General features: G+C 59.3%; 118 protein-coding genes, 4 tRNA genes, 2 pseudogenes and 1 riboswitch. Of the genes and pseudogenes, 88 read left to right on the top strand and 36 right to left on the bottom strand.

Going from position 1 to position 109,957, the window contains the following annotated elements; genetic code table 11:
- Nucleotides 1–86 precede the first annotated feature (86 nt).
- Together HMPREF2935_RS04200 and HMPREF2935_RS04195 are read left to right on the top strand one after the other, a co-directional pair.
- On the top strand, nt 87–296 hold the full coding sequence (locus HMPREF2935_RS04200; protein WP_049063782.1) for a hypothetical protein: 210 nt from the start codon (nt 87–89) through the stop codon (nt 294–296).
- A gap of 96 nt (nt 297–392) precedes the next feature.
- Nucleotides 393–923: a Fic/DOC family protein gene (locus tag HMPREF2935_RS04195; protein ID WP_210400721.1), complete on the top strand. Its 531-nt coding sequence runs from the start codon at nt 393–395 to the stop codon at nt 921–923.
- Between the two features lie 6 nt (nt 924–929).
- On the opposite strand, the gene HMPREF2935_RS04190 is transcribed toward HMPREF2935_RS04195, so the two are convergent.
- Entirely contained in the window at nt 930–1,769 is an 840-nt protein-coding gene (locus tag HMPREF2935_RS04190) for an NAD(P)-dependent oxidoreductase (RefSeq protein WP_070497754.1), read from the bottom strand.
- Between the two features lie 248 nt (nt 1,770–2,017).
- On the opposite strand from HMPREF2935_RS04190, the gene HMPREF2935_RS13510 reads away from it, so the two are divergent.
- The 8 genes from HMPREF2935_RS13510 (at nt 2,018) to HMPREF2935_RS04155 (ending at nt 9,178) form a co-directional block, all read left to right on the top strand.
- On the top strand, nt 2,018–2,149 hold the full coding sequence (locus tag HMPREF2935_RS13510) for a hypothetical protein (protein WP_268751111.1): 132 nt from the start codon (nt 2,018–2,020) through the stop codon (nt 2,147–2,149).
- A 578-nt stretch (nt 2,150–2,727) separates the two neighbouring features.
- Complete coding sequence (hemL, locus tag HMPREF2935_RS04185; protein ID WP_061920394.1) at nt 2,728–4,050, top strand: glutamate-1-semialdehyde 2,1-aminomutase; 1,323 nt, start codon at nt 2,728–2,730, stop codon at nt 4,048–4,050.
- Nucleotides 4,051–4,082: 32 nt separating this feature from the next.
- Complete coding sequence (locus HMPREF2935_RS04180) at nt 4,083–4,691, top strand: histidine phosphatase family protein (RefSeq protein WP_061920396.1); 609 nt, start codon at nt 4,083–4,085, stop codon at nt 4,689–4,691.
- Nucleotides 4,692–4,737: 46 nt separating this feature from the next.
- Nucleotides 4,738–5,304 (top strand): TlpA disulfide reductase family protein, encoded by a 567-nt coding sequence (locus tag HMPREF2935_RS04175; RefSeq protein WP_061920798.1) that lies wholly within the window; start codon nt 4,738–4,740, stop codon nt 5,302–5,304.
- A 42-nt stretch (nt 5,305–5,346) separates the two neighbouring features.
- A complete protein-coding gene (locus tag HMPREF2935_RS04170) occupies nt 5,347–6,147 on the top strand; it encodes a cytochrome c biogenesis CcdA family protein (RefSeq protein WP_061920398.1) in 801 nt (266 codons plus the stop codon).
- Between the two features lie 16 nt (nt 6,148–6,163).
- The gene (locus HMPREF2935_RS04165) at nt 6,164–7,807 is read left to right on the top strand and encodes a cytochrome c biogenesis protein ResB (protein WP_070432526.1); all 1,644 of its coding nucleotides are present in this window, start codon (nt 6,164–6,166) and stop codon (nt 7,805–7,807) included.
- 82 nt (nt 7,808–7,889) lie between these two features.
- Nucleotides 7,890–8,921, top strand: a complete 1,032-nt coding sequence (gene ccsB, locus HMPREF2935_RS04160; protein ID WP_070732070.1) for a c-type cytochrome biogenesis protein CcsB — start codon at nt 7,890–7,892, stop codon at nt 8,919–8,921.
- Nucleotides 8,921–9,178 (top strand): helix-turn-helix domain-containing protein, encoded by a 258-nt coding sequence (locus tag HMPREF2935_RS04155; protein WP_061920405.1) that lies wholly within the window; start codon nt 8,921–8,923, stop codon nt 9,176–9,178. The genes ccsB and HMPREF2935_RS04155 overlap by 1 nt, the downstream gene beginning before the upstream one ends.
- A 161-nt stretch (nt 9,179–9,339) precedes the next feature.
- On the opposite strand, the gene HMPREF2935_RS04150 is transcribed toward HMPREF2935_RS04155, so the two are convergent.
- Nucleotides 9,340–9,624 carry a hypothetical protein gene (locus tag HMPREF2935_RS04150; RefSeq protein ID WP_070432528.1) on the bottom strand — a complete coding sequence of 95 codons (285 nt, stop codon included), beginning with the start codon at nt 9,622–9,624 and terminating at the stop codon, nt 9,340–9,342.
- Between the two features lie 41 nt (nt 9,625–9,665).
- On the opposite strand from HMPREF2935_RS04150, the gene HMPREF2935_RS04145 reads away from it, so the two are divergent.
- Nucleotides 9,666–9,995 carry a DUF4229 domain-containing protein gene (locus HMPREF2935_RS04145; protein WP_061920409.1) on the top strand — a complete coding sequence of 110 codons (330 nt, stop codon included), beginning with the start codon at nt 9,666–9,668 and terminating at the stop codon, nt 9,993–9,995.
- A gap of 17 nt (nt 9,996–10,012) precedes the next feature.
- On the opposite strand, the gene HMPREF2935_RS04140 is transcribed toward HMPREF2935_RS04145, so the two are convergent.
- Both HMPREF2935_RS04140 and HMPREF2935_RS04130 read right to left on the bottom strand, forming a co-directional pair.
- Nucleotides 10,013–11,242: an MFS transporter gene (locus tag HMPREF2935_RS04140; protein ID WP_049146071.1), complete on the bottom strand. Its 1,230-nt coding sequence runs from the start codon at nt 11,240–11,242 to the stop codon at nt 10,013–10,015.
- Nucleotides 11,243–11,817: 575 nt separating this feature from the next.
- A complete protein-coding gene (locus tag HMPREF2935_RS04130; RefSeq protein ID WP_061920411.1) occupies nt 11,818–12,708 on the bottom strand; it encodes a 1,4-dihydroxy-2-naphthoate polyprenyltransferase in 891 nt (296 codons plus the stop codon).
- A 215-nt stretch (nt 12,709–12,923) separates the two neighbouring features.
- Between HMPREF2935_RS04130 and HMPREF2935_RS04125 the strand changes: the two genes are divergently transcribed.
- The gene (locus tag HMPREF2935_RS04125; RefSeq protein ID WP_070732156.1) at nt 12,924–13,595 is read left to right on the top strand and encodes a metal-dependent transcriptional regulator; all 672 of its coding nucleotides are present in this window, start codon (nt 12,924–12,926) and stop codon (nt 13,593–13,595) included.
- On the opposite strand, the gene menE is transcribed toward HMPREF2935_RS04125, so the two are convergent.
- From menE to HMPREF2935_RS04090, 9 genes are all read right to left on the bottom strand, one after another.
- A complete protein-coding gene (menE, locus tag HMPREF2935_RS04120) occupies nt 13,596–14,729 on the bottom strand; it encodes an o-succinylbenzoate--CoA ligase (RefSeq protein ID WP_070732068.1) in 1,134 nt (377 codons plus the stop codon).
- Between the two features lie 56 nt (nt 14,730–14,785).
- Nucleotides 14,786–15,613 (bottom strand): metal ABC transporter permease, encoded by an 828-nt coding sequence (locus HMPREF2935_RS04115; protein ID WP_049062513.1) that lies wholly within the window; start codon nt 15,611–15,613, stop codon nt 14,786–14,788.
- On the bottom strand, nt 15,613–16,443 hold the full coding sequence (locus tag HMPREF2935_RS04110) for a metal ABC transporter permease (RefSeq protein WP_061920802.1): 831 nt from the start codon (nt 16,441–16,443) through the stop codon (nt 15,613–15,615). Before HMPREF2935_RS04110 ends, HMPREF2935_RS04115 begins: the two co-directional genes overlap by 1 nt.
- On the bottom strand, nt 16,443–17,129 hold the full coding sequence (locus HMPREF2935_RS04105) for a metal ABC transporter ATP-binding protein (RefSeq protein ID WP_070732066.1): 687 nt from the start codon (nt 17,127–17,129) through the stop codon (nt 16,443–16,445). Before HMPREF2935_RS04105 ends, HMPREF2935_RS04110 begins: the two co-directional genes overlap by 1 nt.
- Nucleotides 17,130–17,135: 6 nt before the next feature.
- Complete coding sequence (locus HMPREF2935_RS04100; protein ID WP_070732064.1) at nt 17,136–18,302, bottom strand: metal ABC transporter substrate-binding protein; 1,167 nt, start codon at nt 18,300–18,302, stop codon at nt 17,136–17,138.
- Nucleotides 18,303–18,455: 153 nt separating this feature from the next.
- Nucleotides 18,456–18,605: a DoxX family protein gene (locus tag HMPREF2935_RS12625; RefSeq protein WP_083313168.1), complete on the bottom strand. Its 150-nt coding sequence runs from the start codon at nt 18,603–18,605 to the stop codon at nt 18,456–18,458.
- 106 nt (nt 18,606–18,711) lie between these two features.
- Nucleotides 18,712–18,861, bottom strand: a complete 150-nt coding sequence (locus tag HMPREF2935_RS13170) for a hypothetical protein (protein WP_162839570.1) — start codon at nt 18,859–18,861, stop codon at nt 18,712–18,714.
- 15 nt (nt 18,862–18,876) lie between these two features.
- Complete coding sequence (locus HMPREF2935_RS04095) at nt 18,877–19,845, bottom strand: 1,4-dihydroxy-2-naphthoyl-CoA synthase (RefSeq protein WP_061920804.1); 969 nt, start codon at nt 19,843–19,845, stop codon at nt 18,877–18,879.
- Nucleotides 19,846–20,143: 298 nt separating this feature from the next.
- Nucleotides 20,144–20,605 carry a DIP1984 family protein gene (locus HMPREF2935_RS04090; protein WP_061920423.1) on the bottom strand — a complete coding sequence of 154 codons (462 nt, stop codon included), beginning with the start codon at nt 20,603–20,605 and terminating at the stop codon, nt 20,144–20,146.
- A 76-nt stretch (nt 20,606–20,681) separates the two neighbouring features.
- Here HMPREF2935_RS04090 and HMPREF2935_RS04085 point away from each other — a divergent pair, with 76 nt between their 5' ends.
- The 7 genes from HMPREF2935_RS04085 to HMPREF2935_RS04055 all read left to right on the top strand — a co-directional run bounded on the left by HMPREF2935_RS04085 (nt 20,682) and on the right by HMPREF2935_RS04055 (nt 29,138).
- Nucleotides 20,682–21,701, top strand: coding sequence for an o-succinylbenzoate synthase (locus tag HMPREF2935_RS04085; protein WP_070732062.1), 1,020 nt, complete (start codon nt 20,682–20,684; stop codon nt 21,699–21,701).
- A gap of 155 nt (nt 21,702–21,856) precedes the next feature.
- The gene (locus tag HMPREF2935_RS04080) at nt 21,857–24,277 is read left to right on the top strand and encodes an excinuclease ABC subunit UvrA (RefSeq protein WP_371326200.1); all 2,421 of its coding nucleotides are present in this window, start codon (nt 21,857–21,859) and stop codon (nt 24,275–24,277) included.
- 60 nt (nt 24,278–24,337) lie between these two features.
- Nucleotides 24,338–25,015, top strand: coding sequence for a hypothetical protein (locus tag HMPREF2935_RS04075; protein ID WP_062035946.1), 678 nt, complete (start codon nt 24,338–24,340; stop codon nt 25,013–25,015).
- 33 nt (nt 25,016–25,048) lie between these two features.
- Nucleotides 25,049–26,674: a 2-succinyl-5-enolpyruvyl-6-hydroxy-3-cyclohexene-1-carboxylic-acid synthase gene (menD, locus tag HMPREF2935_RS04070; protein ID WP_070432533.1), complete on the top strand. Its 1,626-nt coding sequence runs from the start codon at nt 25,049–25,051 to the stop codon at nt 26,672–26,674.
- A 45-nt stretch (nt 26,675–26,719) separates the two neighbouring features.
- The gene (locus HMPREF2935_RS04065) at nt 26,720–27,214 is read left to right on the top strand and encodes a DUF3592 domain-containing protein (protein WP_371326230.1); all 495 of its coding nucleotides are present in this window, start codon (nt 26,720–26,722) and stop codon (nt 27,212–27,214) included.
- 23 nt (nt 27,215–27,237) lie between these two features.
- A complete protein-coding gene (locus HMPREF2935_RS04060; RefSeq protein WP_061920433.1) occupies nt 27,238–28,434 on the top strand; it encodes a glycosyltransferase family 4 protein in 1,197 nt (398 codons plus the stop codon).
- Between the two features lie 11 nt (nt 28,435–28,445).
- Nucleotides 28,446–29,138, top strand: coding sequence for a demethylmenaquinone methyltransferase (locus tag HMPREF2935_RS04055; protein ID WP_061920436.1), 693 nt, complete (start codon nt 28,446–28,448; stop codon nt 29,136–29,138).
- Between the two features lie 102 nt (nt 29,139–29,240).
- Here HMPREF2935_RS04055 and HMPREF2935_RS04050 read toward each other — a convergent pair whose 3' ends face one another.
- Entirely contained in the window at nt 29,241–30,500 is a 1,260-nt protein-coding gene (locus HMPREF2935_RS04050; RefSeq protein WP_070518528.1) for a geranylgeranyl reductase family protein, read from the bottom strand.
- A 99-nt stretch (nt 30,501–30,599) separates the two neighbouring features.
- Between HMPREF2935_RS04050 and HMPREF2935_RS04045 the strand changes: the two genes are divergently transcribed.
- The 9 genes from HMPREF2935_RS04045 (at nt 30,600) to rplA (ending at nt 35,334) form a co-directional block, all read left to right on the top strand.
- On the top strand, nt 30,600–31,604 hold the full coding sequence (locus HMPREF2935_RS04045) for a polyprenyl synthetase family protein (RefSeq protein ID WP_070732060.1): 1,005 nt from the start codon (nt 30,600–30,602) through the stop codon (nt 31,602–31,604).
- Between the two features lie 86 nt (nt 31,605–31,690).
- Nucleotides 31,691–31,772 (top strand) — tRNA-Tyr (locus tag HMPREF2935_RS04040).
- A 251-nt stretch (nt 31,773–32,023) separates the two neighbouring features.
- Nucleotides 32,024–32,099: transfer RNA gene (locus tag HMPREF2935_RS04035), tRNA-Thr, on the top strand.
- Nucleotides 32,100–32,129: 30 nt separating this feature from the next.
- Nucleotides 32,130–32,201: transfer RNA gene (locus HMPREF2935_RS04030), tRNA-Met, on the top strand.
- Nucleotides 32,202–32,329: 128 nt separating this feature from the next.
- Nucleotides 32,330–32,405: transfer RNA gene (locus tag HMPREF2935_RS04025), tRNA-Trp, on the top strand.
- Between the two features lie 25 nt (nt 32,406–32,430).
- Nucleotides 32,431–32,763, top strand: a complete 333-nt coding sequence (secE, locus tag HMPREF2935_RS04020; protein ID WP_062035935.1) for a preprotein translocase subunit SecE — start codon at nt 32,431–32,433, stop codon at nt 32,761–32,763.
- Between the two features lie 195 nt (nt 32,764–32,958).
- Nucleotides 32,959–33,873, top strand: coding sequence for a transcription termination/antitermination protein NusG (gene nusG / locus HMPREF2935_RS04015; protein ID WP_062042342.1), 915 nt, complete (start codon nt 32,959–32,961; stop codon nt 33,871–33,873).
- A gap of 209 nt (nt 33,874–34,082) precedes the next feature.
- Nucleotides 34,083–34,526 (top strand): 50S ribosomal protein L11, encoded by a 444-nt coding sequence (gene rplK, locus HMPREF2935_RS04010; protein WP_061920442.1) that lies wholly within the window; start codon nt 34,083–34,085, stop codon nt 34,524–34,526.
- A gap of 103 nt (nt 34,527–34,629) precedes the next feature.
- Entirely contained in the window at nt 34,630–35,334 is a 705-nt protein-coding gene (gene rplA / locus HMPREF2935_RS04005) for a 50S ribosomal protein L1 (protein ID WP_070732057.1), read from the top strand.
- A gap of 416 nt (nt 35,335–35,750) precedes the next feature.
- Here rplA and HMPREF2935_RS04000 read toward each other — a convergent pair whose 3' ends face one another.
- Nucleotides 35,751–36,794: a cryptochrome/photolyase family protein gene (locus HMPREF2935_RS04000; protein ID WP_083313167.1), complete on the bottom strand. Its 1,044-nt coding sequence runs from the start codon at nt 36,792–36,794 to the stop codon at nt 35,751–35,753.
- A gap of 72 nt (nt 36,795–36,866) precedes the next feature.
- Nucleotides 36,867–37,643 carry a siderophore-interacting protein gene (locus HMPREF2935_RS03995; RefSeq protein WP_246817781.1) on the bottom strand — a complete coding sequence of 259 codons (777 nt, stop codon included), beginning with the start codon at nt 37,641–37,643 and terminating at the stop codon, nt 36,867–36,869.
- A 139-nt stretch (nt 37,644–37,782) separates the two neighbouring features.
- On the opposite strand from HMPREF2935_RS03995, the gene HMPREF2935_RS03990 reads away from it, so the two are divergent.
- From HMPREF2935_RS03990 to HMPREF2935_RS03930, 13 genes are all read left to right on the top strand, one after another.
- Nucleotides 37,783–38,727 carry an ABC transporter substrate-binding protein gene (locus HMPREF2935_RS03990; protein ID WP_062042331.1) on the top strand — a complete coding sequence of 315 codons (945 nt, stop codon included), beginning with the start codon at nt 37,783–37,785 and terminating at the stop codon, nt 38,725–38,727.
- Complete coding sequence (locus tag HMPREF2935_RS03985; protein WP_083313166.1) at nt 38,728–39,795, top strand: FecCD family ABC transporter permease; 1,068 nt, start codon at nt 38,728–38,730, stop codon at nt 39,793–39,795.
- Nucleotides 39,792–40,844, top strand: coding sequence for a FecCD family ABC transporter permease (locus tag HMPREF2935_RS03980; protein ID WP_070732053.1), 1,053 nt, complete (start codon nt 39,792–39,794; stop codon nt 40,842–40,844). The genes HMPREF2935_RS03985 and HMPREF2935_RS03980 overlap by 4 nt, the downstream gene beginning before the upstream one ends.
- 6 nt (nt 40,845–40,850) lie before the next feature.
- Complete coding sequence (locus tag HMPREF2935_RS03975; RefSeq protein ID WP_061920452.1) at nt 40,851–41,645, top strand: ABC transporter ATP-binding protein; 795 nt, start codon at nt 40,851–40,853, stop codon at nt 41,643–41,645.
- 318 nt (nt 41,646–41,963) lie between these two features.
- A complete protein-coding gene (gene rplJ, locus HMPREF2935_RS03970; protein ID WP_062035921.1) occupies nt 41,964–42,485 on the top strand; it encodes a 50S ribosomal protein L10 in 522 nt (173 codons plus the stop codon).
- Nucleotides 42,486–42,564: 79 nt separating this feature from the next.
- Nucleotides 42,565–42,951 carry a 50S ribosomal protein L7/L12 gene (gene rplL, locus HMPREF2935_RS03965; protein WP_061920813.1) on the top strand — a complete coding sequence of 129 codons (387 nt, stop codon included), beginning with the start codon at nt 42,565–42,567 and terminating at the stop codon, nt 42,949–42,951.
- A 128-nt stretch (nt 42,952–43,079) separates the two neighbouring features.
- Nucleotides 43,080–44,036 (top strand): cell envelope lipid trafficking protein PgfA, encoded by a 957-nt coding sequence (locus HMPREF2935_RS03960; RefSeq protein ID WP_070732051.1) that lies wholly within the window; start codon nt 43,080–43,082, stop codon nt 44,034–44,036.
- Between the two features lie 228 nt (nt 44,037–44,264).
- Nucleotides 44,265–47,759, top strand: a complete 3,495-nt coding sequence (locus HMPREF2935_RS03955; RefSeq protein ID WP_070456866.1) for a DNA-directed RNA polymerase subunit beta — start codon at nt 44,265–44,267, stop codon at nt 47,757–47,759.
- Between the two features lie 136 nt (nt 47,760–47,895).
- Complete coding sequence (locus HMPREF2935_RS03950; protein WP_070432540.1) at nt 47,896–51,888, top strand: DNA-directed RNA polymerase subunit beta'; 3,993 nt, start codon at nt 47,896–47,898, stop codon at nt 51,886–51,888.
- Between the two features lie 189 nt (nt 51,889–52,077).
- A riboswitch (TPP riboswitch) is annotated at nt 52,078–52,175 on the top strand.
- Nucleotides 52,164–52,787, top strand: coding sequence for an ECF transporter S component (locus HMPREF2935_RS03945; protein ID WP_070732049.1), 624 nt, complete (start codon nt 52,164–52,166; stop codon nt 52,785–52,787). (Overlaps the previous riboswitch by 12 nt.)
- A gap of 15 nt (nt 52,788–52,802) precedes the next feature.
- Nucleotides 52,803–54,215, top strand: coding sequence for an ABC transporter ATP-binding protein (locus HMPREF2935_RS03940; protein WP_070732046.1), 1,413 nt, complete (start codon nt 52,803–52,805; stop codon nt 54,213–54,215).
- Entirely contained in the window at nt 54,208–54,978 is a 771-nt protein-coding gene (locus HMPREF2935_RS03935; RefSeq protein ID WP_070732045.1) for an energy-coupling factor transporter transmembrane component T family protein, read from the top strand. The genes HMPREF2935_RS03940 and HMPREF2935_RS03935 overlap by 8 nt, the downstream gene beginning before the upstream one ends.
- Nucleotides 54,979–54,997: 19 nt before the next feature.
- Nucleotides 54,998–55,549 carry a nucleoside/nucleotide kinase family protein gene (locus HMPREF2935_RS03930; protein ID WP_062042310.1) on the top strand — a complete coding sequence of 184 codons (552 nt, stop codon included), beginning with the start codon at nt 54,998–55,000 and terminating at the stop codon, nt 55,547–55,549.
- Here HMPREF2935_RS03930 and HMPREF2935_RS03925 read toward each other — a convergent pair.
- Both HMPREF2935_RS03925 and HMPREF2935_RS03920 read right to left on the bottom strand, forming a co-directional pair.
- On the bottom strand, nt 55,530–56,270 hold the full coding sequence (locus HMPREF2935_RS03925) for an anaerobic ribonucleoside-triphosphate reductase activating protein (RefSeq protein ID WP_210400718.1): 741 nt from the start codon (nt 56,268–56,270) through the stop codon (nt 55,530–55,532). The genes HMPREF2935_RS03930 and HMPREF2935_RS03925 overlap by 20 nt on opposite strands.
- Nucleotides 56,227–58,020: a ribonucleoside triphosphate reductase gene (locus tag HMPREF2935_RS03920; protein ID WP_070732043.1), complete on the bottom strand. Its 1,794-nt coding sequence runs from the start codon at nt 58,018–58,020 to the stop codon at nt 56,227–56,229. The genes HMPREF2935_RS03925 and HMPREF2935_RS03920 overlap by 44 nt, the downstream gene beginning before the upstream one ends.
- Before the next feature lie 672 nt (nt 58,021–58,692).
- Here HMPREF2935_RS03920 and rpsL point away from each other — a divergent pair.
- The 5 genes from rpsL (at nt 58,693) to HMPREF2935_RS03895 (ending at nt 64,454) form a co-directional block, all read left to right on the top strand.
- Nucleotides 58,693–59,064: a 30S ribosomal protein S12 gene (rpsL, locus tag HMPREF2935_RS03915; RefSeq protein WP_046646811.1), complete on the top strand. Its 372-nt coding sequence runs from the start codon at nt 58,693–58,695 to the stop codon at nt 59,062–59,064.
- Between the two features lie 6 nt (nt 59,065–59,070).
- Entirely contained in the window at nt 59,071–59,538 is a 468-nt protein-coding gene (gene rpsG / locus HMPREF2935_RS03910) for a 30S ribosomal protein S7 (protein WP_070518519.1), read from the top strand.
- A gap of 348 nt (nt 59,539–59,886) precedes the next feature.
- Nucleotides 59,887–62,016, top strand: coding sequence for an elongation factor G (gene fusA, locus HMPREF2935_RS03905; RefSeq protein WP_062035900.1), 2,130 nt, complete (start codon nt 59,887–59,889; stop codon nt 62,014–62,016).
- A gap of 418 nt (nt 62,017–62,434) precedes the next feature.
- Nucleotides 62,435–63,625: an elongation factor Tu gene (gene tuf / locus HMPREF2935_RS03900; RefSeq protein ID WP_061920476.1), complete on the top strand. Its 1,191-nt coding sequence runs from the start codon at nt 62,435–62,437 to the stop codon at nt 63,623–63,625.
- A 112-nt stretch (nt 63,626–63,737) separates the two neighbouring features.
- Nucleotides 63,738–64,454 (top strand): hypothetical protein, encoded by a 717-nt coding sequence (locus HMPREF2935_RS03895; protein WP_070732040.1) that lies wholly within the window; start codon nt 63,738–63,740, stop codon nt 64,452–64,454.
- On the opposite strand, the gene HMPREF2935_RS03890 is transcribed toward HMPREF2935_RS03895, so the two are convergent.
- Genes HMPREF2935_RS03890 through HMPREF2935_RS03865 form a run of 6 tightly spaced genes read right to left on the bottom strand, consistent with a single transcriptional unit; the run spans nt 64,451 to nt 67,515 of the window.
- Nucleotides 64,451–65,017 carry an Asp23/Gls24 family envelope stress response protein gene (locus HMPREF2935_RS03890; protein ID WP_070432547.1) on the bottom strand — a complete coding sequence of 189 codons (567 nt, stop codon included), beginning with the start codon at nt 65,015–65,017 and terminating at the stop codon, nt 64,451–64,453. The two genes, HMPREF2935_RS03895 and HMPREF2935_RS03890, sit on opposite strands and share 4 nt — an antisense overlap.
- The gene (locus HMPREF2935_RS03885) at nt 65,010–65,585 is read right to left on the bottom strand and encodes a DUF6286 domain-containing protein (protein ID WP_070732039.1); all 576 of its coding nucleotides are present in this window, start codon (nt 65,583–65,585) and stop codon (nt 65,010–65,012) included. The genes HMPREF2935_RS03890 and HMPREF2935_RS03885 overlap by 8 nt, the downstream gene beginning before the upstream one ends.
- On the bottom strand, nt 65,578–66,414 hold the full coding sequence (locus HMPREF2935_RS03880) for an Asp23/Gls24 family envelope stress response protein (protein ID WP_070732038.1): 837 nt from the start codon (nt 66,412–66,414) through the stop codon (nt 65,578–65,580). Before HMPREF2935_RS03880 ends, HMPREF2935_RS03885 begins: the two co-directional genes overlap by 8 nt.
- Complete coding sequence (locus HMPREF2935_RS03875) at nt 66,414–66,608, bottom strand: DUF2273 domain-containing protein (RefSeq protein WP_061920486.1); 195 nt, start codon at nt 66,606–66,608, stop codon at nt 66,414–66,416. Before HMPREF2935_RS03875 ends, HMPREF2935_RS03880 begins: the two co-directional genes overlap by 1 nt.
- Nucleotides 66,609–66,619: 11 nt before the next feature.
- Entirely contained in the window at nt 66,620–66,958 is a 339-nt protein-coding gene (locus HMPREF2935_RS03870) for a hypothetical protein (RefSeq protein ID WP_235590995.1), read from the bottom strand.
- A 29-nt stretch (nt 66,959–66,987) separates the two neighbouring features.
- On the bottom strand, nt 66,988–67,515 hold the full coding sequence (locus tag HMPREF2935_RS03865; protein WP_070732036.1) for an Asp23/Gls24 family envelope stress response protein: 528 nt from the start codon (nt 67,513–67,515) through the stop codon (nt 66,988–66,990).
- 678 nt (nt 67,516–68,193) lie between these two features.
- Here HMPREF2935_RS03865 and rpsJ point away from each other — a divergent pair.
- Genes rpsJ through rpsQ form a run of 11 tightly spaced genes read left to right on the top strand, consistent with a single transcriptional unit; the run spans nt 68,194 to nt 73,372 of the window.
- A complete protein-coding gene (gene rpsJ, locus HMPREF2935_RS03860; RefSeq protein ID WP_003848085.1) occupies nt 68,194–68,499 on the top strand; it encodes a 30S ribosomal protein S10 in 306 nt (101 codons plus the stop codon).
- A 42-nt stretch (nt 68,500–68,541) separates the two neighbouring features.
- Complete coding sequence (gene rplC, locus HMPREF2935_RS03855) at nt 68,542–69,198, top strand: 50S ribosomal protein L3 (RefSeq protein WP_061920490.1); 657 nt, start codon at nt 68,542–68,544, stop codon at nt 69,196–69,198.
- The gene (gene rplD / locus HMPREF2935_RS03850) at nt 69,195–69,857 is read left to right on the top strand and encodes a 50S ribosomal protein L4 (protein ID WP_061920492.1); all 663 of its coding nucleotides are present in this window, start codon (nt 69,195–69,197) and stop codon (nt 69,855–69,857) included. The genes rplC and rplD overlap by 4 nt, the downstream gene beginning before the upstream one ends.
- Entirely contained in the window at nt 69,857–70,159 is a 303-nt protein-coding gene (gene rplW / locus HMPREF2935_RS03845) for a 50S ribosomal protein L23 (RefSeq protein ID WP_061920494.1), read from the top strand. Before rplD ends, rplW begins: the two co-directional genes overlap by 1 nt.
- A gap of 35 nt (nt 70,160–70,194) precedes the next feature.
- Nucleotides 70,195–71,031: a 50S ribosomal protein L2 gene (gene rplB, locus HMPREF2935_RS03840; RefSeq protein ID WP_061920496.1), complete on the top strand. Its 837-nt coding sequence runs from the start codon at nt 70,195–70,197 to the stop codon at nt 71,029–71,031.
- Nucleotides 71,032–71,044: 13 nt separating this feature from the next.
- Nucleotides 71,045–71,323 (top strand): 30S ribosomal protein S19, encoded by a 279-nt coding sequence (gene rpsS, locus HMPREF2935_RS03835; protein WP_005527741.1) that lies wholly within the window; start codon nt 71,045–71,047, stop codon nt 71,321–71,323.
- 3 nt (nt 71,324–71,326) lie between these two features.
- Entirely contained in the window at nt 71,327–71,689 is a 363-nt protein-coding gene (gene rplV / locus HMPREF2935_RS03830) for a 50S ribosomal protein L22 (RefSeq protein WP_061920498.1), read from the top strand.
- Nucleotides 71,689–72,435, top strand: coding sequence for a 30S ribosomal protein S3 (gene rpsC, locus HMPREF2935_RS03825; RefSeq protein ID WP_061920500.1), 747 nt, complete (start codon nt 71,689–71,691; stop codon nt 72,433–72,435). Before rplV ends, rpsC begins: the two co-directional genes overlap by 1 nt.
- Nucleotides 72,436–72,438: 3 nt before the next feature.
- Nucleotides 72,439–72,855, top strand: a complete 417-nt coding sequence (rplP, locus tag HMPREF2935_RS03820; RefSeq protein ID WP_061920502.1) for a 50S ribosomal protein L16 — start codon at nt 72,439–72,441, stop codon at nt 72,853–72,855.
- Nucleotides 72,855–73,085: a 50S ribosomal protein L29 gene (gene rpmC / locus HMPREF2935_RS03815; protein ID WP_061920505.1), complete on the top strand. Its 231-nt coding sequence runs from the start codon at nt 72,855–72,857 to the stop codon at nt 73,083–73,085. Before rplP ends, rpmC begins: the two co-directional genes overlap by 1 nt.
- A 2-nt stretch (nt 73,086–73,087) precedes the next feature.
- The gene (rpsQ, locus tag HMPREF2935_RS03810) at nt 73,088–73,372 is read left to right on the top strand and encodes a 30S ribosomal protein S17 (RefSeq protein WP_061920507.1); all 285 of its coding nucleotides are present in this window, start codon (nt 73,088–73,090) and stop codon (nt 73,370–73,372) included.
- Between the two features lie 18 nt (nt 73,373–73,390).
- On the opposite strand, the gene HMPREF2935_RS03805 is transcribed toward rpsQ, so the two are convergent.
- The gene (locus tag HMPREF2935_RS03805; protein WP_061920509.1) at nt 73,391–74,002 is read right to left on the bottom strand and encodes a GNAT family N-acetyltransferase; all 612 of its coding nucleotides are present in this window, start codon (nt 74,000–74,002) and stop codon (nt 73,391–73,393) included.
- A gap of 43 nt (nt 74,003–74,045) precedes the next feature.
- Between HMPREF2935_RS03805 and HMPREF2935_RS03800 the strand changes: the two genes are divergently transcribed.
- Nucleotides 74,046–75,428 (top strand): MFS transporter, encoded by a 1,383-nt coding sequence (locus HMPREF2935_RS03800; protein WP_061920511.1) that lies wholly within the window; start codon nt 74,046–74,048, stop codon nt 75,426–75,428.
- A gap of 81 nt (nt 75,429–75,509) precedes the next feature.
- The gene (locus HMPREF2935_RS03795) at nt 75,510–76,043 is read left to right on the top strand and encodes a TetR/AcrR family transcriptional regulator (RefSeq protein ID WP_235591318.1); all 534 of its coding nucleotides are present in this window, start codon (nt 75,510–75,512) and stop codon (nt 76,041–76,043) included.
- A 48-nt stretch (nt 76,044–76,091) separates the two neighbouring features.
- Here HMPREF2935_RS03795 and HMPREF2935_RS03790 read toward each other — a convergent pair whose 3' ends face one another.
- Nucleotides 76,092–76,514, bottom strand: coding sequence for a metallophosphoesterase family protein (locus HMPREF2935_RS03790; RefSeq protein ID WP_162492721.1), 423 nt, complete (start codon nt 76,512–76,514; stop codon nt 76,092–76,094).
- Between the two features lie 54 nt (nt 76,515–76,568).
- Nucleotides 76,569–76,793, bottom strand: a complete 225-nt coding sequence (locus HMPREF2935_RS13505; protein WP_235590997.1) for an ABC transporter permease subunit — start codon at nt 76,791–76,793, stop codon at nt 76,569–76,571.
- A 71-nt stretch (nt 76,794–76,864) separates the two neighbouring features.
- Between HMPREF2935_RS13505 and HMPREF2935_RS03785 the strand changes: the two genes are divergently transcribed.
- Nucleotides 76,865–77,422 (top strand): hypothetical protein, encoded by a 558-nt coding sequence (locus HMPREF2935_RS03785; RefSeq protein ID WP_168166287.1) that lies wholly within the window; start codon nt 76,865–76,867, stop codon nt 77,420–77,422.
- 79 nt (nt 77,423–77,501) lie between these two features.
- Here the strand turns inward: HMPREF2935_RS03785 and HMPREF2935_RS03780 are convergent, their stop codons facing one another.
- Both HMPREF2935_RS03780 and HMPREF2935_RS03775 read right to left on the bottom strand, forming a co-directional pair.
- A complete protein-coding gene (locus tag HMPREF2935_RS03780) occupies nt 77,502–77,921 on the bottom strand; it encodes a hypothetical protein (protein WP_061920519.1) in 420 nt (139 codons plus the stop codon).
- The gene (locus tag HMPREF2935_RS03775; RefSeq protein WP_061920520.1) at nt 77,922–78,830 is read right to left on the bottom strand and encodes a carbohydrate kinase family protein; all 909 of its coding nucleotides are present in this window, start codon (nt 78,828–78,830) and stop codon (nt 77,922–77,924) included.
- A 21-nt stretch (nt 78,831–78,851) separates the two neighbouring features.
- Between HMPREF2935_RS03775 and HMPREF2935_RS03770 the strand changes: the two genes are divergently transcribed.
- Together HMPREF2935_RS03770 and HMPREF2935_RS03765 are read left to right on the top strand one after the other, a co-directional pair.
- Nucleotides 78,852–80,180: a glycoside hydrolase family 32 protein gene (locus HMPREF2935_RS03770; protein ID WP_371326229.1), complete on the top strand. Its 1,329-nt coding sequence runs from the start codon at nt 78,852–78,854 to the stop codon at nt 80,178–80,180.
- 126 nt (nt 80,181–80,306) lie between these two features.
- On the top strand, nt 80,307–82,358 hold the full coding sequence (locus HMPREF2935_RS03765; RefSeq protein WP_070732032.1) for a sucrose-specific PTS transporter subunit IIBC: 2,052 nt from the start codon (nt 80,307–80,309) through the stop codon (nt 82,356–82,358).
- 218 nt (nt 82,359–82,576) lie between these two features.
- On the opposite strand, the gene HMPREF2935_RS03760 is transcribed toward HMPREF2935_RS03765, so the two are convergent.
- Nucleotides 82,577–83,506, bottom strand: a complete 930-nt coding sequence (locus HMPREF2935_RS03760) for a hypothetical protein (protein WP_070732031.1) — start codon at nt 83,504–83,506, stop codon at nt 82,577–82,579.
- A 532-nt stretch (nt 83,507–84,038) separates the two neighbouring features.
- Between HMPREF2935_RS03760 and rplN the strand changes: the two genes are divergently transcribed.
- Genes rplN through rplE form a run of 3 tightly spaced genes read left to right on the top strand, consistent with a single transcriptional unit; the run spans nt 84,039 to nt 85,280 of the window.
- On the top strand, nt 84,039–84,407 hold the full coding sequence (gene rplN / locus HMPREF2935_RS03755; RefSeq protein WP_061920530.1) for a 50S ribosomal protein L14: 369 nt from the start codon (nt 84,039–84,041) through the stop codon (nt 84,405–84,407).
- 4 nt (nt 84,408–84,411) lie between these two features.
- Nucleotides 84,412–84,726 (top strand): 50S ribosomal protein L24, encoded by a 315-nt coding sequence (gene rplX / locus HMPREF2935_RS03750; protein ID WP_005527724.1) that lies wholly within the window; start codon nt 84,412–84,414, stop codon nt 84,724–84,726.
- A gap of 2 nt (nt 84,727–84,728) precedes the next feature.
- Entirely contained in the window at nt 84,729–85,280 is a 552-nt protein-coding gene (gene rplE / locus HMPREF2935_RS03745) for a 50S ribosomal protein L5 (protein ID WP_046646792.1), read from the top strand.
- Nucleotides 85,281–85,337: 57 nt separating this feature from the next.
- Here the strand turns inward: rplE and HMPREF2935_RS13500 are convergent, their stop codons facing one another.
- On the bottom strand, nt 85,338–86,351 hold the full coding sequence (locus HMPREF2935_RS13500; protein WP_246817776.1) for a sortase family protein: 1,014 nt from the start codon (nt 86,349–86,351) through the stop codon (nt 85,338–85,340).
- Nucleotides 86,352–86,545: 194 nt separating this feature from the next.
- Between HMPREF2935_RS13500 and HMPREF2935_RS03735 the strand changes: the two genes are divergently transcribed.
- A complete protein-coding gene (locus HMPREF2935_RS03735) occupies nt 86,546–87,331 on the top strand; it encodes a formate/nitrite transporter family protein (RefSeq protein ID WP_061920537.1) in 786 nt (261 codons plus the stop codon).
- Here HMPREF2935_RS03735 and HMPREF2935_RS03730 read toward each other — a convergent pair.
- The 3 genes from HMPREF2935_RS03730 to HMPREF2935_RS03720 are packed head-to-tail and all read right to left on the bottom strand — an operon-like array spanning nt 87,328 to nt 89,164.
- Nucleotides 87,328–88,080: a B3/B4 domain-containing protein gene (locus HMPREF2935_RS03730; protein WP_062042263.1), complete on the bottom strand. Its 753-nt coding sequence runs from the start codon at nt 88,078–88,080 to the stop codon at nt 87,328–87,330. The two genes, HMPREF2935_RS03735 and HMPREF2935_RS03730, sit on opposite strands and share 4 nt — an antisense overlap.
- A complete protein-coding gene (fdhD, locus tag HMPREF2935_RS03725; RefSeq protein ID WP_061920540.1) occupies nt 88,077–88,919 on the bottom strand; it encodes a formate dehydrogenase accessory sulfurtransferase FdhD in 843 nt (280 codons plus the stop codon). Before fdhD ends, HMPREF2935_RS03730 begins: the two co-directional genes overlap by 4 nt.
- Complete coding sequence (locus tag HMPREF2935_RS03720; protein WP_061920542.1) at nt 88,919–89,164, bottom strand: DUF6457 domain-containing protein; 246 nt, start codon at nt 89,162–89,164, stop codon at nt 88,919–88,921. The genes fdhD and HMPREF2935_RS03720 overlap by 1 nt, the downstream gene beginning before the upstream one ends.
- A 353-nt stretch (nt 89,165–89,517) precedes the next feature.
- Here HMPREF2935_RS03720 and rpsH point away from each other — a divergent pair, with 353 nt between their 5' ends.
- The 19 genes and pseudogenes from rpsH (at nt 89,518) to eccB (ending at nt 102,968) form a co-directional block, all read left to right on the top strand.
- The gene (gene rpsH, locus HMPREF2935_RS03715; RefSeq protein ID WP_061920544.1) at nt 89,518–89,901 is read left to right on the top strand and encodes a 30S ribosomal protein S8; all 384 of its coding nucleotides are present in this window, start codon (nt 89,518–89,520) and stop codon (nt 89,899–89,901) included.
- Between the two features lie 14 nt (nt 89,902–89,915).
- Nucleotides 89,916–90,452 (top strand): 50S ribosomal protein L6, encoded by a 537-nt coding sequence (gene rplF / locus HMPREF2935_RS03710; RefSeq protein ID WP_061920547.1) that lies wholly within the window; start codon nt 89,916–89,918, stop codon nt 90,450–90,452.
- Between the two features lie 3 nt (nt 90,453–90,455).
- Nucleotides 90,456–90,857 carry a 50S ribosomal protein L18 gene (gene rplR / locus HMPREF2935_RS03705; protein WP_061920549.1) on the top strand — a complete coding sequence of 134 codons (402 nt, stop codon included), beginning with the start codon at nt 90,456–90,458 and terminating at the stop codon, nt 90,855–90,857.
- Between the two features lie 40 nt (nt 90,858–90,897).
- The gene (gene rpsE, locus HMPREF2935_RS03700) at nt 90,898–91,524 is read left to right on the top strand and encodes a 30S ribosomal protein S5 (RefSeq protein ID WP_005527787.1); all 627 of its coding nucleotides are present in this window, start codon (nt 90,898–90,900) and stop codon (nt 91,522–91,524) included.
- Nucleotides 91,525–91,527: 3 nt separating this feature from the next.
- Entirely contained in the window at nt 91,528–91,713 is a 186-nt protein-coding gene (rpmD, locus tag HMPREF2935_RS03695; RefSeq protein WP_061920551.1) for a 50S ribosomal protein L30, read from the top strand.
- Nucleotides 91,714–91,716: 3 nt separating this feature from the next.
- Entirely contained in the window at nt 91,717–92,166 is a 450-nt protein-coding gene (gene rplO / locus HMPREF2935_RS03690; protein WP_061920553.1) for a 50S ribosomal protein L15, read from the top strand.
- Nucleotides 92,167–92,413: 247 nt separating this feature from the next.
- On the top strand, nt 92,414–93,739 hold the full coding sequence (gene secY, locus HMPREF2935_RS03685) for a preprotein translocase subunit SecY (RefSeq protein WP_070732030.1): 1,326 nt from the start codon (nt 92,414–92,416) through the stop codon (nt 93,737–93,739).
- On the top strand, nt 93,739–94,284 hold the full coding sequence (locus HMPREF2935_RS03680) for an adenylate kinase (protein WP_070732028.1): 546 nt from the start codon (nt 93,739–93,741) through the stop codon (nt 94,282–94,284). The genes secY and HMPREF2935_RS03680 overlap by 1 nt, the downstream gene beginning before the upstream one ends.
- Before the next feature lie 6 nt (nt 94,285–94,290).
- Nucleotides 94,291–95,085 carry a type I methionyl aminopeptidase gene (gene map, locus HMPREF2935_RS03675; RefSeq protein WP_062042254.1) on the top strand — a complete coding sequence of 265 codons (795 nt, stop codon included), beginning with the start codon at nt 94,291–94,293 and terminating at the stop codon, nt 95,083–95,085.
- 72 nt (nt 95,086–95,157) lie between these two features.
- On the top strand, nt 95,158–95,994 hold the full coding sequence (locus tag HMPREF2935_RS03670) for a L,D-transpeptidase (protein ID WP_070732025.1): 837 nt from the start codon (nt 95,158–95,160) through the stop codon (nt 95,992–95,994).
- Between the two features lie 265 nt (nt 95,995–96,259).
- The gene (gene infA, locus HMPREF2935_RS03665; protein WP_004566852.1) at nt 96,260–96,478 is read left to right on the top strand and encodes a translation initiation factor IF-1; all 219 of its coding nucleotides are present in this window, start codon (nt 96,260–96,262) and stop codon (nt 96,476–96,478) included.
- Nucleotides 96,479–96,659: 181 nt separating this feature from the next.
- Complete coding sequence (gene rpsM, locus HMPREF2935_RS03660; RefSeq protein WP_034656519.1) at nt 96,660–97,028, top strand: 30S ribosomal protein S13; 369 nt, start codon at nt 96,660–96,662, stop codon at nt 97,026–97,028.
- 3 nt (nt 97,029–97,031) lie between these two features.
- A complete protein-coding gene (rpsK, locus tag HMPREF2935_RS03655) occupies nt 97,032–97,436 on the top strand; it encodes a 30S ribosomal protein S11 (protein ID WP_034656521.1) in 405 nt (134 codons plus the stop codon).
- Nucleotides 97,437–97,457: 21 nt separating this feature from the next.
- On the top strand, nt 97,458–98,063 hold the full coding sequence (rpsD, locus tag HMPREF2935_RS03650; RefSeq protein ID WP_061920567.1) for a 30S ribosomal protein S4: 606 nt from the start codon (nt 97,458–97,460) through the stop codon (nt 98,061–98,063).
- Between the two features lie 114 nt (nt 98,064–98,177).
- On the top strand, nt 98,178–99,188 hold the full coding sequence (locus HMPREF2935_RS03645) for a DNA-directed RNA polymerase subunit alpha (RefSeq protein ID WP_061920569.1): 1,011 nt from the start codon (nt 98,178–98,180) through the stop codon (nt 99,186–99,188).
- A 73-nt stretch (nt 99,189–99,261) separates the two neighbouring features.
- Nucleotides 99,262–99,783 (top strand): 50S ribosomal protein L17, encoded by a 522-nt coding sequence (rplQ, locus tag HMPREF2935_RS03640; protein WP_062035859.1) that lies wholly within the window; start codon nt 99,262–99,264, stop codon nt 99,781–99,783.
- A 101-nt stretch (nt 99,784–99,884) separates the two neighbouring features.
- Complete coding sequence (locus HMPREF2935_RS03635; protein ID WP_070432570.1) at nt 99,885–100,718, top strand: trimeric intracellular cation channel family protein; 834 nt, start codon at nt 99,885–99,887, stop codon at nt 100,716–100,718.
- Between the two features lie 15 nt (nt 100,719–100,733).
- Nucleotides 100,734–101,590 (top strand): annotated as a pseudogene (gene truA / locus HMPREF2935_RS03630) (tRNA pseudouridine(38-40) synthase TruA).
- A gap of 67 nt (nt 101,591–101,657) precedes the next feature.
- A complete protein-coding gene (eccB, locus tag HMPREF2935_RS03625; protein ID WP_070732022.1) occupies nt 101,658–102,968 on the top strand; it encodes a type VII secretion protein EccB in 1,311 nt (436 codons plus the stop codon).
- A gap of 18 nt (nt 102,969–102,986) precedes the next feature.
- On the opposite strand, the gene HMPREF2935_RS03620 is transcribed toward eccB, so the two are convergent.
- Together HMPREF2935_RS03620 and eccD are read right to left on the bottom strand one after the other, a co-directional pair.
- Nucleotides 102,987–104,201: a S8 family serine peptidase gene (locus tag HMPREF2935_RS03620; RefSeq protein WP_062042241.1), complete on the bottom strand. Its 1,215-nt coding sequence runs from the start codon at nt 104,199–104,201 to the stop codon at nt 102,987–102,989.
- Nucleotides 104,202–104,208: 7 nt separating this feature from the next.
- A complete protein-coding gene (gene eccD / locus HMPREF2935_RS03615; RefSeq protein ID WP_070732020.1) occupies nt 104,209–105,612 on the bottom strand; it encodes a type VII secretion integral membrane protein EccD in 1,404 nt (467 codons plus the stop codon).
- A 239-nt stretch (nt 105,613–105,851) separates the two neighbouring features.
- On the opposite strand from eccD, the gene HMPREF2935_RS03610 reads away from it, so the two are divergent.
- From HMPREF2935_RS03610 to HMPREF2935_RS13495, 3 genes and pseudogenes are all read left to right on the top strand, one after another.
- Nucleotides 105,852–107,222 carry a hypothetical protein gene (locus tag HMPREF2935_RS03610; protein WP_070732018.1) on the top strand — a complete coding sequence of 457 codons (1,371 nt, stop codon included), beginning with the start codon at nt 105,852–105,854 and terminating at the stop codon, nt 107,220–107,222.
- Nucleotides 107,201–108,703 carry a recombinase family protein gene (locus HMPREF2935_RS03605; protein WP_070432559.1) on the top strand — a complete coding sequence of 501 codons (1,503 nt, stop codon included), beginning with the start codon at nt 107,201–107,203 and terminating at the stop codon, nt 108,701–108,703. Before HMPREF2935_RS03610 ends, HMPREF2935_RS03605 begins: the two co-directional genes overlap by 22 nt.
- Before the next feature lie 224 nt (nt 108,704–108,927).
- Nucleotides 108,928–109,957, top strand: a pseudogene (locus tag HMPREF2935_RS13495) (conjugal transfer protein TraA); the annotation flags it as partial.

Below are 109,957 nucleotides of genomic sequence, written 5' to 3'. Positions count from 1 at the left end.
CTGCTTGCAGGCTTTCAAGACCTTGGTTTTGGTACCTTGAGCTGCTAAAATTTAGCGTCAAACAGCTATTTTGGGGGAGAAAAAGAATGGTTACTCCACAGCCCGCTAATGAGTTCATAGACACCGAAATTGATAAACCGAGGGATAACAAGTTGGCCTTGGGAGACGCAGCAATGCGTTTGGCCGGCCATGACGTTAGTGACCCGAAAGTTCGTGACTTGGCCCGCCGCGTAGCCGCTGGCACGGTGTCTGCTGAGGACGCAATAGCCCAAGTTCGCCGGACGGCATTTAAGTAAGCAGGGGAAAATGAGCGGGGGTTGGAAAGATTACTTCATTCCAGGAACAACGGTTCTGAAGAATCTATTGGGGGCAACTGATGCTGAGGAGCTCCGATTACTCGAGGAAAACTGGTATTCCTGCGAATCTCGGAATTACAGCATGAGCCCCTAGAGGGGAATTTTGATTATCAGCATTTCAAAGCCATCCATCGCCACCTTTTCCAGGATGTTTATGAATGGGCGGGGCAGGAGCGTACGGCTCCTACTGACCAGTTCATGGTGAAGGCCGGTCATGCTTATTACCCAGCGGGTCCAGAGCTGACCAAGGCCGCGAACAAGATTTTTGCTGGTCTTGCCCGCGATAACCTGTTGTGCGATATGACTCTTGAGGAGTTCGTCCCGAAGCTGGCGGAAGTGTGGGGTGAACTCAACGTTGTGCACAGCTTCCGCGAGGGAAACACCCGCACGCAGACCGTCTTTTTCGCGTTCCTTGTGGATAATGCTGGGTTTGCCTTGGACGTGGAGCGCCTAGCCGTTGATAGTGAACTGCGTGAGCGGTTCATCGCTGCACGTTTTCATAGCCAGGACACAGGCGATAACGCGCAGCTGGCGCGGGTGCTGCGCGAAATCGTCGGCAACCGCTAGCTCGTGCTAGCCCTTGTTGCGGAATACAAAGATAGAAGAGAAGTCCTGGTCGCCGTGGCCCATGGACTGCTGTTCCTCAAAGCGTTCGATGGCGGCGTGCACTGCTGGCAGCGGCTTAGAAGAAGTAGCCTCTATGAGCTTGGCGTCCTTGCACAGGGCGTCGACAGTGAAGTCGCCCGGAGTGGTGTTGCGCTCACCCGTGATGAACGGGCCCTTCATGTTCTTCATGAACGCGAGGCCGGTGATATCGAGCATTTCGAGGATGACCTCGGAATCAAGGCCCTCGGATTCGCCAAGCTGCAGTGCCTCCAGCAGTCCCTCGGCGGTTACTGCCAATGCGAGGTTGGCTAGCAGCTTGCCCAGGGCGGCGGTAGCTGCGGACTCGACGCCGATCAGCTTGTTCTCACCGGCCCATGGCTCGACGATGTCCATGGCGAGCTCGCGACGGTCGTCGTCAGGCGTGCCCACATAGACGCCCAACTCGCCGTTTCGGGCTGGGCCCAGGGAACCCACGACTGGTGCGTGGACATAGGAATCCACCGCGGCGGCAAATTCGCGTGCGGCCTCCGGGGAAACGGTGGTGGTGTCAATCCAGGTAACGCCGGCGGGGATCAGCGCGGGCTCGATGATGCGCTCGCGAATGTCATCAGGACCAAACAAGGAAGTGATGATGACCTCGGCGTTTTTCACCGCCTCTTCAGGGGTATCTGCCAAGCTGGCGCCTTCTTCGACGAGAGGCTGCGCGCGCTCAGCGGTGCGGTTCCACACCGTAACCTCGTGAGATTTGAGCAGGTGGCGGGCAAGCTCGCTGCCCATTCGGCCGGTTCCAAGGAATGCGATTTTCATGGAAACCAGTGTGCCATTTTTGTTTGCGGGCGCGCAGTCAACTTCGGTGTGCCACCGGAAGAGCGCCGTGGTTCGTATCCCGTCGGTACCGCCCACACCGTGTGGGCTGGCGATGATCATCGGCGGCATCGTAGGCCTGAAAACCGTGGGCTAGGGCAGCGGGATGTAGATTTCCTCCGGGCGTGGAAGTGGTGGCGGCTTCGGGATTTGATCGATTCCCTGTTGTACCTCCGGCGGAATCGGAACCTTTGTGGGAATCCGCGGCGGCGCTGGTGGCGGCGGTGGCGGTGGCATATGAAATTCCGGCAGCTTTGGCAGGCCTGGAACTGGTGCGGGTGCTGGACGCCGTGGTGGCGGAGCCGGCGCAGGTGCGTGGATAGTTACCGTATCGGGTGAATGCGGCGGTGCTTCTGGTGGCGGGGCCAGTTGGCTTTCTTGCGGAGCTTGCTCAGGTGCGGGCGCCTTCGGTGTTTCTTTCGGCTTTGGTTCGTGTTTGCTGGATGACGCTTGCGCGGAATCTAGCGCTAAGCGTGTGGCCGGTTGTGGCGCGGAGCCCTGGGCCCAAGGCGTGGTGCTTTCTGATGTTTGCGTTTCCAGCGGTTTCATATCTTGAGCTGGAACCATGGTGACTTCTTTGCTTGCACAGGATGCACAAAATACAGCGCTAAGGCCGATAGCGCAGAAGAAAATGCGTGAGCGCATGATGAAAATTTCCCCCTTTTAAAACCACCGCCACGAGTGTTGGTTGCAAGCTGCATGAGCAGTCGGTGTGCAGCGCGCTTTGTTGTTCCCCCGGCGCTGCGATCGTGGCGATGACAGTAGCTTAACGGCAATTAGAAACCTGTGCAGGGTAAGTAGCGCGTGGAGTAGATGGAGCGGATGCAATTCGGCGAAGTGCTCTGGGTGCGGTGGCGCGTTTCGGACACTCCAACTTTTGTATAGGGACAAAGCAGTTACAATGTTGGCTATGCCTAATACGAGTCAGCAGCCAGTTTCCCAGTCCACCCAGTGGTTCGAGCGCGCCTCCAAGGTCACCCCAGGTGGCGTGAACTCTCCGGTCCGTGCCTTCGGTTCGGTCGGCGGCCAGGCCCGCGTTATCGCGCGCGGCGAGGCTTCCCGCCTGTGGGACGTCGACGGCAACGAGTACGTCGACCTGGTTAGCTCCTATGGCCCGATGATTCACGGCAACGCCCACCCGGCAATCGTGGAGGCTGTGCAGAAGGCAGCGGTCGATGGCCTTTCCTTCGGCGCGCCGACTGAGGCAGAAACCCTGCTGGCAGAGCGCATTGTGGAGCGCACCGCAGTAGAGCAGGTGCGTCTGGTCAACTCCGGCACTGAGGCAACCATGTCCGCCGTGCGCCTGGCCCGTGGCTTCACCGGTCGCGCAAAGGTGTTGAAGTTTGATGGCTGCTACCACGGCCACGTCGACGCGCTGTTGGCGTCGGCAGGCTCCGGCGTTGCTACCTTCGCCCTTCCGGATTCCCCGGGCGTTACCGGCGCAACCGCTGCCGATACCATCGTTGTGCCTTATAACGATCTGGATGCTGTCCGTGAGGCTTTTGCCGCACACCCAGGTGAGATCGCCTGCATCATTGCTGAGGCAGCCGCGGGCAACATGGGCACCGTGGCTCCCGATGAGGGCTTCAATGCGGCGTTGAAGGAAATCGCGCATGCCGACGGCGCGCTGCTCATCTTGGATGAGGTCATGACTGGTTTTCGTACCTCCCACAAGGGCTGGTTCGGCGTCGACGGCGTCGCTGGTGACTTGGTCACCTTCGGCAAGGTTGTCTCCGGTGGTCTGCCAGCTGCTGCTTTCGGTGGCCGCGCGGATGTTATGGCTTACCTGGCACCGGCTGGTCCGGTCTACCAGGCAGGTACTTTGTCCGGTAACCCAGTTGCGATGGCTTCTGGTCTGAAGTCCCTGGAGCTTGCCGACGAAGAGCTGTACCCGCGCCTTGGCGCAAACGCTGACCGCCTAACCGGTCTTATCTCTGCAGCATTGGATAAGGAAGGCGTGGCGCACAACATTCAGCGCGCTTCCTCGATGTTCTCCATCCGCTTCGCTGAGGGACGCGGCCGCAACTTCGACGACATGAAGGCTGCTGATACCTGGCGCTTTGCTCCGTTCTTCCACGCTCTTCTGGAAGGCGGCGTCTACGTTCCGCCATCAGCTTTTGAGACCTGGTTTGTCTCCGATGCGCTGACCGACAATGATTTTGAGGTAATCGAAAAGGCGCTCGCGCCCGCAGCAAAGGCTGCCGCAGCAACCCAGCGCGCTTAAAGCTCATTTAAAGAAGAGCGAAAGGAACTTCTATGTCGACGACTATCGTCCACCTGGTCCGCCACGGTGAGGTGTACAACCCGGAAAAGATCCTCTACGGACGCATCCCGGGCTACCACCTTTCCTCCCGCGGCCACTCCATGGCGGCGCGCACTGCGGAGTCCTTCCGCGGCCACGACGTGACCTACCTGGTGGCTTCGCCGCTGCAGCGCACACAGGAAACTGCGCAGCCTATCTCCAAGGTCACCGGCCTTGACGTTGAGATCGACAAGTCCGTCATCGAATCCGGTAACCGTTTTGAGGGCCTGCGCACCAAGGGCTGGAATTCCCAGCTATGGAACCCACAGCGTTGGCCGCTGCTGCGCAACCCGATGCAGCCTTCCTGGGGCGAGCCTTTTGAGGAGATCGCTGCCCGCATGGTCAATGCAGTCGAGCGCGCACGCGATAAGGCAGAAGGCCACGAGGCCATCATCGTCTCCCACCAGCTGCCCATCGTCATGGTCCAGCGCACCGCACTAGGCAAGCGCCTTGCCCACGCACCATGGGACCGCGAGTGCGACCTTGCCTCGGTGACCTCGCTCGTCTTCCAAGATGACCAGCTCATCGACATCTTCTACTCCTCCCCGGCGCAGGATATTTAAGGCAGAGCCCGTGAAACACAAACTTTTGCCTGTAGTCGCCTCGTTGATGGTTGTCGCTTCGGCTACCACTGCGTGCAGTCAAGACGCAGATAAAGCACAAAATGCAGTGGCGAGTGGCGGCACCTTTGAATTCTTTGCTCCAGGCGGAGAAAAAGTAATCAAATATGCGCCCGAAGAGCGCAAACCGTTGAAGTCCTTCACAGGAGAGAATCTGCGCCACGACGGCCAGACCATTTCTCTGGATGATTTCTCTGACCAGATCGTCGTACTGAACTCTTGGGGACAATGGTGTGCTCCTTGTCGCTCCGAATCGGATGACTTACAAAACATCCATGCCGAGCTGACCAAACGCGGTACCGGTACAGTTCTGGGAATTAATGTCCGCGACTTCAACCCGGAAATTTCCCGTGACTTTTTGGAAGATAACGGGCTGGAGTATCCGTCCATCTACGATCCGCCTTTCAAGACGGCTGCGGCTCTTGGCGGCGTACCGACCTCTGTCGTACCAACCACTATCGTGCTCGATAAGCAGCATCGACCAGCCGCCGTATTCCTGCGCGAGATCACCGATAAGGATGTTCTCGAAGTCGTAGATTCGCTGGAAAAAGAGTAGTTTCCACTGCTAGACAACTTATTTAGAATTGCGCGAGGTTTCATGGATTTTACGGATACGGCGCTCAACGTCGAATCGGTCATCACTAGCGGTCCTTTCGCCCTAGGTTTTCTCCTCGCCATGGCCGCTGGTTTGGTCAGCTTTGCCAGTCCGTGCGTGGTCCCGCTCGTTCCCGGCTATATCTCCTACCTGGCCAGTGTGGTTGGCGGTGAGGTTAGTTATGACGCGGAGTATGGCATCGGCGTCGGCAAGCGCAAGCAATGGGCCGTAGTACTTGCCGCGGCGCTGTTTGTGCTGGGCTTTACCGTGGTATTCGTACTGGCGACGGTCTCTGTTTTCGGTGCGATTTCCGCGCTGACGCTCAACGCTGATGTGCTCATGCGGATAGGCGGCATCATCACCATCCTCATGGGCGTTGTGTTCATGGGCGTGGTGCCGGTGCTGCAGAAAGATACCCGCATGGCGCCGCGACGCTGGACCACGTGGTTGGGTGCGCCGCTGCTTGGCGGCGTCTTTGCGCTTGGTTGGACGCCGTGCCTAGGCCCGACGCTCGCGGCGATTATCTCTGTCTCCGTTGGCACTGAAGGCATGACCGCAGTGCGCGGAACGTTCCTTATCATCGGCTATTGCTTGGGGCTGGGGCTGCCTTTCCTGCTCGTTGCGCTGGGCTCAGCCCGTGCCATGCGCACTATCTCTTGGATGCGGCAACACTCTCGCACCATCCAGATCATCGGTGGTATCGCCATGATTCTGGTGGGCCTCGCACTGGCTACCGGCTTGTGGGGCAACTTCATCAGCTTCATCCGCCAGTGGACGTTTGAATACGGCGCGACCCTAATTTAGGAGGATAAGAAGGCATATGAAACTTATCGTTCGCTATCTGCGCAAGGCATGGCATTGGCTGACCAGCATGCGCACCGCACTGGCGTTGCTGTTCTTGCTCGCCCTGGCGGCCATCCCGGGCTCGCTGCTGCCGCAGCGCGATCTCAACGAGGCTAACGTCAAGGACTTCATCAGCTCGCACGGCAAGGTCGCAGAAATCTACGACAAACTGCAGCTTTTCGACGTCTTTTCTTCCATCTGGTTCCAGGCCATCTTCATGCTGCTGATGGTCTCCCTCGTGGGCTGCATCATCCCGCGTTCTTGGGAGCACTACAAAGCCTGGAAGACCCCGCCTACCCGTGCTCCGAAGTACCTGGAAAAGATGCCGCTTCACGCCGAAGGTCATTCGGAGCATTCGCCGGAGGAAATCAAAGCTCGAGTAACCAAGCTGCTGAAGAAGTGGCGCGTTGCTGAATCAGGCCCGGAAGAAGACCGCCAGGGGCAGCAGTCTTTCTCCGCTGAGCGCGGCTATGCCCGCGAGCTGTGCAACCTGATTTTCCATATTGCCTTGGTGGCCATCTTGGTCACCGTTGCCGCCGGCCGCCTGTCTAACTACGAGGGCCAAGTCATCGTGGTCACCGAGTCCGGTTCCCAGGACGGGGAGACCAAACTGGATCAGTCCACCGAGTTCTGCAATACCTCGACCTCGAACTATGACTCCTTCCGCGCTGGCTCGCTTTTCGACGGCACGGGCCTGCACCCGTTCTGCTTCGTAGCCCACGACTTCACCGCGGATTACCTGGATAACGGCCAGGCGGAGATGTTTAGATCGAACGTTTCTTATGCGGAAGGCGATGACATTTACTCCGACCCTTCCACCTGGCAGGATTACGCGCTCAGCGTCAACCACCCGCTGCGCCTTTCCCATAACCGCGTCTACTTGCAGGGCCACGGCTACGCGCCGACCGTGACGGTGGAGTGGCCAAACGGCGAGAAGCGTACCCAGACCATCCAGTTCCGCCCCGATGACATGGTTCGCTTCCTTTCCTCTGGCGTCATGCGCTTCGACCCGCCGGCTGGCATGTACCCGGATCTCTTTGAGCGTCGCCAGAATCAGCTCGCCATCCAGGGCCTTTTCGCGCCGACCGCACAGTGGTCCGGGGAGAACGGTCAGCTGCTGACCTCCGCGTACCCAGGGCTTACGGATCCTGCCTTGGCAATCGATATCTACCGCGGCGATGCCGGCCTCGATACCGGCACTGCGCAGTCCATCTTCGATCTGGATTCCTCCCTGGTGCACTCGGGTCAGCTGCAGAAGATTGACCGCGTGAATCTCTCGCAGAACGAATCCGTGACGCTGGACGATGGCACGAAGGTCACCTTCAACGGTGCCTCCCAGTATGCGAATTACCAGATTTCTTATGACCCGTTCCAGAAGTGGGTCTTGGTCTCGGCCCTTTTGATGCTCGTCTCCTTGGTCGGTTCGCTAGTTATCAAGCGCCGCCGCGTGTGGGTGCGCATTAGCCCGGCCGCGGATGGAGGAACCGACATCCAGATGGCGGGTCTTGCCCGCACCGACCGCGCCGGTTGGTCCGAGGAGTTCTACGCGCTCTATCGCGAGCTTTTGGAACTGCCTGACCCGGACGAAGTAGAAGAGGATGAGATCTGGGTGGATGATTAATCCATCCGACTAAAGTTTGATGTCGCCTGCATGCGGGAGTATCGTATGCAGGTACTATTTGGAGCAAAGCGCAAGGTTTTCAATGCTTATCGATCAGAATCTGTCGAATTTTTCCGACATCGCCGTCCAAACGGCCTTCGTTATCTACGCCATCGCGCTGTTTCTCTCGCTCGCGTACTACGGCCGCATGCAGTCGGTCATCGATGCCCGCCGCGCAGCTGCAGCAGATCGCGCGCAGTCCAAGCAGAAGGTAGTGGCAGGCGGCAGCCCCTACGCACCAGGCGAGGATGACGCTGCGCTTGCCGACGCCGCCGTCGCCGACACCACTCCAGTCAAAGACCCCAGCGTCCTCGAGGAAAAGGCTGACAAGCTCGGCTGCATGACGCAGATGCTGCTGTGGCTGGGCATTGTGCTCCACGTCGTGGCAATCGTGCTGCGTGGCCTAGCCACACACCGCTTCCCGTTTGGCAACCTGTATGAGTACGTGCTGATGGTGACCGCTGGCGTGCTCATCGTGTCCAACATCGCGATGCAGCGCAAGGAATGGCGCACGATGTGGCCGTGGATCCTCACTCCGATTCTGGCGCTGATGTTCTACGGTTCCACCAAGCTGTATGCGGAATCCGCTCCGGTTGTCCCGGCGCTGCAGTCGCACTGGCTGCCAATCCACGTCACTGTGGTTTCCCTCGGTGCTTCCATCAGCGTGGTTTCCGGTATCGCGTCTTTGCTGACTATGTTGCGTGTCTGGCAGCCGAAGGGCGCTGAGCGTAGTTTCGCTGGAGTTGTGGCAAAACCGCTGCCTTCGGCGAAGAAGCTGGATCAGCTTGCTTACCGCCTCGGCATCATCGCACTGCCGACCTTGGGCCTGGGTATCGTCCTCGGCGCCATCTGGGCGGAATCCGCATGGGGCCGCTTCTGGGGCTGGGACCCGAAGGAAACCGTCTCCTTCGCTACCTGGATTCTTTATGCGGCTTACCTCCACGCGCGTGCGACGCCGTCCTGGCGTAAGTTCTCGCCGTGGATCAACATTGCCGCGACCTCCTTGATGGTCTTCAACCTGTTCTTCATCAACATGGTTGTTTCCGGTCTGCACTCTTACGCGGGGTTGAACTAGTGCCTGATACGCATAAGCCAAGAAATAAGCAAGGAAAGCCAGCAGGCGATAACCCGCAGCTGCTCGCCATCGGCGCGGAGTTCGCTGCTCGCCGTCGCGAGCTCGGTATCCTGCAGCAGCAACTGGCCGATGCCGCAGGCGTATCTCGCTCCACTTTGCACACCATCGAGCACGGCGGCAGCGGTGTGCGCTGGGAGAAGGTCACCGCGGTCGCGGAGGCCCTCGGCCTTGAGATGAGCTTCCAGCCGCGCGCTTAGCGGCGTAGCTTTCCATCACTTTCTTCATGGTCCCATTGCTTGGGTCCCTTTGTGGGGCAATGGGACCATGAAGCGCGTTTCAGGGGTGCCGTTACTCGTAAAGCTACCCGTAGAGAGGGACCTTTAGAGGGAAACCATTCCGTGCCGGCGGAGAATGCACCCTACTTCTCGTCCGTTTCGTCGCGCGAAGGCTCGTCGCGGTGGCTCTCGCGGCGCTGTTGACGGCGGCGCTCCTCGGCTTCCCGCTCGGCCTGCATTTCGCGGGCGCGGCGCTCCTTGAAGCGCTCCTTCTCGAGGTTCCACAGGAACTCTTCATCGTCGTCTGGGCCCTTGATGGCTGGGCGCTGCTGCGTTGTTTGCGGCTTCTTCCAGCTGGAAGGGCCAAAAGCCTTCCAGACCAGTACGGCGGCAAGAACAACTAAGACAAGCAAAATCAAACGACCCATGCGTTATATCCTACGGAATCGAAAGCGTAGACTTTAGCCCCATGACTGATACTTCTTCTGCACATAATCCGGAGCCGCCGGCACCCGATCCCGAGCTGCGCCGCCGCTCCCGCGCCGCGCTTTGGAAGTACGGCTTGGCCCGCCTGGTGCTTTTCATCCTGCTCACGGTGGTCATCGAGCTCATCGCCATCCTGGCAGGTTTCCCCATTCCAGTACTGCTCGCAGCGCTGCTTGCCCTATTCGTGGCGTTGCCGTTGTCGATGCTCGTGTTTAAGAAGTGGCGCGTAGAAGCCACCGAGACCTTGGCTGAGTACTCCGCTCAGCGCAAGGCTCATAAGGCCTGGGTCCAAGCGGAGTTGGCAGGCCGCTAGCTTTCACATCGTGGCATTCAATTACTTCGGAGGAACGGCTTTGTGAGCTTGTTCCATAACGAAGGAAGCGCAGTAAACAGTGCTGTGCCGAGGCCGGCGATGATTAATGCAGCGTTCGGTCCAGCGGCAGATACCGTCGGTGCACCCACAATGTATCCAACCAGCATTGCCGAATTGTTAATCGTCCCCATCGTTACTAACGCTTTGGGCTTAATCTTTGGATCGACGGCGCTGACGACCACTATTCTTAGAGCAGACACTTGGAGTCCATTAAACATTCCAGCCAATGCGAAAAGCGGAATACAGAGAAATAACGCGGGCACAAAGCCTGGGATCGAGATGCAGATCCCCATTCCTATTCCACTTTTGATCAAGGTCGCTAGGGCGTTTGCCTTCGTAAGTCTTGCTGAAAATCTTGCGCCTAAAATCCGTCCCACGACAAAACACTGGGCGACTATTGCATATAAAAACCCGCTGGTATTCAGGGACTGAGTGGCGAAGAACACGAGAGCCACGTTAAAAATCGATGTGAAGATAATCGCGGCCCAGATGCTTGTCAGCGCCTGACGCGAACGTGGATTGTTAAGAAGTATTTTTGGAGCTTCAACAATGCTGTGCAGAGGACTTGGGGCCTCGGCCTTGAGAGTGTGGGGGGAAGTTGATGGAACTAGGGGCCAATCTTGTCTTTGCAAACGCTGCACCACAATAATTGAGCTCCCGACGGCTAGGGCCTCCAATGCAAATACTGTGCGTAGTGAGGCGATGTCTAGGAATCCGCCGCCGAGTACAGGGCCTACGAAGCTGCCACATAGCCGAGCCGTGTCCAAGTAGGAAAAAGCCCGGGCTTGGTCCGAGGCATCTAGGCTTGAATCTGCAATTGCGTAATAGGCTGGAATGGTAATCCCACTCAACGTAGCTATTACGATATTTCCTGCGATGAGAGTGAGCGTTGATGGAAAGCCGCACAAGAAAATGAGAGTAAGGCACTCAAATATTGTTCCAAGCTTTGCCACCGTAAAAGGATTTGCTCGATCAAAGAATGGTGTCAAAAGAGGGGACACAAATACCTGAGCGCAGGCCCCTGTTACTAGAACAGTGGCCACAAGTGCTTCACCGTTTGGCCGAGTGGCGAAGTTGAGTGAGATTGCGATCGAAGTCATCGCTCCGCACAGAGACATAAAAAAGTAGGCAATGACGAGACTAAAGACTTTGCCTTTCGACCCATCATTACCTAGTGGAGTTTTCAACACTCTATTTGGTCCTCACCCAGTGGTCTACGGACATTCTCGAAGGATCGATTCCTATATTTTGCAGTATTGAGTTATGCCGGTTGTCGCGGAAACTGTCTTTCTTTTCTAAGAAAAATTCCAAGTCATACCAAGAAACGCCAAAGTGAACACATGCGCTACCGTCGTCGAATGACTCGCTTAAAACGAATTGCCAATCGTAGGGGCCGCCTGGTCTATTCGGGCCCATTTTTGCAAGTCTTTGGTCAGAAATTTCAAGCTGTCGGAGACACTTTTCCAGACTTACGGCATTGGGCAGTTGGATTGTGACCTTACTCTCGGCCACAGCCTCTCGCCCTCTTACCCGTGATGGGGTAGACCCCCAACAGATTCGATTTTTGGAATCTCATCGAAAATAAACAACTTTCGACCTTTCTGTGCGGACAGATAAAACGAAGTGAGTGAAGTGTATCACTCTGAGTAATGTTTGTGATTTAAATTTCAGAAAATTTTAAATCGGCAACTTTTAACTTCGCTTGGAGGTCTTGCCCTTCGGCGTACGTTTTCCCTACGGGGAAGGCTGACAGTAAGAATTTTTAGACGAGAAAAAGAGCAATCGCGCTGACCAGCGCCCATACCAGCATTGCGCGGCCAGTGATGCCGAGCACCGGGATGAGCTGGGGGCCGCGGGCGCCGCGGTTGACGGTGCGCACCGCCTGTAGTGCGAACGGGAAGTAAACCAACGCCGCGAGCGCTAGCCAGGAATCGAATGCGATGACAATGGTCAGCAGGACCGGGATGAGCAGCAGCCACATGAACAGGTTGCGTGACTTTTTATCGCCCAAGCGCACGGCCAAGGTAATCTTGCCGGCCTCAGTGTCGGAGGGGATGTCGCGAATGTTGTTGGCTAAGTTGACCGCAGAGCTCATTCCACCAATACCCACTGCGAGCGCAAGACCCGTCAGCGTGATGTGGCCTGCCTGTGTGAATTGGGTACCCAGTACCGCCACCAATCCGAAGAAGATGAAGATAGCGACCTCACCGAGGCCACGGTAACCGTACGGATTCTTGCCACCGGTATAAAACCATGCGCCGGCAATGCAAAGCGCGCCTACCAAGATGAACCACGCGGCGTTCGCTACCAAAGACAACGCAATGCCAGCCACGGCAGCAACTGCGAACGAAGCAAAGGCTGCGTACTTCACGTGCTGCGGCTTCGCCAGCCCACCGCCGGTAAGGCGCTGCGGGCCGGTGCGGTCGTCGTCGGTGCCGCGAATGCCATCCGAGTAATCGTTGGCGTAATTGACACCGATGATGAGCGCCCACGCCACAATGAGTGCGAGAAAGGCACGGCCCCAGTGCGCGCCGTCGGCAGCCGCGGCGGCGCCCGTACCAGCGATGACTGGGGCGAAAGCATTTGCCCATGTGTGCGGGCGAGCGCCTTGGAACCAGTCTTTGGCAGTTGCGGGATAGGCAGAAAGTGACATGTTAGTTATTGTGCCACGCCACCGCGGACATGCTGTGCACAAGGGACGCACACGGCGGACATATAAAAGCCACGGGTATGGCGGAAGCGCGTCGTACATACCCAAGAAAGGACGGCTGTGGGCCACACCCGTGACAAAAGTTCAATGCGTTGAACTTTCTTAAAAGTTATCATGTGAATCGCTCGCGGGGCAAGGCCTTTACTATGATGAATGTCATGCACTTAAGCGATCTCCCTGAACGTACCCAGGACTACCTCAAAGTCCTGTGGGACCTCTCCGAACACTCCAGCGGCGCGCCCATCGCGCTCAAGGAGCTGGCGGGGCGATTGAACCAAAAGGTGCCCACGGCGTCGGAAGCCGTAAAGCGTCTCGTTGCCCAAGGGCTGGTGGAACACGAGCGCTACGCTGGAGTTTCACTGACCCCCGAGGGCCAGGCACTGTCCATGGGCATGGTCCGCCGCCATCGTCTCCTCGAGACCTTCCTGGTCAAAGAGCTGGGCTACACCTGGGACGAGGTTCACGAGGACGCCGATCTCCTCGAGCATGCATGCTCCGATCGCTTCATCGTTCGCCTCGATCAGCACCTGGGCCATCCTCAGCGCGATCCCCACGGCGATCCCATCCCCGACGCGCAGGGCAGCATCGAGGACCTTGGCACGCTCACGCTTGACGACGTCCCCCTTCACACCCCTGTCACCATCGAGCGGGTATGTGACGGGGACACCGAACTGTTGCGCTACCTCGACAGCCACGGCGTCGGCCTAGGCGTCGAGGTCGTAGTCGATTCCCGCGTTGCGGGCCTGCTTAACCTGCACGCAGGGGACAAGGAGTTCTCCCTTGCGGAAGTCGCGGCCGCCGACGTGACGGTGCGCGCTAACGAAGCCTAATCAGTTCTTAAAGAGCCCTGCGACACCACGACGGTCCACCTTGCCGGGACCGGTCAGCGGCATCTCAGCAATGCGGATAATCTCGCGCGGAATCTGCCACCGAGGCAGGTCATCGAACGCTTCGAGGATGTCGGTACGCGAGGCCCAGCCAGTGTAAGCTGCGGCGATCATCTGGCCAAGGCGTGGATCGGGGATGCCCACCACGCATGCACTCTCGACGCCCGGTACCTGCAACAAGAGCTGTTCCAGCTGTTCTGGGTGCAACTTCAGGCCCCCCGAGTTGATGATGTTGTCCAGACGCCCAGTGACGGTGAGTTGACCGTGGGCGTCGAGCTCCCCGGCGTCGGAAGTGGCGAACCAGCCATCGACGAAGTCGCGTGATTCCACATTGCGGTAGCCCTGCGCAATGGTCGGCCCGCCCAGGAAAATGCGGTTATCCTCCCCGATGCGCACCTCAGTGCCGGGCAGGGGAGTGCCGTTGTAGACGCACCCTCCCGCAGTCTCCGAGGAGCCATAGGTGGTTACCACGGTGATGTCGAGCTTGCGCGCAGAGTCCAACAGCTGGGGATGCGGCGCTGCTCCACCCACCAGGATGGAGTTGAAACGGCGCAGCGCTTGGATGCCGTCCAGCGAATCGAGGGCCTTGTGTAGCTGCATCGGCGTGAGCGCGGTGTACATGCGGTCCTCGGTGTGGGCGAGTTCTTCTGCTGCGCGGGCGAACTCGGCGATGTTAAAGCCTTGGGACAGGTCGAGGCACAGTGGCTCCACACCCGCCACCAACGAACGCACGAGCACCTGGATGCCCGCTATGTGGTGGGCGGGCATGGCCAGTAGCCATTGGCCGGGCCCACCCAGGAAAGAATGGGTGGCATCCGCACTCGCCACCAAGTTAAGTGGGCTTAGCTGCGCACCTTTCGGTGTGCCCGTGGAACCCGAGGTGGCCACCACCAAAGCAATGCCCTCAGCAATCGATTCGCCCGCGCGCATGTGGTTGCGCAGCAATTCCGCCCGCGTGCGGTCCGCTGCGGGAAGGGGCAAGAGCGTGGTCTGCCCAGCGATGGCCTTTTCGAGCTCATCCAAAATAGCTGCGGGATTGCGGGGATCGACTGGGAGTGGGGCGAGGATATGAGTCACGAATAATCAGGTTACCCGGGCATTTCGTTCGTCCCGGGAGGCGGCGCGCCGGGCGTTTAGAGCAAGGCGCGTAGCCCCATGCTGAGCAAATAGAACACACCCGCCAGCACCGCGATGCAGCCGCCCGCCGACAAACTGAGGGCGGCCGCCAGCCAGAGCCCGCCGCATGCCAGCGCAATGCCCGCGATACCGGCACCGAGCATGAGCTGGGTCGGGCGCTTGATCCACGGCTGCAACGCCGCCGCCGGGGCTACCAGCAGCGCCAGGGACAAGATAGTGCCCACCGCGGGAATCACCACCACCATGGTCACGCTGATAAGCGTGAGGGTAAGCAAGTCATAGCGGCCGGGCTTTCCGCCTTGTGCGCGGAAGAACGTCTGGTCGAAGTAGAAGGAGACCAACGTCCGGCGAAATGCCACCAGCACGCCAAGGCTGACCACCACCAGGGCGCCGACAAACCAGACATCCTGCGCATTGACAGTGGTCAGCGAGCCCACGAGAAAGCTATCCACGTGGATAGGTAGCGGTTGGAACCAGCGCAGCAACAAGATGCCCAGGGAAAACCCCAGGGTGAGCGTCACGCCGGCGGCAGCAGTCGAAGAAATGCCCTCGACGGTACTCAGCCACCGCATAAGCCAGGCCAAAGGCAGGCAGAACAGTGCCGCGCCCACCATCAAACCCGTGGAGAGATCCAAGCTCAGAAGGTTGGCCACCACTACACCGAGCACCGCGCCGGGGAAGATTCCGTGTGACAGGCTCTCAGCGAAAAAGACGCGCTTGCCCATGACCATCAAGGTTCCAACCAAGCCAGATAAACATCCCACAGCGATGGCCTCAAGGAGGGGCAACCGCAGGATCTCTGGATCAAGATGAGACAGTCCCATTAGCTAAATACCCCCTTCAAGCCCGCTAGCGGCACGGTGGCAACCAGCATCAAGCTGACGATTGCCTGCGGCGAAATCTGGTGCGTGGTTTGGGACAGCATGATGGCAAATCCCACCACCACTGCCAGTGTGGACAAACCCGCAGCCCAGAAGCACATGCTGCGCGGGGATCCTGCGATCAAGCGCGCCGAGAGGCCTGGAATGACAATAAAACCGATAACCAGCAACACACCCACTGCCGAGCTAGCCGCCACCACGATTAGGCCAACCGCGATATTCGCAATGAGCTCATAAGCCGCCACGTTGACGCCCATGGCGCGGGCCGCTGTTGTATCGAAAGCGACGAGAATCTGCATGCGCCAGGTTGTCAGGATGAGCAGTGCCGCAATCACGCAGAGCGTGACGGAGGTTGCCAGCCTGGACTGCGTGACGTCGAGAAGCCGGCCAAACATGAGTGCCTCCAGCTGCCCGGACTTGTCGCCATAGGCCAAACTGATGACCACGCCGATGCCGTACATGAAGGTCAGCACCACGGCCGTTCCGGCTTCCATATCCAGCTTCCGCGCTGACTGGCGCCGCCCAGAACCCAGAGAAGCCAGCACCAGCACCGTCACCGTGGCCACCGCGGCCGCACCCGGCACGATGCCCGGGATGCCGCCCACGATGAGCCCTACCACGATGCCCGGAAAAACCGAGTGCACGAGGGCCTCCACCGTAAATTCCATGCGGCGGAGATTAACGAGGACGCTAATGGCAGCTCCCGCAATCGATAGGCACAGCAGGAAGAGGAAGGCATTGCGCAGGTACGGGGCGAAGAGAATCTGCTCCATCACAGTCGCGCGCCTTGCTCCATATAGGTTTCAACTGCTTCCTCGGTTCCCATGGTGCGGACCTTGCCGTCGATCACAAACGCCGCCCAGTCGCAGGTGTGCTGCGCCAAGATGGGGTCGTGAGTGGAGACGAGCAGGGCGATTCCTGCTTCCTTGAGATCCGCAATGATCTGAATCAGGATTCGGCGACTTTCTTGATCAAGCCCGTTGAAGGGTTCATCGAGAAGCACCAGCTCCGGGGCCGAAACCAACGCCCGCGCGATGAGCACGCGCTGGCGCTGCCCACCCGAGAGCTGGCCAAACCGCGTCTCGGCGAGATGCTCCATCCCCACTTGTCGCAGGGCATTGAGTACGTGGCCGCGGTAGCTACGCATGCTCGTGCACCTGTGCCACCAGCTCACTGAGGGCAAAAGGCCCATTTCCACGACCTTGTAAGCCGTGACGGGAAAACTCAGGTCGGAGTCTTGATACTGCGGGACGTAGCCGAGCGAGGCGTCGATGGTGGCCATGCCGCGCAAGGCAGCCAGGCCAGTGATTGCCTTGAGCAGGGTAGATTTGCCCGCGCCGTTGGAACCTAGGAGCGCCACGGCCTCGCCCGCGCGGATCTCAAGGTCAACGTCGGTGAGGATATCCCGGGCGCCATAGCCGCAGGTGGCATTGTGCAGAGTGACTAATGGGGAAGACATAAAGAGCTACTTGCGCTTGGCGAAGTCGAATTCCTGCAGCGATTCTGGCAACGGTTGCTGCTTGGAGTCCCAGGCGCTGACCAGGGTGTTGATGTTGTGGACGATGGATCCGATGTAGGTCTCGCCCTCACTGCCTGGCACACCTAGTGAGTCGCCGTACAAAGCGTCGTCGGATGTAACCGCCTTGACGCCTGCGGCGCGGGCGATGGCCTCGATGGACTTCGAGTTGTTGGAATTCTCCGCAAAGATGGCCTTGGCGCCGGACTCGCGGACCTTCTTTACCTGCTCATCGATGTGGCTCGAGGGGGCGTCCTGCTGGTGGTTGAAGTCAGACAGTGCGGAGCCGATGAATTTCACGCCATACTCGTTAGAGAAGTAGCCGAAGGCGTCGTGGGAAGAGAAGAGCACGCGGTCTTGCTCAGGAACTGCGGACATGGAATCGCTGGCCCACTTGTCGAGGTCCTCCAGCTGGTCGGTGTACTTCTTGCCGGCGGCGGTGAAGGCGTCCTTGGCCTGCGGGGAGGCCTGGGACAACGTGTTGACGATGTTGTCGACCTGAATCTTGGCCTGCTTCGGGGAGGTCCACACGTGCGGGTCGTACTTGAATTCTGGGGCCTCGCCGTCCTCCCCCGGGAAAGGCCACGGGCGCGGGCTCACGTGTTCGATGCCCTCGTCGATGGTGTACTTGCCGTTGCCATCGCTCATGCCTTCGCTCTTGACGCCCGAGGTCACGGCCATGACGCCGTGGAAGCCGGAGGAGTCCACGGCTTGGTCGAGGAAGTGCTCGAGGTCGACTCCGTTGACGAACATGTAGTCGGCCTGGGAGAGCGCCTGCATCTGCTGTGGGGTCATCTCGTGCTCGTGGGCGCTGGCGTTGGGGGCGAGCAAACAGGTGAGGTCGAGGGTCACTGGGCCCTCGCCGGAGGTGGTCTCTGCACCTTGGGAGTCGACCTTGTGGAGCTTGACGCCGCCGGCGGCTATCTGGGTGAGGTAGTCGCAGATCTGGGTAGTCGTGGCCACGGCCTTGACGGTGTCGCCGTCCTTCGGTTTTGCGGCGTCGGTGGATTCTTTCGAGGCGCTGCAAGCGGCGAGGCTGGCGCCGAGTGCTAGGGCGCAGGTGCCTGCGAGAAGGCGCTGTAGGGGCCGGCGTGGGGTGCTGTGATTTGAGCTCATAATGAACTTCCTTTGCATTGTGAGAAGCGAACTCAACAAACACTATCACCCTTGAACTAGATTGTTCAATATCATGAACTTAGGCAGTCCTATCTCCTTCTTGAGCAGCTAAAACTTAAAAAATCCTCTCACTTCAATGGGTGAAGTGAGAGGTTAGGAGGCGGCTGGGACGCCCATACCCTCGAAGGACTGGGTGGTGCCGGCGATGGTCCATTCGGAGAACTTCTGCCAGCCATGGGCGATGAGGATTACGCCCAGGACGACGCGTGCTGCGAGCATGGCGAATGAGTTGCTGAGTTTCATGCTCGACACTTTACGTATGAACTATGGACATATCCACAAAAGTTTATGATGTCTCACCTTGGTCCCAGAGATGCCTCACGACATTCCCCGCAGCGTCTATGCCTTCCTACATGTACGGATTGCGCGGGGTGTCCTCCTGATCGAAGGGACGCTCCCCACGCCTTTCGGCGTCTTTGATGTGGCGAAGCATCCATACGCGCGAGCCGATGACGCCCGCCAGCGCAAGTGTGGCCAAGCCGATGGCGAAAATCCACATCGTGCCAACTCCTGACTAGTAGTAGTACGGGAACTGCTCCCACTGTGGATCACGCTTTTCGAGGAATGCCTCCTTGCCCTCGACGGCCTCGTCAGTCATGTATGCCAGGCGGGTCGCCTCGCCGGCGAAGACCTGCTGGCCCATGAGGCCGTCATCGGTCAGGTTGAAGGCGAACTTCAGCATGCGCTGGGCCGTCGGGGACTTGCCGTTGATTTCGCGGCCCATCTGGATGGCGGCATCTTCCAAGTCGGCGTGATCGACGACCTCGTTGACGGCGCCCATCTCGTACATGCGCTGGGCGTCGTAAGTGCGACCCAGGAAGAAGATTTCGCGGGCATACTTTTGGCCCACCATTTTTGCCAAGTAGGCCGAGCCATAACCGGCGTCGAAGGATCCCACGTCCGCGTCGGTCTGCTTGAAGCGCGCCTCCTGGCGGGAGGCGACCGTCATATCGCAGACTACGTGCAGGGAATGCCCGCCGCCGGCAGCCCAGCCATTGACTACGGCGATGACCACCTTGGGCATGGTGCGGATAAGGCGCTGGACCTCGAGGATATGTAGGCGGCCGCCTTCGACCTTCTCGCGGGCGGTGTCCACGGTGGATTCATCCGCGGTGGCATCATCGTGGGCGTGCTCGGTGGCGTAGCGGTACCCGGAGCGGCCGCGAATGCGCTGGTCGCCGCCCGAACAAAAAGCCCAGCCGCCGTCCTTTTCGCTCGGGCCATTGCCGGTGAGCAAAATCGTGCCCACATCCGGCGTGCGGCGGGCGTGGTCAAGGGCGCGGTAGAGCTCGTCTACGGTATGCGGGCGAAAGGCATTGCGCACCTCCGGGCGGTCAAACGCGATGCGGACGATGCCGTCCTCGCGCTTGTCTCCGATGAGCCGGTGGTAGGTGATATCCGTGAGGTCTTCAAACCCCTCTACGGAATGCCACAATTCCGGCCGAAAGGGATTATCGGTGCTGTATTTTTTCTGCTCGCTCATAACGGCCAGCTTAGTGGCAAAAGAAGAATAGTCCCCATTCCCAACCCTCACCCACACGCGCTGCCCAGCAGGCCGGTAATAATCAATGCGCGATACTACGAGGGCTTCGCCCCGCAATGTACCCGTGTACGCCATGCCAGCGCGGTACTCCATGCTGTGGGGAGACTCGAACTCCCCCGCCTCTTTTAAAAGCGCTAAAGAGGGCCTGGTGTCCCTCGACTTTCCCCTCCAGGGTGGGGGCCTGCTCGCTGCAGGCGTGTGGGCTACCATCGCGCGCTTTATGCGGCGCGCGACATGACTATCCGTTTTTCAGTTCGGTATTCCAGTTCAGCTGCTGGATGCGGGTATCTAATTCGCGGTACTGCTTAGATAGATCGTCGACATGCTTGCGCATATCCGCCACCGGGATGGTGGAGACAAACTTAATCTCGTTGCGGGAATAACGATCCGAGCGTGTGCCCGCCCGCTGCGCCAAGTCGTGGTAGATGCGGCGCTTGCGCACAAGGCCGTCCCGCAGAGCGAGGGCCTCCATTAAGTTCATCTTCTCATCGAAGGCGGTGGCGATATTTGTCGCATTAATGGCCTGCACCAGCTCATCGATGCGCCCGGTCACGCCGTCGAGCTCGCGCAGCAGCTCCTGCGGATCCTCCTCCGGGGTATCGCCCTCCTGCACGCGAACCACGGCGAGTAGCCGCTCGTGCAGGCTATTGAGACGCTCTTGCGCCTGGGCGCGCTCCGCCAATGCCTCAGCTAGCAGCATAATTCCTCCTTTATTGGTATAGGTTCCCAAAAATAGCGCAGAGCGGGGAGGGGGTCAATGGTCTGAGGGCGCTACCATGAAAGCCATGCATATCGATGACGTCCTATCCCGCGCCCATGTTGTCTCATTGCCGCTTGCCGTGAAGTTTCGTGGGATAACAACCCGCGAAGCATTGCTTATCGAGGGTCCTGCAGGCTGGGGCGAGTTCTCACCTTTCCTGGAATACGGCCCAGCCGAGTCGGCACATTGGTTGGCAGCCGGCTTGGAGGCGGCTTATGAAGGCTTCCCGGAACCAGTCCGCGATCTCATCGAGGTCAACGGCACCATCCCCGCCGTGCCTGCCAGCGAGGTTCCTGCCGTGATGGAGTGCTACCCAGGCTGCCGCACCTTCAAGATCAAGGTTGCAGAGAAGGGCCAGACGCTTGCCGACGACATCGCGCGCGTCACCGCCGTACGCAACTACATCACCGAGCGCGGACGCGTCCCCGTCCTTCGCGTCGACGCCAACGGCGGCTGGAGCGTTGAGCAGGCAGTCGAGGCAGCCAAGGCTTTGATGCCGTTGGACTATATGGAACAGCCTTGCGCGAGCGCAGAAGAACTCGCGGAGGTGCGTCGCCAGCTGATGCGCAACGGGCTTTTCGTGCGCGTTGCGGCAGATGAGTCTATCCGCAAGGTCGAGGACCCGTACCGCGTGGCTGATCTGCAGGCAGCCGACGTCGCGGTGGTAAAGCCGGCGCCTTTGGGCGGAGTACGCAGGGTGCTCGACGTCGCCAAGCATCTGCGTTCCCGCCACATGGATATTACGGTGGCTTCGGCCTTGGATACCTCGGTGGGAATCGGCATGGGGCTGGCCACCGTCGCGGCGCTGCCGAAGATTCTTGATGACGAAGACGTCGACGTCACTCCTGCCGCCGCCGGGTTGGCCACGGGCTCGCTGTTCCTCGACGACGTCACGGAGCCGCGCCAACTGATTGATGGGCACCTTGCCGCCACCCCGCTCCCACCGGATCCGGCGCGCTTGTCCGACCTGGCGGCCGCGCCCGAGCGCCGGGATTGGTGGTTTGCGCGCGTGCGTGAGTGTTGGCAGTTCCTTTAGGGTTTATCTCTATCTGCAACGGCGTTTGTGCGGCGTGGAAAACCGCACAATTTGCCAATTAGCCCCCGGAAAACGCCAAGATCCCCGCCACTAATTGGCAAATTGTGCACCGTTGGTCTGAGTTTGAGCGCGGTAGGCTGGCGGCCATGACTGGCATGATTAGCGTCCGTGACGCCCACCTTCATAACCTGCGCAACGTCGACGTCGATATTCCGCGCGGCAAAGTCGTCGCCGTGACTGGCGTTTCAGGCTCCGGTAAGTCTTCCCTTGCTTTCGGCACCATCCACGGAGAAGGCCAGCGCCGCTACCTCGAATCCGTCGCACCTTTTGCACGCCGCCTCATCGGCTCCGCCGTGGATCCGCAGGTCAGCCAGATTGAAGGCCTTCCACCCACAGTGGCCCTCGAGCAGTCCACCTCAGCGGGCGGCGCGCGCTCGACCGCCGGCACGATTTCCGCCATCTCCAATTCCGTGCGTCTGCTCTATTCGCGCGCCGGGGATAACCCAGAAGGCCTGTACTCCGATTCCTTTTCGCCGAATACGCCCGAGGGGATGTGTCCGGAGTGTCAGGGCACGGGCGTGGTGCATGTGGCGACCGAGGAGTCGATGGTTCCGGACCAGTCCTTGAGCATCGAGGAGGGCGCCATCGCCGCCTGGCCCGGTGCATGGGCAGGCAAGAACTTCCATGACATCCTCATGACTTTGGGCTATGACATGGATTCCCCGTGGCGCGAGCTCCCGCGCGCAGACCGAGACTGGATCCTCTTCACCGAGGAACGCCCCGTGGTCACCGTCAAGCCACTGCGCGGCGCTGACCAGATTCAGCGCAACTACGAAGGCACGTGGCGCTCGGTGGCCAGCTACCTCAACAAGACTCTCGCGGAAACGCAGTCTGAGAGCTTGCGCAAGCGCACGCTCCAGTACATGGAGTCACACACCTGCCCTACCTGCCAGGGCCGCCGGCTGAATCCGCGCGCGCTGCAGGTCACTTACGCGGGCCTGCCAATCGACACCCTCAACGACCTGCCCTTGGATGCGCTCCACGAGTTGCTTGCCAAGCAGAAACCGGAAGAAAACAGCGCCGAGGATCTCTTACTCAAACAGGTTATTCCTGCCTTGACCTCCGCCCTGGAACTCGGCCTGGCGCACCTGAGCCTAGGCCGCCCCACGGAGACGCTTTCGGCTGGCGAATTACAAAGAATCCGCCTCGCCGCGCAGCTGCGCTCGGGGCTCTTCGGCGTCACCTACGTGTTGGACGAGCCCTCCGCTGGCCTGCACCCAGAGGAGCGCACAGCCGTTATGGACATCTGCCGCCGCTTCGTCGCCGCCGGCAACACCGTCCTGCTGGTTGAGCACGACATGGATTTGGTCGCACAAGCTGACTGGCTTGTCGACGTCGGCCCTCACGCCGGCGAAGGCGGCGGCCAGGTACTGTACTCCGGCCCAGTCGCCGACTATGATGCCGATACCCCGACCAGTAAGGCGCTGGCGCGGCGTCGTTTGGCATTGAATGAGACCCCACGAAAGAGCGAGAAACAACTGCACTTACGCGGCATTAAGGCGCGCAACCTGCGCGGGCTCGACGTGGACTTTGCATTAGGCGCCTTCACTGCAGTCACGGGTGTCTCCGGTTCGGGAAAGTCCACGTTGGTCTCGACGGTTCTTGCAGGTCTGTTGCGCGAGCAGGCGACCGCCGTGACCGACGCCGAGGAACAACCCGACGGCGCGGTTCGGCAGTGGAGCGTCGAAAACACAGAAAATCTCGGTGAAGTCACCCGCCTGGTGCAAATCACTCAGAAGCCCATTGGCCGCACGCCGCGCTCGACGCTCGCGACCTATACCGGCCTCTTTGACCACGTCCGCAAGCTTTTTGCCAACACACTAGAAGCCAAGCAGCGCAAGTGGACGGTCTCGCGCTTTTCCTACAACGTCAAGCAAGGGCAGTGCCCTACCTGCGGCGGCGCGGGGCAGATCGAGGTTGAGTTGGTCTTCCTTCCCGGTTCTTACACGCTATGCCCGGATTGCCAGGGCAAACGCTACAACCCTGAAACACTCGAAGTGACGTGGGGCGGGCGCACGATTGCGCAGATCCTAGAGTTAAGCGTTGACGACGCCCACGAGGTATTCGCCGCCGCTGAAGGCTCCGCGCAGGTCACTGCAATCATGCGCGCGCTGGAGACCCTCCAGGCCGTGGGGCTGGGCTACCTGCGCTTAGGCCAGGGCGCGCCCGAGCTTTCCGGCGGTGAGGCCCAGCGCATCAAGTTGGCCACCGAGCTGCAGCGCTCGCGCAATTCCCACCGCGGGCACACGGTTTACCTCCTCGATGAGCCAACCACTGGTCTGCACCCAGCGGACATCGCCTTGCTGAATGCGGAGCTGCACAAGCTTGTCGACGCCGGGCAGACCGTCGTCGTGGTCGAGCACAATCTCTCGGTCATCGCGGAGGCAGATACAGTCATCGAGCTGGGCCCTGGTGCCGGTGCAGCGGGCGGAAAGATTGTGGCTACCGGCACGCCAGGCGAGGTTGCCAAGCAGGACAGTCCAACTGGCGGCGCGCTGGCTGCAGCTGCAAGTTAATAAGGCGGCTTGCGGGTTTCTGCCTGTGTTTCTACAGGAAAATAGGGTATTTCTAGGAGCATGGCTAATAACTTTGGAAATAATTCCGGCGGCTACTCTGACGATGAAACCCGGCAGATTGGTCGCGTGACTGGGTATGGGCCGGGCTCCAACTCGGGCTTCGGCAGCAACGACGCTACCCGTCAATTCGGCGCGTCAGAGGAGCGGCCGCGTCAGGTATTTCCTGGGCAGGGCGCGCAACAGTCTCCGGCGCCTCAAGCAAGCCCCGGCGGATATGGTCAGCCTAGCGGCTATGGCTCTGGCTATGACTCTGGCTATGAATCCGGCTACGAGCCGGTGCCCTCCAGCTATGAGGTGGAGCCGGAACGCAAGCGTAAGAGCGGCGGTTCTGGGTTGACCAGCGTCTTCGCTGCTATTGCGGCCCTGGCAGTTATCGCGGCCGGCGCACTGTTTTTCATGTGGCGCAACGCCAGCTCCGAGGCGGATTCCCAGCCGGAGACGGTAACTTCCACCGCAACGGTTACTGAGGAAAAGCCCACCACCGTTACTGAAACGGTCACCGAGGAAGCACCACAGAGTGAAAACCCGATCGACCAGCTGCCAACCGAGCTTCCGCCAGACGTACGGGATCAGCTGGATCAGGGTGGCGAGGACCTAGAGAGTCTACTGAACGACCTGCTGGGCGGCGGAAACGGCAATGGGAATGGCAACGGTAACGGCAACTCCCAGGGAGCTTAAGCCCCTAAACGCCAGCTAGTACTATGGAGCACCATGACTGACTCCATGAAGCTGGCGGAGGCGGTGGCTGCGCAATTGGCGCGCCACCTGTCTGACGTCATTATCTGCCCAGGCTCCCGCAACGCGCCGCTTTCTTTGGCGCTGCTGGCTCGCGAGGATATCCGCGTTCACACTCGTTTGGATGAGCGCTCCGCGGCCTTTACCGCCCTGGGCATGGCGCGCGTGCAGCGCCGCCACGTTGGCGTTGTGATGACGTCTGGCACCGCCGTGGCTAACGCATTACCAGCGATGGTGGAGGCAGCCCACTCGCATACCCCGCTGGCTGTCATCAGCGCTGATCGTCCCGCACGCTTGGTGGGCACGGGCGCTTCTCAGACCATTCAGCAGCAGGGCATTTTCGGCGTCTACGCTGCGACCACCCAGGTGGCTGAGGAAGCAGACATTCCGCAGGTTGCGCAGCGTTTTACTAGTGACCTGCAGGTGCACATCAACGTTGCCTTTGACGTTCCACTTCTCCACGAGTCACTGCCGGAAAAGCCTTCTGATCACACCTCCCGCAAGGCACCTACGCCGCGACCTGTCAACCACGGCGAGGTCGAGGTTGACTTGAGCAAGAACACGCTCGTTATCGCCGGCGACGAAGCTTGGGAGGTCCAAGGCCTCGAGGACGTCCCGACCATCGCCGAGCCCACCGCGCCGGCACCATTCCACCCGGTGCACCCAGCGGCGGCTCATATCTTCCGCCGCGCGCAGGTCTCGGCTAACGATTACGTGGTTAACACCAAGGTCGAGCAGGTCATCGTGGTGGGCCATCCTACGCTGCACCGCGGCGTCATGGCGCTTATCAACGACCCAGACATCGAGCTCATCGTTCTTTCCCGCAGCGCCGATTTCACCAATCCGCGTGGCGAGCAAGCCACTTTGGGTACCACGGTCAAGACCACCGGCGAGCCGAGCCGCGAGTGGCTGAAGATCTGCGAGGGCGCCGCTGAGATGGCTTCCTCCGGGGTGCGCGAGGTCCTTGAGAACAAGGAGCTTGGTTTCACCGGCCTGCACGTCGCCGCCGCGGTGGGGGATACCCTCTCCGTCGAAGACATCTTGGTCCTAGGCGCCTCGAACCCGGTCCGCGATGCCTCGCTGGTAGGCCTGCCTTTCGACGGCGTGGATACCTTCTCACCCCGCGGCGCCGCCGGCATCGACGGCACCATCGCACAGGCCATGGGCATCGCGCTGGCCACCCAATCCCGCGAAGCTGATGCATGGCGCGCCCCGCGCGTTATCGCATTGCTTGGCGATGTCACCTTCCTCCACGACGCCACCTCACTTCTTGTTCCAGAAGACGAGGCCCGCCCGGAAAATCTCACTATCGTGGTGGCCAATGATGACGGCTGCGGCATCTTCGAGCTTCTGGAACAGGGCGCAGAGCCGTTCCGTCCCTCCTTCGAGAAGGCCTTCGGCACCCCGCACGGAATGAAACTGGAACAGGTGGCGGAAGCCTTCGGCGCCGAGTACCGCGCGGCGAATACTCCACAGAAGCTTCTCGATACACTCGCCGAGCTGAAGGAATACTCCACCGGAGTCACCATCGTCGAAGCACACACCACCCGCGAAACCCGCCGCCAGCTGCAGGCGGAGCTGACTGCAAAGGTCGGCCAGTAGGTGGGCGCATTTCCGGCGCGGCCGCCCAAGGCGCCGAAGGCGGCAGTGGCCCCGCGCTACACGCCTGTCGTGTATCGCCGGCGCCTGCATCAGCTCATCATTGCGTTGTACGCGGCGTCGATTGTCGCGATGCTGGGGATGATGGTGGGGGCTTTCTTAAACGATCGCTCCATCGAGTCCAATCCGGGCCGCGCGCTGGCGACGGTCACGGACGTAGGAATCACAAGAACCTACGTCGATTTCCAGGACTCCGAAGGCATCTACCAATCCCCGCAATCCGGCCTGCTTTATCCCACCGGGCTGGGGGAGGGCCAGCAGGTTTGGGTGCTCTACTCGCAAAGTGACCCTGACCTAGTAAAGGTCGAGGGCCGCGAATGGACGTTGTCTATCCTCCCGGCGCTTTCCTCGATGGTCGTGGCCAGCCTGATTGCCGCCGCTGCTTGGTGGACGGTGGGATTGAGCACGCGGGCGGCGGAGCGGCGTCGCCAAGCAAATGAAAGTGTTAACCAAAATTTTCCGCAGGCTTCACCGGAATCCTAGGCAAATAGGGGATTATTGAACCCATGCGTGTTGCGATTGTGGCAGAGTCCTTCCTTCCCAACGTCAATGGAGTGACCAACTCCGTGCTGCGTGTGCTTGAGCACCTGGCAGAAACCGGGCACGAGGCCCTGGTCATTGCCCCCGGTGCGCGCGAGGGCCAGGAGGAAATCGCGGATTACTTAGGCTTTCCCATCGTGCGGGTTCCCACCGTGCGCATCCCGTTGATTGATTCGCTGCCTGTCGGCGTACCAACCACCGCCGTGGACGAGGCACTGCGGCAGTTCAAGCCCGACATCATCCACCTGGCCAGCCCCTTTGTTCTGGGTGCGGCCGGGGCCTTCTCCGCCCGTCAGCAACGCATTCCGTCGGTGGCGCTCTACCAAACTGACGTCGCCGGTTTCGCTACCAAGTACCACGCTTCCGCGCTGGCTTATGCCACCTGGGAGTGGCTGCGCACCATCCACAACGCCTGCCAGATGACGCTCGCGCCTTCCTCGTTGACCATCCGCGATTTGGAAGATCACAACATCAAAAATGTGCGCCACTGGGGCCGCGGTGTGGATGCGGAGCGTTTCCACCCGTCTAAGCGCTCCGCGCAGTTGCGCAAGCAGTGGGGTGCAGACGGCAAGAAGGTCGTGGGTTTCGTTGGCCGTCTTGCTGCAGAAAAGGGCGTGCACCGTCTGGCTGCGCTGAATGATCGCTCCGATATTCAGCTGGTCATCGTTGGCGACGGCCCAGAGCGTCCACTGTTGGAGGCACAGCTGCCCAACGCTTACTTCACGGGCGCGCTCGGCGGCGACGAATTGGCCCAAGCTTATGCCTCTCTCGACGTCTTCGTTCACGCGGGCGAATTCGAAACCTTCTGCCAGGCCATTCAGGAGGCGCAGGCTTCCGGCGTCCCCACGATTGGGCCGCGCGCCGGAGGCCCAGTGGATCTCATTCAGGAGGGCTACAACGGGCTGCTTCTCGAAGTCGCGACCTTCGTCGAGGATCTCCCCAACGCCGTCGATGCGCTGCTGAACCCAGAAATCCACGAGGAGTTGCGTGCGAATGCCCGCGAGTCGATTTCTTCCAAGACGTGGAAGGCGCTGTGCGAGCAGCTTCTGGGCTACTACGAGGAGGTCTTGGAAGATACTCGCCGCGTGCCGTTGACCATCCTGGGTCAGCGCCCTGAGCTGCCGCGGTGGGCGGCGCGTGCCCTCGGTGCACGCGTGGCCTAAACTAGCTACTTATGTCAAAGGCAGATCTCGATAAGAAGCCCTTCGACGTTGCGCGCATGTTCGACGCCGTCGGTGCCAAGTATGACATCACTAATACGGTGCTGTCCTTTGGCCAGGATAAGACCTGGCGTAAGCGCACCCGTGAACGCTTGGACTTGCGGCCGGGGGAGAAAGTCCTCGACTTGGCGGCGGGCACGGCTGTGTCGACTGAGGAGCTCGCCAAGTCCGGCGCGTGGTGTGTGGCCTGCGACTTCTCCCGCGGCATGCTGGCCGCCGGTGCACAGCGCGATGTGCCGAAGGTTGCCGGCGACGGCATGCAGTTGCCCTTCGCAGACGAGACCTTCGACGCCGTAACAATCTCTTATGGCCTGCGCAATATCCACGATTTCGAGCTGGGGCTGCGTGAGATGGCTCGCGTAACCAAACCGGGCGGCCGTATTGCAGTGGCAGAGTTTTCCAAGCCCATCATCCCGGTCTTCGGCACGGTCTACAAGGAATACTTAACCCGCCTGCTGCCGCCGATTGCGAAGCTAGTTTCGTCGAACCCGGAGGCTTATGTCTATCTCGCTGACTCGATTCGCGCCTGGCCCGACCAAGAGGAACTTGCCGCAGCCATCAACCGCAATGGGTGGGAAGGCGCGGGCTGGAAGAACATGACGCTCGGCATCGTGGCGCTGCACTCGGCGACGAAGCCGTTGCGCTAGGCCCAGCAACGCTGGCTCCGGCCCTGCTGAGCACTCACCGAGCCCTCTGCCGAGCTTTGGCCAGGCTCCCCGCAAAAGGACCATCTGGAAAGGCACGCAGGCCTAGAGCGTGTTCCACAGCGGCGTATCGCGCCGCGCCGCCGCTACGCCGCGGCCAGCCAGGCGCCACGCGCGAGCGATGAGGTCGCGGTCTTCTTCTGTGACCAAGTTGCCCATAAGCCGGGCTGCCGCCGGCATCAGCATCCGGCCGACCGGCCCGCGCAGCGCAACTGGGCCCGCGAAAGGCAGGAACTGTGGGTAAGTCAGTAAGCGCGCGGCCGTGCGCGCCAAGACGAAAGCCTCGCCGTACTGCGTCTGCAACAGATCTGGCCAGGCCAGTGTGAAGTCCTTGGTGCCCAACAACTCGACTGCAAGCTTTGCGGTCTCCAAACCATAGTCGATGCCCTCGCCATTGAGCGGGTTCACGCAAGCCGCGGCGTCACCAATGAGCATCCAGTTGGCACCGGCCACGTTTGAGACCGCACCGCCCATAGGCAGCAGAGCTGAGGCTACGCGGGTGATTTCGCCTAAGCCCCAGTCCGCGCGCTGCTGCTGCGCGTAGTGAGAAAGCAGCTTCTTGGTGTTGATACGGGCCGGACGCTGCGCCGTTGAAAGCGCGCCAAGTCCGATGTTGACCTCACCGATTTCCGCACCCAGCGGAAAAATCCAGCCATAGCCCGGTTGCACCTCGCCGGTCTCCGACTTCAGCTCCACATGCGAGTGCATCCACGGCTCCGCTGCGTGCGTGGAAGTCGCATAACTGCGCGCAGCGATGCCATAGACCTCGTCTTGGTGCCAAGCGCGTCCTAGCTGCTTGCCAAAGGTCGAGCGCACGCCGTCGGCCACGATCACCCACTTGGAACGCACTTCGCGCTCACCAACGCGGAAACTGGTGAGAGACCCGTTTTCCACCACTGGGGCGGTCGCAGGCGTACCGGTCCACGTCTTTGCACCTGCAGCCTGTGCGGCCGCAAAGACGAGATTGTCGAACTCGTGGCGCGGCAAAGCCGTACCCACCGAAGTCGGGTAGCTGGAGGGCCACGGCGCGGTTACCGAGCCGCCATAACCGTGTAGCTTCAAGCCCTTATTGCGATATTGCGCATTAATGTCCAGCCCCAATAGATTCAGCTGATGCATCGCGCGCGGGGTGAGCCCGTCGCCGCAGGTCTTGTCACGGGGGAAAGACGCGGCGTCGATAAGCAACGTTTCGTAGCCCGCTTTAGCTGCGTGAATGGCGGCGGCGGAACCTGCCGGCCCTGCGCCGATGATGGCTACGTCTACAAGTTCTGGGTTATCGATCTGCTGCGACATGGGCACTATCATTGCACGCGTTGGCCACCTTGAGTGTGTTTAGGGCCGTGGTATGGACTACGGTAAGTAGCTGATTATCACTGCCATTTTTGAGTTAAAGGAACGCTGTTAATGTCTCACGGCCAGACTCATGCCACTCATGTGGACTTGGGTGACCCGCAGCTAAGCGAGCGCATTGGCGCTGGAATGGCTGCCGTTGAGGAATTGCTGCACCATGAAATTGATCGTGGGCAGGACTTCGTAAAAGAGAAGGTCAGCCACCTTTCGAGTGCAGGCGGAAAGCGCTTTCGTCCAATGATGGCTTTGCTCGCCTCCGAGTTTGGCCAGCGCCCAGCTTCTGCTGAGGTTATTAAAGCCGCCACGGTGGTTGAAATGGTGCACGTCGCAACGCTTTATCACGATGACGTGATGGATGAGGCTGAGCGTCGCCGCGGCGTCGAGTCCGCCAATTTCCGCTGGACCAACTCCGTGGCAATTTTGGCTGGCGACGCCCTCTTGGCGCATGCTTCCCGCCTGATGTCCCAGCTTGATACCCACACGGTTGGACACTTCGCGGAGACTTTCGAGGAGCTGGTCACCGGCCAGATGCGTGAGACCATCGGCGCGGGCGAGGCTAATGCGGTGGATCACTACATGGCGGTTATCCGTGAGAAGACGGCCGTGCTCATTGCGTCTGCTGGCTACCTGGGCGCTTATCATTCCGGTGCTACCTCTGAACAGGCCGCCGCGCTGCGTCAGATTGGCGGTGCAATCGGCATGATATTCCAAATCGTCGACGACATCATTGACATTTTCTCCGATCCGAACGAATCCGGTAAGACCCCGGGCACCGATCTCCGCGAGGGTGTATTTACCCTGCCGGTCCTCTACGCCCTGGAGGAGGAAGGTCCAGTGGGCGACGAACTGCGTGCGCTTTTGACAGGCCCGCTTGCCGACGACGCGTCTGTTGATCACGCCATCGACCTTCTGCGTCGCTCGGGCGGCCGCGAGAAGACTATGAACGATGTGCATGGCTACCTGCGTGTTGTGGAGGAGCAGCTTTCGGTGCTGCCGGAGTGTGCAGCTAGCGAGGCGCTGCGCCAGTTGGCGGATTACACGGTTCGCCGGGTTGGCTAAGCAGGCACTAAAAGGACTTGTGTCCTGCCGATTTGCATGCCGGTGGGCACTTCGTAGTAAAGTACCTAATCGCACCTCGAGTGCAAGCCAGGTTGCCCGAGCGGCCAAAGGGAGCGGACTGTAAATCCGCCGGCATTGCCTTCAGAAGTTCGAATCTTCTACCTGGCACAATCTAAACCCCGTGGTTTCGACCACGGGGTTTCTTCGTTTTCGCGTCGTGGGTGAAATCTAGCGGTCGTGTTCTTCAAGCTCGCCTCACTCTGCCCCTTGGGCTAAAGGTGTGCGAAAACGTGCGTTTGAAAGAGCTCAAAAACGCAGAGTGAACTGGCGATTTGTGTAATTAGACTAAATCGGGTTAATCTTTTCAAGGCTTCAACGAGAGCACAGCGAACAAAAAGTTCGTTACTCAACGAGGCTGTGCCCCCTTAGCTCAGTCGGCAGAGCGTTTCCATGGTAAGGAAAAGGTCGACAGTTCGATTCTGTCAGGGGGCTCCAATCATGTCTGCATCTAGTGCACATGATTATGGCGGTGTAGCTCAGTGGTAGAGCAAGCGACTCATAATCGCTGTGTCGCGAGTTCAATTCTCGCCATCGCTACCGGGAAAGGAAAGTGCCCACAACGCGGGCGCTTTTTTACTACCGACTCCGGCCCAAGGGCTGGCGGTTTAGAAGTAAATCGCAGTTCTGGTAGGGTTGTGCATGCTGTCTTTGACAGTTACATGCATAGGGGCGTGGCGCAATTGGTAGCGCAACGGTCTCCAAAACCGTAGGTTGCAGGTTCGAGTCCTGTCGCCCCTGCCAAAACTTTTCCAAGGAGGAACCAGCTGTGAGCGATGAACAGCAGCCGATTAAGTCAGGCGCTTCACGCCCCACCGGTAAGCGCCAGCTCTCCGGTGCAGCTACCACCTCATCGCAGGCGTACACCGACAAGCGAGTTGTACGCGTAGAGGACAAAAAAGATGATGCAACCGTCGGCGGCGGTGTAGCCGCTTTCCCAAGCGAGGTTGCTTCCGAAATGAAGAAGGTCGTCTGGCCAACCGCAAAGGAAATGGTTCAGTACACCGTTATTACCTTCGCCTTCCTCATCGTCCTGACTGCCCTTGTCTGGGGAGTTGACACCCTGTCCGGTCTAGGAGTTGAGAAGATTCTGACTCCTTAGTAGTCTTTTAATACAAGCTTTTATCCCGCTGATTTCACTCGCGAGGCGAGGGAAACGGCGGGATACTTTTTGCCCTAGTGGCTTGGCGGGGCGGCGTTCGTTTAGGGGCCGCAACGCAGGTAGGCTAGGGCGCAGAAAATTCTTGAAGCGCCTGCTTCTTTAAAGCTCGCGCGCGAACGGATGGAGTAAAAGACCATGAGCGACGAGAACAACGTCGAAACGCCAGAAACCTCTCTCGAAGCGGCCCTCATCGGCAACGTACAGGACCAGGCAGCCGAAGCTGTGGCTGATTCCGAGTCCGCCACCGAAGAGGCTTACACCGAAGCCGGCATGGAGGCGCCACAGTTCAGCGAGGCCGAGTCCGCGGACGCACCTGCCGCAGAAGGTGCAGAAGCCGCTGAAGGCGCATCTAACGCTGCAGACGCAGAGGCTGCAAGCGCCGCTGAAGCTGAGGGATCCGAGGACGATGACTACCGCCGTCGCTTGCGCCAGTTCACCCGCGAGCTGAAGAAGCAGCCGGGCCAGTGGTACATCATCCAGTGCTACTCCGGCTACGAGAACAAGGTGAAGACCAACCTCGACATGCGCGCCCAGACCCTTGAGGTCGAGGATTCCATCTTCGAGGTTGTCGTTCCGGTCGAGCAGATTCTGGAAAACAAGGACGGCAAGAAGAAGATCGTCAAGCGCAAGCTGCTGCCGGGCTACGTCTTGGTCCGCATGGAGCTTAACGACGCCGCCTGGTCCGTCGTTCGCGAAACCCCTGGTGTGACCTCCTTCGTGGGTAATGAGGGCAATGCGACCCCGGTCAAGATCCGCGACGTCGCCAAGTTCCTCATGCCGAACGAGGCTGCACCGGAGTCCAAGCAAAACGCTGGCGACCAAGACGGCGAGCAGGTCGTCGCAATGCCGGAGAAGGCTGCTGCGAAGGCTTATGCGCACGACTTCGAGGTCGGCGAGGCAGTTACCATCCTCTCCGGCCCGCTGGCATCCGTTTCTGCAACGATCTCCGAGATCGACCCAGAGACCGGTAAGATGCAGGGCCTGGTTTCCATCTTCGGCCGCGAGACTCCAGTCGAGCTTTCCCCGACCGAAATCGAGCGCGTCTCCTAAACCCACTTGGCGCGTAGCCTGGGAAAATGGCAGGCTATGCGATTTGGTAGCAGGGCGCACGGTGTTCTAAGATAAAACGCCGTGCGCCTTTTTGCGTGCACAGACAACTAAACGTTTCTCCCCCGGTGGCCCACTTGAGGTGAGCATCCGGACGGGGCGCTGTTATTCATCGTGGCAGCGCACCGGTAACACAGGAAAGAGGTAATTCGATGGCTCCGAAGAAGAAGGTTTCTGGCTTCATCAAGCTGCAGATCGAGGCTGGCGCTGCTAACCCGGCTCCGCCGGTTGGTCCGGCACTGGGTGCCCACGGCGTCAACATCATGGAGTTCTGCAAGGCTTACAACGCTGCGACTGAGTCCCAGCGCGGCAACGTTGTGCCTGTTGAGATCACCGTTTACGAGGATCGCTCCTTCGATTTCAAGCTGAAGACCCCGCCGGCAGCGAAGCTGCTGTTGAAGGCCGCTGGCATCAAGAAGGGCTCCGGCGTTCCTCACACCGACAAGGTCGGTTCCGTGACCTGGGATCAGTGCAAGGAGATTGCACAGACCAAGTTCGAGGATCTGAACGCTCGCGACATCGAGAACGGTGCTCGCATCATCGCCGGCACTGCTCGTTCCATGGGCATCACCGTCGACGGCATCCCAGCCAAGTAAACAACTTCATCAAAAAATGAGCGGCCATCTCGTGTGGTCGCTCGTGGTAGGGCCAGCTACGGCCCGCCAAGACCACACCAATCCAAGAAAAGGAATTGCTTAAATGAGCACCAACTCTAAGGCTTACAAGGCGGCTGCTGAGCTCGTCGACAAGTCCCGTCAGTACTCTCCGCTCGAGGCTGCAAAGCTCGCTAAGGAGACCTCCTCCAAGAACTTCGACGCTACTGTCGACGTCGTCTTCCGCCTGGGCGTTGACCCACGCAAGGCTGACCAGCTGGTTCGCGGCACCGTTTCCCTGCCTAACGGCACCGGTAAGGACGTTCGCGTAGCTGTCTTCGCAGAGGGCGAGAAGGCTGAGGCAGCTAAGGCTGCAGGCGCTGACATCGTCGGCACCGACGAGCTGATCTCCGCTATCAACGAGGGCAACATCGACTTCGACGTTGCAATCGCTACCCCGGACCAGATGGCTAAGGTCGGCCGCGTTGCACGTGTCCTCGGCCCACGTGGTCTGATGCCGAACCCGAAGACCGGCACCGTCACCGCTGACGTTGCGAAGGCTATCTCCGACGTCAAGGGCGGTAAGATTTCCTTCCGCGTTGACAAGGCTTCCAACCTGCACGCAATCCTGGGCAAGGCTTCCTTCGACGCTGAGAAGCTGGCTGAGAACTACGGCGCTCTCTACGACGAGATCCTGCGTCTGAAGCCGTCCTCCGCTAAGGGCCTGTACGTCAAGAAGGTAACCATCTCCACGACCTCCGGTCCTGGCATCCCGGTTGACGCTTCTGTTCAGAAGAACTACGCAGAGTAATTTCTGCTTCTGTTAGTGGTTCGCTTTAAGCGCCGCTGATGGTTCGCCCCGACCGCGTCGCGGTTGGGGCATTCTTTTTGCCTTTTAACCCCTTATTCCGCTCGATTTCGGCGGCTGTAACCTTGCCGTTTTCTAAATTTCAGGAAACTGGCAGGAACGCACAGGGGACTTGCAGGTTGAATTCATTGTCTCGCAAGTTCCATGCCCCATACTTATGTTGTGCGTTTGAGAGAGGCGCATGAGAGATAGAGAGAACACCCTGAGCTTTGCAGGGCGCAGCGGCTTGAGAACCCGCAGCGATATCCAAAGCGCATAGAGAGACATCGAGGGCCCCGGCCGTAAGGCCGGGGCCCTCGATGTTTTCCGGTTGTCTCGCCGGCCTGTCTTGCACGACCGTGTTAGAACACGCGGCGGGCCTAGCAGATTTCCTGGTATGCGTCCAAGGCGGCTTGCCGCGACTGCTTAAGGTCCACGATGGGCGGTGGGCTAAGCGGTGGTGCCCACTGGCGCACGTAGGTGCCGTCGGGATCGAACTTGCTGGCTTGCAGCTGCGGGTTGAAGATGCGGAAGAACGGCGAGGCGTCATCGCCGCAGCCAGCGACCCATTGCCAATTGAAGGGATTGGAAGCAGGATCGGCGTCGACAAGCGTGTCCCAGAACCACTCTTCGCCGTGGCGCCAGTGGATGCCGAGGTTCTTCGTCAAAAAGGAGCCCACCACCATGCGCACGCGGTTATGCATGTAGCCGGTATGCCAGAGCTCGCGCATTCCGGCGTCGACAAGCGGAATGCCGGTCTCGCCCGTGCGCCAGGCTTCTAGTTCCGGCAGGGGATGCGGGCGCGGGTCCTTTCCGGAGGTGTCGATTCCGCCGGGGTCCCAGTAGTCCGCGAGACGCTGTTGCCAAGGGAGCGGGGCTTCATCGGGGAAGGGCTCGGAAAGCTCGGCAAAGGCCTGCGCGCCTGGGCCACTAAGCGCAGGGGTGGGCACGGGATCTCCGAGAGGATGGTCATCAAGGTGCTGGCGTGCTGCGCGGGCGAAGGGAGTGTAGCCTTTATAAGGCTTGATGGCGGTGGGCTCAACGAGGAGGTGGCCGGCAAAGGAGTGAGTAGCGATGCCGGACGAGGTGAGGGACTCTTTTACTGCTGCGTCGACATCCCGCACGTGATAGCGGCGGTTCCAGAGCACCGCATCTGGGCCAATCTGGTGGGCAAGGCGGGGAATGGCCGTGCGGGCATCAGCGTCTAGGCGCAACAGTGGAATGTCATGCTCGGCGAGACGGGTGCGCAATTGTGCCAGGGAGCGCTCGCGCCACCACGCCGCCGCACTTCCGAGCGGGCGCGAGCCTGGATAGGCAGGCTCGTCGAGGACGCAGGCAACAACCTCGCCCCGGGAAGCAGCCCAGGTGAGTGCGGGGTTATCGCAAAGGCGCAGGTCATCGCGAAACCAAACAAGGGTGGTCATGGTATCCCAGCATACGGATGCACGGTGAGCGGGCAGAGAGATTGCCATGTAGCGTAGATGCGTGCGAAGGAATTAAGGCCGCGGCTTGCCTTTCATCCAGTACACGGACCAGATAACGTCTTCGCGCGGTACACCCCAGTCATGCACGGCTATCGAGCGCACTGCTTTGGCCAGGTCTCCTTCGCCTGACACCCACACCGAATCCGGCGCTGTATCCGCGGAGAATCGGGATCCAAGAAGCTGGCTAGCGCGCGTGCTGTGTTCCTCGTGCGGGGCGGTGATCATGGCGAGTGAGCGAACCTTGTCGCGCCACGTTTCCTCAAAGCCGTCTTCAACTTCAGCGTCGTCTGCGATCATGGCAACGACGTCGACTGCACCCAAGGTTTCCGGTGACAAGGCTTCGTAGTGCTCGAGGATGTGCCACAGCGCCGGAAGGGCAGAGGCATCTGCGAGCAATAGTTGTGACTTCTTAGGCGCTTGCCACCGCACTTGCCCGGTATATATTCCGGCGGTATCCCCGGGGTGGGCATTGAGGATCCAGCGTGAGCCCGGGCCATTATCGCCATGGGTCACAACGTCGACATCGATGGTGCACGCTTCTTGGTTGAGCTTGCGAATTGTGTACCAGCGCAATGCTGGGCGTATGCCGTCGGGCAATCCGTTGACGGCAGCACGAACATTGGCATCTTCGACTGGGAGAGGGGAGAACTTCTGCCCGTCTTGGGGCATGAGGAGCCCAAAATACTCGTCAGGCCCGGCTAGGGGGTAGTCACTAAAAGCCGGCGAGTGAAAAGTTAAACGGTGCAGCCGCGGCTTGAGGCGGGTGTTCCCGGTGAGGGGAACGGGCAATAAGCGGTGATTCGTCAAGGGAACTGTTCCTAGGTAAAAGAGAAATTTGAATCCATCATAAAGCAAAGGGTAGGCTAGCCTCAAATAGGTTAGGGGTGCGAATGCTTGCGTGCTCGTTCCCGTTGAAGGAAAGGTTTTCATGGTTGCTATCAGCCGGCGCGCAAAAGGCGTGCTCGCTATTGTCTCAGTGGCAGCGATTGCTCTGACAGGGTGCTCGCGCGGAAGTGGCGAGGACAGTACGGGTGCGGACAGCGCTGAGGAGGTGCGCGTTGCCAGCCTAGGGCTGGGTGATGCCGATACCGTGCTGGCACTCGGAATCACTCCGGTTGCCGTAGCACCATGGGGTGCGCAAGGCGACGGTGATGGCTCCGGCGTTGGCCCATGGGCGAAGGAGCTTCTGGGAGATGCCCAGCCCGAGGTGATCTATAACACCGCTTCCGGTTTCACGGCAGAGGTACTTGAGCAGGTCACTGCCTCGGATCCCACACAGATCATCGCCGTGAACCAAGCTGTGGACCAGGAAGCGAAGAAATCCCTCGAGGATATCGCCCCGCTGACCGTGAAGCCCGAAGGTTTCGAAGACTGGCAGATTCCCTGGGAGGAACAAGTCAAGACCATCGCCTCAGCCGTGGACAAGGAAGAGGAGGGGGAGAAGCTCATTGACCAGGCGGAGGACGCCTTCGAGCAGTTCAAGGACTCCCACCCGGAGCTGCAGGGCAAGCGAGCAGCCATCGTCATGCCCTATGAGGGGAAGCTGGGCCTCTACACAGCAGAGGACGGCCGCGGCCAGTTCATTGAGAACCTCGGCTTTGAGATTCCGCAGGAATTGCAGGGTGATGGTTCCAGCTTCTTCGTGGACTATGCCCCGGAAAACTACTCCCAGCTCAACAACGTGGACTACCTGTTCGTCTTGGACTACAACGGCGCGGTCGATGAACTCAAGAAGGATTCCACGTTCCAAGGCCTCGACGTGGTCAAGGATGGCCGCGTTCGCTACCTGGACACGGACACCGGCAATGCGATGAGCATTCCGAACCCGCTGACGATCCCGTGGGCCGTCGACAAGTTCGAAGAGAAGCTCTAAATGCTCGCACTACCGAGGAAGGCTGATGCTATCCACGGTGCTGCGGGTGCGCGCCACGGCGGTGAAGCAGCCGCATTGGATTCGCGGGGAAGAAGCCGCGCACTGCTCACCACGGCCCTAGTTGTGTCGACCCTCCTCCTTTTGCTGTGCTCGCTGGTAGTGGGGTCAAGGACTATCCCGTTTCCGGATCTGTTCGCTGCCCTCCTCCACGGGGGCGAAGCAGATATCGAGAACATCGTGTGGGATTTGCGTATTCCCCGCACGTTCGTGGCCTACTTCGCGGGTGCTGCCATCGCTGTATCGGGTGTTATCGCTCAGTCCTGGACTAGAAACCCTTTGGCGGATCCGGGCTTCATCGGTATCACCGCGGGAGCTTCGTTCCTGGTTGCCCTCGGGACGGCGCTAGGTGTCGCCACCTCAACCGGGGTGCGCACCGCGCTCGCCCTCGTAGGCGCCGGCCTGGCCACAGCATTAGTGCTGGGTGTATCCCGGCGGTTTCAGGATCCCCTGACGCTGGTCTTAGTCGGCGCAGGCGTTGCTGCTGCCTTGAGCTCTAGCGCCATGTTGATCGGCCTGTACTCCACGGATGTTCTCGACAGCATGCGCCGGTGGACCATCGGCTCCACGTTTGGGCGCGGCCCAGAGGATGTCGCCATCGCAGGTGCCGGATTGTTCATCGGGTTTATAATCGCCGCACGTGTGGCGCGCCCGCTCGATCTTCTAGCAATGGGGGAGGAATCCTCGGTTGCCCTAGGCGGCTCTCCCGCGCTGGCGCGGCGCGGCGCGGCCTTGAGCATCGTTGTGCTAGCAGGATGCGCTACCGCGGCGACGGGACCCATTGCCTTCGTTGGCTTTGCCATCCCCCATCTTCTGCGCCGGTTCACGGGGCCAGAAGTTACCGCGATGATTGCTCCTGCCGCATTGCTCGGTGGTTGCTCCGTACTCGCTGCGGATATTCTGGGCCGCCTCATCGCAGGTCCCTCAGAGTTGGAAATGTCCATCGTCTTGGCCTTTGTGGGCGCACCATTCCTCATCTGGGCCGTACACCGCGGGGAGCGCACGCTATGAGTGGGTTGCTGAAGGGGGACGTCGTCAAGCATCTGCGTTCCCACGAGCGGCAGCGCCGGGCATGGATATGGGGAGCCACCTGTTTCTTTGTGCTGGTCGCGGCAAGCTCCTATGTCCTCCTGCTGGGACAGGGCCCTGTGGCCTTGAGCCCGGGGCAGGTTCTCGAGGTTCTCAACGGCGGGGGAAGCCGAAGCGAGATTCGGGTTGTCTGGGACCTGCGCATGCCGGTAGCGCTAGCGACCCTCATCGTGGGTGCCGCGCTCGGCCTGGCAGGGTCGTGGACGCAATCAATGTCGCGCAATCCGCTGGCCTCTCCCGATATCCTTGGCGTGACTGGTGGTGCGTCCGTCATGGTGGTCCTCGGAACGGTGCTCTCCCGGCCTGTGCTTGCCGAAGGGCTCTCCATGTTCTGGTGGCGGGTCGGGCTCGCGTTGCTGGGTGCCGTGCTAGCAGCCATCCTGCTGGTAGCGCTTGGGGGAATCGGCACGAGCAACCGCATCGTTATCGTCGGAATCGCGCTCTCGCTGCTGTTTCAAGCGCTGGTGGCGTATCTCTTGCGCGCCGCCGAGCTCCTTCGCGCGGCGCAATCGCAGCTGTGGCTGGCGGGAACCACGGGCTTCGTGCGGATGGAGGTCATTGCTCCTCTTCTCGTGGGGTTGACTCCTTTCGTGGTGCTTGGTCTGTGGTGTGCCAGGGAGTTGCCACTTCTTGCGCATGATGATCTCTCGGCCCTTTCCCTCGGAGTTAACATCACGCGAACACGCGCGTTCCTGCTGGTCGCTGCTACGGGAATCTGCGCGGTGACTGTATCCGTGGCCGGCCCCATTGGTTTCATCGCGCTTCTCGCCCCGCATGTGGGGCGCATTGTTGCCCGGACGCCCACGCCTGTGCCGTTGGTTTCTTGCGCTGCTGGCGCCGCCTTGTTGAGTGCGTGCGCTGTGATTGCTGGAGCGTTGCCAATGGACGCTCCAGTGGGTGCAGTCTCCTCCATCATCGGAGGATGTGCCCTGGTCATCTTGGTGTGGAATGCCGCACGGCGGAGAGGATAAAAGCTAGTGAAAGACAGAGAAATTACGGCCACCGGTATCCATGCCGGCTATAAGGACGGGGACGACATCCTGTCCGGCGTTGACTTGGTGGCCCACCCGGGTGAAATCACCACGCTCATTGGGCCTAATGGCTGCGGCAAGTCCACGTTGCTGAAGACCTTGTCTAAAATTCTTCGCCCGCGGCAGGGGAGCGTGCATATCGGCGAGCTAGACGTACATGGCATGAGCCCGAAAGAAGCAGCTACCCACGTGGCGCTTCTTCCACAGCAGCCGACGGCGCCGGACGGGCTGCGGGTGGGCGAGCTTGTAGCGCGCGGGCGCTACCCGCACCTGGGCCGCGGTCGGGGACTGTCTGCGAAGGACCGCGACATCATCGCGCAGGCCTGCGTGGAGACGGGCATTACGGACTTCATCGACCGTGATATCGCGGCGCTCTCGGGTGGCCAACGCCAACGGGTGTGGCTGGCGCTTGCTCTGGCGCAGGACACGCCAGTGCTGCTTCTCGACGAACCCACAACCTTCCTCGACCCAGCCCACGCCATGAGCGTTTTGGAGCTCGTGCGCAAACAGGCCGACGCCGGGAAAACGGTGGTCGTTGTGCTGCACGATCTCATGCTGGCCGGCCAGTACTCCGACACCATGGTGGTCATGAACAACGGCGAGGTCATCGCGCAGGGAACTCCCCAGCAGGCGTTGACGAAAGAAGTGCTGGCAGCCGCCTATGGCATCGACGTCGAGATCTGGGATGACCCGCGAAGCGACGCCCCCGTCATCGTTCCGCGCGGGGTGCTCAGGGACTAAGAATTCTCGTTGGGTGAAACAGGGAGAAGGAAGCCCCGAGAGCCGCGATTTGGAGTTGGCTAGCGTGGCTTGTATAGTTCCTAGCGAAGTTTGAACGGCCTGAAAGGTCGAGTCAAAGTTCACCGAAGACCGTCGGTCATCCGGGAGTCCGGATCGAAGGTTCCTCATCCTAGGGGACGGCCCACGCAGGAGACACTTTGCGATTAATCGCGGCATTCTCTTATGCTGCGCGCCCTGTGCTCTTGCACGGGGCATTTTTTATTGAAGATGTCTCGACGGAAAATCACAGAGATGTTTCGAAAGGAGGCGAAGTAGAACATGGCAAACCCGAAGAACACCGCAGATCTCGCGGAGCTCAAGGAGAAGCTCGCTGGCGCTGAGTCTATCGTGCTGACCGAGTACCGCGGCCTGACCGTTTCTCAGCTCCAGGAGCTGCGTAACAACCTCGGCTTTGACGTTGAGTACTCCGTCGCCAAGAACACCCTCTTCAAGATCGCCGCTAACGAGGCTGGCATCGAAGGTCTTGACGATAAGCTGACTGGCCCGACCGCAATTGCGTTCATCAAGGGTGAGGCAGTGGATGCCGCTAAGGTCATCAAGAAGTTCGCTGATGACAACAAGGCATTCGTCGTCAAGGGCGGCTACATGGATGGCAACGCTCTGTCCGCAGAGCAGGTTGCTGCCATCGCCGAGCTGGACAACCGCGAGACCACTCTCGCAAAGCTTGCCGGCGCTATGAAGGGTTCTATGGCAAAGGCTGCGGCTGCATTCAACGCTCCTGCTACCAAGATGGTCCGCACCGCTGCGGCCCTGCAGGACAAGAAGTCTGCCGAGGCTTAAAGTCGCCAATCAAGGCGCATAAAAATCAACACAAACACAATCTGGGTTGCATGCCAGCCCAAAAGAAAGGATGGCCATCATGGCTAAGCTCACCAAGGACGAGCTCATTGAAGCTTTCAAGGAAATGACCCTCATCGAGCTCTCCGAGTTCGTTAAGGAATTCGAAGAGGTCTTCGACGTTGAGGCTGCTGCTCCGGTTGCAGTTGCAGCTGCAGGCGCACCGGCTGCTGGTGGCGCTGCTGAGGAAGAGAAGGACGAGTTCGACGTCGTTCTGACCGACGCTGGCGCAAAGAAGATCGGCGTCATCAAGGCTGTCCGCGAGATCGTCTCCGGCCTGGGCCTGAAGGAAGCTAAGGAGCTCGTTGAGGGCGCACCGAAGGCTATCCTCGAGGGTGCTTCCAAGGACGATGCTGAGGCTGCTAAGGCTAAGCTGGAAGAGGCTGGCGCTTCTGTCGAGCTCAAGTAATTTTACTTGGCTTACAACCCCGTTTCCCGCTGGGAGACGGGGTTGTTCCCGTTTTGGAGGTGTTTGTCCTTCCCCGCCCCGCGTGCAGATTCCAGTCTCCGCGCCCGCGACCTGTAGAATAATCCACCATGCTGCCCAAGTCCCGAATCTTTTCTGTCCTGCTTCTAGGCCTCGGCGTTGCGCTAATGGCTGCAGGTATCGCGGCGCCGAAGTTCTTGAGCTTCGAACCGCGCATGCCTTTGGATTTGCAGCACACCACCTGGACCCTGCACGACGATTCCGCCAAGTCTCAGGTAGTGACAGGGGAGGGCACGAGTCCTTACGAGGGGCCAATGACTTATCAGCTCAACATGGACATTCAAGATCCTTCAGATGAAGAGCAGGCCACGCTCCGCATCGGTGAGTCGGCCATGCGCGGCGATAGCGGCAAGGTGGAGGATCTTTCCATGGCGCGCGTGTGGAGCTACTCCATGGACCGCCTGAGCGGTGACGCGCTTGGCGACGCCTCCCTTACCCACACCCTGGGCAGCCCTACCGCGCAGGTCACCGTCGATGGTGTGTGGCTAAAGTTCCCGGCAGCAACCGAGCAGACTACGTACCCAGTCTTTGACCCCTATCTGCGCAAGGCTGCCGATGCCGTCTTCGAGGAGGAGATGGAAATCCAGGGGCGCACCGTCTATCGCTTCCATCAAGAAGTTGAGCCGACTAATCTTGCGACCTTGTACCCAGGGCAGACCACTACCACCTTGCACAATGAAGATGATTCGACCGAGCAGGGTTACCTATTCCACAAGGCGACACGCGACTTCTACGTCGATCAGGTAACCGGCATGGTGGTAGGAATGGACGTGGCCATCGATGACTATTGGGGAGACCGCAGTGGTGCCGGCCGCGAAACCCAATTCATGTTCGAGGGCAAGACCTCTGACGAGGATCGTGCCGCCTTCCTCGCACAAGCCGCGGAATTCCCAAAGCCCGCCTTTGCCACCATGGTTCGCTGGGCCGTCTTGGGCCTAGGCGCGGTGCTGACTCTCATCGGTTTGGCTGGGGCATTGGGTGCCTTCCAGAAGCGCCGCCGCAAGTAACATGCTGATTTCGCCTTTACACGGTGGGAACTTTCCTATAAGCTATATCGTTGCGCTGGAATCTGGATCTTCGGTGCACATTTAGCCTTTCAAGTAGGTGATGGCAAAACCGACTTGACAAGGTGATTTTGTGCTTTCTGAACCCAGACAATCTACAGCAGACCGAATGCTAAATTTACCAGCGGTTTTGCACCTCGTCGGCCAGGGCGGGGAGGCAATCCGCGTGAGGTGCTGGAAGGACCCATCTTGGCAGTCTCCCGCCAGACCAAGTCAGTGGCCAATATCCCTGGAGCCCCGAAGCGATACTCGTTCGCGAAAATCAACGAGCCTATCGCCGTCCCGGGCCTCCTCGATCTACAACTCGATTCCTTCGCATGGCTGATCGGCTCGCCAGAGTGGCGCGAGCGCGAGCAGGCTGAGCGCGGTCCCGAGGCTCGCGTCACCAGCGGCCTCGAGGACATCCTTGAGGAACTGTCTCCGATTCAGGACTACTCGGGCAACATGTCCCTGTCCCTGTCGGAGCCTCGCTTCGAGCCGGTGAAAAACACCGTCGACGAGTGCAAGGAAAAGGACATCAACTACTCCGCGCCGCTGTACGTGACCGCAGAGTTCATCAACAACGACACCCAGGAGATCAAGTCTCAGACCGTCTTCATCGGTGACTTCCCGATGATGACTGACAAGGGTACGTTCATCGTTAACGGTACCGAGCGTGTCGTCGTTTCCCAGCTCGTTCGCTCCCCGGGCGTCTACTTCGATCAGACCATCGATAAGTCCACCGAGCGTCCGCTGCACTCCGTGAAGGTGATTCCTTCCCGTGGTGCATGGCTGGAATTCGACGTCGACAAGCGCGATACCGTCGGCGTCCGCATCGACCGTAAGCGCCGCCAGCCGGTAACCGTGCTGCTCAAGGCCCTTGGTTGGTCCGAGGAGCAGATCCGCGAGCGCTTCGGCTTCTCCGAGCTGATGATGTCCACCCTCGAGTCCGATGGTGTGGCAAACACTGACGAGGCTTTGTTGGAGATCTACCGCAAGCAGCGTCCGGGCGAGCAGCCAACCCGCGAGCTCGCGCAGTCCCTGCTGGATAACTCCTTCTTCCGTGCAAAGCGCTACGACCTCGCAAAGGTGGGCCGTTACAAGGTCAACCGCAAGCTGGGTCTGGGCGGTGACCACGACGGTCTGATGACCCTGACCGAGGAAGACATCGCTGTCACCCTCGAGTACCTGGTACGCCTGCACGTAGGCGAGCGTGAGATGACCGCTCCGAACGGCGAGACCATCGCCATCCACACTGACGACATCGACCACTTTGGTAACCGTCGTCTGCGTACCGTCGGCGAGCTCATCCAGAACCAGGTCCGCGTTGGCCTGTCCCGTATGGAGCGCGTCGTCCGCGAGCGCATGACTACTCAGGATGCGGAGTCCATCACTCCGACCTCCCTTATCAACGTGCGTCCGGTTTCTGCTGCTATCCGCGAGTTCTTCGGTACCTCGCAGCTATCCCAGTTCATGGACCACAACAACTCCCTGTCTGGTCTGACCCACAAGCGCCGTCTGTCTGCGCTGGGCCCAGGCGGTCTGTCCCGCGAGCGCGCTGGCATTGAGGTCCGAGACGTGCACGCTTCTCACTACGGCCGTATGTGCCCGATTGAGACTCCGGAGGGCCCGAACATTGGTCTGATTGGCTCCCTGGCCTCCTACGCTCGCGTCAATGCTTTCGGCTTCATCGAGACCCCGTACCGCAAGGTTGTTGACGGCAAGGTCACCGACGAGGTCGAGTACCTCACCGCTGATGAGGAAGATAAGTACGCAATTGCGCAGGCGGAAATCGAGAAGGAAGCTGACGGCACCATCGTCGGCACCCGTATCGAGGTCCGCCTGAAGGACGGCGATATCGGAGTTACCGACGCTTCCGGCGTCGACTACGTTGACGTTTCCCCACGCCAGATGGTTTCCGTGGCAACCGCCATGATTCCGTTCTTGGAGCACGACGATGCTAACCGTGCGCTGATGGGCGCTAACATGCAGCGCCAGGCAGTGCCGCTGGTGCGCTCCGAGGCACCTTTCGTTGGTACCGGTATGGAGCAGCGCGCTGCATACGACGCCGGCGACCTCATCATCACCCCGAAGGCTGGCGTTGTAGAAAACGTCACCGCTGATCTCATCACCATCATGGATGACGAGGGCCAGCGTGACACCTACATGTTGCGTAAGTTTGAGCGCACCAACCAGGGCACCAACTACAACCAAACCCCGCTCGTCGAGCTGGGCCAGCGCGTAGAGGCCGGCCAGGTTCTGGCTGACGGCCCGGGTACCCACAACGGCGAGATGTCCCTGGGCCGCAACCTGTTGGTTGCCTTCATGCCTTGGGAAGGCCACAACTACGAGGATGCAATCATCCTGAACCAGCGCATCGTCGAGGACGATGTTCTGACCTCCATCCACATCGAGGAGCACGAGATCGATGCTCGCGATACCAAGCTGGGTGCCGAGGAAATCACCCGCGAGATCCCGAACGTCTCTGACGATGTTCTGCGCGACCTGGATGAGCGAGGCATCGTTCGCATTGGTGCGGACGTTCGCGCAGGCGACATTCTCGTCGGTAAGGTCACCCCGAAGGGTGAGACCGAGCTGACCCCGGAGGAGCGCTTGCTGCGCGCCATCTTCGGTGAGAAGGCACGTGAGGTTCGCGATACCTCCATGAAGGTTCCTCACGGTGAGAACGGCAAGGTCATTGGCGTTGCTCGCTTCTCTCGCGAAGACGACGACGATCTGGCACCGGGCGTCAACGAGATGATCCGCGTTTACGTCGCTCAGAAGCGCAAGATCCAGGATGGCGATAAGCTCGCTGGCCGTCACGGCAACAAGGGTGTCGTGGGCAAGATCCTGCCGCCAGAGGACATGCCATTCATGGCTGACGGCACGCCTGTCGACGTCATCTTGAACACCCACGGTGTTCCGCGTCGTATGAACATCGGCCAGGTCCTCGAGGTCCACCTTGGCTGGCTGGCACACGCCGGCTGGAAGGTCGACGTTGATGACCCAGCTAACGCTGAGCTGCTCAAGACCCTGCCGGAAGAGCTTTACGACGTCCCGGCTGGTTCCCTGACCGCAACCCCGGTATTCGACGGTGCTTCCAACGAGGAGATCGGCCGCCTGCTGGCTTCCTCCCGCCCGAACCGCGACGGTGACGTCATGGTTGACGAGCACGGCAAGGCACAGCTTTTCGACGGCCGTTCTGGCGAGCCGTACAAGTACCCGGTTTCCGTCGGCTACATGTACATGCTCAAGCTGCACCACCTGGTCGACGAAAAGATTCACGCTCGTTCCACCGGCCCTTACTCCATGATTACCCAGCAGCCGTTGGGTGGTAAGGCGCAGTTCGGTGGCCAGCGCTTCGGCGAGATGGAGGTGTGGGCAATGCAGGCTTATGGCGCTGCCTACACCCTGCAAGAGCTGCTGACCATCAAGTCTGACGACGTCGTCGGCCGTGTGAAGGTCTACGAGGCAATCGTGAAGGGCGACAACATCCCGGATCCAGGTATCCCGGAGTCCTTCAAGGTCCTCCTCAAGGAGCTGCAGTCGCTGTGTCTGAACGTGGAGGTTCTCTCCACCGACGGCACGCCGATGGAGCTGTCTGGCTCTGACGATGACGACATGGATAGCCCGTCGCTGGGTATTAACCTTTCGCGCGACGAGCGCGCTGACGCCGACATCGCATAGCACGCTTGAGCTCAAGCGTGAGAGCTTACGGTCCTGGCTGGTGGCCCCCGAGCTACCAGCAGGGCACACTATTTGAGAATTTTTTAAAGCCATCAACGTTCCCCACACTCGCGTGGGGATGAAAGGGAGACATTACGTGTTTGACGTAAATCTCTTCGACGAGCTCCGCATCGGTCTGGCCACTGCCGATGACATTCGCCGTTGGTCCAAGGGCGAGGTTAAAAAGCCTGAGACCATCAACTACCGCACCCTGAAGCCGGAAAAGGACGGCCTGTTCTGCGAGCGCATCTTCGGCCCAACCCGTGACTGGGAGTGCGCTTGCGGTAAGTACAAGCGTGTTCGCTACAAGGGCATCATCTGTGAGCGCTGCGGCGTCGAGGTCACCAAGTCCAAGGTTCGCCGTGAGCGCATGGGCCACATCGAGCTGGCTGCTCCGGTAACCCACATCTGGTACTTCAAGGGCGTTCCTTCCCGCCTGGGTTACCTTCTGGACCTTGCTCCGAAGGACCTAGAGCGCATCATCTACTTCGCAGCCAACATCATCACCTCTGTTGATGAAGAGGCTCGCCACAACGACCAGTCCACCCTTGAAGCAGAGATGCTTCTGGAGAAGAAGGACGTCGAGGAAGACACCGAGTCTGAGATCGCAGAGCGCGCTGCCAAACTCGAGCAGGATCTGGCTGAGCTGGAGGCTGCTGGCGCAAAGGCTGACGCACGCCGCAAGGTCCAGAACGCTGCTGACAAGGAGATGCAGCACATCCGTGAGCGCGGCGAGCGCGAGGTCGCACGCCTGGATGAAATCTGGAACACCTTCCTGAAGCTGGCTCCGAAGCAGATGATCATCGACGAGACCATCTACGAAGAGCTCGTTGACCGCTACGAGGATTACTTCACCGGCGGCATGGGTGCTGAGGCTATCCAGACCCTTATCCGTAACTTCGACCTCGAGGCTGAGGCCGAAGAGCTGCGCGAAGTCATCAACAATGGCAAGGGCCAGAAGAAGATGCGCGCGCTGAAGCGTCTGAAGGTCGTAGCAGCCTTCCTGCGCTCCGGTAACGACCCGGCAGGCATGGTCCTGGACGCGATCCCGGTTATCCCGCCGGAGCTGCGCCCGATGGTTCAGCTCGACGGTGGCCGTTTTGCCACCTCCGACCTGAACGACCTGTACCGCCGCGTTATCAACCGCAACAACCGCCTGAAGCGCATGATCGATCTCGGCGCTCCTGAGATCATCGTTAACAACGAGAAGCGCATGCTGCAGGAGTCTGTTGACGCGCTCTTCGACAACGGCCGTCGCGGCCGCCCGGTCACCGGACCTGGCAACCGTCCGCTGAAGTCTCTGTCTGACTTGCTCAAGGGCAAGCAGGGCCGTTTCCGTCAGAACCTGCTGGGTAAGCGTGTTGACTACTCCGGCCGTTCCGTTATTATCGTCGGCCCGCAGCTGAAGCTCCACGAGTGTGGTTTGCCGAAGCTGATGGCTCTCGAGCTGTTCAAGCCTTTCGTCATGAAGCGCTTGGTCGAAAACGACTACGCACAGAACATCAAGTCTGCAAAGCGCATGGTTGAGCGCCAGCGCCCTGAGGTTTGGGACGTTCTGGAAGAGGCTATTTCCGAGCACCCGGTTATGCTCAACCGTGCACCTACGCTGCACCGTCTGGGTATCCAGGCCTTCGAGCCGAAGCTGGTCGAGGGTAAGGCAATTCAGCTGCACCCGCTGGCTTGCGAGGCGTTCAACGCTGACTTCGACGGTGACCAGATGGCAGTTCACCTGCCGCTGTCCGCAGAGGCACAGGCTGAGGCTCGTGTCCTCATGCTCGCTTCCAATAACATTCTTTCCCCGGCATCCGGTAAGCCGCTAGCTATGCCGCGTCTGGATATGGTCACCGGTCTTTACTACCTGACCATGGACAAGGCAGAGGGCGAGATCGGCGGCGAGGGCCGCTACACCGAGGCGACCGAAAACGGCCCCGCAACCGGTGTTTACTCCTCCTACGCCGAGGCCATCATGGCTCGCGACCGCGGCGTTCTGGGCCTGCAGGCACCAATCAAGGTCCGCATCTCCCACCTGCGTCCGCCGGCTGAGATCGAGGCTGAGCAGTTCCCTGATGGTTGGCAGAAGGGCCAGGCTTGGATGGCGCAGACCACCCTTGGCCGCATCATGTTCAACGACTTGCTGCCGTGGAACTACCCGTACCTCGAGGGCGTCATGGTTCGTAAGGGCGGCGCCAAGAACTCCGTACTGCTCGGTGACGTCATTAACGACCTCGCTGCTAAGTACCCGATGATCACCGTTGCCCAGGTTCTGGACAAGATGAAGGATGCCGGTTTCTACTGGGCAACCCGCTCTGGCGTGACCATCACCATGGACGACGTTCTGGTCCTTCCGAATAAGACCGAGGTTCTCGAGTCTTACGAGAAGGAAGCACAGCGCATCGAGCGCAAGTACTGGGAGCAGGGTGCGCTGACCGAGCGTGAGCGTTATGACCGCCTGGTTGAGCTCTGGAAGGACGCTACCGACACCGTTGGTAAGGCAGTCGAGGATCTCTACCCGGATGACAACCCGATTCCGATGATCGTTAAGTCTGGTGCAGCGGGTAACATGCGTCAGATCTGGACCCTGGCCGGCATGAAGGGCATGGTCGTGAACTCCAAGGGTGACTACATCACCCGTCCGATTAAGACCTCCTTCCGTGAGGGTCTGTCGGTCTTGGAGTACTTCAACAACTCGCACGGTTCCCGTAAGGGCCTGGCCGATACCGCACTGCGTACCGCGGACTCCGGCTACCTCACCCGTCGTCTCGTTGACGTGGCACAGGACGTCATCGTCCGTGAAGAGGACTGTGGCACCCGCCAGGGCGTCCGCGTTCCGCTGGGCGAGTGGGCCGGCGACAAGCTGGTTCAACACGAGCTGTGGGAGACTTCCGCATCCGGCCGCGTTGTCGCGTCCGATGTGAAGGCTGAAGATGGCACCGTCGTTGCTGAGGCAGGCTCTGACCTGACCGAGGAACTGACCGAGAAGATCCTGGCTGCCGGCATCGCCGAGGTCAAGGTTCGCTCCGTCCTTACCTGCCAGACCCCAGCCGGCGTTTGTGCGAAGTGCTACGGCAAGTCCATGGCCTCCGGCCAGCTTGTCGACATCGGCGAGGCAGTCGGCATCGTGGCTGCACAGTCCATTGGTGAGCCGGGTACCCAGCTGACCATGCGTACGTTCCACCAGGGTGGTGTCGGTGGCGACATTACCGGCGGTCTGCCACGTGTGCAGGAGCTGTTCGAAGCACGTAATCCGAAGAACCGTGCGCCGATCGCATCCGTTGACGGCACCGTGTCCCTGTCCGATGAGGGCAACTTCTGGACCCTGACCATCACTCCGGATGACGGTTCCGACAACGTCGTCTACGAGAAGCTGTCGAAGCGCCAGGGCCTGGCACAGGTCCGCCGCCCGATGGAGTCCAACCCGGACGCAATGATCGAGCGTTCCCTGCGCGACGGTGACCACGTCACCACCGGCGAGCGCCTGATGCGTGGTGCGGCTGATCCGCACGACGTCCTCGAGGTCCTCGGTCGCCGCGGCGTCGAGAAGCACCTCATCGACGAGGTGCAGGCCGTTTACCGTACCCAGGGTGTTGCCATCCACGACAAGCACATCGAGATCATCATCCGCCAGATGCTGCGTCGCGGTACCGTCATTGACTCCGGCTCCACCGACTACCTGCCGGGCGTTCTGGTTGACCTCTCTGAGGCCAAGCAGGTCAACGCCGCACAGGTTGCCGAGGGCGGCGAGCCAGCTCAGCTGCGCTCCGAGATCATGGGTATCACCAAGGCATCGCTGGCTACCGAGTCCTGGCTGTCCGCGGCCTCCTTCCAGGAGACCACGCGCGTGCTTACCGACGCCGCTATTAACAAGCGCTCCGATCAGCTCATTGGCCTGAAGGAGAACGTCATCATCGGTAAGCTCATCCCTGCTGGTACCGGTATCTCGCGTTACCGCAACATCTCCGTTAAGCCGACCGAGGCCGCACGCAACGCTGCGTACTCGATCCCGACTTACGGCGATTCCATCTACGGCGACGATGGATTCGGTGAGTTCACCGGCGCATCCGTCCCGCTGGATGAGGACTTCACGTTCTAAGTCCACCCCCGCGCGATGTCCCAGCTTTCTGGGTATAACGCTGCGGCTTTGAGAGGCTCCATGCTTTTAGGCATGGGGCCTTTTACTTTTGCTAGCATTAGTGGGTCCAAATTGACGAAGTCATCTAATTACACAGCGAACACGGGTGCTTTCTCCCTCCTTAGACCGAAACTCAGGAACAACAAACGCAGCAGTTTGCGCGGGAGAAGGCTGAGACCCCCACATATGGGGAACCGTTGCACCTGATCCGGGTAATACCGGCGCGAGGGAGGAAAATGTCTACTACACCTGCATCTTCGGCACGCACTGCGCACAAGGCTGGAAAGCCCAACCGCCGCTGGCGCGTCGTCGACATCGTCGTGGCCGCGGTCTTGTCAGTGGCGTGTGGCCTGATTTTCTTGTTCTGGAACACCGCGGGCTATGCCGGCTACGAGGCTCTCGATGCCTTTACCCCTGGACTGGGCGGTTTGGTCTCTGGCATCTGGTTGCTGGGAGGCGTGCTCGGTGGGCTTATCATCCGCAAGCCAGGTGCGGCGCTCTTTGTGGAGCTGCTCGCTGCCTGCGTCTCCGCCGCTCTTGGCTCCCAGTGGGGCGCGGCAACCTTGCTCTCTGGCATTGCCCAGGGCATCGGCGTGGAGATCGTCTTCGCCATTTTTGCCTACCGTTCATTTAACCTGCTTGTTGCCACCATCGCTGGCCTAGCCGCCGGCGTCGGTGCATGGACTTTGGAGCTCTTCACTGCCGGCCACCTAGCCCGTTCCGTTGAATACAACATCATCTACTTGGTGTGCACCTGCCTCTCCGGCGCAATCCTCGCCGGTGTGCTGGGCTACTTCACGGTCAAGGCGCTCGCGGCCACTGGCGCGCTCGACCGCTTTGCTGCAGGCCGCGAGTCTTAAGAAGCATTTTCAAGAATGGTTTCTGGAACAGGCATCCGCGTTAAAGGTTTTGGCTGGACTCATGCCGGGCGCGCAGAGCCGGCGCTGCGGGATGTTGCTTTCCACGTCGAGCCCGGCGAACGAATTCTGCTGTGCGGTGACTCCGGTTCTGGCAAGTCCACGCTCTTGGCGGCTCTTGCCGGAGTGCTCGGCGGCGACGAGGAAGGCGAGCAGGTAGGAGAGATCCAGCTCTTCGGAGCTGATACCGCGGGCAATGGTGAGTGGCCTGGTGAAGGCATGCCAGTGGGGCTGGTCCTGCAGGATCCTGATTCCCAAGTAATTTCCTCGCGAGTGGGCGACGACGTTGCTTTCGGCTGCGAGAACCTTGGCCTCGAACGCTCTGAGATTTGGCGCCGCGTCGACCAAGCCTTGGAGCTGGTGGGTCTTGACCTTCCACGTGACTATCCCACCGCTCGGCTTTCCGGCGGCCAGAAGCAACGCTTGGCTTTGGCGGGCGTGATGGCGATGGGCGCAGGACTGATCTTGCTGGATGAGCCCACGGCGAACCTCGACCCAGAGGGTGCCGATTCGGTGGTCCGCGCAGTAACCCAGCTGGTGGAGCGTACCGGCGCCACGCTCGTCGTGGTTGAGCACCAGCCAGATAGATGGCGTCACCTGCTGCAACGCGGACTACTCATCGAGGATGGGCAGGTTGCGCTTGACGCTTCCATGGGCGAGGTGCTGGAAGCACGCGCCCAGGCGATGCCAACGCTGCCGCAGGCTCGCGTTCCACAAGACGTATCCAGCCTTGAGCCAGCAATGTGGTCGAAGGACCTGCTGACTCGTTTTGGCCCGTCGCGTACCTTTGAGCTTCCTACGGGAGCTTCGACCGTGGTGACTGGCCCTAATGGTGCTGGCAAGACCACCTGGCTGGAAACCATGGCCGGGCTGTTGCCGTATACGTCGGGTGAGGTGGGCGTCGCCGAGCACGTGCGCCGCGGCCTTAAAGGAGACCCGGCAACGTGGAAGTCGCGGGAGCTCGCGCATCGCATTGGGTACGTGTTTCAGAACCCAGAACATCAATTCGTTGCGCGCAGCGTTGCCGATGAACTGCGCGTGGGACCCCGAGTGATGGGCGAGGAGATCCCAGAAAAGCGCATCGCGGAACTAGTAGAGCGCCTGCGTTTGGGGCAGCTGCTTGGCGCCAATCCCTTCACCCTTTCGGGCGGAGAGAAACGGCGCCTTTCGGTGGCCACAGCATTGGTCAGCGCGCCGGCGGTGCTGTTGCTTGATGAGCCGACGTTTGGCCAGGATCCGCAGACCTTCGCGGAACTGGTGTGGATGCTGCGCGAGTTAAGCGATGAGGGAGTGACCATTGCCTCGGTAACCCACGATCCCCTCTTCATCGCGGCTCTCGGTGACCACCGCGTGGAGGTGCCACGTGCCTAATATCTTGTCCGGCGTAAACCCATTGACGCGGGTTTACCTTATGCTGGCGCTGACCTTGCCGTTGTTTCTCTCGGTGGATTGGGTCTCCGCCGCGGTTTCTTTGGTCATCACCTTCGTATTTGCGCCGCTGTGTGGAGTCAGCTGGGGAAAGCTCATAAGGAGCGGATGGTTCCTGTTTATCCTCGCCGCTCTGTCTGGCGTGTCGATGTTGCTGTATGGCGCCGAGGGCGGGGAGGTTTACTTCCGGCTTTGGCTCATCGTGGTTTCGGAGAACTCGGTGCGCCTTTCGGTGGCGATGATGCTGCGCGTACTCGCGGTAGCGCTGCCAATGATTGTCCTCGCGCGCGACATTGATTCCACACGCTTAGGCGACGCCCTGGCGCAGAACCTTCGCCTGCCTTCGCGTTTTGTTATTGGCGCGGTCGCTGGTGTGCGCATGGCGACGCTGTTTCGAGACGACTGGGATTCCATGGCTCGTGCCCGGAGGGCGCGGGGATTGGGGGATCGCGGCAAGGTCAAGCACTTGCTCACGATGTCTTTCGGACTCTTGGTTGTTGCGCTGCGCCGCGGAGGCAAGCTGGGGTTGGCGATGGGGGCCCGTGGTTTCGGGCGCACGCCGTTGTATTCGCCGGCGCGCACGTGGGCGCGCGAGTCGCGTGTGAGCCGGATAGATTGGCTGATTATGTTAGCCGGTTCACTTTTGGCAGCTGTGCCGGTGGTAGCGTCGGTAGTTACAGATTCCTGGAGATTCTTCGGTCTATAAGACGAAAGGGCCACGAAGCATGGACTTCGACAGTCAGCTCGACCGCCTCATCGAGGATGTCATCAAGGCTGCCGCGACGCGCAAGAAACCTTTCAAGCCGGTGACGGTGCTCATCGATGGGCCATCGGGAGCAGGCAAGACGTGGGCCTGCGCCGCCCTCGCCGATAGAGCAGGCTGGCGTGTGGTGCACCTGGACGAGTTCTATCCTGGTTGGCACGGGCTTGAGCAGGGTTCCCAGATGGTTGCCGAACAGGTGCTGCGCGGGACCAATCCTGGCTACTGGCGCTGGGATTGGGAAGCCAATGCGCCCGGTGAGTGGGCGAGCTTGGATGCACGCGACGATCTCATCGTGGAGGGAGTCGGTGCGGTTACCCCAGAAAATATCGCCGCCGCTCAGGAGCGCGGCACCGTGATTACGGTGGGCCTCGACGGCCCGCGCGAAAAGCGCTATGAGCGAGCCATCGAGCGAGATCCGGACTACGCAGAGTGGTTCGAGACCTGGGAGGCACAGGAGAAGGTTTACTTCTCCGAGCACGCCACCGACGCCGAATTTACGTGGGTTTGGCAGTAGCTTCCGCCCCGCGGTAGACGCCGTGCTTGTCGACGTCGTGTGCCCACTGGCGCACGAGCTTAAGTCCTTGTTGTGCAACGCGTTCTTCCAGCTCGGGAAGCCGTGCCTCTATGCAGGAGCCGGGCCACAAAGTGGTGCGGGCCTGTAGTTTTAGCCGCCCTGCCCGGGCGTTTTCTGCCAACAGATAAAAGGACTCCCACATCCGCTGCGCTTGGGCGCGGCTGCAGCCGGTGACCTTTGGCAGATCATCTGGCAAGGCCTTGACATCGATGCCTATCCATTCTGGCCGCGTCAGGGGGTTATCCACGAGCTTTTCCAACCTGCTCGGCAGGTATCCGCTCGTGTGGAGACCAACCTTAAAGCCAGCCGCGTGGGCTTCGGCTATCGCTTGCGGCAGCCCGGGCGCGGAAAGTGGCTCGCCGCCGGAAAAGACTACGCCGTCGAGAAGCCCACGGCGCTTGGATAGCAAGGAAAACGCGTCCTGCCAGCTATAGTTTCCCGGCCCAAAGGCCTGCAGCTGCGGGTTATGGCAGTAGCTGCAGCGCAGCGGGCAGCCGTTGAGGAACAACGTCATGGTCAGGTGGTCCGGCCAATCCGAAGCCGAGAAGGGGATAAGCCCTCCAATCGGCAGCTGCGTTCTGGAACTTAGCTTCGGCTCTTGCAACGAAGGTGCAGTCTTAGACGCTGGCCGCAAGCCTCTCGTCGAAGTACTGGCGCTCATGGAACTCTCCCTTCTTGCCCGTGTTGAAGCTAGAGACTGGCCGGAAATAGCCCATCACGCGCGTCCACATCTCGGTGGTGGAGCCGCAGTCGGGGCAGTGCGGATGCTCGCCGGATATGTATCCGTGGGAGCTACAAATGGAGAAAGTCGGCGTTATGGTGACATAGGGCAGGCGGAAGTTCTCCAGCGAGCGGCGCACCAGGGTCGCACAAGCCTTGCCGGTCGACATCGCCGAACCCATGTAGAGATGCAGCACCGTTCCGCCGGTGTATTGGGTCTGCAGGTCCTCTTGGGCTGCAAGTGCGGTGAAAGGATCGGGAGTGTGCGCGACGGGCAGTTGCGAGGAATTGGTGTAATACGGTTCTTCTGCGGTGCCGGCATGCAGTATGTCTGGATAACGCTTCAGATCTTCGCGGGCGAAGCGGTACGTAGCGCCCTCGGCGGGTGAAGCCTCGAGGTTATAAAGGTGCCCGGTCTTCTCCTGGGCGTCGACAAGCAGTGCGCGAACCCGCTCGAGCAGACGCAGAACCTGTGCGTGGCCGCGCGTATCGGTGAGATCGTAGGCATTGGAAGTGAAGTTGCGGATCATCTCGTTGCAGCCGTTGACCCCGATGGTGGAGAAGTGGTTATCCAAGCTGGGTAGCCAACGCTTGGTGTAGGGGAAAAGACCTTTGTCCAAGCACTCGTTAACAAAGGCGCGGCGGCGCTCGAGCGTGTCGACGCCGAGATCTACCAGCTCTGCGACGCGCGCCAATAGCGCCTCCTCGTCGCCGCGGTAGAGGTAGCCCAGGCGTGCGCAGTTGAGCGTGACCACGCCGATGGAGCCGGTCAACTCGGCCGAGCCGAACAAGCCATTGCCGCGCTTTAATAGCTCGCGCAGGTCCAGCTGCAGCCGGCAGCACATGGAACGAATCATGCCTGGGTCTAGATCAGAGTTGAGGAAGTTCTGGAAGTAGGGCAGCCCGTACTTCGCGGTCATACTAAACAACGCCTCGGCGTTCTCGCTGTCCCAATCGAAGTCCGGGGTGATGTTGTAGGTGGGGATAGGAAAGGTGAAAGGCCTACCGTCCGCGTCGCCGGCGGACATCACCTCGATGAAGGCACGGTTGATGATGACCATCTCCGCCTCCAAGTCGCCGTAACAGAAGTCGACGGGCTCGCCGCCGATGAGCGGTACCTGGTCGCGTAAGTCGGCAGGGCAGTGCCAATCGAAAGTGAGGTTTGTAAATGGCGTCTGCGTGCCCCAGCGGGAAGGCACGTTCAAGTTGAAGATGAACTCCTGCATGTGCTGGAGCACCTGGCCGTAGCTGAGGCTATCCAGCCTCACGAAAGGCGCCATGTAGGTATCGAAGCTGGAGAAGGCCTGCGCGCCTGCCCACTCGTTTTGCAGAGTGCCCAGGAAGTTGACGATCTGTCCGCACGCGGAGGAAAAGTGCTTCGGTGGTGCTGAAGCGATAGTGCCTGGAACGCCACCGAATCCCTCTTCTAGAACTCGGCGCAGTGACCAGCCAGCGCAATAGCCGCTGAGCATGTCTAGATCATGGATGTGAATATCACCGGCTCGGTGTGCATTTCCCGCGGCTGGCGTAAAGACCTCATCTAGCCAGTAATTGGCGGTTACTTTGCCAGCGTTGTTAAGAATCAACCCTCCTAGCGAGAAATCCTGATTGGCATTGGCGTTGATGCGCCAATCGCGCCGGCTCAAGTACTCTTCGATGGAATCTGCGACGTTAATGGTCCGTGAACCCATGTAGTTCTTCCCTTCGTTATGAAAATGGAGCGCTGGTACAGCGAAAAGCTCGCTGCCTTTCCAGCTCTGATGGCATGCCCAGGCGTGTATGTGGGGAATTAGGTGGCAACTGCAGTCATGTGGGAGGACTTGCGGCAAGCCGGGATGCCAAAAAGCCACCACGCAGCGCCGGGCGACACGAAATAACATAGCTGTAATTTCTGCCGGGGCGAGCAACTAAAACACAAGATATTCGCACTAATGGGTTTATCGTTTCTATATATAGTGGTTCGAATGTTGAAACGCCGACGGGGCGTGTGCCTATTTAGTGGATGTGATTGTTGTCCCTATAGGCCTCGCCTAATGCCCGATTTTGGGTGGGGATCAAAGTTCCGGGGAATTTGTCACAGGCGGGCTTGGGTGGGGTGTGGCGTCGTCAAGCGTTGCGTAATTGACTGCCTGCGGTGATGGAAAGAATAGCCAGGTAGATGGAATTTGGATGTTTTGCGTGTCGCTGCTATTGTTCGAAGAGGTTTCGCCTTCATGTAGGGCGAAAAGTCTGATCGATTAATCGGCTTGAATGGCTGATTGATGTTCTGGACATGCGGAAGGGCCCCGGAAAAGAGCCCCTATTTTTGCGTGTTTGGGCAGCATCGGTCAGTTCAGCCGAAGTCATACAGAAAGACTAGATTTATGCCAACTATTCAGCAGCTGGTCCGTAAGGGCCGCCATGATAAGCGCTCCAAGGTCGCAACCGCAGCGCTGAAGGGCTCCCCTCAGCGTCGTGGCGTTTGCACCCGCGTTTACACCACCACCCCGAAGAAGCCGAACTCTGCACTGCGTAAGGTCGCTCGTGTTCGCCTGACCTCCGGTATCGAGGTTTCCGCGTACATCCCAGGCGAGGGCCACAACCTGCAGGAGCACTCCATGGTGCTCGTCCGCGGCGGTCGTGTTAAGGACCTCCCGGGTGTTCGTTACAAGATTATCCGTGGCGCACTGGATACCCAGGGCGTTAAGGACCGCAAGCAGGCTCGTTCCCGCTACGGTGCAAAGAAGGGACAGTAATCAACAATGCGTAAGAATGCTGCTCCGAAGCGTCCTGTAGTTAAGGACCCGGTATACAACTCCGAGCAGGTCACCATGCTCGTGAACAAGATCCTCCTCGATGGCAAGAAGTCCACCGCAGAGCGCATCGTCTACGGTGCACTCGAGGCTTGCCGTGAGAAGACCGGTACCGACCCAGTCGGCACCCTGGAGAAGGCTCTGGGCAACATCCGCCCGGACCTCGAGGTTCGCTCCCGCCGTGTCGGTGGTGCTACCTACCAGGTGCCAGTTGAGGTTAAGCCGGCTCGCGCTAACCCCCTCGCTCTGCGTTGGTTGGTGACTTTCACCCGCCAGCGTCGTGAGAACACCATGATCGAGCGTCTCGCTAACGAGATCCTGGATGCATCCAACGGTCTTGGTGCTTCCGTGAAGCGTCGTGAAGATACCCACAAGATGGCTGAGGCAAACCGCGCCTTCGCACACTACCGCTGGTAATTTTCCAGCGTATGCCTATGGTCCGAGCAACGTAATAGTTTTGCTGAACAGTTCCACCCGCTTTCTGCGGTTGAAACTGCAAACATAACTTCATATCGTTGCTCGGGCCATTTTTCTAAGCTGGTGTCTTCTCCTTGTGGGCAGACGGCTAGCTTGGGGAGGCGGGCTACATAAAGGTGTATTAAGGTGCACCGCTGGAAGTTTTAGTAGCCCTGCGGCTGCTAAGACGGCCGAGACGTGGCAAAATTAATAAAGACCTATCCATGCGGACGGATTGGTGCTGGAACCTCGCTTTGAAAGCGGGGAACCGGCGCGAAGCGTCCACGATAAATAAGTTGGGGTAAAACCGTGGCACAAGAAGTGCTTAAGGACCTTCACAAGGTCCGCAACATCGGCATCATGGCTCACATCGATGCTGGTAAGACCACCACCACCGAGCGTATTCTCTTCTACACCGGTATTAACCGTAAGGTCGGCGAGACGCACGATGGCGCATCCACCACTGACTGGATGGAGCAGGAGAAGGAGCGCGGTATCACCATTACCTCCGCTGCTGTTACCTGTTTCTGGGACAACAACCAGATCAACATCATCGACACCCCGGGGCACGTTGACTTCACCGTTGAGGTCGAGCGTTCCCTGCGTGTCCTGGATGGCGCTGTTGCTGTCTTCGACGGCAAGGAAGGCGTTGAGCCACAGTCCGAGCAGGTGTGGCGTCAGGCTGCTAAGTATGACGTTCCGCGTATCTGCTTCGTCAACAAGATGGACAAGCTGGGCGCTGACTTCTACTTCACCGTTCAGACCATCATCGATCGCCTCGGCGCTAAGCCACTGGTTCTGCAGCTGCCAATCGGCGCTGAGGACGACTTCGACGGTGTTGTTGACCTGCTGAACATGCGTGCCATCACTTGGCGCGGCAAGGTCGAGACCGGTGCTGAACCGACCATCGAGGAGATCCCTGCTGACCTGCAGGAGAAGGCTGAAGAGTACCGCGAGAAGCTGCTCGAGGCTGTTGCTGAGTCTGACGAAGAGCTTATGGAGAAGTACTTCGGCGGCGAGGAGCTGACCCTTGACGAGATCAAGGCAGCAATCCGCAAGATGACCATCAACTCCGAGATCTACCCGGTTCTGTGTGGTACCGCTTACCGCAACAAGGGCGTTCAGCCGCTGCTCGACGCAGTCGTTGACTTCCTTCCGAGCCCGCTGGACGTCGGCGAGGTCATTGGCCACGCTGTTGGCAACGAGGAAGAGCAGGTTACTCGTAAGCCGGCTGTTTCTTCCCCGTTCTCCGCACTGTCCTTCAAGATTGCTGCACACCCGTTCTTCGGCCAGCTGAACTTCGTTCGCGTTTACTCCGGCCAGGTCTTCCCAGGCACCGAGGTGCTCAACTCCACCAAGGGTAAGAAGGAGCGCATCGGTAAGCTGTTCCAGATGCACGCCAACAAGGAGAACCCTGTTGAGCAGGCTGACGCAGGTAACATCTACGCAGTTATCGGCCTGAAGGAAACCACCACGGGCGACACCCTGTGCGACAAGGACAACCCAATCATCCTCGAGTCCATGGACTTCCCGGAGCCGGTTATCAAGGTTTCCATCGAGCCAAAGACCAAGGCTGACCAGGAGAAGCTGGGTACCGCTATCCAGAAGCTCGCTGCTGAGGACCCAACCTTCACCGTCGAGCTGGATGAAGAGACCGGCCAGACCGTTATCGGCGGCATGGGCGAGCTCCACCTCGACGTTCTGGTTGACCGTATGAAGCGCGAGTTCAAGGTCGAGGCAAACATCGGTAACCCACAGGTTGCTTACCGCGAGACCATCCGCAAGACGGTTCAGTCCCTGGACTACACCCACAAGAAGCAGACCGGTGGTTCTGGTCAGTTCGCAAAGGTCATCGTCACCATCGAGCCTTACAACCCGGACCCAGAGACGCTGGAGGAGGGCGAGTCCGCAACCTACAAGTTCGAGAACGCCGTCACCGGTGGTCGCGTTCCGAAGGAGTACATCCCTTCCGTCGACGCTGGTATCCAGGACGCAATGCAGTACGGCTACCTCGCTGGCTTCCCGCTGGTTAACATCAAGGCAACCCTCGAGGACGGCGCTTACCACGACGTCGACTCCTCCGAGATGGCCTTCAAGCTCGCTGGCTCCCAGGTTCTGAAGGAAGCTGTTGCTAAGGCAAAGCCAGTCCTTCTTGAGCCGGTCATGGCCGTTGAGGTTGTTACCCCTGAGGAGTACATGGGCACCGTTAACGGTGACATCAGCTCCCGTCGTGGCCAGGTCTTCGCTATGGAAGACCGCTCCGGCGCAAAGGTTGTCAAGGCAAAGGTTCCGCTGTCCGAGATGTTCGGTTACATCGGCGACCTGCGTTCTTCCACCGCTGGCCGCGCAAACTTCACCATGGTCTTCGATTCCTACGCTGAGGTTCCTTCCTCCGTTGCAACCGAGATCATCGAAGAGCGCACCGGCAACAAGGCCTAACTAGCCTTAAGGCAATCGCCACCCCCTCACGCTTCAGCCCCGCATACGGCTGGTAGTCTTTGCCAGTAGATTCCAGTTGCGGGGCGGGGCAAGAGCTTGCAGCTTTTCTCCCGCGTGAGGCAACTGGTTGGGTAGCGGTTGGCTGAACTTGCACTTGCAAAAAGTGTTGGTTGAGCCGGCCGTTACCCTCCCAGGATCCGTTATCAGATTCTTGTCGAGGGTCAACGACCGCACAACATGCGCGGGGTTACCTCCTATTTAGGCGGTTTGAAAAAACTGCGGCATAAATCTAGGATCGTGTAACTGGCACGTAAAGAAAGCGTCATTAGCGCTTCGGAGTTTTCGTTCCAAGTGCCAATGACATTAACCAACCACGTGGCTGCCTATGCAGCCGCCATAGAGTCCAGGAGGACAAACAGTGGCAAAGGAGAAGTTCGAGCGTACGAAGCCGCATGTTAACATCGGCACCATCGGACACGTCGACCACGGCAAGACCACCACCACCGCAGCGATCACCAAGGTTCTGGCTGACCAGTACCCTGAGGAGAACACCGCTTTCGCATTCGACATGATCGATAAGGCTCCTGAGGAGAAGGAGCGCGGTATTACCATCAACATCTCCCACGTTGAGTACTCCACCCCGAAGCGCCACTACGCACACGTTGACGCTCCGGGCCACGCCGACTACATCAAGAACATGATTACCGGTGCTGCTCAGATGGACGGCGCTATCCTGGTTGTTGCTGCAACCGATGGCCCGATGCCGCAGACCCGCGAGCACGTTCTTCTGGCTCGCCAGGTTGGCGTTCCTTACATCCTCGTTGCACTGAACAAGTGCGACATGGTTGACGACGAGGAAATCATCGAGCTCGTCGAGATGGAGATCCGCGAGCTGCTCGCTGAGCAGGACTACGACGAGGAAGCTCCGATCGTTCACATCTCCGCTCTGAAGGCTCTTGAGGGCGACGAGAAGTGGGTACAGGCTGTTGTCGACCTCATGCAGGCTTGCGATGACTCCATCCCGGATCCGGAGCGCGAGCTGGACAAGCCGTTCCTGATGCCTATCGAGGACATCTTCACCATCACCGGCCGCGGTACCGTTGTTACCGGCCGTGTTGAGCGTGGCTCCCTGAACGTCAACGAGGACGTTGAGATCATCGGTATCCAGGAGAAGTCCATCTCCACCACCGTTACCGGTATCGAGATGTTCCGCAAGATGATGGACTACACCGAGGCTGGCGACAACTGTGGCCTGCTTCTGCGTGGTACCAAGCGTGAAGAGGTTGAGCGTGGCCAGGTTGTTATCAAGCCGGGCGCTTACACCCCTCACACCCAGTTCGAGGGTTCCGTCTACGTCCTGAAGAAGGAAGAGGGCGGCCGCCACACCCCGTTCATGGACAACTACCGTCCGCAGTTCTACTTCCGCACCACCGACGTTACCGGCGTCATCAAGCTGCCTGAAGGCACCGAGATGGTTATGCCTGGCGACAACGTCGAGATGTCCGTCGAGCTGATCCAGCCGGTCGCTATGGACGAGGGCCTGCGCTTCGCTATCCGCGAGGGCTCCCGCACCGTTGGCGCTGGCCGCGTTACCAAGATCATCAAGTAAGAGCATTTGCTTGAGCGTTTAAAGTAACGCCCTTTAAAGCCACCGCTTTCCCTTTCCGGGAAGGCGGTGGCTTTTTGCGTGTCTTGCTCCCGCGCCAGTTAAGCTATGAGCCATGCTTGATCCCACACGCATCGACCGCACCCTGCAGGCTCTGAAAGCTGCGTGGGAAGGTCAGCCGGAGCTGCCCTTGGGCACGCTGTTTGCAATGCTGGCCAACCAAGGCCTCGGATGGGGTGCTGACGACGCGGATATGGTTCGTGCGTTGGAGCAAATGGCGCGGTTGCATCCACCGACACTGCCGCTTGGCGACGGCCGCGTGGAGGAAGGATTGTGGCTACTCGTCACCCAGCGTGAGCGCGTGACTATTGACGAGGCAAATGTGGTCATTCGCCGTACCAGCGATGATGGTCCGCGGCAGCCGGTGGCGTGGCAGTACTCGGCTGTTCGGCCAGTGGGGCCTGGTCGACCTCTTGTTATCAAGGACTCGGAGTCCATCGAACATCGCTTTGGCGTAGTGGAGTCAATTACCCGCCTAAAGCAAGATTCACGCCAGCTCAGCGGGTTGAAAAGGCGCAACGTAGGGGAGCGGGCGTGGCTTATCCGCACCGAGCTGGAAACCATCCTTTTGGACCACGGCTTACATGCATTTAAAATTGCACGGCGCTGCCTGCAACGTGCTGACTATTCCTGGAAGCAGATTCTGCAGTGTAGTCCCGGGAAGCCTTTGCAAGTATCGCTGTCACGTGGGGTTACGCATGAATTTGGGGCGGTCACCGAGGTACTCCTCGCTGAATCCGCCCCTGATGCCGCCGATGGCTACATTGACTAGTCCTTCAGTGCCTTAACCTGGCTAAAGTGCAGCTTGTACACGGTATCTAGATTGGCGTCGGGAAAAGCTGAGCGGAAGTCCTTCTCGCTGGTTTCGACAGCCTTGGTTAGCTCATCTAGTGGCATATCCGCGCTGGCTTCTATCTTGTATTGCAAGGTCGGCCGCGCACGGTCATAGGCCACCAACCGGTGAACCTTCTCGACTCCGTCGAGAGCATCAAAGCTTTTGGCCACGGCACCAGCAATAGCTTGCATATTGGTGGAAATGGCGCCTTCATCATTCGAAGAATCGGATGCGACGTTGTTGAAGCGCCGGTGGCGCAAGTTCGCCACGATGAGCCAGATGCCGGCTACCGCTAGGAGCATGGTGGCTGCACCCAGCGCTACCGGCCACCAATTAGCGCTAGGCAGTGCTGCCCAAGCGTCGTGATCAACCCAGCGTGCCAGGGAAGTGGCGAAGGGAACCTCAAAATGGATGAGGATCGGCCAAAGCCCTAGCGCAATGAGGACTACGGCGATGAGGAATAACAAGAAACGGTCGAATGCTGCCAAGCCCTTAGACATGATTATCGACCTCCGGGAGATTTTCTGCCTTTACTTTTAGCTGTGGGGCGCGCTCCAACGAGGAAAGGGCTTGCGATACAGCCTCTTCCACGCGGCTGACCAATAGTTTGTCCTTAGTGTCGCCGTTGACGGTGATATCGACGCCGATCTTCTTCTTGCTGATTACTGCGCGGCTACGGGCAGCACTGACGCCGGGCACGCGGCGCGCAGCGGCTGAGGCTGCGCGCGCGATGTCTACCGAGCGCAGCCACATCGAGGCGGTGTCGGAGGAGAGCCTGGTATGTGTCTTTTTGCGTGGTTTGAACACAGCAATGAGCAAGATAAGGCCAATGGCAATAGCGATGCCGCCGCCTATCAGCATCCAGGTTTCGACCGCGTCCTGTGACATCACGTCGATGAAAGGCTGCAGCCAGGAATTGGCTTTAGTGCTGACAGCCCACGTTTCCCTTCCGAGAAAAGCTGCGGCGCCCAAGCAAACGATTCCGAGGACAACGGCCCATTTACGGGCTGCAGGGGATGCCGCCGGCCTTTGGCCAAAGCCCTGCGGGAGAGCATCTTTCTTATCCATCCTGGCCCCCTCTGTACATCGGGTTGATTGTGATTTCGCGCAGTGGCTGTGGACGGGGCGCTACAACATGCCGAACCGGCGCGGTACCTTGCAGTGAGGCCTGGCGGACAGGTGCTGGCTCGGGTACGCGGACTGTGCGCAGCGCAACCGGGCGGGGAGCACTTACCGGACGCGGCTGCAGCGGCCGAGGAACGGCCACGCTGCGCACGGCGACGGGATTGGGAGCGGTGACAGGGCGGACGTGGTTAGGCGTGGGCGCCGTTACCTGCAAAAGCCTAGTTGGCTCCGGGGCGCGTACGGACGCGACCTGAAGCGGAGCGCTGTCAGCGTCGATAGAGCGCACCGGTTGCGGGGCAGGCGCATCTATATTGCGTATTGGCACCGTATGGTTGGTGGTTATCGGTTTAAGCTGGCGCTCCGGAAGTGACCGCGGAGTGATTGCCCGTGGCGTTTGTCGCGCGTCGACGGCAGGGCCTGACACGCGCGCGCCCGGTACTGCTGCGGCAACGGTGACGTTGACGCGGGTGGTGCGGTAGCCGGTGTAGGCCGCAACCCATTCCTCGATGGCTTTGCGGGTCGACTTCGCTACGTCCGTGACAGGACTCGGCCAGGTCACCGCGATCGAGGCATCCACCGCTAGCACCTCGGAAGCAGGATCGCTCTGGATAAGCAGGCGCGGAAATGCGCGCCCAGCTAAGCCGGCGAGCTTGGCGTCGATGGCTTCGGTCCCGGGGGCGGAAGCGATGGCGCTAGTGACAATGTGTTCGAGAGCCTTGTGCGTAAACCGCAAGGTGCCATCAGTGCGCTGTTGTGGCGTGGCAGATGGCATTATCCCTGCCCTTTATCCTTGCCGATAATTCCATACCACACGGCGGTGAGGTCGATACGGCCGTCGAAGTGCGCACCTACAACACCACCGATGGCGGCAAGCAGGATGGCCAACACCGTGGGCCACAGGCCAAGGTGGATGAAAAAGGCCAAAACCAGACCGGCAACAATGCCCAGCGTGGAGTAGTTCTTCATAATTTTCCTTCTTAATCTTCCAGTGCGCTGCTTAAAGCATCAGCCACGACGACATCAACGCGTTGCAGTCCCGGGCAGGCCTCGAGCGCCGCGGTGCGGGCGGCGTCCGCGATTGTGGCAACCGGAATGCGCTTCGCGACGTCGATTACAAGGTGTACCTCGATATGGCTATCGTCGCGCGGACTCGGGCGCTTTATGCCGCCGATGCGCTTGCCGGGGTAAAGCAACGCAACTTCGCCGAAAGAACCGGGATGCAGCTTGGCGACGCCCTGGATGCCTGCTACTGAGTCGACGATGCGATGTGCAGCAGCGGCATCTAGTTCAAAGCGCTCCGGAGTGGACTCCATCATTTAAATAACTGCCTTAGTCTTTGAAAGGCCTATTCCTGGCCCTGTGCCAAAGCGTTGTTGGAGGCCTGCTCGCTGGCAGTGTCTTCCTTTGGCAGTTTGACGTCGTGGACCACAACGTCAACGCGCTCAACGCCCAGGCCGGTCATGCGCTCGACAGCATTCATGATGTTGCGGCGGATAGCCTCAGCCAGCTCGTGGATAGCAACACCGTACTCGGCGATGATGGCAACTTCGATGGTGGCAACAGCGTTGTTGACCTGAATCGTTACGCCCTGGCGTACATCCTCGGATGCGCCGAAGGACTCACGGATGGATCCCATCATGCGTGCGCCGCCACCGCCCAGTGCGGCAACGCCGGAAACCTCGCGGGCGGCGATGCCAGCGATCTTGGAAACCACGGCGTCGTCGATAGTGGTGGTGCCGTACTCGGTTTCCAGGTTCTTGTTGACCTCCGGGGCAGCAGCGGCGGTGTTTGCCTGCTCGGTGGAAGTTGCTGCGTTCTGTGCGGTGTTCTGGGCAGCGTTCTGATCAGTATTCGCTGGGGTATTAGCGGTCATTGTGCTTATTCCTTATCTATAGGGACTTGATTGCGGGAAGTTTCGCCTTAACAAGAAAGCTACCTTTCCGAGCCTATATCTGAATGCGGACATTGTGGGGTGCTGAGGTGCAATCTTTTGGAAAACGTGACTTTGCACACGGTTTGGAAAAAAGTTTGGAAAACGCGCGATTACATGCTTAAATACAAGGGTTGCTTTAACACAACGGCGTTTGGAAATCGTGGGTGAAACACCCCCGATATTCAACAAAGTTGCTGGTAAAGCGAACATGACACCTTCGCAGGTGGGCACTTTTTAAGTGTGTGCCGAGAAGGTCATTCAATCGGGCTAGGTCCGCGTTTAGTAGAGACATCCCGAGCGAATGGACCGGAGAAGGGGCATGGCAAATAAACAGCGGCAGTATATGAATTGGATTTGTGCCTCCACGTGTAATGCGTGAGGAACCGTCCTCTTTCTATAGAACTTTGACTTACGGGTCTTGTACCCCGTCGAAAGCACTGCAACCAGGTTTATTGCCAGGTCGCAACTTTTGGTCGTCATGACAGTCAGACAACTGGCGTTGCGCCCAGGCCCTAGAGTCCGGACAACGTTATAGAGAAATCGAGAAGCAATTCCCACCGCTTCACGCCCCGGATACGCCGGGAATGTGAATGTGGGGTAGCGAGGAAGAGGATAAGCGTGGCGGGACAAAAAATCCGCATTCGGCTGAAGGCCTATGATCACGAGGCTATCGACGCTTCTGCAAAGAAGATCGTCGAGACCGTTACCCGTACGGGTGCTCGTGTTGTTGGCCCAGTGCCGCTCCCAACCGAGAAGAACGTATACGCCGTTATTCGTTCTCCGCACAAGTACAAGGACTCTCGCGAGCACTTCGAGATGCGCACTCACAAGCGCCTCATCGACATTCTCGACCCGACCCCGAAGACCGTTGACGCTTTGATGCGCATCGACCTTCCGGCCAGCGTCGACGTAAACATTCAGTAGTGTAAAGCGATCGACGAATAGATATTTGGTGGAGAACTAACAATGAGTGAAAACGAGATCAAGGGCATTCTGGGCAAGAAGCTCGGCATGACCCAGATCTTCGACGAGGAAAACCGCGTAGTACCGGTTACCGTCGTTGAAGCTGGGCCGTGCGTTGTTACCCAGATTCGCACCGCAGAAACCGATGGCTACAACGCCATCCAGATCGCATTTGGCGAAATCGACCCACGCAAGGCAAACAAGCCTGCCGCAGGTCACTTCAAGAAGGCTGGCGTAACCCCACGTCGCCACGTTGCCGAAATCCGCATGGATGACACCTCTGCTTACGAGGTTGGCCAGGAAGTTACCGCTGACATCTTCGAGGGCATCACCTTCGTTGACGTCACCGGCACGACCAAGGGTCACGGCTACGCTGGCGCCATGAAGCGCCACGGCTTCGCAGGTCAGGGCGCTGCCCACGGTAACCAGGCTGCTCACCGCCGCGTCGGCGGCATCGGCGCCTGCGCTACCCCGGCTCGCGTCTTCAAGGGCACCCGCATGGCTGGCCGCATGGGCCACGACCGTGTGACCACCCAGAACCTGAAGATTCAGAAGATCGATGCCGAGTCCAACCTGCTGCTCATCAAGGGTGCTATCCCTGGTGCACGCGGTGGCCTCGTCACCGTTAAGACCGCAGTGAAGGGCGGTGCACACGCATGAGCAACCTCAAGCTAGACGTCCAGACCGCTGAGGGTAAGACCAACGGCTCTGTCGAGCTGCCAGCAGAGATCTTTGACACCGAGGCATCCATCGCTTTGATGCACCAGGTTGTCAACGCTCAGCTTGCTGCTGCGCGCCAGGGCACCCACAAGGCAAAGACCCGTGGCGAGGTTTCCGGTGGTGGCCGTAAGCCTTTCCGCCAGAAGGGCACCGGTCGTGCACGCCAGGGCTCGATCCGCGCACCGCACTACGCAGGTGGCGGCATCTCCCACGGCCCGGTTCCGCGCGACTACGCACAGCGCACCCCTAAGAAGATGATCAAGGCTGCTCTCTTCGGTGCACTGTCCGACCGCGCTCGTAACGAGCGTATCCACGTAATCGAAGAGCTCGTCCCGGGCCAGACCCCGTCCACCAAGGCGGCTAAGGCTTTCATCGAGCGTCTGACCGAGCGCAAGAACGTGCTGCTCGTTGTTGGTCGCGAGGACATCAACGCTCGCCGCAGCGCCAACAACCTGCCTAACGTCCAGATCCTGGACGCAGGCCAGCTGAACACCTACGACGTCCTTTACTCTGACGACGTTGTGTTCTCCGTTGAGGCTCTGCACACCTTCGTCGCTCGCGCTCAGGGTGCGAACGAGGAAGTTAAGGAGGAGAAGTAATGGCTAAGCTCGCTAACCCGCGTGACATTGTCATCGCACCGGTCGTTTCCGAGAAGTCCTACGGCCTGATGGAGCAGAACGTCTACACGTTCTACGTCTCCACGGACTCCAACAAGACCCAGATCAAAGATGCCATCGAGCAGATCTTCGGCGTAAAGGTTGACTCCGTGAACACCGTCAACCGTGCAGGTAAGCGTAAGCGCACCCGCACCGGTTTCGGTCAGCGTAAGTCCACCAAGCGCGCTTATGTGACGCTTCGCGAAGGCAGCGACTCCATCGACATCTTCGGCGGCGGCGCTTAAGCGCCACCGGAGAGCCGAAAGGAAAAGGAAGAATTATGGCTATTCGTAAGTACAAGCCGACAACTCCGGGTCGCCGCGCATCCTCCGTGTCCGAGTTCGAGGAGATCACTCGTTCCACTCCGGAGAAGTCCCTGCTGCGCCCGCTGACCAAGACTGGTGGTCGTAACAACTACGGCCGCATCACCACCCGCCACATCGGCGGTGGCCACAAACGTCGTTACCGTCTGATCGACTTCCGTCGTACGGACAAGGACGGTATCCCGGCAAAGGTTGCTCACATCGAGTACGACCCGAACCGCACCGCAAACATCGCTCTTCTGCACTACGCAGATGGCGAGAAGCGCTACATCATCGCCCCTAAGGGCCTGAAGCAGGGCACCATCGTTGAGGCCGGCGCTAACGCCGACATCAAGGTTGGTAACAACCTGCCGCTGCGCAACATCCCAACCGGTACCACCATCCACGCTGTGGAGCTCAAGCCGGGCGCAGGCGCTAAGCTTGCTCGCTCCGCTGGTGCTTCCATCCAGTTGCTGGGTAAGGAAGGCAAGTACGCAATCCTGCGTATGCCGTCCTCCGAGATCCGCCGCGTCGACATCCGTTGCCGCGCAACCGTGGGTGAGGTCGGTAACGCTGACCAGATGAACATCCGTTGGGGTAAGGCCGGCCGTATGCGCTGGAAGGGCGTTCGCCCGACCGTCCGTGGTGTCGTCATGAACCCGGTTGACCACCCACACGGTGGTGGTGAGGGTAAGACCTCCGGTGGTCGCCACCCTGTGTCCCCATGGGGCAAGAAGGAGGGTCGCACCCGCAACCCGAACCGTTACTCGAACAACATGATCGTGCGCCGTCGTCGCCCGAACAAGAAGCGCTAAGAGGAGGTAAACAATGCCACGCAGCCTTAAGAAAGGCCCGTTCGTCGATGAGCACCTCCTCAACAAGGTGGATGCTCAGAACGAGGCTGGCACCAAGCAGGTCATCAAGACCTGGTCTCGCCGCTCGACCATTCTGCCTGACTTCATCGGTCACACCTTCGCCGTCCATGACGGCCGTAAGCACGTGCCGGTGTTCGTAGAGGACTCCATGGTCGGCCACAAGCTCGGTGAGTTCGCACCAACCAAGACCTTCAAGGGTCACATCAAGGACGATAAGAAGGGACGTCGATAAGCGATGAGTGAAACCATCACCTCCGCATCCGCAACGGCCCGCTACGTCCGCGTTACTCCGATGAAGGCACGCCGTGTCATCGATCTGGTTCGCGGCAAGTCCGTAGCCGAGGCACTTGCAATCCTGAAGTACGCTCCGCAGGGCGCTGCTAAGCCAGTCGCTAAGGTTGTTGCTTCTGCAGCTGCTAACGCTGAGAACAACTTCGGTCTAGACCCACGCACCCTGGTCGTCTCCGAGGCATACGCCAACGAGGGCCCGACCATGCGTCGTTTCCAGCCACGCGCACAGGGCCGTGCATTCATGATTCGTAAGCGCACCAGCCACATCACCGTGGTGGTCGAGAGCCAGAAGGAAGGGGCCAAGTAATGGGCCAGAAAATCCATCCTCACGGCCTACGTTTGGGCATCACTTCCGACTGGAAGACCCACTGGTTCGCCGATAAGGACTACGCGAACTACGTAGCCGAAGACATCAAGATCCGTCAGTACCTCGAGAAGGGCCTCGACCGCGCCGGCATTGCCGACGTCGTTATCGAGCGCACCCGTGACCGCGTACGCGTCGACATTCACACCGCCCGCCCAGGCATCGTGATCGGCCGCCGCGGTGCTGAGGCAGACCGCATCCGCCGCGAGCTCGAGAAGCTCACCGGCAAGATGGTCGCCCTCAACATTCTCGAGGTCAAGCAGGTCGACGCAAACGCAACCCTCGTTGCTCAGTCCGTCGCCGAGCAGCTGGTTAACCGTGTTGCATTCCGTCGTGCAATGCGCAAGGCTATCCAGTCCGCTATGCGCCAGCCGCAGGTCAAGGGTATTAAGATCCTCTTGAACGGTCGTCTGGGCGGCGCCGAGATGTCCCGTACCGAGCGCTACCACGAGGGTCGCGTTCCGCTGCACACTCTTCGCGCCGAGATCGACTACGGCACCGCAGAGGCTCACACCACCTTCGGCCGCATTGGCATCAAGGTGTGGATCTACAAGGGTGACGTCGTCGGTGGCGTACGCGAATCCGAACTGAACGCTCCGGCGCAGGGCCGTGGCCGCGGTGACCGTAACGGTCGTCCGCGCCGTGGTGGCCAGCGTCGTCAGCGCGCACAGCAGAAGCAGGAGGGCTAATCCATGCTGATTCCTAAGCGCGTTAAGTACCGCCGCCAGCACCGTCCTACCCGTACCGGTGTTTCCAAGGGCGGTAACCGCATCAACTTTGGTGATTACGCAATCCAGGCTCTCGAGCCGGCTTACATCACCAACCGTCAGATTGAGGCCGCACGTATTGCCATCAACCGCCACGTCAAGCGTGGTGGCAAGGTGTGGATCAACATCTTCCCGGACCGTCCGTTGACCCAGAAGCCGCTCGGCGTTCGTATGGGTTCCGGTAAGGGCCCGGTTGAGAAGTGGGTCGCCAACGTTAAGCCGGGCCGCGTCCTCTTCGAGATGTCCTACCCGAACGAGGCCACCGCAATTGAGGCACTGCGCCGCGCAGGCCAGAAGCTTCCTTGCAAGGTCCGCATCATCAAGAAGGAGGACCAGTTCTAATGGCAACCGGTACCCCCGCCCACGAGTTCCGTGAGCTCGACAACGCTGAGCTGGAAAAGCGTCTGCAGGATGCGAAGGAAGAGCTGTTCAACCTTCGTTTCCAGAAGGCTACCGGCCAGCTGACCAACAACCGCCGCATCGGCACGGTTAAGCGCGACATTGCCCGCATCTACACCGTTCTTCGCGAGCGCGAGCTGGGCCTGTCCGTAGTTCCGGGAGCTGAGGCTTAATCATGAGTGAGGCAAACGTGAACGAAGTAAAGAAGGAGCGCGGTGCGCGCAAGACCCGCATCGGTATCGTAGTTTCCGACAAGATGGATAAGACCATCGTCGTCGAGCTCGAGGATCGCAAGCAGCACGCGCTTTACGGCAAGATCATGCGCTCTAACAAGAAGGTTAAGGCACATGACGAGAACGAGACCGCCGGCGTCGGCGACCGCGTTCTGATCGCCGAGACCCGCCCGCTGTCTAAGGACAAGCACTTCCGTCTCGTCGAGGTCGTTGAGAAGGCTAAGTAAAACCTAGCTTTTCAACACTTAAGCCGGCCGAGCTTTTCCTCCTTTAGGAAGAAGGCTCGGCCGGCTTTTCATATGCGCGTATTTTTTAAGCGTTCGTCGCGCTGCCCGGTATAGCAACGTATCTAGCGTGGTCTCCCAGTAGACAGTGTCGATGCCGACACCGCGGTCGTCGCAAAGCGTGTCTGCTCTATCGGCATAGCGGGATAGTGCCGTCATACTCTGCTTGTTGGTAGACCAAGTCTTGGCCAGGATGGGGCATTTCAACCGCATTGCGGCGGTGCAGATATGGCGCACATACGCGTTAGTGAGTCCGTGCTTGCGCCATTCGGGCGCGGTGACCGCGGTGCTCACGTATAGGTAGCTTTGGCCCTGCCATTGATAGGGATAGTAATAAGCGCAGAACCCTGCCAACTTGTTGTTGCGGGTGACCGTGATGATGGTGGCCTTTTCGATCAACGACTCGTAATAGTCTTTGATTCCCGTATTCGCTCCCTGGCTGTCCCAGTCGGTCTGTCCAACGGCCGCGCGCTGCGAGAGCGGGGGAGTGAAGTCCTTGTCGCAACGAGTTAGAAGTTCGAAGAGTTCTTTTGCTTCGCCGACGGGAATCTGTCCTGGTTTGTAGTGGCCCATTAGCGTAGTCTCCAATCTCTTTAAAAGTGGTAGTTTGTAACGCATGGTAGAGACTATCGCTAAAACGCATTGGTCGCATCTATTAACACTGTGTGCCGGAATTATGACGTTGTATATGAATACGACCATGGTTGCGGTTGCCCTGCCAGCATTGACGAACTCACTAGGTGCGAGCCCCGCGGAAGCCGCATGGGTTGTCTCCGCATACAATGTCGCCTTCCTTGCGGTATTGCTGCCGTGCGGGCTCTTCGGCGACAGGCTCGGACATAAACGTCTACTCCTCTTAGGAAGCATGGTCTTTCTTGTATCAGCGCTCGTGTGCGCGCTTGCTCCGTCGGCCATCTGGCTCATTGTCGGACGTGCGGGCATGGGACTTGCGGCCTCGGTGTTTACGCCGATGTCGCTGGCCCTTTTGCCCACGGTGATAGAGCCTTCCGACATGGCACTGGCCAATAGTTTGTGGACCGCCGCCGGTGGTGTTGGCGCTCCTTTAGGTCCGCTCCTGGGTGGCTGGATTATTCATGCTTTAGGCTGGCGTGGCATCTTCTGGCTTGACGTCGTTGTCATCGCCCTTGTCTTTTTCGGCTGTAGCCGACTGCCGAAGGCAAGGGCTGTTCCTTCCCATCCGGTGCTGCCTTGGGTACAGATCTTGCTCTCTGCCTTTGGTTTCCTTGTTCTCACGGTTGGCATGATTAACGTCGGCGGCAAGGTCTCATTTAGTGCGGTTTGGTTACCAATTCTGATTGGGTTGGCTGCTTTGGCACTGGCCCTGGTCTTCGGCGGAAGGAGCGATCAAGCGCTCGTGGACTTGGGGCTTTTGAACAATCCGCGCTTCCTCGTGAATACTGTGACCCTGTTCTTTATCAACTTGGTGCTTTTCGGGCTGCTTTATGTCACTCCGCACTACCTGCAGAATATCTTGGGCAACTCGCCTGCCCGGGGTGGCTTGATGCTTATGCCTTTGGCCGGCACTGCCATCGTTGGCGCCTTGGCAGCCGGGCTGTTGGTGCGGCGAAGCAAGATTGGGCGGTGGCTTCTGCCTAGCTCGATTTTCCTCGTCGCCGGGGGGCTGCTGGTTGGTGCGTTGACGAGTCCATCCAGCGGATATGGATATTTGGCCGCGGGGTTAAGCCTTGCCGGCTTTGGTGTGGGGGCGGGTCAATCCTTGGCTTTGCAGGAGGCGATGGCGCAGGTTCACCCGGAGCGCCGGGGAAGTGGTGCCTCGTTGGTTAATACAATTCGGCAGCTTGGCTCGCTCCTAGGCGTTGCTTTCATCGCCTCACTCGTAATTAACTTGGCAGGCGAGCCGGCTAGCGACGCCTCCTATATCCATGCGATGGATAGCGTCTTTGTCCTGTGTAGCGCTGCTTGTGTTTTAACGGGATTTGCGTTGTTATTCATGCACACGAGGCAGCAGAAATTATAGAGTTAAGGCATGGTGTCACGTCCTTTAGAATCTTCGTCTTCGGACAATCTTGGGCTTAATCGTCGCGACCGAAAGAAACTTATGACGCGGCGCGCGATCCGAAGTGCGGCGCTCGAGCTTTTTGCAGAGCGTGGATATGACGACGTCACCGTGGCTGAAATTACCGAAGCCGCTGATGTCTCAGCGATGACCTTCTACCGCCACTTTGGCACGAAAGAAGCCGTTATCACCAGTGTCATCATCAGCCCCGAAGCAACAAAGGTTCTGGTGGACATCGCGCAGATGACTGATTATAAGAACTTGGAGGCAGCGCTCCGCGAACTCTTCAGCGATGCCGATGCGTGGGGAGGACAGCTCGCAGATCGAGTCCTTCTGTTGCGTGAAAATCCTTCGTTGCTGGGCCATATCTGGCAGCACTCGGACCAGTGGGTGGACTGCGTCCTAGCTGAGACGGGCACCAGCATTATCGACCGCACCCGTGCCCGCAGTCTGATCGGCATCTTCATCGAATGCATCGCAGGTTGGTCCGAGCGCAGGGATTTTCCAAAGAACGCCGGCCTCAAAGAGCTTTTAATTCAGACCATCCCAGCAACTCTCGCGCCGCATCCGAGTTAACGACCCCCGAGCGGTCTCTGCTCGCAAAGACAACCTTTGAAATAGTCTTTAAGAAAACCTGCTCACCGCGGAAGTCGTCGGGTCGTAGTGCACGCCGGCACGCATTCCCGTCCAACCAATGAACGGTTCTGCGCTTAGCGTGATGGGCTTGTGCACGTGCCCAAGCACCCACGTCGCACCGCTTTCTTGCAGATCCTCTAGCTTGCACGGCAGGCAAGGCTTACGGCTGAATTCACCGTGCACAGAGGTGTGAAGCAGTCCCAGGCCATTGAAGCTGGGGATTTCGATCTCTCGTGGGTCAGGGTCGGTGGCCACGCCGCAGGTCCACGCCTGCACACCGTCGATTTCGAAGAAGTGCGGTTCGGTCCCGTGCGCGATGATTCCTTCGGGCCATTTATAGTCATGGTGATCATGCGCGTTCCTTTTGTTGCCAGGAAGTGACGAGTACGAGGACGATAATTGAAGTTCCAACCCCCATAAGGGTCATTGCCATGGCCTCGGCGCGGTGGCCTTGATCGAATTGGTTCATGATCCAGGACGCGAGCAGGTTGATGTTGTTCCGGCGCACCAGCGAAGAATCACGAGTTCACGGAATCCTGCGAAGAAAGCCAGAATCCAGCCTGCTGCGATACCCGGTGTAAGCAAAGGCAGCGTGATCCGGAAGAAGGTCTGGTGCCCCTTGGCACCGGAGACCTTCGCCGCTTCGTAGACGGTGTGGGAGACCGCCGCGGCAGATTCGCCGATTTCCACAATCCTCACCGCCCTAGGGCGTTAAGCTAAAAAGCCGTCTCCTATTTCCTTATGTGTTTTGAGGTCTAATCATGCGCCGCTATGTTTCCTTACTCTGTGCTGCAGCCCTAGCGCTTTCTGGCTGCAGTAATTCCGGAAAAGACGACTCCGCTAAAGAAACAGAGAAGATGTTCAATACGATGGCGCCGCAAAGTTCAGCAGAGGCGGATACTCAAGAATCCACGGCGTCAGAAGAATCGAAGAAACCAGCGGTGGTCGTTGAAGACGGCATCTTGAAGATGACGGGCAAGGTTGTAAAGAAGAAAGGTCGTGAGACCCTAGGCTCGCATCCTGAATCCGGAATCCTTGAAAGCGAGCTCAACGGCGACTATTGGATCCTCGAATTTGACGCTCCGGGGGAGATCACCGGGAACAAGGCAGGTTACAAGGAAACCCGTGTGGTCGATAGCGGCTTCCTTGCATCGCACTACAGCGCGCACGAGGAAAGCCGCGAAAAGGCAGAGCCGTGGGTGGGCAAGCATGTGACGGTGTCGATCGCTGCTAACAACGTTAGTTGGCCAAGTGATCCCTCTTTGCCGATCGGCCTGCCTCGTGTGGGCACCAGCTTTGAAATCGAAGCTGCTGAATAACAAGAACTCCTTGTGGCTGCGCAGAGCAACTACAAGGAGTGCTTGATGTTTTTCGGGGAGCCAAAGGCAGTTTCGCCGATTAGTGCTTGACCGGAGTAACGCGGCCAGCCCGCCAATCCAGGAAGGCCATGGCGGCGCAGAAGATGTTGAGCACGGCGCTGGTGCCCAGGGTGAAGGTGCCTACCTTGTACATGGTGGTGCCGGCGGCGTCGAAGTTGTTGAAGATGATAAGCCAGCAGATCCAGCCGATGAGCGCGGTCAACGCAGCGAGGGCGGAAAGTGCGCGCAGGCCACGTGCGGGGCGTTCAGGTGGGGCGAAGGCTTTGTGCGCGGCGTCGACAAGAATGGCGAGCGCAACGAGGATACTCACGATGCCGGATAGCCACGTGGGCAGCAGGGCAGAAGTGCCCAGGACTACCGGGAAGATGAAAGACAGCGCCACGAAGATGAACGCCACGGTGTGAAGTATGGCGCTACGGCCCTGGTAGGAAGAAAACATTTAGGCCTCTTTCTTCTGAACATCTGCTTGCATGGCAAGCACTTCTGCGCGGTGCGGTGGCTGTGCGCCCTTGCGAGAGACGGTAATCGCAGCGGCTGCCGCGGCGAATTCCAAAATCTTTTTCCAGTCGTATTCGCTCAAGTGAGTGAGCTCTTCGGCCGTGAGGTTGCGGCGGGCGATCTCTGTGAGCAGCGCGCCCATGATGGTATCGCCCGCGCCGATGGTGTCGGCGACGTCGACCTTGGCGGAAGGCACATCGAACCGGGTCGTGCCAGCGCGCAACGTGAGGCCCTCGCTGCTGCGGGTAACCACCACGACGGGAACCTGCTTGAGGGCCTGCTTGCCCAGGAATTCCACTTCTTCCTCAGAAAGCTTCAGCACGGTGACGTGGGCAAGTAGCTCGTTGAGGAAGGCCTTGTGCTCATCGTTGGTATAGAACGGGCGGATATTCGGATCGAGCGCCACGATGCTGCCCTTAGCTGCGAATTGCTTGAGCAGTTCGCCATAGCGCGAAGCACCTGGCTCCAACGCGAGGGAAACAGTGCCGAAGCAGGCAATCTCGGCGTCGGAAAGCGTGGGCTCAACCAACCTATCTGCCGTGCCCTCCGTGTAGAAGGTATAGGACGCCGAACCATCATCACCGATGCTGGTCACGGCCAAAGTGGTGGGCTCTGGACCGCGCTGGACCATAGACGTGTCCACGCCTTCCTGCTCCAGCCTTTCCACCAGCGCGTTACCGAAACCGTCGGTGGAAAGGCGCGACTGGAAGCTGACCTCGCCGCCCAGACGCGCCGCCGCGATGGCCACATTGAAAGGCCCGCCGCCCAAAGCCGGCGTGAGGTCTTGCAAGCTACCTGGGCTGACGGGGACGAGATCGACGAGTCCTTCGCCACACACATGGATTCTCATGGATTCCATAGTATCGGTGATATGAACTACCGTCCGAACTTCCACATCGCGCCCCCGTATGGCCGTCTCAACGATCCAAATGGTGTCTTTCTAGATGGCGACACCATGCACGTCTATTACCAACACGACCCCTGCTTCCCACACGCGCCGAAGCGAACGGGGTGGGCGCATGCCTCGGCGAAGTACTCAGTGGCAGGCCCCTGGCGGCATCATCCGGACGTGCTTTCGCCTGACCTGCCCTATGACAAGGACGGCTGTTACTCCGGCGGTGCCGTGGTCGATGGCACCGACGTGTGGCTGTTTTATACGGGCAACCTCAAGGTGGATGGCAAGCGCATTTCTTCCCAGAACCGCGTGCGCGTTCTCGACCCTTCCGGCCCTGAGGGCGGCATTTATTATCGCGATGCCGCGAACCCGCTGATTCCCGATAGCGAGGAAGGCTTTACCGGGCACTTCCGCGATCCGCAGATTTCCCGGGATGAGCAAGGCTGGCGCATGGTCATCGGCGCGCAACGTGAGGACGAGAACGCTGCGGTGGTGCTCTACCGCTCGCAGGACCTTAAGAACTGGGACTTTGAGGGAGCACTGGATTTCGCGCTTGACGACGCCGCGCCGGGGCTTAGCCCCGAACTCCTACCGGGCGGATATATGTGGGAGTGCCCAAACCTTGTGGCCTTGACTGATAAGGCAACCGGTGAGTCTAAGGACGTCCTGGTCTTTTGCCCGCAGGGGCTTGAACCAGTCAAAGTAGATGGGCAAACGCACTACGCTTCTTCCGATCAGTGCGGCTACCTGGTGGGCAAGCTGGACGGCACCACCTTCCACGTCGAGCGTGGTTTCAGCGAGCTGGACTATGGACACGAGTTCTATGCCCCGCAGCTGGTTGGCATGAGCGATGGCCAAGCGCTGCTGCTCGGCTGGATAGGCCTTCCTACTCAAGATGACAAGCCCACCGTGGAGGAGGGCTGGGTGCACACCCTGACCTTGCCGCGCCGGGTATGGCTGGAAGACGGCGTGCTTTATCAATGGCCGGTGTGGGAGACGATTCCCGATGCTGCTGGTAGGGAGGGCTTCGGCAGCACGGTGAGTCTGAGCTCTTCGCGTGGCGGCAGCTATAGCCTGGTTGATGTTGAAGGTAGGGAACACCTGCGCTTTAGCGCAGGCGAAGGGCTGCTGCGCGTGAGTGTGGGCGATGACGAGCGCGTGATTGCCTGCCCAGAGGGCGAGGTCATGGCCATTGCCGATGGCTGCGCCGTGGAAATTTTGCTGGCGGTGGGCGAATCGCGGCGTCGGCAAGCGTATTTGGCGAAGGCGAAGCGCGATGGAGCGGCTGGGTTAAGAACTAAGTGACCGTTCAAACAGTAAAACTTGGTGAATTTTCCCTCAAATATGTCCGAGCTCTTGGCTTTTTGTCTGGAAGCTGTATCTAATGGTTCTAGGTTGATTAGCTCGTGAAAAGGAAAGGGAGCTTTGCCTATGGACCACAAGGAAGTTGCTGCACGGACCCTGCGTGCACTTGGCAGCGAAGAAAACATCATCGGCTTGGCGCACTGCGCAACGCGCCTGCGCATGGTGCTGAAGGATACGAAGAAGGTCGATACCAAGGCCTTAGAGGCTGACCCTGACCTCAAGGGAATCTTTGAAGCCGGTGGAATGTTCCAGGTCATCGTTGGTCCAGGTGACGTCAACGTTGTTTATAGGGAATTGAACGGCATGATCCACAAGGACGTTGCCGTTTCCACCGAAGAGCTCAAAGACATTGCCGCTAATTCCGGCAACTGGTTCTCCCGCGCCGTCAAGGTGCTCGCGGATATCTTCGTGCCGCTCATCCCGATTCTGGTCGGCGGCGGTTTGCTCATGGCACTGAACAACGTCTTGTCGGCTGAAGGGCTGTTCGGTGAGAAAGCGGCCATTGAAATGGTGCCGGCACTCAAAGATGTCGCTGGACTTATCAACCTGCTGGCTTCTGCCCCCTTTGCCTTCCTGCCCATTTTGGTGGGCTTTACTGCCACCAAGCGCTTTGGCGGCAATGAGTTTTTGGGCGCGGGTATGGCCATGGCAATGGTTATGCCGGACCTAGTCAACGGCTACAACGTGGCTGAGACCATCGAGGCCGGCGACATGGAGTATTGGAACATCTTTGGCCTCGATGTCGCACAGGCCGGTTACCAGGGTTCCATCCTGCCGATTCTGGTTATTGCGTGGATCCTGGCCACGATTGAGAAGTTCCTCCACCGCCACCTAAAGGGCACGGTGGACTTCATGCTCACGCCGTTGATTACCCTGCTGGTCACCGGCTTTATCACTTTCGCTGCCATTGGCCCGTTCCTGCGCACTGCCGGTGAGTGGTTGGGCGTTGGCTTGGCCAATTTGTATGACTTTGCAGGCCCTGTCGGCGGCTTCCTTTTTGGCTTGGTTTACTCGCCAATCGTCATCACCGGCCTGCACCAATCCTTCCCACCAATCGAATACATGCTGTGGGATCAAGGCGGATCTTTCATCTTCGCCACGGCAGCGATGGCGAATATTGCCCAAGGTGGCGCAGCCCTCGCGGTCTACTTCCTGGCGCGTAGCGAAAAGCTCAAGGGCTTGGCTGGTGCTTCCGGTACCTCGGCACTATTCGGTATCACTGAGCCTGCCATCTTCGGTGTGAATCTGCGCTTGCGCTGGCCTTTCTACATCGGCATGGCTGCCTCTGCAGTGGCCTCGACTCTCATTGCCATCTTCGACGTGAAGGCAACGGCACTCGGCGCGGCCGGCATCATCGGTTTCGTTTCGATGCGCCCGGAGGATTACAGTCAGTTCTTTATCTGTGCTGCAATCGCACTCGCAGGCTCCTTCATCGGCGCCTACCTTTATGGCCGCTACCTAGCCCGCAAGAACGGCTCCATTGATCCGGATGAGGTGAATCCTCCGGCAGCCGAGGCTCAAGCCGCCGCTGCCACCCCAGCTGCGGTAGCAGCCGAGGATGCCTGCACTATCTTCTCCCCATTGGAGGGCACCGCCGTGCCACTGTCTCAGGTCAGCGATCCTATGTTTGCCGGCGGCAAGCTAGGCCAGGGCGTGGCAATCGAGCCGACCGTGGGCAAACTGGTTGCGCCTGCCGACGGCAAAATCACCGTTACCTTCCCTTCCCACCATGCCTACGCCATTCGCACCAAGGACCCAGTGGTGGGCAATATCGATATCCTCATGCATATTGGCTTCGATACGGTAAACCTTAAAGGCGAGCACTTCACCTCCCACGTCACCAAGGGCGATGAGGTCAGGCGGGGCGATGTCCTCGCCGAATTTGATATCGACGCCATCAAGGCCGCCGGCCTTCCCGTAACTACCCCGGTGGTCGTCTCGAATTCGAAGAAGACTGGCCCTGTTCTTCCTACCGCGGCTTTCCGCCCCGGCGAACTCATTGGCTTCGGCACCGATATCTTTACTGTGGATCCCAAGCCCGATCCAGCATCCGCACCAACCACTGGCCATGCAGCTACACCTGCATCCACTGACGAGCCTGCAGGCACAACCCGTTAGCTTGAAAGAACAAAGGCCGAACTGAGGAGAACTCCTTCCCAGTTCGGCCTTTAACGGTTTAGCAATAGCGGCGCTCTCTGGGGCGAAAGCTCATCTTGAGCCCAAGCAAACTGTGACGCACCAGGGTGCCTATAGCAAAAAGCTGCGCCGGCCGGACCGAAGCCCGACCGGCGCAGCCAGTCTCAATTCAGTTTCCTACTTGGTAGGAAGGCTCTTGCTTAAGCGAAGAACTTGCGGCGTGCAGCGAAAGCGCCAGCGGCAACCATTGCAGCTACGGCCAGAGCAGCCAAAGCCTGTGCAACGGAGTTGGAGCCGGTCTCAGCGGACATACCACGTGCGGCTGCCGGGGCAGCGTTGCCCTCAGCGAGCTGACCGCCCTGGGCGATAACCGCATCCTTGTTAGCGTTCAGCATCTGCTCGGAAGCAGCCTTTTCCTCGGCGGTCGGTTCCTGGTTCTTGCGTGCCTCGTCCTTGACGTAGGTCTTGCCGTCCTGGGACAGGTACCAGGTGATACCACCAATCACCAGGGCTGCCGGAAGCGCCAACCATGCGAGCTTCTTCTTGTCGAAGCTTGGTTCCTGGGCATCAGACGGGAAAGCCTTGGCGTAAGCGTCACGCATCTCGTCGGTGATCTCTACATTCACCAGAGCCCGGTCGTTGACGTAGACAGTCGGATCCTTCATGCTCTGGTACCAAGTGTTGCCCTCGGAGTCTACCTTGGTGGCAGGAGCAGGAATTGCGGAGGTGTCCTGCTGCTCCTTCACGTACTTTTCTGCCTGCTCTGCGGTCAGGCGTACTGGGTTGCCTGCAACTGGCTTGGACAGCCAGCTACCGTCCTCCTGCTTGTAGTACTTGACGCCATCTACCTCGATGGGATCAGCAGCGACGTCGTGGCGTTCGACTTCACCGGCGCTTTCTTCGTTGGTGTTCGGCTCTTCAGTGCTTTCCTCGCCCTCTTCATTGGACGGATTGTAGTTCTCAGCACCTGGTACATAGTTATCAGTACGAGTTGTGAGAGTAGATCCATCACCGTGCTCAGTGAACTGATTCGATTCGTTGTTGTCCTGAGCCTGAGCAACAGCTGCGCCACCAAAGGCGAGCGCGCCGGTCAGTACAGCAGCGGTCAGGGTCTGTGGCAAACGCTTCATGTGTTTCTCCTTCGGGAAATATGGGAAAGCGCAAAAAATGTCTTTCGCGACCCAAACAACAATAGTCACATAATTCACAGTTGTCACGCGGAAATCAGAAGTTAACTGTAATTTTCATGCGTTACAGCTGCGAAAGAATTGGATTATTAGAATGTTCGTGCGACCTGATTTGCACTGAGGAACGCTAAGGTGAGGTTTATATGTGCAGAGTGTGCCGATAGTTTTGGAGACTGTTTGTGTGTCGGTGCAATCGAAATAAAGGGCTAAGGGGTAAGCGGGTGTACTGGCGAAAATAAATGTGGAGGTAGGGGGCGTCGACAGGCGTCGAGCAGCGTTTTGGTAAGGACGCTGGCGTGTGGTTGAATGTATAGGTTGCAAAAGCTGGTCGGCCCGTAGTGGTGCGTTTCCGAACCGCCGGTCCGAGCCCCTTCGGCATAGTCCGTTGTCAAGGCTTTAGCATCGCAAGTTTGTAGACCGCGTGCGGTAAGGACGGAAATCTTACCGCACATCAATCCAGGTCAGGAGACCCATAGTGATTCAGCAAGAATCCCGTCTGCGCGTCGCCGACAACTCTGGTGCACGTGAGATTCTGTGCATCCGCGTTCTCGGTGGCTCCGTTCGACGCTTCGCTGGCATCGGTGACGTAATCGTCGCCACTGTCAAGGATGCTGTCCCAGGCGGCAACGTTAAGGAAGGCGACGTCGTTAAGGCTGTCGTCGTCCGTGCAAAGAAGGAGACCCGTCGTCCGGACGGTTCTTACATCCGCTTCGATGAGAATGCTGCAGTCATTCTCAAGGGCGACAACGAGCCACGTGGTACCCGTATCTTCGGCCCAGTTGCTCGCGAGCTTCGTGACAAGAAGTTCATGAAGATCGTTTCTCTCGCACCGGAGGTGATCTAGTCTTATGAAGATTCATAAGGGCGATATGGTGATTGTTATTTCGGGTCCTGACAAGGGCGCGAAGGGCAAGGTCATCGAAGCATACCCGAAGCGCGACAAGGTCCTCGTTGAGGGCGTCAACCGCGTGAAGAAGCACGTTGCTAACTCCGCTACCGAGCGTGGCGCCGAGTCCGGCGGAATCGTTACCCAGGAAGCTCCGATCCACGTTTCTAACGTTGCAATCGTTGACTCCGAAGGCAATCCGACCCGCGTGGGCTACCGTTTCGATGAAAACGGCAAGAAGGTCCGCATCGCACGTAGCAACGGGAAGGACATCTAATCATGAGCGAGAACTACACTCCGCGTCTGAAGACCCGCTACCGCGAGGAAATCAAGAAGACCCTGAACGACGAGTTCAACTACGACAACGTCATGCAGATCCCAGGTGTCACCAAGGTTGTTGTCAACATGGGTGTTGGCGACGCTGCACGTGACTCCAAGCTGATCAACGGCGCTCTCGAGGACCTCACCGCGATCACCGGCCAGAAGCCGCAGCTGCGTCGCGCAAAGAAGTCCATCGCGAACTTCAAGCTGCGTGAGGGTATGCCAATCGGCGCCCGCGTCACCCTGCGTGGCGACCGCATGTGGGAGTTCCTGGACCGCCTGCTGACCATCGCGCTGCCGCGTATTCGCGACTTCCGCGGTCTGTCCGATCAGCAGTTCGACGGCCACGGCAACTACACCTTCGGTCTCACCGAGCAGACCATGTTCTACGAGATCGACATCGACAAGGTTGACCGCCCACGTGGTATGGACATCACCGTTGTCACCACCGCTACCAACGACGAAGAAGGCCGCCGCCTCCTCAAGGAGCTCGGCTTCCCGTTCAAGTAAAGCGGCTTAAGCTTTTCGCCCTCACCTTTTGGTGGGGGCGTTTGGCGTTTTGTATGCCTACTCTGCCGGTGGGGTAACGGTCGTGACGCCTTCAAATTGCCAGCCCACTACTGCATTGCGCACGGAGGCTTCAAGGAGGTTGAGCGGCTGAATGCAGCTGATGGTGAGAAGGCGGCCTGGCATGGGGCCTTCGCCCCAGATTGTGGTGTCTTCGGCGAGGCCTTCTTTTACTGGGTCGTGCATGTCGGTGGCGCTGTAGACCAGCCAGTTGTCGCCGGAGTTTGCAGTGCGCAGGTAGAGCTTGTCGCCGAGGGCGACCTTGTGCTTGTTTGCGCCGCCGTCGTAGAGGTTGTTGAAGACACCGGGAACGCCGGCGCCGGTGTGTCCGGCGATGACGGTGATGTCTGGTGCATTAGTGCCTGGCAGCGAATACGGACGGTCCGCAGCGGTATAAGTGCAGGCCTCCGTCATCGTTTCCGGGTTAAGCGCGCCGTCTTTGACGCGGCAGGAGCCATCTTCGAATTCGGCATGGACCTCGATTGCAGGGATGAACATCTCAACTGCGGCGGAGGGCTCAATGACTGGAGCAGCTGCCACAGGGACTTGGTTGCTTTCTAGTCCTTCAGGAGGATCGACCACGTGATGCATCGTGGCGGCAAGAGCCACACTTGCAAGGACCGCACTTGCAAGGACACCAACCGTAATACGGAACTTGCCCGAGCTGGACCACAATTCCAGCGCGCGAGTATGGAGCGCCGGCGTGTTCGTTTCTGGCGCGCGGTGGCGGCCACCCGTGCTTTGCGACTTTGGTTGGGGGCTGCGCTTTTGGCGGTTAGGTAGTGGATTCGGCGCTGCTGCTGTTGATGTTGGTGTCTTCGGCGTCGTTGGTGTTGGGGGAGTGCGCCGCACGTAGGTGCGCTCGCCGTCGGGGTTGCCGTTGCCGGCGCGGCGGGTATCGATGGGTCTGCTATTGATGGGGCGGCGCTGTGTGCTGGCGCTGGTGCTGGCTGCCCGGGGGCGCGTGTGATCTGCGCTGCGAACTGGCAGATCGTGAGGATAACGCGGGGGCATGGGCGGCGGCTCCAGGGGGTGAGGGAGGTGGGTTCTAAAAGTAAGTGAATTTTCTAACTAACTTTAATCCTTGGCAGGCGTTAGCAACAATAACCGCGGAAAATACCCACGTGTGGTGGGCATAAAGTTGTTGGCGCAGCCTGGAATTTCGCTGTAGTGTTATCGCAGTTATAACTCTAGGTAAAGGAAGCTTCGTGTCTCTCAACGAATCTGCTGCAGCAGCAATCAAGAAGAAGGTGACTCTGCTCGACGAGTCCTTCGCCCGCTTCGCGGTACGTGCGATCTTGGCCGGCGTCTATCTCGCCATCGGTACCGGTTTCGCGGCCGTCGTAGGTCAGGCCGTCGACAAGCACGCAAAGGGCCTGGGTGCACCAGTCTTCGCCATGCTTTTCGGCCTTGGACTTTTCGCCATCGTCATCCTCGGCGCGGAGCTTGCTACCGGCAGCATGATGTACGTCGTCTACGGCGCTATCAATAAACAGGTGGGCTGGGACAAGGGCTTTTGGCTGCTCATCGTCACCACGTTTTTCAACTTTGTGGGCGCAGCCCTGTTTGCCGCCGCCATGGGTGTTTCCGCGAAGCTGGGGCACATCGACCCATCGCACCTCATCGCAACGCTGTCCATGGGCAAGCTGGAAAAGGGCCCAGGCGGCCTGCTGGTTGAGGGCATCCTCGCAAACTTCGTGGTCAACATGGCCATCGTCGGTGCTGTCTTTGCTAAGGACATCGTCTCGAAGTTCTTCGTCATTGTGCCGATCATCGCGTGCTTCGTGGGCCTTAGCCTCGAGCACGTCATCGCAAACTTCTGCTTGATGACGCTGACCTTCTTCTGCTCTAACCCACTGCCGGATGGCTTTACCCTGGGCGCTGTTCTCACCAACTGGTCGCTGGTTTGGGTAGGCAACGTCATCGGCGGCGGCTTCCTCATCGGCGGCGTTTACGCCTGGCTCAACAAGGGCCCTGAGGCTTACCGCGACTAAGCATCATCTTCTGCGCGCAGGATGCGCATTGCAACGACGAGTTCTGAGGAATACTCCCGGAGCTCGTCGATTAGGTTTTCACCCACAGCGCGCAGCTCGACGTCGTCGACAGGTTCCAGTGCATCGAGGATGAACAGCGCCGCAGTGGTGTCGTCGTGCAGCGCCGTGCGGGTGCACTGGCGCCAATTCCAGCGGCGGCATGTGACCCCGTTCGCATCGAGCCAGACCACCTCGCCCGGTTCGGGATGCTCGGTTACAGGCTCGCCTTTGTCCATAGTGGCGAAGTTCTCAGCACCAGTAGCTCGCACCAGCTGTGGAGCGGATACATAGGCGTTCAGGTCTTCGCCGCCGAAGGGGATCTCGTAAGTCACGGACAGCGAGTTATAGATGTCCGTGAGGCGGTTGATGCGAGGCAGCCCCTTTTCCGCGCGGCGTATGAGCGCCTCCGTGCTGTTGCGGGTTCGCGATGGCTTCGCGCCGAATCCTTGATAAGCCTTGCGCCATGCTGCGATGTGCGGGAAGTCCGTGACGGCGCACTTGCCCAAGCGTGCGCGGGCAACGTCTTCGGCGTTGCGCAAGAGCTGCTCCGAGTGGGCGTCGGAAGGCGCAGGCGTGATGCCATCGACGGCGATGAGCAGCGCGCGGTAGTCGGGACGTAAGGCCGCGACCTCGGGGCTGATGCTGGCGTCAGCAAGGAACTCGATGAGTTCCCCAGTACTGCGGATCTTTTTTGAAGAGTGGTTGCTCATCGCTTGAGTTCTCCTGGCTTGAGTTCACCTGCGTAGATGTTGAAACGATCGCCGCGGGCAAACCCTACCAAAGCCATGCCAGTCTCCCGGGCAGTCTCCACAGCGAGCGAGGATGCCGCGCTAACAGCAACGAGCATACCGAACCCGGCCATTGCTGCCTTTTGTACAAGCTCGAAGCTGGCGCGGGAGCTCATAACCAAAATAAGGTCGTCTGCGGGCAGGCGATCTTCAAGGAGCAGGTGCCCGATGACCTTGTCTGCTGCGTTGTGCCTGCCGACGTCCTCTCGCACAACGATGGGCTTGCCGTCTAAGGTGAATGCGCCGGCGGCGTGGATACCACCGGTCTTGCGGAAGAGCTTTTGCTCGGCGCGCAGCTTTTCGGGCAGCTGCGCAACCACGGCTGGGTCAATCTGGATGTTGGGGAGCGCGTAGCGCGATTTCTTGTTTAAATCCTCGATGGAGCTGGTGCCGCATACGCCGCACGCGGAGTTGGTGAGCGTAAGCCGCAGATCTTTTAGCCCAATGACATTCTTCTGGGCCAGATCGATATCCAGCAGGTTATAGGTGTTCATACCGTCCACGGTGGAACCAGCGCAGTAGCGGGCTTCGGAGACGTCGGCAAGCGTGGCGATATGGCCCTCAGAATGCAAAAAGCCATGAGCTAGCTCAATATCATGGCCCGGAGTGCGCATGGTGGTGGTCAGGGTCTGCCCGCCGACGCGAATCTCCAGCGGCTCCTCGCCAGTGACGATGTCGGCGCGGGTATCCACCTGGGTTACCTCCGTGCCATCCAAGTGAACCTTGGTAACAGCAAAGGACTTTGTTGCCCGGCCCGCCACTAGTTCAGCTCCGTCCGCAGTTTGGCGATGTTCGCGCGCGCCTCGTCCGAGTCCCGCGAGGCCAACCCAACCAAATATGCCGTCAGGGGAGCGGCCGGGCGCGAGGTGCTGTGTGCGACGTCGCGGGTAAGGTCGAGCAGCTCACGGGTCAAGGCAGTGGCATCTTGCTTGTCGACGCCGATTAGTTCTGCCGCTTCCTCCAACCACTGGTGGGCGGAGTGGATAGGGTCATTTTCTGCAGTCATGACGGCCACTCTAGTCCTCGAGAGTGACATGCAGCTTCGACGCTAAAAAAGATTTGGAAAACTGCAGGTTAGCGGGTAGTGTTGCAGTTCGGACTCACGTCGATGCTGTAGTGTGCCCAGATGGCAAATGAAATCTAGCCCTACAAGCTGCAGAAACGTAGAGCCTGAATCAAGAACTGAACATCATCAACTTTGTTGTAGGCCCCCCGCCGTTTCCGGCGGCCCGTTGTTTGTATCAAAGGGTGGCGAGCGCCTTGCGGTATTGACCGTGAGGAGCGTGAGTAGCCCGAAATCACACGGAAAACGCTTTGGTGGGTACGGGAACCGCAACGAGAAAGGTAACGGTCACTCACATGACCATGACTGATCCTATCGCCGACATGCTGTCGCGCGTGCGCAACGCAAGCCATGCGCACCACGACACCGTGTCGATGCCGACCTCCAAGATCAAGGCAAACATCGCCGACATCTTGAAGCAGGAAGGCTACATCGCTGACTACTCCGTTGAGGGTCGCGAGCTCGAGCTCACCCTCAAGTACAACAACCGTGAGCGCTCCATCTCTGGTCTGCGTCGCGTGTCTAAGCCGGGTCTGCGTGTGTACGCAAAGTCCACCAATCTGCCGAAGGTCCTTGGCGGCCTGGGCGTGGCTATCATCTCCACGTCTCAGGGTCTGCTGACCGACCGTCAGGCTCAGGAGAAGGGCGTAGGCGGAGAAGTTCTCGCCTACGTCTGGTAAGGGAGGATTGACACATGTCTCGTATCGGTCTAGCACCAATCGCCGTACCATCCGGCGTTGAAATCAAGGTAAACGGCCAGGAGGTCGAGGTTAAGGGTTCCAAGGGTACCCAGACCGTCGTTCTGCCAGAGCCAATCACCATCGCAGTCGAGGATTCCGTAATCACGGTTTCCCGTCCAGATGATGACCGCAAGAACCGCGCTCTGCACGGCCTGTCTCGCTCTCTCGTCAACAACGCAGTTATTGGCGTGACCGAGGGCTACACCATCAAGATGGAAATCTTCGGTGTCGGCTACCGTGTTCAGCAGAAGGGTAGCGACCTCGAGTTTTCTCTGGGTTACTCCCACCCGATCCTCATCAAGGCTCCGGAGGGCATCACCTTCGCTGTGGATGGCGCAACCAAGCTCTCCGTATCTGGTATTGACAAGCAAAAGGTCGGACAGGTCGCCGCTAACATTCGCCGCCTGCGTAAGGACGATCCTTACAAGGGCAAGGGCATTCGTTACGAAGGCGAGCAGGTCCGCCGCAAGGTCGGAAAGACGGGTAAGTAAGCAATGGCTAACACTGAAAACGCAAAGCGCACCCCAATCGGCAAGGACATCTCCTCCCGCCGTCGCGAAGCACGCGCACGCCGTCACTTCCGCATCCGTAAGACCCTGCGCGGCACCCCTGAGGCACCGCGTCTGGTCGTTCACCGCTCTTCCCGCCACATGCACGTCCAGGTCATCGACGACCTGGCTGGCCACACCTTGGTCGCAGCTTCCTCCATGGAAGCTGACGTTCGTGCACTCGAGGGCGACAAGAAGGCAAAGGCCGCAAAGGTTGGCGCCTTGATCGCTGAGCGCGCCAAGGCTGCTGGCATCGAGGCAGTTGTCTTCGACCGTGCTGGCTACAAGTACCACGGTCGCGTTGCCGCTCTCGCAGAGGCAGCTCGTGAAGGTGGTCTGAAGTTCTAATGATCATGGCAAACGGAAACATCAACGGAAGGAACGCCTAATGTCGGACCGTGAAAAGCGTGACGGCGGACGCTCCGCCGAGAACGGTCGTAATAACGACCGCAACAATGGCGGTCGTCGCAACGATCGTCGTAATCAGCAGGACAACGAGCGCGATAAGTACATCGAGCGCGTAGTCACCATCAACCGCGTCTCCAAGACCGTTAAGGGTGGCCGCAACATGTCCTTTACCGCTCTCGTCGTCGTTGGCGATGGCCAAGGCATGGTTGGCGTTGGCTACGGCAAGGCTAAGGAAGTCCCTGCCGCAATTCAGAAGGGTGCAGAAGAGGCTCGCAAGAACTTCTTCCGCGTCCCGATGATCGCCGGCACCATCACCCACCCGGTCGAGGGTCGCGACGCAGCTGGCATCGTCATGATGAAGCCTGCCGCACCTGGTACCGGTGTTATTGCCGGTGGTGCTGCACGACCGGTGCTCGAGTGCGCTGGTGTGCAGGACATTCTGTCGAAGTCCCTCGGCTCCGACAACGCCCTCAACGTCGTCCGCGCTACCGTGGACGGTCTCAAGCAGCTGGTTCGCCCTGAAGAGGTTGCCGCACGTCGTGGCAAGTCCCTCGAAGAGGTTGCTCCGGCCCAGATGCTGCGTAAGCGCGCAGGTCAGGAGGCATAAGCAATGGCTCTGAAGATTACTCAGGTAAAGGGCCTGGTGGGTACCAAGCCGAATCACCGCAAGAACATTGAGGCTCTCGGCCTCAAGAAGATCGGCCAGTCTGTTGTAAAGCAGGACACCCCGATCATCCGCGGCATGGTTCAGAAGGTACGCCACCTGGTCACCGTCGAAGAAGTGGCAGGGGAGTAAACCATGGCTGATATCATCAAGCTGCACGACCTGCGCCCATCCGCAGGAGCAAACAAGCCTAAGACCCGCGTCGGCCGCGGTGAGGCTTCCAAGGGTAAGACCGCTGGTCGCGGTACCAAGGGCACCAAGGCTCGTAAGCAGGTTTCCGCTGCTTTCGAGGGTGGCCAGATGCCGATCCACATGCGTCTGCCGAAGCTGAAGGGCTTCAAGAACCCGAACCACGTTGAGTACCAAGTAGTCAACGTTGCAGACCTCGCAGAGGCATTCGCTAACGGTGGCGACGTCACCGTTGCAGATCTCGTCTCCGCAGGCCTGGTTCGTAAGAACCAGCCGGTCAAGGTTCTGGGCAACGGCGACATCAACGTCAAGCTGAATGTCACCGCTGACAAGTTCTCTAAGTCCGCTGTTGAGAAGATTGAGGCTGCTGGCGGCACCGCCACCGCAACCAAGTAATCAACTGCGTTACTTAAAGCATTAAAGCGCCCGCTTTCCCGAGTGATCGGGAGGCGGGCGCTTTCCTTATTAGTTGGCTGGCAATCCTTACCTTAAATGTGGCTAAATAGCGCGTGGCTGGTAGGCTTGCATGGTCATAAGTGTTCAACCTTCCCCATGTTAGGGGACAGATGAGTTCCACCTCCGAGCGTTGTCACCTATTTTCCCTTAAATGTTGATAGCGCCGGAAGGCCAGGAGGATTTTGTAGTGTCCGCCATTTTGCAGGCTTTTAAGGACGCCGACCTGCGTAAGAAGATCATCTTCACCATCTTGATGATTATTGCTTACCGCATTGGCGCCCAGATTCCATCCCCGGGCGTTGATTACGCTTCGATCTCTGGTCGTTTGCGTTCTCTGACGGAGGAGTCCGGCAATCTGTATTCCGTGATTAACCTGTTTTCAGGTGGCGCGCTTTTGCAGTTGTCTATCTTCGCCATCGGCATCATGCCGTATATCACGGCTTCGATCATCGTCCAGCTGCTGACTGTTGTCATCCCGCACTTCGAGCAGCTGAAGAAGGAAGGCCAGTCCGGTCAGGCCAAGATGACGCAGTACACGCGTTACCTCACGCTTGCGCTGGCGTTGCTGCAGTCTTCCGGCATCGTGGCCCTGGCGGACCGCGAGCAGTTGCTGGGCCAGGGCGTTCCGGTTCTGGCTGAAGACCGTAACTTCTTTACCCTTATCGTTCTGGTCATCACCATGACCGCGGGCGCCATCCTCGTTATGTGGATGGGCGAGCTCATTACTGAAAAGGGCATCGGCAACGGCATGTCCCTGATGATCTTCGCCGGCATTGCAACGCGCTTGCCAACCGACGGCGTGGGCATCATGCAGAACAACGGCGGTCTGGTCTTCGCCATGGTCGCCGCGGGCCTTGTCGTGTTGGTCGTTGGCATTACCTTTATCGAGCAGGGCCAGCGCCGCATCCCAGTGCAGTACGCAAAGCGCATGGTTGGTCGCCGCCAGTACGGTGGTTCCTCCACCTACCTGCCGCTGAAGGTCAACCAGGCCGGCGTTATCCCGGTTATCTTTGCGTCCTCGCTAATCTATATGCCGGTGCTTATCACCCAGATCGTGAACTCTGGTTCCGGTAGCGTGCCGGATAACTGGTGGCAGCGCAACGTGATTGCGCACCTGCAGTCCCCGAGCTCCTGGCAGTACATCGTCTTGTACTTCGTCCTGACCATCTTCTTCTCTTACTTCTATGTCTCGGTGCAGTATGACCCTGCTGAACAGGCAGACAACATGAAGAAGTATGGTGGTTTCATCCCGGGTATTCGTCCGGGCCGCCCAACCGCGCAGTACCTCGGCTTCGTAATGAACCGTCTGCTGTTCGTAGGCTCCCTATACCTTGCGTTGATCGCTATTCTGCCGAATATCCTGCTGGATCTCGGCGTTGGCCATTCTTCCGCAAACGGCACCTCCGCTTTCGGTGGTACCGCTATTCTGATTATGGTCTCGGTTGCTCTGACTACCGTCAAGCAGATTGAGTCCCAGCTCTTACAATCCAACTACGAAGGACTTCTCAAGTAATGCGTTACGTACTCCTCGGCCCTCCCGGTGCCGGAAAAGGCACCCAAGCAGCAATCCTGAGCGAGAAGCTGTCTGTTCCGCACATCTCCACCGGTGATCTTTTCCGCGCCAACATTGGTGAGGGCACCCCGCTGGGCGTTGAGGCAAAGTCCTACATTGATGCCGGCAAGCTCGTTCCGACCGACGTCACCGCGCGCATGGTTGAAGATCGCCTTAACCAGGACGACGCTGCAAACGGCTTCCTGCTGGACGGCTTCCCACGCACCGTGGAGCAGGCCGACATTCTGGCCGAGCTGCTCGAGAAGAAGGGCGTCAAGCTCGACGGAGTTATCAACTTCGAGGTTTCCGAGGACGTCGTCGTCGAGCGCATGCTGGCCCGTGGCCGCGCTGATGACAACGAGGAGACCATCCGCACCCGACTCGGCGTCTACCGCGACGAGACTTTCCCGCTCATCCAGCACTACGGCGATGAAATCATCAACGTCAAGGCTGAGGGCACCGTTGAGGAAATCAACGAGCGTACCCTGAAGGCGATGGGCAAGTAATACGCCATGGGATTTAGACGCCGCAGCAAAACCATTCCCGCACGCACCCCAGGTGAACTGGATGCGATGCAAGCCGCCGGTGAAATCGTCGGCAAAGCATTGCAGGCTGTGCGCGCCGCTGCGGCGTCTGGCGTATCTACGCTCGAGCTCGATGAAGTAGCCGAGCAAACAATCAGGGATTTGGGAGCTACCCCCACCTTCAAGGGATACGAGGGCTTCCCGGGTTCCATATGTGCCTCCGTCAACGATGTCATCGTGCACGGCATTCCGGGCAAAGACATCGTGTTGACGGAAGGTGACTTAGTCTCCATCGACTGCGGCGCAACGCTCGACGGTTGGGTAGGAGACAGCGCGTGGACCTTCGGCGTGGGTAAACTGGCCCCCGAAGCATCTGCGCTTAACGACGCCACGGCATGGGTTTTGGCTGAAGGACTCAAGGCGATGGTCCCGGGCAACCGCTTGACGGACGTTTCGCACGCTCTTGAGCAAGCAACCTACCGCGCTGAAGATAAGTTCGGCGTCGATCTTTTCATCGTAGATGGCTATGGCGGCCACGGTATTGGCCACACCATGCACGAAGAGCCTTATCTCGCGAACGAAGGAAAGCCGGGCCGCGGCCCTCTCATTCAAGAAGGGTCCGTTCTCGCGATTGAGCCGATGCTTACCCTGGGCACAGAAGATAACGCCGTGCTTGACGACGATTGGACTGTGGTCACCCTTGACGGCAGCCTCGCCGCTCACTGGGAACACACCGTCGCCGCGACCGCTAACGGCCCGCGAATCCTTACTCGTCGCTATTAGCTGAAAATCACGGGGGAGGACTGGGGTCGCGTCGAGTATGCGGATTCCACGTGAGGGTCTATACTCGTTGCCATGTCTAAACTTCGCCCCCGCAACGTGTCCTCTAAGGCACGTCGTGCCCTAGTTGCCCCTATGACCGCCGGCGTCATGACCGTCTCCGTCTTGGCAGGCGCCCCAGCTGCTTCCGCACAGACCGTTCCTTCCATCGAGTCCATGAGCTCCGATGCGCAGTCACAGATTGATGCCCTGACCGCGGACGCCCGCGCACAGATCGATAACTTCGTTGGTCAGTCCCGCGAGCAGGCTTGGAACACCCGTAATCAGATTCTGGATCAGGTTAAGGTTTTAAACCCTGCTGCGGCAGATGCTATTCAGCCGGCTGTTGACGCTGCAGTCAACGCTATCTTCCCAGGCCTGATTGACCAGAAGAACGCTGAAGCACGTGCGGCACGTGAGGCGCAGGAGCGTGCGCACGCAGAGCAGGTTGCACGTGAACAGGCTGCGGCTGAGGCGGCTGCACGTGAGGCCGAGGCGCAGCGCAAGCGCAACGAGTTTGACCGCGGCCCTTGCCCGGCGGATGCACGCGTCTGCGTTGACCTGAACGGCAAGCGCACCTGGCTGCAGGACAACGGCAACGTTTCCTACGTAGCATCTGCGATGTCTGCTGGCATGGCAGGTCAGGAAACCCCGCGCGGCACCTTCTACATCAACCGCAAGATCAAGGACGAGATCTCCCGCGAGTTCGGTAACGCGCCAATGCCTTACTCCATGTACTTCACCAACTCCGGCCACGCCTTCCACGAGGGTTCCCCGGCTTACGAGTCCAACGGCTGCATCCACCTGCCGCACCAGGATGCTGTTCGCTTCTGGAACGATGTGCCAGTCGGCTCCAAGGTTTTCATCTACTAAGCATCCAAAGCGCAGACGCTTTGAATCTTTTCAAAGAGAATTCTCCCCGTGGAAGATAATTCCCCGGGGAGAATTTTTGCTTTATTGCCGCCTTGGCGCGTGTCGCTAAGAGTGCGCAGGTAGAGGAGTTTGTTTATTGCTCGCACGCAGCGTATGCTAGAGCGCTGGTGTATGTTTGCGGTCTTATTTACCGCGACGTCGCCAAGCAGTAGACACCAAACATGCAGGTGACACTCACTTGAAGTCACCTAGAAAAGTAGAGGTTATGGCTAAGGAAGGCGCAATCGAGGTCGAGGGTCGTATTATCGAGCCTTTGCCAAACGCAATGTTCCGCGTCGAGCTCGACAACGGACACAAGGTTCTTGCACACATTTCTGGCAAGATGCGTCAGCACTACATTCGCATCCTCCCAGAGGATCGCGTGGTTGTAGAGCTGTCCCCTTATGACCTAACCCGCGGACGCATCGTCTACCGCTACAAGTAAACACTGTAAGCCTCCTTACCCTCTGACATAGCGGCGCTATGTCTAGCCCACCTCAGGCTGCGATGGCCTGAGCCCGCACTGGTAAGTAGCCCACAGATCCGGCATCGGCCCGGGCGAAGTGCTGCATGGAGCGGGGCGGATAGGGAGAAAACCATCGTAACAACCCGAAAGGACACGCCACATGGCACGTCTAGCTGGTGTTGACCTTCCACGCAACAAGCGTATGGAGGTCGCTCTCACCTACATCTACGGCATCGGTCCAACCCGTGCCAAGGAATTGCTGGAAAAGACTGGCATTTCTCCTGACCTGCGCACCGACAACCTCGACGATGATCAGCTGTCGGCGCTGCGTGACGTAATCGAAGCTACCTGGAAGGTCGAGGGTGACCTCCGCCGCCAGGTTCAGGCTGACATCCGTCGCAAGATTGAAATTGGTTGCTACCAGGGCATTCGCCACCGTCGTGGCCTGCCGGTTCGTGGTCAGCGCACCAAGACCAACGCTCGTACCCGCAAGGGCCCGAAGAAGACGATCGCAGGAAAGAAGAAGTAATTCATGCCTCCAAAGACTCGCTCCGGCGCGCGTCGTACTGGCCGTCGCGTCGTAAAGAAGAATGTGGCCGCAGGCCACGCTTACATCAAGTCCACCTTCAACAACACCATCGTGTCTATCACTGACCCGTCCGGTGCTGTTATCTCCTGGGCATCCTCCGGCCACGTCGGCTTCAAGGGTTCCCGTAAGTCCACTCCGTTCGCTGCACAGATGGCTGCTGAGAACGCTGCTCGTAAGGCAATGGAGCACGGCATGAAGAAGGTCGACGTATTCGTTAAGGGTCCGGGCTCCGGCCGCGAGACCGCCATCCGTTCCCTGCAGGCTGCAGGCCTCGAGGTTTCCTCGATCACGGATGCAACCCCACAGCCGCACAACGGCTGCCGTCCAACCAAGCGCCGCAAGGTTTAAGGGAAAGGAAGAGGTAAGAAAATGGCTCGTTACACTGGCCCCGCTACCCGCGTATCCCGCCGTCTGCGCGTCGACTTGGTCGGCGGCGACATGGCATTCGAGCGCCGCCCGTACCCACCGGGACAGGCTGGCCGCAACCGCATCAAGGAATCCGAGTACTTGCTGCAGCTGCAGGAGAAGCAGAAGGCTAAGTACACCTACGGTGTTCTTGAGCGTCAGTTCCGTCGTTACTACGCCGAGGCTAACCGCCGCCCGGGCAAGACCGGTGACAACCTGGTCGTTCTGCTCGAGTCCCGCCTCGACAACGTCGTCTACCGCGCTGGCCTGGCAAACACCCGTCGCCAGGCTCGCCAGCTTGTCTCCCACGGTCACTTCACCGTGAACGGCAAGAAGATCAACGTTCCTTCCTTCCAGGTTTCGCAGTACGACATCATCGATGTTCGTGAGCGTTCCCAGAAGATGGAATGGTTCGAAGACGCTCAGGACCGCCTGGTCGATGCCAACGTACCGGCATGGCTGCAGGTTGTTCCTGAGACCCTGCGCATCCTCGTGCACCAGCTGCCCGAGCGCGCTCAGATCGACGTTCCGCTGCAGGAGCAGCTCATCGTCGAGCTTTACTCGAAGTAAACTTAGTAACCGAGTGCCCCGTTTGTGGCATTCGGAGAAGAGTGAATCTTCGAAACCTCAATCTTTACCCCTTCTACCGACGTCAAATAGCGGGCGTCGACAAGGAGATATTCAATGCTCATTTCCCAGCGTCCTCAGCTCACCGAGGAATTCATCGAGCCGTCTCGTTCCAAGTTCGTCATCGAACCGCTCGAGCCGGGCTTTGGTTACACCCTCGGTAACTCCCTTCGTCGTACCCTGCTGTCCTCCATTCCGGGTGCAGCAGTAACTTCCATCAAGATCGATGGTGTTCTCCACGAGTTCACCACCATCAACGGTGTGAAGGAAGACGTCTCTGAGATCATCCTCAACATCAAGGGCTTGGTTCTGTCCTCCGACTCTGACGAGCCGGTTGTTATGTACCTGAGCAAGGAAGGCCCAGGTGTTGTTACCGCGGGCGATATCCAGCCACCGGCTGGCGTGGAAATCCACAACCCGGATCTGCACATCGCATCCCTGAACGACACCGCCAAGCTGGACATGGAGCTCGTCGTCGAGCGTGGCCGCGGCTACGTTCCAGCAGCACCGACCTCTGGTGAAATCGGACGCATTCCGGTTGACCAGATTTACTCCCCGGTTCTGCAGGTCTCTTACAAGGTCGAGGCAACTCGTGTTGAGCAGCGCACCGACTTTGACAAGCTGATCATCGACGTCGAAACCAAGAACTCGATTTCTGCCCGCGACGCCCTGGCTTCCGCCGGCGGCACCCTGGTCGAACTCTTCGGCCTGGCTCGCGAGCTGAACAATGCTGCTGAGGGCATCGAGATTGGCCCGTCCCCGCAGGAGACGGAGTACATCGCGGCCTACAGCATGCCTATCGAGGACCTGAACTTCTCCGTTCGTTCCTACAACTGCCTGAAGCGTCAGGAGATCCACACCGTTGGTGAGCTCGCAGAGTGCACCGAGTCGGACCTGCTGGATATCCGCAACTTCGGTCAGAAGTCGATTAACGAGGTAAAGATCAAGCTGGCTAATCTGGGCCTGGCTCTCAAGGACACCCCTGAGGACTTCGACCCAACCCAGCTTGAGGGTTACGACGCAGAAACCGGTGACTTCAAGGATCCGTCTGCGGACGATTCCGAGTAAAGCACCACACTGACCTGCGGCCCGAGCTTATGCTCGCCGCGCGCTCACTTTATCCGCACACGAGGAGTACATAATGCCAACCCCTAAGAAGGGTGCCCGTCTCGGCGGCTCCGCTACCCAGCAGGCTCACCTGCTGAGCAACCTGGCTGCTAGCCTGTTCGAGCACGGCGCAATCAAGACCACCGATGCGAAGGCGAAGATGCTTCGCCCTTACGCTGAGAAGATCATCACCAAGGCTAAGTCCGGCACCCTTGCTGACCGCCGCGCAGTGCTGAAGCTCATCCCGCACAAGGATGTTGTTGCGCACCTGTTCGACGAGCTGGGCCCGAAGTTCGAAGGCCGTGAGGGTGGCTACACCCGCACCATCAAGCTGGAGAACCGTACCGGCGACAACGCCCCGATGTCCCAGATCTCCCTCGTTCTCGAGGAGACGGTGACCTCCGAGGCAACCCGCGCTACCCGCGCAGCTGCTTCCAAGCAGGCTGAGGAGGCTAAGGTCGAGGAGACCAAGGCTGAAGAGGCTGAGGAAGCAAAGGCAGAGGCAACCGAGGCAGAGGTCGAGGAGACCGCTGCTGAGGAGTCCGAGGAGAAGTAAACTTCTCTCGCCTTAACTAGGCCGCAGTACCACCTTAGGTGGGGCTGCGGCCTTTTGTTATGCTTTCTGGGCTATATGACCCCGACCTGAACGTATACTCTATGACCCCGCTGTTTACTGTGCTGTACGTAATCGGCATCGTCTCCGAGGCGATGACCGCTGCGCTGTCCGCTGGCCGGCAAAAGATGGATCTGTTTGGCGTCATCATGTTGGGCGCTGTCACCGCATTGGGCGGCGGCACGATCCGCGACATGGTGCTGGGCGCCTACCCGTTGACGTGGGTGGCGGAACCGCGGTTCCTCTTGGCCGTGGTGGCCGCCGCCGTCGCCACGGTTTACATGTCCTTCCTCATGCACTATTTCCGGCATGTATTCTTGGCTCTCGACGCCCTAGGTCTTGCGGTATTCAGCGTCCTTGGCGCTCAGAAGGCCTTGGAACATGGCCATGGGTTGGTTATCGCTGCCGTGGCTGCGGTGCTGACCGGTGTCTTTGGCGGTATTTTGCGTGACTTGTTGTCCGACCGTATCCCGCTGGTCTTGTCCGCGGAGCTGTACGCCTCCATTTCTGTTCTTGCAGCCTTTTCTTATGCGGGATTGATGGAGCTGGGGCTCAGCGCCGAGGTCGCTGGCGTCGTGACGGTATGCCTGGCGCTGGCGCTGCGCGTGGCCGCGATTTACTTCGGATGGTCGCTGCCGGTGTTTGAATACCGGGGAGCCGAACAACCCATGGACCCGCGCCTGCGCTTGTCTGCCCGCATTGTTCGGGATGGCGCCCGCAAGGCCAAGCGCAAAGCCGGCCAGGCCAAGGAGAATCTAAAGCACCCCAAGCGGGCTGGCTATGCCGCTTTGAGCAAGCTCGGCGTGAGCAAGAGCGCGAAGGGCCAGCGCGCGTCCCAGGATTGGGAACTCAATCGCGAGTGGAATGCCAACGACTAGGTAGGATCAGCATCCATGACTAACGTTCGCCTTCGCCTAGACCTGGCCTACGACGGCACGGATTTTCATGGCTGGGCCCGGCAGAAGGGCGAGCTGCGTACGGTGCAGCAGGTTCTCGAAGACAATCTTTCGATGATCCTGCGCCATGAGGTCGAACTGACCGTGGCAGGGCGCACGGATGCCGGTGTGCATGCGGCAGGCCAGGTCGCGCACTTCGACATTCCAGCTAGTGCACTCGAGCAGCGATCGATTGATGGGGACCCGGTAAAGCTCGTGCGTCGCCTAGCGAAGCTCCTTCCGGAAGATGTTCGCGTACATGACTGCCAGCACGCACCAGAGGGCTTTGACGCGCGCTTTTCGGCCCTTGAGCGCCACTACGTTTACCGCATCACCACGCATCCGCGCGGGGCATTGCCGACGCGCGCCCGCGACACCGCCGTCTGGCCGAAGCCGGTGGACATCGAGGCAATGCAGCAAGCCGCGGAGCAGTTGGTTGGCTTGCATGACTTCGCCGCCTTTTGTAAGGCAAAGCCGCATGCCACGACAATCCGCGACCTCTTGTCTTTTGAGTGGGTCGATGTATCTACCCCGAGCGAACCTCAGCTTTATGAAGCCCGCGTGGGCGCCGACGCCTTTGCTGGTCGATGGTTCGCTCCCTCGTCGGTTGCTGCTTGCGGGTAGGCGAGGGCTCCCGGGGAATCGACTTTGCCGCGGAGATGCTCGCTTTGAACTCCCGTTCTTCCCACATTCCGCTAGCGCCGGCAAAGGGGCTGAGCCTGATCCAGGTGGACTATCCGGCAGATGCTGATTTGGCGGCGCGCGCTGCGCAGACCCGTGACCGTCGCACTGCGGATGAGCTTTCGCTGGGTTAAGCTAACGCGTGGAATGACAAAACTAGGGCAGTAGGGGTGCTGCCTTGTTTGAGGGGGGAAATTCTGCATGTCACGTCCAATGCCGACGACGAAAGCACAGGTATCCGGGCATAAATTTTTGCAGCGCCGCGTGGAGCATGGCCTGGTACTTGGCGATATTCGCATGATTCATGATCCTTTAGCGAGCCGGCGCCGCGCCCTCATCTTTGGGATCATCGCAGTGTCGTTTCTGGCTATTGGTTCGGGAATGCTCGCGTGGCTCCAGCCCAATCCCAATCCGGGCGATGCACCCATCGTGCGCTCGCAGGAAGGCCAGCTTTTCGTTCTGGTTAATGAGTCCTATCATCCGGTGAGCAATTTGGCCTCCGCGCGCCTTATCGCGGGAGAGCCGGCGGCGCCCCAGGCCATGGGCAATGAGTTCTTGAGCAATGCGCGGCTTGGCACTCCGCTAGGAATTGCCGATGCCCCAGATTACTTGGCCGATCCTGCAACCCCGGCACAAGGCTGGGCGGCCTGTTATGCGGCCGCATCTGACGAGGACAAAGAAAATCCCACCACGATTGATGGGGAAGGCAGCCGGCCCGGGGAGACTGTGGTACTGGCCAACGCCAAGGTTGAGCACCTCCGCAGTGCGGAGGCGGCGTTGGTTTCCACAGGTGGCAAGGAATGGCTATTGACTTCGGCAGGGCGCGTAGAGCTGCCTTCTGCTGCCTCGACGCAGGGCCGCGTGCTACGCCGCGGCATTGGCGTGCGCGATGATTCCTATGTGTGGCAGATCCCGGAGGATCTGCTGAATGCCTACGCGGAGCTTCCGCCGCTGCGCTTTCCTGAGCAAACCCCGCAGATTTTAGACACCGGCGATGATCTGTGGGTGCGCGTAGGCGCAGGCGATGAGCAGAGCGTGGCCTCGATTACTCCTACGCAGGCAGAGATGCTGGCAGGCATGGGCGCCTCGCGCGAATCGGTCGATGGCGCCGAAGTCGCCGCGCTTTCCGACGCCGCGTTACCCTTCAACCTGCCCGCCAATTCATATGATTTCCTGTCTCCAGGTTGTGGTTGGCTCTGCGCGGATGAGCTGGGCGCAACGGTCTTGAGCCCCGCGGTTGAGGCAACTGTCTCTATTGCCAGCAAGGCCACTGCTGATCGGTTCGCTGGCTTGGAAGCCGGCGGGGTAGGAGTAGACAGCGGTCACGGTTTCCATGTGGTTTCGGCGACGGGTATCAGGCACTCTGTGGCACAAGGTGCACTGGTCGAAGCGCTGGGCACGACCACGCAGGCAAAAGTCCCGTGGGAAATCTTGCGGTTGCTGCCGGAGGGCTCTCCTCTAGACCGCGAAAGCGCCTTGGCGAGCCAGGGCAGCGATGAGGGAACCGAGTAGAGCGCCGGCTTCTAATTTCTAGTGCTGCTTGGCGCGCCGCAGCGTTGCGGCGAGCACGCCAGCAAGACCGAGCGCTCCAAGCAAAGTCATAAGTCGGGTTGGTGCCTGGCTGCGATGCACGGCAGCTGGATAGACGGTGACTGTCTTTTCTTCGTCTTCTGCCTCAGCGTTTTTGTCATTGTCTTGTGCCCGGTGAAAGGTAAGGGCTTGCAGCGGATCGATGAAGCCGTGGCCTGGCTCGGCGGCGGCATAGATACGCTCGCGCAGCTGTGCCGCTGAATCGTGCGGATAGCGTTGGGCGAGTAGCGCCACGGTTCCCGTGACCACTGGCGCTGCAAAAGAAGTACCGTGGAACTCAGCAGCCTGCTTGCCGTCGGTGGTTTTGGCTTTTGCCCATTGATTACCCGGTGCTAGGGCGAGCGGGACGTGGCCTTCGGCGCTTAGCTCTGGCGCTCCATTGCGGGCAGGAATGGAATAGTCCGCGACCTCGTGCGCGGTAGAAAGCGCGCCCACTGCGAGAACGGTATCCGCTTGTGCTGGATAGACGGTGTCTTCCTTGGTGCATCCATCGGAAGAAGCATTGCCCGATGCCGCAACTATGACCGTTCCTTCGTGCTCTGCGCGTTGGAGCGCGGCGTTGAGATCGTGGGTGTCGACGCGGTCGGCGGCGTCGCTTGGAACGCAGGAAACCACCGAGATGTTAATGACCTTGGCCTGTTCATCCAAGGCGCGGTTTAATGCGGCGGCCAAAGTCTCCAGCGTGCCGGAGGTACTTTCTGAGTCGGCAGCGCGGTGCCGATAGTGCGCGCTGGTTTGCCGGATGGATAAAATCTCCGCCCGCGGCGCAATGCCGATGTCATAGCCTGCGATGACGCCCGCAACCGCGGTGCCATGTACATCGCAGTCCCGCAAAGGATCTGGTTCTTCGGGCGTGACAAAGTCATCCACGCCGCGCAAAGCACGCAGCTGCGGGTGTGGGCTGATACCAGTGTCGATGATGGCAACTTTGATTCCCTCGCCCGTGGCAAAGGAATGCAACCGCGCCCGATATGCGCTTTGCTCCGCTGAGGTATGCGGTGACTGCGCTGCGGCAATCGGCTGTGCACAGGCGACGTCGGGTTCACGCGCCGACGCTAGGGTCGGCGCGGTAAATGCAGAAATTGCTGCTGCCGAGGGAAATCCCGCTAGCAGTAGTGCGGCGAGCTTTTTCTGGACGACTTTTGAGTTCACCATGTTGGGCCTATCCCAGTCCGCGGATGAGGAAGAACAGGCCTGCCACATGCGCGGCGAGCGGCAAGCACGCGGCCACCGCGATGGTTTCGGCGCGTTCGTACCAGGCAATCGTGGTGGGCTCAGCCGCTGCAATCTTGTGCGACCACAGCGGGGTAGAGGCCATCGCCGCCACAATGATGAACCCAAGCACGCTCATCACCCACAGGCTCCACGGAGCTGGATGAGCAAGCTCTTGCCAACCCCGTCCCACAAGCACCACAGCGGCGGTACCGGCCGCCAGCGCACACGTGGAAAGCGCCCAACTGGAGACCACCCGGGCGTGCCGCACGGAATGCAATACCGTGGCACCGGCTAAGGCCAGGCATAAAAGCTGTGCGAATAATGCGGCTACGGCGTCCGAACGGCTCAACGGCATTCCTGCTACAACCATGAGGCTGGGAATGCCGGCGATGGCTGCGCCGATGCAGATGCCCTCATATGCAAGCCCGGCGCGCTGTGCCCGCGCATCGACGTCGCTTTGTACCGAGTCGGAGACGTTGAGGCTTTGCCCAGCGGTGGGAAGTTGCGGGACCTTGAGCCCGGCTAGGTGAGTAGACAGTGAGGCGGCGTTCGCCAAGACAAAGACCATGGCCAGCAACAAACAGGCAGCACCGGCAGCAGGTACAACCTCGGGGGCTGTGGGACCAGCGAGTCCGGCGGACTGCGCGCCGGGTAGATAGCTGCCGGCCGCGCCAACTGCGAAAAGTATCGCGGCGGAGATGGTCAACATGGCCAGTCGGGTTCCGCCGAGTCGCGCCATATGGCAGGCACATAAAGCAAGAAGTGCGCCGGCGCAGGCGGCCCATATTCCCCACGGCATTTCATCTTGCGCGGGCGCAACAAACAGCCAGCCCGCTGCGCTAGCAGCAAGGATGAAAAGGCTCGTTATAAGCGTCGAACGCGTCCATAGCGCGAGGGCGAATGCGCCAAGGGCACACGCCGCTGCCGCCGCTGCGAGACCCGCGAGCGCCGCGATGATGCAGCTGGCGCCGAGCAAACCACAACTTGCCCACAGCGTGGCAGTGCGCGCGGGTTTAGCATCGGCGGCATCGTGTGCAAGTGCTTCTGCCGCATCGCGCACGATGGGCGCAGGCTTGTCAGTGACTTGCTCGATGAGAAGCAGACTGCCATCGTGCAGTGGCGTGCGCTCCAGAGTCGTGCTGAGCGCAATGGTCTTTCCACCAGCGGTGCTGGCTTGGAGCGGGACGGTGAAAATAGGGGCGTCGGCAAGCAGCAAAAGCTCGCCCAATGCCTCCCCGATACTGACGTTTAAGGGCAAACAAACGTCAGCCTCTTTGCGGAATTCACCGATGTTGAAACGAACCGTAAGCCGCACAGATTGTGTGGGCGCAATGCTTGGCACATGTTTCATGTGCAAAATCCTCCCCCGAGAATCCTGAAGGCGCCAAAATCATTGGCTTTTGCCTTCTCCCCCTTGCCTATAGGCACACATTGTGGCTTACTAGTGGCAACGTGTCCACCGCAGTCAGCATTTTGGTGTCTGCGTGTTTAGCCACGAAGGTAGCTGGGGGTGCTGCCTCGTGGTTTAGATAAGCAGGAAAAGCGGGTGGGCGCGGCACAAAAATCGGAGGGATTTTTTGGGGGGGAATTATGTCCATTCTTGGGCTTTCGCGCGAGAAAATTGTCGAACCTTTAGACAGCGCACTTCGCGAGCCGGCTCCGCCGCTTCCGCAGGCAGGCATTGATGCAGAGCCAGTTCCGGAGGCCGTACGCCCGCAGCCTGTGCCGCTGATTAGGCTGCTCATGCCGATTGTCATGGTGGCTGCGATGCTGGGCATGGTCGCGCTCATGGTGTTGGGAGCAGGGCCTAGCCGCCGCATTAGCCCGATGAGCTTGATGTTCCCACTCATGATGCTGGCCTCTGTGTTCATGATGATAAATCCGCAGGGTGGCTCCCAGGATCCGGATGAGACGCGGCGGACTTACTTGCGGCATTTGAAAGCGCTGCGGGAGAAGGTTCTTGAGGTCTCTGCCGCGCAGCGCGCGCATGAGGAACATCGCAACCCGGCGCCGGCTCAGGTCGCGGCGTTGGTGGGAAGCTACCGGATGTGGGAGCGCAATGCCGATGCCCCGGATGCATTGGAGGTGCGGGTGGGAACTGGCCCGATGTCGCTGTGTGTGCCTATCAACGTGCCGGACTCAGGAGCTACGGAAGACCTTGACCCAGTCTGTGCGGTCAGCGTGCGCCATACGGTCAATGCTTTGCGCACTTTGGCGCAGATGCCGGTGGTCATACAGATTCAGGCTTTCAATTACCTGGGGCTTAGCGGAGAAAATGCCGCTGGGGTAGCGCGCGCTATGGTGACGCATTTGGCTGTGGCACATGGCCCGGAAACGCTGGGAATTGAGGTTTATCCGCAGGCCGGTGGGCAGTGGGAATGGGTGAAGTGGTTGCCCCATGCACGCGCGCCGAAAAAGGCGCGCTTTCGTATCGTGCTTGTCGACGCCACCGCAATCCCACCGCATGAGGACCTTTGGGCAGAAGAGGAAATAACGGCCTATATCTGTGTAGGAGTGCAACGCTTTACGCCGCTTGGTCAAAGGGCCGAAGAAGACGGCATCTTCTTGGTGGCCGATGAAAAGCTACAGGTAGTAACCGCCGCCGGGGAGGAAGTTCTCGGTGTGCCGGACATGGTTTCGGCACCCGATGCTTTATTGCTTGCCCGAAACTTAGCGCGCTTTCGCAGGCCAGATTCTTATCGCGGGATTAGGACTCGCAAGCACAAAAATGACCTTCTGGATCTGGTCGGGGTGCGTGATGTGGATGAGCTTGCTACCAGCGGGATGTGGCATGGCCGCGTCGGGGAGCAGCGGCTGAAAGTGCCGATTGGCTTGGACGAGGTTGGGCAGCCGGTCTTTCTCGATTTGAAAGAATCTGCCCAGGGCGGAATGGGCCCACACGGGCTATGTATCGGCGCCACTGGCAGCGGCAATAGGGAATGTGGGTTTGGGGTACGATAGGGCGTATGACAGCGACTACAGCACAGCGTGCGGCGATTTACGCACGTATTTCGTTGGATAAGCAGGAAGAAGCCGGTGTGAAGCGGCAAATTCACCTCGCCACTAAGCACGCTGAGGCTGACGAGGCTAAGGTGGTCGCCACCTACGTGGACAACAACATCTCCGCCTTCTCTGGCGACCCTCGCCCTGATTACAACAAGCTTATTCACGCCATCGAGAACCGCGAGATTGACGTTGTTTACGTCTACGCACTCGACAGGCTGACCCGTCGCACCAAAGACACACTGGCGCTCTTTGAGTTGTGCGAGAAGCACAACGTCACCGTCAAAGCGAACCGTGGCTACAACATTGACCCTTCAGACCCTGCATCGCGGCTCACTATCGTGATTCTTGGTCTGATTGCTGAGCAGGAGTCTATTGATCGTGCTGCACGTATCCGAGCTGCCTACGAAGACCGGGCCCGGACAGGGCGGCCTAAGACAGGCGGGCGGCGTATGTTCGGCTACGAGGCTGACGCTGAGACCATCATCGACGAAGAGGCCAAGGCTATTCTCGACGCCGCCGCGATGGTCATTGCTGGAAAGACTCTGCGCGAAACCGTGCGCGAGGTTTTTCATGCACGCAGTCTTACTGCGACTTCAGGCAGGCCTATGTCGGCGCCAACGCTGCGAGACATTTTACTCAACCCACGCGTGCGCGGCTTGAGTACGTTCAACCCAACTGACCCGGATACGGGGAAACGTCTTGTTAAAGATCGCAAAATCATTGGTAAAGGCAACTGGTCTGCGATTATCGACGAGGTTACAGGTGAAAAGCTCGATGCAATCTTGCGCGACCCGTCGCGGCGGCTCTCACATAGCGGTAACGCACCGCGCTATTTCCTCGCTTCTGTCCTGACCTGCACCTGCGGAGAACCGATGTATTCGCGTAGTCGGCGGAACAAGGATGGTAAACCTCGTCGTTTCTATACCTGCAAGCGCTCTGAGCCGGGCGGTACCCATGTCTCTATCGGTGCTGAGGTTGATGATCTTATCGAAGCTGTCATTCTTAAACGCATGGAGCAACCTGACGCCGTGGATGCCTTGCGTAAGGCCTTGGCGCCAGAGAACAACACCCTTACCGAACGACTCCTAGAACTTTCAGGACGGCGAAACGCGTTGTTGGCCAAGCGTGAGCAGATTGAAAATTCTGCTATCGATGAAGAGATTGACATGCCAACATTCGTGCGAATGTCAAAGAAAATTGAAGCTCAGATTGCAGGTCTTGATGGAAAAATGCGTGAACTAACGACCAGTCATGCTGCTGACCCCCTTGCTGTAGAACTTGCCGACGTGCCGGACTTTGCCAAATGGTGGGGCGGTGCCTCTGTTGAGGATAAGCGACGGCTGACTCGGCTGCTAATGGAAATTCACATCCTGCCTGGCAAGCCTGGCGCTAAGAAATTCGACCCGTACCGTGTGAAGATCACCTGGCTACAGTAGCTGTCTGTGAAGCGCTTCTACGAGGGAGTGCTGCGAGAGCTGGCAACCAATCTGTCCATGCTCCTCGGGGGCGGCACTGCTCAACCGTAGCGTTTTGGGAAAAATTAGACACAACTCTCGCAGCCTCGCATGTCGAGCGCTGGAAGGAATATCTTAACTGTCCGATATTGTTAATTTCTTAATGGGGTTACGCTGCTACCGTCCACCGCGCCCAGCGCAGCACCGTGGACTGTACCCGCGCCGTTATCGACCACCACGTCGATGGGGCCGGGCTGTATGTGGCGCTGACACGCGGTAAAATCGCCAACCACATCTATGCTGTCACCGAACATCAGCTAGATGAACTTGCTGAGGAAGGCTACTACCACTACCAAGGCATAGACCACACCCCAAGTACTAGGGACGTCTTTAATAAGGCAATTTCGCGCGATACCACCCCGAAGGCCGCACGTGAGGTCATCGCCGAAGTTGTAGACGAGCAAACCTCACCCGATCGCATGATGGGCCTGTGGCTTATGGGCAAAGACGAAGCCACCAACGACTTCATCGACTCCTACCTCCCCGACTGGATCGACACCCTACCCGGCGACCTTGCCCGAAAGATTGAAACCAGTAACGACGGCGCAGAACCAATCCGCCACGGTTGGGCGAAACTCATTGACGCGGGCATTGATCCGCGCACCGTCATGGACGCTGCTACCCGCAATATTGACAACGCCCACGATCCGGCACGTCTTATCCGCTACCGTCTAGATGAACAGCTCCGCCTGCGCGATACCGGAAAGCGCAACCAATTGCCTCCTGTATCTGGTCAGACAGATATAGAACTCGATACGTGGCTGCGCACCCACAACCCTTACGACCGCGCGGAAACTGCTCGCCTTACTGGAAAGGAAGGAAACCTTAACCAGCTCAACCAAACTGTGCTGGCAGAGCACGCACGCTTTGCCCGCTCGAAGGTCGAGTCGCTGACTTGGCAGGAGGCAAGTATTACTACTCGCCTACACGAGGACAAAGACGCAGCCCTCAACGAGGTACAGGCCGACTACCAGCAGATATGCCTTGATGCTGGGCGCATTCGCGCCTACGAGCAGGCCATGGCAGACATTGAGCACCAACGCCTGCTTAAAGAGGACTACACCCGCCCGGTAGCCGAGCGGGCTTACGACCATGACGCTGCAGGCTATGGCACGTACCAACAGCGCATAGACCATGCACATAAGCGTCTTGAACAGGCGCAACAGCGCCGCAGCC

The sequence above is a fragment of the Corynebacterium sp. HMSC076D02 genome, assembly GCF_001813815.1.
In the GTDB taxonomy this organism is placed as follows: Bacteria; Actinomycetota; Actinomycetes; order Mycobacteriales; family Mycobacteriaceae; genus Corynebacterium; species Corynebacterium simulans.
Note: the sequence above shows the minus strand (reverse complement) of the source record. Positions and strands in the feature narration are given on the sequence as shown.

Excerpts from the sequence above, each read along its gene's own strand:
- HMPREF2935_RS04200 (WP_049063782.1), top strand. The coding sequence starts at position 87 with ATGGTTACTCCACAGCCCGCTAATGAGTTCATAGACACCGAAATTGAT.
- HMPREF2935_RS04190 (WP_070497754.1), bottom strand. The coding sequence starts at position 1,769 with ATGAAAATCGCATTCCTTGGAACCGGCCGAATGGGCAGCGAGCTTGCC.
- hemL (WP_061920394.1), top strand. The coding sequence starts at position 2,728 with ATGTTGGCTATGCCTAATACGAGTCAGCAGCCAGTTTCCCAGTCCACC.
- HMPREF2935_RS04180 (WP_061920396.1), top strand. The coding sequence starts at position 4,083 with ATGTCGACGACTATCGTCCACCTGGTCCGCCACGGTGAGGTGTACAAC.
- HMPREF2935_RS04175 (WP_061920798.1), top strand. The coding sequence starts at position 4,738 with ATGGTTGTCGCTTCGGCTACCACTGCGTGCAGTCAAGACGCAGATAAA.
- HMPREF2935_RS04170 (WP_061920398.1), top strand. The coding sequence starts at position 5,347 with ATGGATTTTACGGATACGGCGCTCAACGTCGAATCGGTCATCACTAGC.
- HMPREF2935_RS04165 (WP_070432526.1), top strand. The coding sequence starts at position 6,164 with ATGAAACTTATCGTTCGCTATCTGCGCAAGGCATGGCATTGGCTGACC.
- ccsB (WP_070732070.1), top strand. The coding sequence starts at position 7,890 with ATGCTTATCGATCAGAATCTGTCGAATTTTTCCGACATCGCCGTCCAA.
- HMPREF2935_RS04150 (WP_070432528.1), bottom strand. The coding sequence starts at position 9,624 with ATGGGTCGTTTGATTTTGCTTGTCTTAGTTGTTCTTGCCGCCGTACTG.
- HMPREF2935_RS04145 (WP_061920409.1), top strand. The coding sequence starts at position 9,666 with ATGACTGATACTTCTTCTGCACATAATCCGGAGCCGCCGGCACCCGAT.
- HMPREF2935_RS04130 (WP_061920411.1), bottom strand. The coding sequence starts at position 12,708 with ATGTCACTTTCTGCCTATCCCGCAACTGCCAAAGACTGGTTCCAAGGC.
- HMPREF2935_RS04125 (WP_070732156.1), top strand. The coding sequence starts at position 12,924 with ATGCACTTAAGCGATCTCCCTGAACGTACCCAGGACTACCTCAAAGTC.
- HMPREF2935_RS04115 (WP_049062513.1), bottom strand. The coding sequence starts at position 15,613 with ATGGGACTGTCTCATCTTGATCCAGAGATCCTGCGGTTGCCCCTCCTT.
- HMPREF2935_RS04110 (WP_061920802.1), bottom strand. The coding sequence starts at position 16,443 with ATGGAGCAGATTCTCTTCGCCCCGTACCTGCGCAATGCCTTCCTCTTC.
- HMPREF2935_RS04105 (WP_070732066.1), bottom strand. The coding sequence starts at position 17,129 with ATGTCTTCCCCATTAGTCACTCTGCACAATGCCACCTGCGGCTATGGC.
- HMPREF2935_RS04100 (WP_070732064.1), bottom strand. The coding sequence starts at position 18,302 with ATGAGCTCAAATCACAGCACCCCACGCCGGCCCCTACAGCGCCTTCTC.
- HMPREF2935_RS12625 (WP_083313168.1), bottom strand. The coding sequence starts at position 18,605 with ATGAAACTCAGCAACTCATTCGCCATGCTCGCAGCACGCGTCGTCCTG.
- HMPREF2935_RS13170 (WP_162839570.1), bottom strand. The coding sequence starts at position 18,861 with ATGTGGATTTTCGCCATCGGCTTGGCCACACTTGCGCTGGCGGGCGTC.
- HMPREF2935_RS04095 (WP_061920804.1), bottom strand. The coding sequence starts at position 19,845 with ATGAGCGAGCAGAAAAAATACAGCACCGATAATCCCTTTCGGCCGGAA.
- HMPREF2935_RS04090 (WP_061920423.1), bottom strand. The coding sequence starts at position 20,605 with ATGCTGCTAGCTGAGGCATTGGCGGAGCGCGCCCAGGCGCAAGAGCGT.
- HMPREF2935_RS04085 (WP_070732062.1), top strand. The coding sequence starts at position 20,682 with ATGAAAGCCATGCATATCGATGACGTCCTATCCCGCGCCCATGTTGTC.
- HMPREF2935_RS04080 (WP_371326200.1), top strand. The coding sequence starts at position 21,857 with ATGATTAGCGTCCGTGACGCCCACCTTCATAACCTGCGCAACGTCGAC.
- HMPREF2935_RS04075 (WP_062035946.1), top strand. The coding sequence starts at position 24,338 with ATGGCTAATAACTTTGGAAATAATTCCGGCGGCTACTCTGACGATGAA.
- menD (WP_070432533.1), top strand. The coding sequence starts at position 25,049 with ATGACTGACTCCATGAAGCTGGCGGAGGCGGTGGCTGCGCAATTGGCG.
- HMPREF2935_RS04060 (WP_061920433.1), top strand. The coding sequence starts at position 27,238 with ATGCGTGTTGCGATTGTGGCAGAGTCCTTCCTTCCCAACGTCAATGGA.
- HMPREF2935_RS04055 (WP_061920436.1), top strand. The coding sequence starts at position 28,446 with ATGTCAAAGGCAGATCTCGATAAGAAGCCCTTCGACGTTGCGCGCATG.
- HMPREF2935_RS04050 (WP_070518528.1), bottom strand. The coding sequence starts at position 30,500 with ATGATAGTGCCCATGTCGCAGCAGATCGATAACCCAGAACTTGTAGAC.
- HMPREF2935_RS04045 (WP_070732060.1), top strand. The coding sequence starts at position 30,600 with ATGTCTCACGGCCAGACTCATGCCACTCATGTGGACTTGGGTGACCCG.
- nusG (WP_062042342.1), top strand. The coding sequence starts at position 32,959 with ATGAGCGACGAGAACAACGTCGAAACGCCAGAAACCTCTCTCGAAGCG.
- rplK (WP_061920442.1), top strand. The coding sequence starts at position 34,083 with ATGGCTCCGAAGAAGAAGGTTTCTGGCTTCATCAAGCTGCAGATCGAG.
- rplA (WP_070732057.1), top strand. The coding sequence starts at position 34,630 with ATGAGCACCAACTCTAAGGCTTACAAGGCGGCTGCTGAGCTCGTCGAC.
- HMPREF2935_RS04000 (WP_083313167.1), bottom strand. The coding sequence starts at position 36,794 with ATGACCACCCTTGTTTGGTTTCGCGATGACCTGCGCCTTTGCGATAAC.
- HMPREF2935_RS03990 (WP_062042331.1), top strand. The coding sequence starts at position 37,783 with ATGGTTGCTATCAGCCGGCGCGCAAAAGGCGTGCTCGCTATTGTCTCA.
- HMPREF2935_RS03985 (WP_083313166.1), top strand. The coding sequence starts at position 38,728 with ATGCTCGCACTACCGAGGAAGGCTGATGCTATCCACGGTGCTGCGGGT.
- HMPREF2935_RS03980 (WP_070732053.1), top strand. The coding sequence starts at position 39,792 with ATGAGTGGGTTGCTGAAGGGGGACGTCGTCAAGCATCTGCGTTCCCAC.
- rplJ (WP_062035921.1), top strand. The coding sequence starts at position 41,964 with ATGGCAAACCCGAAGAACACCGCAGATCTCGCGGAGCTCAAGGAGAAG.
- rplL (WP_061920813.1), top strand. The coding sequence starts at position 42,565 with ATGGCTAAGCTCACCAAGGACGAGCTCATTGAAGCTTTCAAGGAAATG.
- HMPREF2935_RS03960 (WP_070732051.1), top strand. The coding sequence starts at position 43,080 with ATGCTGCCCAAGTCCCGAATCTTTTCTGTCCTGCTTCTAGGCCTCGGC.
- HMPREF2935_RS03945 (WP_070732049.1), top strand. The coding sequence starts at position 52,164 with ATGTCTACTACACCTGCATCTTCGGCACGCACTGCGCACAAGGCTGGA.
- HMPREF2935_RS03940 (WP_070732046.1), top strand. The coding sequence starts at position 52,803 with ATGGTTTCTGGAACAGGCATCCGCGTTAAAGGTTTTGGCTGGACTCAT.
- HMPREF2935_RS03930 (WP_062042310.1), top strand. The coding sequence starts at position 54,998 with ATGGACTTCGACAGTCAGCTCGACCGCCTCATCGAGGATGTCATCAAG.
- HMPREF2935_RS03925 (WP_210400718.1), bottom strand. The coding sequence starts at position 56,270 with ATGAGCGCCAGTACTTCGACGAGAGGCTTGCGGCCAGCGTCTAAGACT.
- HMPREF2935_RS03920 (WP_070732043.1), bottom strand. The coding sequence starts at position 58,020 with ATGGGTTCACGGACCATTAACGTCGCAGATTCCATCGAAGAGTACTTG.
- rpsL (WP_046646811.1), top strand. The coding sequence starts at position 58,693 with ATGCCAACTATTCAGCAGCTGGTCCGTAAGGGCCGCCATGATAAGCGC.
- rpsG (WP_070518519.1), top strand. The coding sequence starts at position 59,071 with ATGCGTAAGAATGCTGCTCCGAAGCGTCCTGTAGTTAAGGACCCGGTA.
- HMPREF2935_RS03895 (WP_070732040.1), top strand. The coding sequence starts at position 63,738 with ATGCTTGATCCCACACGCATCGACCGCACCCTGCAGGCTCTGAAAGCT.
- HMPREF2935_RS03890 (WP_070432547.1), bottom strand. The coding sequence starts at position 65,017 with ATGTCTAAGGGCTTGGCAGCATTCGACCGTTTCTTGTTATTCCTCATC.
- HMPREF2935_RS03885 (WP_070732039.1), bottom strand. The coding sequence starts at position 65,585 with ATGGATAAGAAAGATGCTCTCCCGCAGGGCTTTGGCCAAAGGCCGGCG.
- HMPREF2935_RS03880 (WP_070732038.1), bottom strand. The coding sequence starts at position 66,414 with ATGCCATCTGCCACGCCACAACAGCGCACTGATGGCACCTTGCGGTTT.
- HMPREF2935_RS03875 (WP_061920486.1), bottom strand. The coding sequence starts at position 66,608 with ATGAAGAACTACTCCACGCTGGGCATTGTTGCCGGTCTGGTTTTGGCC.
- HMPREF2935_RS03870 (WP_235590995.1), bottom strand. The coding sequence starts at position 66,958 with ATGATGGAGTCCACTCCGGAGCGCTTTGAACTAGATGCCGCTGCTGCA.
- HMPREF2935_RS03865 (WP_070732036.1), bottom strand. The coding sequence starts at position 67,515 with ATGACCGCTAATACCCCAGCGAATACTGATCAGAACGCTGCCCAGAAC.
- rplC (WP_061920490.1), top strand. The coding sequence starts at position 68,542 with ATGAGTGAAAACGAGATCAAGGGCATTCTGGGCAAGAAGCTCGGCATG.
- rplD (WP_061920492.1), top strand. The coding sequence starts at position 69,195 with ATGAGCAACCTCAAGCTAGACGTCCAGACCGCTGAGGGTAAGACCAAC.
- rplW (WP_061920494.1), top strand. The coding sequence starts at position 69,857 with ATGGCTAAGCTCGCTAACCCGCGTGACATTGTCATCGCACCGGTCGTT.
- rplB (WP_061920496.1), top strand. The coding sequence starts at position 70,195 with ATGGCTATTCGTAAGTACAAGCCGACAACTCCGGGTCGCCGCGCATCC.
- rpsS (WP_005527741.1), top strand. The coding sequence starts at position 71,045 with ATGCCACGCAGCCTTAAGAAAGGCCCGTTCGTCGATGAGCACCTCCTC.
- rplV (WP_061920498.1), top strand. The coding sequence starts at position 71,327 with ATGAGTGAAACCATCACCTCCGCATCCGCAACGGCCCGCTACGTCCGC.
- rpsC (WP_061920500.1), top strand. The coding sequence starts at position 71,689 with ATGGGCCAGAAAATCCATCCTCACGGCCTACGTTTGGGCATCACTTCC.
- rplP (WP_061920502.1), top strand. The coding sequence starts at position 72,439 with ATGCTGATTCCTAAGCGCGTTAAGTACCGCCGCCAGCACCGTCCTACC.
- rpmC (WP_061920505.1), top strand. The coding sequence starts at position 72,855 with ATGGCAACCGGTACCCCCGCCCACGAGTTCCGTGAGCTCGACAACGCT.
- rpsQ (WP_061920507.1), top strand. The coding sequence starts at position 73,088 with ATGAGTGAGGCAAACGTGAACGAAGTAAAGAAGGAGCGCGGTGCGCGC.
- HMPREF2935_RS03805 (WP_061920509.1), bottom strand. The coding sequence starts at position 74,002 with ATGGGCCACTACAAACCAGGACAGATTCCCGTCGGCGAAGCAAAAGAA.
- HMPREF2935_RS03800 (WP_061920511.1), top strand. The coding sequence starts at position 74,046 with ATGGTAGAGACTATCGCTAAAACGCATTGGTCGCATCTATTAACACTG.
- HMPREF2935_RS03795 (WP_235591318.1), top strand. The coding sequence starts at position 75,510 with ATGACGCGGCGCGCGATCCGAAGTGCGGCGCTCGAGCTTTTTGCAGAG.
- HMPREF2935_RS03785 (WP_168166287.1), top strand. The coding sequence starts at position 76,865 with ATGCGCCGCTATGTTTCCTTACTCTGTGCTGCAGCCCTAGCGCTTTCT.
- HMPREF2935_RS03780 (WP_061920519.1), bottom strand. The coding sequence starts at position 77,921 with ATGTTTTCTTCCTACCAGGGCCGTAGCGCCATACTTCACACCGTGGCG.
- HMPREF2935_RS03775 (WP_061920520.1), bottom strand. The coding sequence starts at position 78,830 with ATGAGAATCCATGTGTGTGGCGAAGGACTCGTCGATCTCGTCCCCGTC.
- HMPREF2935_RS03770 (WP_371326229.1), top strand. The coding sequence starts at position 78,852 with ATGAACTACCGTCCGAACTTCCACATCGCGCCCCCGTATGGCCGTCTC.
- HMPREF2935_RS03765 (WP_070732032.1), top strand. The coding sequence starts at position 80,307 with ATGGACCACAAGGAAGTTGCTGCACGGACCCTGCGTGCACTTGGCAGC.
- HMPREF2935_RS03760 (WP_070732031.1), bottom strand. The coding sequence starts at position 83,506 with ATGAAGCGTTTGCCACAGACCCTGACCGCTGCTGTACTGACCGGCGCG.
- rplX (WP_005527724.1), top strand. The coding sequence starts at position 84,412 with ATGAAGATTCATAAGGGCGATATGGTGATTGTTATTTCGGGTCCTGAC.
- rplE (WP_046646792.1), top strand. The coding sequence starts at position 84,729 with ATGAGCGAGAACTACACTCCGCGTCTGAAGACCCGCTACCGCGAGGAA.
- HMPREF2935_RS13500 (WP_246817776.1), bottom strand. The coding sequence starts at position 86,351 with ATGCCCCCGCGTTATCCTCACGATCTGCCAGTTCGCAGCGCAGATCAC.
- HMPREF2935_RS03730 (WP_062042263.1), bottom strand. The coding sequence starts at position 88,080 with ATGAGCAACCACTCTTCAAAAAAGATCCGCAGTACTGGGGAACTCATC.
- HMPREF2935_RS03720 (WP_061920542.1), bottom strand. The coding sequence starts at position 89,164 with ATGACTGCAGAAAATGACCCTATCCACTCCGCCCACCAGTGGTTGGAG.
- rpsH (WP_061920544.1), top strand. The coding sequence starts at position 89,518 with ATGACCATGACTGATCCTATCGCCGACATGCTGTCGCGCGTGCGCAAC.
- rplF (WP_061920547.1), top strand. The coding sequence starts at position 89,916 with ATGTCTCGTATCGGTCTAGCACCAATCGCCGTACCATCCGGCGTTGAA.
- rplR (WP_061920549.1), top strand. The coding sequence starts at position 90,456 with ATGGCTAACACTGAAAACGCAAAGCGCACCCCAATCGGCAAGGACATC.
- rpsE (WP_005527787.1), top strand. The coding sequence starts at position 90,898 with ATGTCGGACCGTGAAAAGCGTGACGGCGGACGCTCCGCCGAGAACGGT.
- rpmD (WP_061920551.1), top strand. The coding sequence starts at position 91,528 with ATGGCTCTGAAGATTACTCAGGTAAAGGGCCTGGTGGGTACCAAGCCG.
- rplO (WP_061920553.1), top strand. The coding sequence starts at position 91,717 with ATGGCTGATATCATCAAGCTGCACGACCTGCGCCCATCCGCAGGAGCA.
- HMPREF2935_RS03680 (WP_070732028.1), top strand. The coding sequence starts at position 93,739 with ATGCGTTACGTACTCCTCGGCCCTCCCGGTGCCGGAAAAGGCACCCAA.
- map (WP_062042254.1), top strand. The coding sequence starts at position 94,291 with ATGGGATTTAGACGCCGCAGCAAAACCATTCCCGCACGCACCCCAGGT.
- HMPREF2935_RS03670 (WP_070732025.1), top strand. The coding sequence starts at position 95,158 with ATGTCTAAACTTCGCCCCCGCAACGTGTCCTCTAAGGCACGTCGTGCC.
- infA (WP_004566852.1), top strand. The coding sequence starts at position 96,260 with ATGGCTAAGGAAGGCGCAATCGAGGTCGAGGGTCGTATTATCGAGCCT.
- rpsM (WP_034656519.1), top strand. The coding sequence starts at position 96,660 with ATGGCACGTCTAGCTGGTGTTGACCTTCCACGCAACAAGCGTATGGAG.
- rpsK (WP_034656521.1), top strand. The coding sequence starts at position 97,032 with ATGCCTCCAAAGACTCGCTCCGGCGCGCGTCGTACTGGCCGTCGCGTC.
- rpsD (WP_061920567.1), top strand. The coding sequence starts at position 97,458 with ATGGCTCGTTACACTGGCCCCGCTACCCGCGTATCCCGCCGTCTGCGC.
- HMPREF2935_RS03645 (WP_061920569.1), top strand. The coding sequence starts at position 98,178 with ATGCTCATTTCCCAGCGTCCTCAGCTCACCGAGGAATTCATCGAGCCG.
- rplQ (WP_062035859.1), top strand. The coding sequence starts at position 99,262 with ATGCCAACCCCTAAGAAGGGTGCCCGTCTCGGCGGCTCCGCTACCCAG.
- HMPREF2935_RS03635 (WP_070432570.1), top strand. The coding sequence starts at position 99,885 with ATGACCCCGCTGTTTACTGTGCTGTACGTAATCGGCATCGTCTCCGAG.
- eccB (WP_070732022.1), top strand. The coding sequence starts at position 101,658 with ATGTCACGTCCAATGCCGACGACGAAAGCACAGGTATCCGGGCATAAA.
- HMPREF2935_RS03620 (WP_062042241.1), bottom strand. The coding sequence starts at position 104,201 with ATGGTGAACTCAAAAGTCGTCCAGAAAAAGCTCGCCGCACTACTGCTA.
- eccD (WP_070732020.1), bottom strand. The coding sequence starts at position 105,612 with ATGAAACATGTGCCAAGCATTGCGCCCACACAATCTGTGCGGCTTACG.
- HMPREF2935_RS03610 (WP_070732018.1), top strand. The coding sequence starts at position 105,852 with ATGTCCATTCTTGGGCTTTCGCGCGAGAAAATTGTCGAACCTTTAGAC.
- HMPREF2935_RS03605 (WP_070432559.1), top strand. The coding sequence starts at position 107,201 with ATGTGGGTTTGGGGTACGATAGGGCGTATGACAGCGACTACAGCACAG.